Genomic DNA, 98922 nt, shown 5'->3' with positions numbered 1-98922 from the left:
AGTCGCCATTGTCGCCGTCATGCGCAAGATGATCACCATCCTCAACGCCATGCTTCGCGACAACACGCCCTGGCAGCCAAAAGCGGCATGATGAAAGACAGTTGCTCACCCTCCTTTCCTGAACACCCCCCGCAGCCGTCGCAGCGCATGCCTTGCCCAGATGAACAGCAGGTCCTTGCGTATCGGCGCCGGCTGGGGGTCCAGTTCGATGCCGACCTGCTTGATGTGCTCGCCGTCCAGCTTGCGGACGATCAGTTCGACCGGGCCCAGGCGCAGGCGGTCGCCGGGGACGGGCTGGCCGCGCAGGTGGCGGCGGAGGAAGGTGTCGGCGCTGAGGTCGTGCTCGGCGGCGGGGACCGCGAGGTCGTACATCGCCACGAGGTCGCCCACCTTCACCTCGCCGCCGAAGGCGAATTCGCCCAGCACCGCCTCGTCGCGGCCCCGGCGGTCGCGCTTCGGCGGGCGGCCGAACACTTTGTCCAGCTCTTCCAGCCGCTCGGCGGGCACCACGACGACGACGTAGTCGCCGGGGGAGAGGCGGCCAACGGTGCCCGGCCGGCGCATCGCACCGTCGCGGATGACCGAGACGACGTCGATGTCCGCTCCGATGGGCAGGTCGTTCAGGTGCCGGCCGGCGGCGGCGCTGCCGTCCTGCACCGTGTAGGCGGCCATGTCGCGGCCGACGTCGGCGGGCAGGTCGACGTCCACGCGCTGCGAGGGATCGGGCGGCGGCGGCAAGGCCAGGTTCAGGCCGCGCGCCGCCGAGTTGAGCGTCCAGCCCTGCACGATCAGCGAGGTCAGGACCACGACGAAGGCGACCTCGAAGTACAGCGCCGCGTTCGGCAGCCCGGCCAGCACCGGCACGGTGCCCAGGAAGATCGGCACCGCCCCCCGCAGGCCGACCCAGGCGACGAAGCCGCGCTCGCGCCAGGTGAAGCGGAACGGCAGCAGGCAGGCCGCCACGCTCAACGGCCGCGCGACGACCATCAGGAAGACCGCGATGGCAAGCGCCGGCAGCAGCGAGTCCGCAAGCTGCGAGGGCGTCACCAGAAGCCCCAGCATCAGGAACATGACGATCTGGCTGAGCCACGCGAGGCCGTCCTGGAAGCGGTCGATGATCTGAGTCGCCCGGTGGCGCTGGTTGCCCAGCACGATGCCCGCCAGATAAGCGGCCAGGAAGCCGCTGGCACCCACGTTCTGCGCCCCGGCAAAGATGACGAGCGCGCCCGAGAGCGCCAGGATCGGGTAGAGGCCGGTGGCAAGCTGCAACACGTTGACGAGCCGCAGCAGGGCATAGCCGCCCACCAGCCCGAACGCCGCGCCGCCTGCGATTTGCAGCACGAACTCCGCGCCCAGGTCCAGCGCCGCCGACCAGCTTGCCTCCGGCATACCCAACTGAAGAAGCTCGACACAGGTGACGGTCAGGAAAACCGCCATCGGGTCGTTCAGGCCCGATTCCGCCTCCAGCGTGGCGCTCACCCGCTTGACGAGGTTGGTGCCGCGCAGGTTCAACAGGAAGAACACCGCCGCCGCGTCCGTCGAGGCGACGACGGAGCCGACCAGCAGGCTTTGCAGCCAGTTCAGGTCTATTAGGAAGAACGCCGCAACCCCGGTGAGGACCGCCGTCGCGATGACGCCGACGGTTGCCAGCACCAGCGCCGGCCAGGAGGCGAGGCGCAGCGTGTCGCGATGCGTGCGCAGGCCGCCGTCGAACAAGACGATGGCCAGCGCCGTGGCTCCGATGGTGTAGGCGGCCTGGAAGTTGTCGAAGTGGATGCCGCCCAGCCCGTCCTCGCCGGCCAGCATGCCCAGCGCCAGAAACACCAGCAGCAGCGGCGCGCCGATCCGGGAGGAAATGAGCCCGGCGAAGATACTGACGAAGACGAGCCCGGCGCCGAGCAGGATAAGTTGATTGCCCAGCTCCATGCCGTCCGTCATCCTCCCCGTGCGCCTCGCTCATCGGTATGTTTAATGAATAACATGTCTCGATGCGTCCGGCATCACCCGGGCAGCCGTTACGATTAGCGTCGCCTCAGACCCGGAAGAAGAAATGGGCACCGGGCAGGCATAATCTTGAATTCAAAGCAGACTGCCGGAAGCCGCTGTTTTCAGCTAAACCATCCCGCCCAGCCGCTCGCCGTCGCTCAGGCGCCTGAACCACTGCCAGGCGGTGCGCACGGCTCGGCCGTCGACGTTGGGGGCGCAGCGGCCGGCGGCGGCGTCGTCCGCGTTGACGGTGCGGATTTCCAGGCTGAAACGTGTCCTGTCGGTCGTGTTCGGAACGCTGGCGTGCAGGTGCGCGCCGGAAAAGCACATCAGGTCGCCCGGCTCGATCTCCATCGCGACGGCTTCCGAGGGATCCGGCGCTTCCTCCACCACCGGGAGGAAGGGGTAGTCGTCCAGCGGCTCGCCTTTGCGGCGGCGGCGCAGCACCTCGGCAAGATCCCAGCCCGTGCTGTTGTTGGCGACCGGGCGGGCGAAATACGCGGGCAGCAGGGCGATGGTGCGCTCGGCCGTGACGGGCATGACGGGCGACCACCAGTTGGTCTGCGCCATGACGTTGGAACCCCAGGTATCGCGGTGCGCGCCCAAAGGCTCGGTGACGATGCCGCGCGCACCTTCGGCCGGCGGCTGCACCCGCAGCTTCAGGCCGTCCTCGTAGGTCCTTCCGGGCTCCACGCCCGCTTCGCGCAGGGCGGCGTACAGGGCCTCGCGGATGGCCTCGTCCCTGCCAAGGTCGCGGCGCAGGGCGTTGGATGCCGCCTCGATGCCCGCGCCGTTCATCGCCCGGTGCACCGATTCGGGATCGTCGCCCATGACGCGCCGGAGGTGTTCCGCCACCCGGTCGCGGAGGGCGCGCATGCCGGCAAGCTGGCGGAATACCAGGATGTCGCCGCGATAGACGCGGGCATTGCGCGTGGCCTCGTCAAGCGGGGCCGTTATCAGTGCAATCGCGGTCATGCGGCATCCAGACGCATTCAGGCGTCGTCCCTCTCGCGGTGTCGCCGGCGCACGCGGCGAACGCGCGTCAGCCTTTGGCGCGTGTAGTAGCGGGTTTCCTCCAGAAGCGCCAGCAAGCGCCGTGCGCCGCGCCCGAAGGTTCCGTCCCGGCGATCGTAGGCGTCGAGCGCCTTGTCCGCCGCATCGGCCGGATCGCACTCCACGGGAAGGCGCACCAGCCACGCCAGCAAGGCGTCTTCCGCCCTGGCGGCGGGCTCCCCCGGCCCGGCCGCCAGGGCGCGGCGGATCAACCAGCCGGGATCGAACCACGGCGCGCGCTCGTCGGCCTTCGGCTGACTCACGGCCGGCATGATGCTGGATGGAGCGCCGCGGTCATTGGCGACATGGATGGCGTCGAAATCTGGAAAAGAGGACGTCACGCGATACCTCCTCCCGGTGCACCCCGCCCGGGTTCTGGGGTTGAACGGCACGTCGCGGCCGGTGTCCTGGCTTGCGGGTCGCCGCCGCGTGCCGGCCTTCCCGGTCCATCGGGACCAGTGGCGCGTGCTGGCACGCAGCTCGCCGCTTACAGTTGCGGGGGCAGCTCCGGCATTGGCCCGACCCGAGAAGGCGGGCCGCACGGGATTCCCGTTTGCATCCCCTATAAGAAGGGGATGACCGCGACGCATGTGGAAAAAGGATGCCGGGGCGTCCGTGGTCGTGTCAATCGGCCTTAGTCGTCGGACGCCTTCACCAGCACCGTCAGGCGGCAGGGCTGATCGAACCAGAAGGCGCCGTCGGCTTGGCGCGCGCTTGCCTCGAAGCGGGCGCGCATGGCCGCCTCGTGCCGTTCGACGGCGGGCTCGCGCGCGGGATCGACGGCAACGATGTTGTCCCGGAACGCCTGGAAGGACGCATAACGCACCGGCGCGGCGTACTCGGATTCGTGCATCAGATGCCAGCCGGTCTGCGCCGCCGCGCGACCCAGGGCTGCATAGGCGGCGGCGCGGACCTCGGTCTCGTCCTCCACCGGCTGGACCATCTCGAACACCGGGCCTTCCGCAATCGGCTCGACGACCAGCAACCGCGCCCCGGGACGCAGTATCCGCCACGCCTCGGCAAGCGCGGCGTCCTGGTGTTCGACGGGGACATGATGCAGGGCGTTGAAGCACACGGCCGTGTCCATCGAGGCATTGGCCAGCGGCAGCGTCTCGCCCCCGGCGGCAATGTAATGGATCGGGCCACTTGCCTCGGCCTTATCGTCTGCTTCCCGCGCATGCAGGAGGGCGGCGTGCTGCGGGTCGATGCCGATCACCGACGCGGCCTCACGGGCCAGTATCCGCGCAACCCCGCCCTGACCGCAGCCGATATCGGCCACGCGCGCCCCGGCAAGCGGCAGCCACTCGCGCAGGACGGCGGTGTGTTTGCGGCGGGGGCGCTTGGCGTGGTCGGCGGTGTCGGCGATCATGCCTGGACTTGTACCGCATCGGGCGTGCAAGCGCAGCCCCGATCCCTACTTCACGATCAGCACGTCGACGTGGGCGTTGGCGGCCAGTTTTTGCGAGACGCTGCCGAGGATCAGCCCCTTGATCTGGCTGAAGCCGCGGTTGCCGACGACAATGAGGTCGGGGTTCTCGGCGTCGGCGGCGTCGAGGATGGCGTCGGCCGGATCGCCGATCATCGTCTCCTCGCGGATCTTGAGTTCGCCGCCGGCGGCCTCCGTCGCCTCGGAACTCGCGCGGTGCAGGACGGCGCGGGCGATGTTCTCCCACGTCTCGGTCGCGCCCTCGTCCAGGTGCTCGACACGGGCGAATTGCCGCAGGCTCTCGGGCACCGGCTGGCGCGGCTCGACGTTGGCGAGAACAAGCTCGGCGTTCTGCGTCTTGGCAATGATGGCCGCGCGCTCGACGGCGCGATAGCTGTTGGGCGAGCCGTCGACGGCGGCGAGTATCCGCTTGTACATCCTGTCTCCTCCCCGGCAGGCGGGTGCTGCCCCGCGCGTATCCGACCCTGACGCGGTGGGCGGCGGTTCACCTTGATCCTGGTCAATCCGGGTAGGTCTTGCAGGGACACGGCGATCGGCTAGGCTCGGGGCCATGCGGCTGGCGCCGAAAGGACAGGACGACGGGAAGGCAACGTATGGCGGTCATACAGGGTCGGCGGGAGTTCGCGGGATGAGCGATCCTCGCGATTGGATCGGCAATAGCGTCGAGCAGACGGATACCATCGACATCGCCCGGGCGCGGGCGATGCAGGCGACGCAGGACCGCGCGCCGGACCTTTCGGACGGCGATGCGCTGCCGCCGTTGTGGCACTGGATCTATTTCTGGGAGACGGCGCCGGCCTCCGCCCTGGGCGAGGACGGGCATGCCGCGCGTGGCGGCTTCCTGCCGCCCATCGACTTGCCGCACCGCATGTGGGCCGGCGGGCGCCTGCGCTTTCACCGGCCGCTTCTCGTCGGCGGCAGTGCGCGCAAGACCTCGACCGTCACCGATGTGACGGAGAAGCAGGGGCGAAGCGGGCGGCTGGCCTTCGTCACCCTGCGGCACGAGATCGCGGACGATGGCGGCCTCTGCCTTGTCGAGGAACAGGACATCGTCTACCGCGAGGCCCGCCGGCCCGGCACCACGCCACAGGGCCAGCCTGCGCCCGGCGATGCCGTCTGGCGGCGGCATGTGCGGGCCGATCCGGTGCTGCTGTTCCGCTACTCGGCGCTGACGTTCAATGGCCACCGCATCCATTACGATCAGCCCTACGCCGCCGGGCACGAAGGCTATCCGGGCCTGATCGTGCACGGGCCGCTGCTGGCGACGCTGCTGGTCGACCTGATGCTGCGCGAGGGCCGCCGGGCGGCCCCCGCCGGCTTCGATTTCCGCGCCCTTCTCCCGGTTTTCGACACGGCCGGCTTCGATCTGTGCGGGCAGCCCGCCGAGGCCGGCGCCTCGCTGTGGGTCGCCGATGCGGACGGCTGCCTCGCGATGGAAGCGCGGGCCACGGACTGAGGCGTGCACCTCCATCGAGCCAAGGCTCAGGCGTACCAGAAGTCGTCGGCGCCGATGAGGCCGGCGGCACCCAGGACGGTCACCTCGTTGTCCGCGTCGAGTTGTACGATGGCATCGGCGCCGTCATCGCGCACCGACACCTCCGCCAGATCGCCGTAGTCGAAGCCGCGCAGCTCGATCAGGTCGCGGCCGTCCTCGAAGTCGAGAATCGTGTCGTTGCCGGCGTTCGCCGCGAAGACGAAGAGATCCCCGCCGGGCCCGCCGGTCATGAATTCGTCACCGTCGCCGCCGATCAGCGTATCCTGGCCGCGCCCGCCATCGAGCTCGTTGTCGCTGCCGCCGTGGACCTGGAGCACGTCGTCGCCGCGTCCGCCGCTGAGCGTGCTGCGACCCGGGCTGCCGGGCGCGATGGTGGCGGTGAGGGTATCGTCGCCCTTTCCGCCGTCGAGGATGTTTTCGGCTGTTCCGTCCTGCGGAGTCTCGGCGTCCATTCGGGCGGTTGCCTGCATCTCGTCGTCGCCATTGCCGCCGTAGAGTATGTTGGTGGCGGTGCTGACGCCGAAGAAGCCTCCAGGCTCCAGCAAGGTGACGGTCGCCTCGGCAATCAAGGTGTCGTTTCCGTCGCCGCCGCTCAGGGTGTTTTCGACGGTGTTGAGGAAACTATGGATACCGCGAGCCTCCGCCATCAGGATGTCGTGCCCAGCCCCGCCGTACAGCGTGTTGCTTACCTCGACAGTATCGCTGTTCGAATTGCCCAAGGCGTGTGCGCTCAGGGTGTCCTCGCCGTCGCCGCCATACAGCAGGTTCGTTGCGCTGCGTCCCCCGTTCGACTGCGCGACCGCCTCCGCGGTCAGCGTATCGTTGCCGCTGCCACCCATTAACTCGTTGCGAACGTCGCTGTGCAGGCCACTGAAATCTCCGGTGGCGACGGCGTGGATCGTGTCGTGACCCTTGCCGCCGTCGACGATGTTGAGGGCGGTACTGCTGTCCGGCGCACTGAAGAAGGCGATTTCGGCCGTGGCATGTATGACGTCGTCGCCATCCCCGCCGTCGATATCGTTGATTGCGGTCAGATCGACGTTGAATAGGCCGTCCGCGAAGGCGGTCGCGTCGATGGTGTCGTGCCCGGCGCCGCCGTCGATATCGTTGTGCGCCGAGGCCGTTGCGCTTTCGTCGAGGATCAGGGCCTCCGTCATGGCGCTCGCTTGCGCGGTGATGTCGTCGTCGCCATCTCCGCCGTCGAGTTCGGTGTGCGCATAAGTCTCGCTGCCGAACGAGGCAGTCACGGCCGCATCCAGCGTATCCCTGCCGTGCCGGCCATGTTGCGTCGTCACGGCTTCGACCGTCTCACCGGGATGGCCACTGACCTCGACGTCGGATATCAGCGTGTCGCTGTGCTTGCCACCGTCGAGGGTTGTCCGGTTGAACGTGCTGGTGAGCACGTCGTCGCCATGAAGTCCGAAGATGGTCAAATCTGCATGGTCGGCCGCCAAGTTATCGTCATGCTTGGTGCCGTAAATGATCGGCGATGTCATGCCAGCCTCCCCGTGTTTCGCGTATCACGGCCCAGTGGGGCTAGCTCCCTCTCAAACGATAGTAAATAAATGCAATTATGAATGTTCCATATTCTTGAAATTTTATTTCATTATATTGACTGTATTGGAGGGAAATCCACCTCCGGCAATCTTCAAGTGTATCGGTGTCTCGTCCGTCATGGCAGGGAGATTTCGGAGGTGCGGAGACAACTTCGAGTTACCACAATGTCGGGAATCAGAGTGCGTTAATCGACTTTTAACCTTGTTGAGTCGGGAATCGAGGTTGCCCTCAGGAGGTGGCCCGAGATGCCCCGCGATATGACACGTTTCGCGCTCGTCGGCCTTCTGGCGCTGGGTGCCTGCGCCCTTCCCGGCAATGACCCGGAGCGGCAGGTGGAGGCGACCCCCGCCACCACGGACGCGGTCGACACCGTCGAGAAAAAGCCGGAGCCAGCGACGCTTGAGCAAGCTGTCGTTGCGCCGCCGGCACAGCCCACGCGGCCGGTCACGGTCCTGCCGTTACCGCCGAAACCGCCGGTTCGCCCCGACTTTCCCCGGGTGCACGCCAGCGAGCTTGCCGGCATGACCTTCGCCGACGCGCTGTCGGTCTTCGGCAAGCCGGCCAGTGCGCGGCAGGACAACGACACCGTTGCCTGGACCTATGAAAACGAGGGCTGCCGCCTCACCCTGGTGTTCTATTTCTCGGTGGCGCGGAACGCCCTGCAGGCCGGCGATTTCGAGGTCGGAGCGGGCGCGACGCCGCGCTCGATCTGCCTGCACGTGCTGGCCCGGGAGCCGCAGCGTATCGCCGCGCGGCCCACAAGCTGACGCATCGCGGCTCAGGCAGCCGATTGGGTGCGTAGCTCCGAGATGGCCTCGCAAAAACGGTCGAGCTCCTCCTCGGTGTTGTAGTAGTGCACCGAGGCCCGCATGAGCGCGTCCAGCGACCGGCGGTCCATGTCCAGAAGCGTCGAATGGCGGTCGGAGACAGATATGTGCATGCCTCTGCGCCGCAAGGCCTGCCGGGTTTCGGCAGGGGGCGGGCCGTCTACGGCGAAACTGACGATGCCGCACTGCCGGGCGCCCAGGTCGGCGACGTTCACGCCTGGGATGCGGCCAAGCCGGCGGCGCAGGGTGTCGGCCAGCCATGTCACCCGCGCCTCGATATCCTCCAGGCCCCAGGACAGCGCGTAATCCACCGCGACGCCAAGGCCGATGACGGCGGCGTAGTTGAATTCCCAGTTCTCGAAGCGGCGGGCGTCGTCACGCATTTCGTAGGTGTCCGGTCCCGTCCAGCGAGCCGCGCGGATGTCCAGGAACGGCGGATCGAGCCGTTCCATGAAATCGCGGCGCACATAGAGGAAGCCGGTACCGCGCGGGCCGCGCAGGAACTTGCGGCCGGTGGCGGAGAGCATGTCGCAGCCGATGGCGTCCACGTCGAGCGGCATCTGCCCGGCCGATTGGCAGGCGTCCAGCAGGAAGGGGATGCCGTGGGCCCGCGCGATGCGCCCGATCTCCACGGCCGGATTGACGAGACCGCCGTTGGTGGGAACGTGCGTCACCGCGATCAGCTTCACCCGCCCGTCGATCATGCCTTCCAGCGCGCCGATATCGAGCTGGCCGTTGGCATCGCTCGGCACCGCCTCGACCGACACGCCCTTGCGCTCGCGCGCCTGCAGGAAAGCAATGTAGTTGGAGCCGTACTCCGCGTCGCAGGTCAGGATGCGGTCGCCCTCGCGCAGGTCCATGCCGTGGAAAGCCAGATCCCACGCGACTGTCGCATTCTCCACCAGCGCGATCTCCGCCGGCGTGCAGTTGAGCAGCCTGGCGATGGCGTTGTAGGTCCGTTCGATCTCGCGCTCGGCCGCCTCCTTGGCCTCGTAGCCGCCCAGCCGTGCCTCGCGCCGGATGTGGGCGATCTGGGCCTCGACGACGCAGTTGGGCATCAAGGCGGCGCCGGCGTTGTTGAGATGGAGCACTTCGCGGCAGCCGGGCGTGTCCGCGCGGGCCTGGGCGACGTCGATGGACATGAGGGGCGGGCCTCCCGCATTTTCATTGCATCCCAGCCTACTGGACGCGGCAGCGCGAGCTCAAGCGGCGGCGGCCGATGGGCTTGACGGCTTGGCGGCGGTGCGGGATAAGCGCTGGTATGGATAGGGACGATCTGCTGGATGCGGTGGCGCGCCGCGATCACGGGCGGGCGCGCGCCGCTCTCGACGCCGGCGTTTCGCCGGATGCCGCCGACCGGCTGGGTGTGACGGCGCTGCTGCGCGCGGCGGGGCAGGGCGACCGGGACATGGTGGCGCTGCTGCTGGAACATGGGGCGACGGTCGACAAAAGCTCCGATCAGGGGAATACGCCGCTGATGTTGGCCGCCGCGCGCGGCCACGTCGAAGTGGTGGGCGACCTTCTGGCCGCCGGCGCGGCGCCTGGCGCGCGGAATAAGTGGGACTACGGTCCGCGGGAGTGGGGAAAATGGCCCGCCAACGCGGCCGAGATACAGGCCTTGCTCGCGGAATACGCACACTCGAAGTAGGCTTTTTACGCCCGCAACCTATTGAAAACATGATGTGAATCAAAAACGTCGAGCGCAGCGGTATTTTTTGATGACCAATTCATGAAGCTGTCATACTAAAGCGCGCCGCGCCGAATGGTCCGGCGGGGTGCAGAAGGTATGGCATGCGGCACAGACCGTTTCGCGCCCAGAGTCCCCCGAACGACTGTCGCAACTGCCCATTGAGGCGGCTGCCAATGATTGCGCCCGTCACCTCGGAAGAGATCAAGGCGATCGGCCGCGCCCGAGGAGAAGTCCGTTACTACCGCCCGCACGCCACGCTCTATTACGAGGGCGATCCGGGAAGCGATCTGTTCACGCTCTTCTCTGGATGGGCCTTCAGCTTTCAGATGCTGAGGGACGGGCGCCGTCAGATCCTGCGCTTCATGCTGCCGGGCGACGTGATCGGCGTGCAGCCGGATCTTGTCGGTCCGATGGACCATGGCGTGGAAACGGTCACCGACGCCTCGGCCTGCGTGTTCAGACGCGATGCCCTGCGCGAGCTTCTGGCCCACGACCCGGAGTTGAGCTGGCAACTGGTATGGCTTCTGGCCCACGATCAGGCGTTGCTGCGCGAGCATCTGACGGGCATCGGCCGGCGCCATGTCACCGAGCGGCTGGGTTGTTTGCTGCTGGAAATCTATCACCGCATGGCCCGGCGGGACATGGCCGAAGGGACGTCATGCCCCTTCCCGCTGACGCAGACCCATCTGGCCGATGCCCTGGGCCTTGCAAGTGCCCACGTCAGCCGCCTGCTGCGCCGATTGCGAGAGGATGGCTACGTCACGATCAAGAGTGGGTGGCTGCATCTCCACGATCTCGACGGCTTGACGGAAATCAGCCAGTTCGACGACCGCACCCTGACTCGCCGGCCGATGCTTTAGGGCCCTTGCCAGACAACCACACGCGCGCCGGTGGCGTGCGCCAGTTCCTCGCGGACGTTTTCCGGCACGTGCGGCGGCACGACCGCGAGCGACAGCGCGCCGCTGTCCGGCGGGCTGGCGGCCAGTTCCACCGCCACCTTGCCGGAGAGGACGGCGACTTGCGGCTGCTCGTGGTTCAGGGCGGCCGCCACGGTTCGCGCATCCAGCCTTGGCAGCATCATCAACTCCCGTCCCGCCGTCAGCGGCGTCAGCATCGCCGCCAGCGGCCAGGCGTCGTCCAAGTGATGCGCCAGAAGCCAGCGCCGCGCGCCGCCTGCCAGGTCGGTCAGCGCGCCCATCGCGTCCAGTATCGCATCCTCGCCGACGCTTCGGCTCTCGGTATCGAGCAACGCGCCACTTGGCCCTGCCTGCACGGCTGCGCCGGCATCCTTCTGGAGAAGCCGGGGCAGGGCGGCCAGGCGCGGGTCGCGCGGCACGGCGGCGATTTCCCCGCCGCGCATCAGCGGCATCAGCAGGTTGCGCGGGAAGGGCAGAAGGTCGGCCATCTTCTCCACCAGCACGGCCGACAGCTCCGTCTGATCCAAGAGCCCGATCCAGCGCCGTTGCAGCCGGGTCAGGTCCAGCGTCACCATCACGCCGCTGCCGATGGCCTGCATGCGATCCCGCAGTTCCTCGCCGGAGCGCATGGGATCGCAGGGCACCACGGTCGCCCCCAGCCGCAGCGCGGCCAGCGCGGCCATCGCCGCTGTCGGAACGGGCGGAAGAAGCAGGCCCAGCGGCCGCTCGGGCCCGACGTCCAGACGCGCGAGGGCGCCCGCGATGCGCTCGCTGCGCGCCATCACCTCGCCGTAGCTCCAGCTTCGCCCAAAGGTGGCAAGCGCGGCGGATTTGCCGGCAATGCCAGCCCGCTCGCGGACCCGGGTCAGCACGCAGTTACTCTCGGCAAGGCTGTCGGTTGCATCGGCCATGGCGTTACAGATAGCGGACCGCAAGGCGTCGTGAAACCGCGAAGATGGGGCGTAGTGTCCTAATCCGCGGGCTTGCGAAGCGTCATGACGCGCGAGAAATACGCAACCTCCGTCGCCTCAACCCGAAAGCCGGCGGCCGTGAACAGCGCGTCCAGATCGCTTCGGGCGTACTCGGCATAGTAGGGCTCGTGGAACGCCACGGGGAAGTATTCCAGCAGCCCGTCGTAGTCGGGGTTGTCGCCAAGCTGGACAGAGTCGAGCAGGATCATCGCGCCGCCCGGCTTCAACAGCCGATGCGCCTCGGCGGCGACCTGCCCGCGAATCTTGGCCGGCAGTTCGTGGAACAGGTAGATGCAGGTCACGGCGTCGAAGGTCGCTTCCGGCAGGCCCGTTCTCTCCGCCGGCGCCTGCACGAAATCGACGCCGCGCCAGGGCGACAGGCCGTCGCGCGCCTCCTCCAGGTAGTCGGGACTGAGGTCCAGCGCGGTGACGTGAAGCTTCGGGTAGTTGTCCTTTACGAATGTGAGGAAGCGCCCCGTGCCGCACGCCATGTCCAGGAGCTTCGCCCGGCGTACGCCGCGCTCGTGCAGCACGCTTGCCAGCGGTACCAGCGCCTGCCGGCGCATGGCGTCGGCACCGCCGCCGAACAGCACCTCCACCTGATGATCGTACAGGCGTGCCGACTCCCGGCTGAGCCAGCCGTCGGTCTGGTAATGGAAGTTTTGCAGGTAATAGCGTGGAAAGTTGTCCCAATCCTCCCGCCGTGCCGCGAAGATCTCCTGCGATTGCCGGTCGTGGCGCCGGCGCTCGACCGCCTGCAGGTCGCGGAAGTATTGCGGGGCGGTGCGGAGAGCATCGACCGGCGCGGCAAAAAGGTCGTGCGGGACACGGTAATGCCCGGCCTCGACGTTTTCCCAGTCGCGGCGCAACAGCTTGCGCAGGTCGGCCAGGATCTGCCCTGTCTTCGGGGTGGAGCGGGCGATGGGCCGCGGCGGCTTGACCGGCCTGGTGACGCGGGCGGAAAGCCAGTACTGGCCGAAGTAGGCGCCGATGCGCGCGGCCTGGCCCAGCATGTAGGCCGAACGGGTCAGTGGGTTCGCCATTGCAATCCTCGTTGCTGACAATCCTATTCAATTCGGTGCCGGCCCCGTGCGGTCAAGACCCCTCGAATTGCTTGCGTCCAGGCGCTCGCTGTGTACGCTCCCGCCGGTTTTCCTGCCGCCCAAGCTTAGCGAGGATAAGATGGCCGACGTCACGATGCTGGATGACCTGGATATCGCCGGTAAGACGGTGCTGGTCCGCGTGGATTTCAACGTGCCGATGAAGGACGGCAAGGTGACGGACGCCACCCGCATCCAGCGCGGCGCGCGAACCATCCGCGAACTCATGGACAAGGGCGCGCGCGTGGTGCTGCTCTCCCACTTCGGCCGGCCGAAGGGACAGCGGGTGCCGGAGATGTCGCTGCGCCCGATCGTCGAGCCGCTGCGCGCCGCGCTGGGCGGCGCCGAGGTTGCCTTCGCCGAGGATTGCATCGGCCCGGCGGCGGAGCAGGTCGTTGCCGGGCTTCAGCCGGGGCAGGTGGCGCTGTTGGAGAACCTGCGCTTTCACGCCGAGGAGGAGAAGGGCGATGAAGCGTTTGCGGCCAAGCTGGCGGCGCTGGGCGACGTCTATGTCAACGATGCCTTCTCGGCCGCGCACCGGGCGCACGCCTCGGTCTCGGCGCTGGCGAGGCTGCTGCCCTCGGCGGCCGGGCGCCTGATGCAGGAGGAGTTGGAGCACCTGGAGCAGGCGCTGGAGAACCCGGCACGCCCGCTGATGGCCGTGGTGGGCGGCGCCAAGGTGTCCACCAAGCTGGACCTGCTGGCGAACCTCGTCGCCAAGGTCGATGTCCTGGTGATCGGCGGCGGCATGGCGAACACCTTCCTGCATGCGGTGGGGCAGGAGGTCGGCGCCTCGCTGTGCGAGCGCGACATGGCCGACACCGCGCGCGACATCATGCGCCGGGCCCAGGAATCCGGGTGCGACGTGGTGCTGCCTACGGATGTCGTCGTGGCCGGAAAGCTTGCGGAGGGCGTGGAGACGAAGACGGTCTCGGTGAAGGAGGTGCCCGGCGACATGATGATCCTGGACCTCGGCCCCGCCTCGGCCGAGCATCTGGCCCGCCGGTTGGAGGACTGCCGCGCGCTGGTGTGGAACGGTCCGCTGGGCGCCTTCGAAACGCCGCCGTTCGACGCCGCGACCAATCACGTCGCCCGCAAGGCCGCGGAGATGACGGCCTCGGGCCGACTGCTCTCGGTGGCCGGCGGCGGCGACACCGTCGCGGCGCTGACGAACGCGGGCGTGCTGGAGTCCTTCTCCTACGTTTCCTCCGCCGGCGGAGCTTTCCTGGAATGGCTGGAAGGCAAGGAACTTCCGGGCGTCGCCGCGCTGCGCGCCGGTTGAGGGGACGGAGCAGCCCCCTCAACCGCCCACGGGCGCCGTCTCGTCCGCCTTGTCCTTGCGGGACAGGCTGGTGAGGTCGTAGGGGCTGTCCTCGTAAAGGAGGTAGTTCCAGTTGCTGAACAGCAGGTAGGCCAGCGGGCGCCAGACGTTCGGCCTGGGCGTTGTCGGGCCGTCGTCGGCGAAGTAGTTGCGCGGCGGGGCGATGCGGGGTTCGCGTTCCAGGTCGCGCTCGTATTCCTCCTTGAGTGTGTGGGTGTCGTACTCAAGGTGGTTCAGCATGTAGATGTCGCCGGTCTTGCGGTGACCGACCATGCAGACGCCGGCCTCGTCGGAGTCGATAAGGATCTCCAACTCATCACGCGCCTCGATGTCCTCGCGGCGAACGCCGGAGTAGCGCGAGACCGGCACCATCAGGACGTCGGGGAAGCCGCGCAGCACCCGATGGCGCGGAGCGACGACGCGGTGCTCGAACACGCCGAACAGCTTTTCGTCGAACAGCAGCTTGTCGATGCCGAATTCCCGCCACAGCGCGGCCTGCGCGCCCCAGCACAGGTGCAGGCGGCGGAAAACGTGGCGCTCCGACCAGTCGAGAATCTCCAGCAGTTCCTGCCAGTACTCCACTTCCTCGAACGGCAGCCGCTCCACCGGCGCGCCGGTGACGATGAGGGCGTCGAAGTGCTCGTCGCGGACATCGTCCAGTGTGCGGTAGAACGCCTCCAGGTACTCCCGCGAGGTGTTGTGCGGCGTATAGCTGCGCGTCGTCAGCCACGTCAGTTCCACCTGCATCGGCGTGTGGCTCAGCAGGCGGGCGATCTGCACCTCGGTTGCCACCTTGATCGGCATCAGGTTGAGCAGAAGGATGCGCAGCGGACGGATGTCCTGGCGCAATGCCACTTCCGTCTCGATCAGTTCCACACCCTCGTCATTGAGGATGCGTTCCGCCGGCGAATTCGCGGGAATCTTGATAGGCATAGGCGTTCCAAACCGTTTTCGGTTGACCCGTGCCGAGTCGTGCCCGGCCATGCGGGGCGCACACCGTAGAGTTGCATATTATGCTGAGCCGTCGCGAATGCAATGGGCGTGCGGCGCAAAACACGGCACAGCGGATCGACAGTTCGCGATCCGCGTCGACAGCGTGGCAATTTACATTCCACGGACCGCCCGGCACCGTCAAGTCTCCGGCCGAGGATTGACCTTCCCGTAACTGGAATCTCTATTCGCGACGAGCATCGAGCGAGATGTCAGAGTATTCGTGAATATCCCCCTTCCCTATCTACATCTCACGAGGGTGTGATATAAGTTCGGCACGCGGACGAGGCGCGGATGGGGAAGAACGGTATGTGGGTCCGGCGACATTGGCGTCTTGTGGGCGTCATTTTCTTTTTTTTATCGCCCATTTGGCAGTTCGTAAGATGGCTATTACAAGTCGGCGGAGACATCGACTTTGTGATTGAACACATCAACAGCCCTGGGTGGGTGGCCACTGCAATTTCTTGGGTGCTCAATCCTCCGGCTTGGCTTAATCTGCCTCTCATCTTGTGTGGGCTGGCTCTTATTTATTGGGAAATGCGTCATCATCGCCATGTCCAGTCGACGACCCAGGTTATTCCATCTGTCGAGACGGTGGCGTTTGGATCTGTTCTTACGGCAACGGCAAGGCATCTGTTCAGTCTTATCGGAGCAACTCGTCACGCCTTGACATATTCTTGGTCGACCGGGGCATCTGGGGTATTCGACAATATAGAGGGGCATGATTTTCAACTCTACACGCATGACTTCGATGGTGATGGGCGTAACGAACTGGTTGTCCGCTATCAGGTTGGTGCCCACACGCGTGTCATGCGCATCTATAGGATTCCCCCACCACCAGCAGCCCCAACGTTGATTCCTGGCGCAGATATAGGAAGCGATTTCCCCCAGATAACATGGCGGGAACGAGGCGATGGCAATGGCGTCGTCATTTACGCAAGCAATAGAAACTGGTCAGGGTCTCCGGCGTCTGATCCGCCTGTTGTTGAGCGCTATATCTTCGAGGAGGGCAGGTGCGCACGCGTTCCAGACGACATGATTTTGGGGATCAAATAGCACAAGGCCAACGTGTCTCCCTCGAATAAGCTCGCAAGTGTGGCAGCTCAAGAGGCTCGTTAAGGAACACCCCGCCAAGCTCAGTAGTCTTCGACATCGCCGTGGCCGGCTATGCGGCGTGGCTTGCGGCGTAAGGCGCCATGCCCTCCGGCTACTCGGCCGCCGTCCTCGTGGCGGCGAACGCCTTCTCCATCTCGCGTCGCGTCCGCACCGTGGGGTCGGACTCGTCCAGGCTCACGTGGCGCTGCGTGACGACCTCGCCCTTCCTGACCGGCGCCGCAAGCTGCATTCCCTGCGCCAGCCCTATGGGAAGCGCGGCCTGTTCCAGGCTGTCGGCCGCCGGCATCAGGCGGCCCCAGACGCAGAAGCCGCCTTCGCCGTCCAGTTCCTCGCCGGGGTTCAGGTCGCGCTTGGCCACGGCCACGACGTCGCCGTTGAAGGCGGATGAGACGCCGGTCGACTCCCCGCGCAGGGCGGCGTTGGCGACCGAGATGCCAAGTTCCAGCCCGATCATGTGGTAGGGCCGGTAGAGCGCGGTGTAATTGCCGCTGACGTCCGTCTGCAGGCCGTAGTCGTGGAAGCAGCGGGCGACGTAGTCGGTCTCCGCCTCGATCACGACATAGACGCCCCAGCGCAAGTCGCGCCCCACGGGCCGGCCGTCGCGCTCCAGGCTGGAGACGACCTCCACCTGGCCCGCGTGGTGCAGGCGTCCGCCCAGTTCGGCCGGACGCAGCACCTGAGGCAGGTCATCGACGCCGCAGGGTGGAAAGGCAAGTCCTTCCGGTGGTACCGCGAGGCCCGTGGCGTTCGCGACCGCCGCCATCTCGATCCCCGACTTGGTGCCGTCGAGAAAGGAGTTGAACATCTTCGGGTTCATGCCGGCGGCCTTGGCGCGCTGTGGCGTGATGCCATAGTGCTCCCACACGGTGTCGGGGGTGGAGGCGTGGAAGTGCTCCAGGTACTTCGTGCCCTTGCCCGCGGCCATCACCGGGAAGCCGCTGGCCCGCGCCCAGTCCACCAACTCCGCGATCAGTGCCGGTTGATCGCCGTAGGCCATGGTGTAGACGAGGCCCGCCTTCTCGAACTCGCGCGCCAGCAACGGGCCGGCCAGCACGTCGGCCTCCACGTTCACCATGACGAGGTGACGGCCGTGCCGCACGCAGGCGCGGGCGTGGGCGATGCCGGCCGCCGGGTGGCCGGTGGCGTCGATCACCACGTCCAGTCCGTCGGCGGCGATCAGGTCCATCGGGTCGGCGGTGATGCGGGTCGTGCCGTCCAGTCGTGCGTCCTCGAAGCTGTCGGCACCGTGCTGCGCCGCCGGCCAGCCGGTTTCCGCCATGGCGCTTTCGGCGCGCGCGGGGTTCAAGTCGGCGATGCCCATCAGGTGCAGGCCGGGGGTGCGCCGCGCCTGGGCCAGGAACATGGTGCCGAACTTGCCGGCGCCGATCAGGCCGACGCGGATCGGGCTGCCGTTTTCGGCACGGCGGCTCAGCATTCGATAGAGGTTCATGGGTTCGCTTACTCCGCCGGTTGGCGTGACAGGTCGAGCAGGCAGTCGTCGGCCATGCACTCGATCGGGGTGAAGTCGCGGTGGGCGATCCACTCCGGGCGCTTGAATTGCCGGATGTGGTTGTCGCAGTGGCACAGCGAGATGTAGGTGATCATCCGCCGCCACGGGCTGATGTTCGGCGGCGAGGCGTGGACGATGTTGCCGTGGAACATCAGCATCGAGCCCGCCGGCCCCTTCGGCGCGACGATGCCGCCCTCGTCCGCCAGGCGCGCCACCGTCTCCTTGTCCAGCGTCCACAGCGGGTAGGAGGTCGTCTCCAGGTCGTGCCCGGCCTCCAGCACGCCAGCCTTGTGGCTGCCGGGGATGATCATCAGCGCGCCGTTGAACTCGGTCACCTCGTCCAGGAAGACGGAGATGTTCATGGCGCGCGGCTCGGGCATGTCGTCGTCGCGCTTCCAGGTGCCGTAGTCCTGGTGCCACTGCCAGACGTCGCCCTCGAAGGCCTCCTTGCCGTTGATCTTGAACTGGTGGACGTAGACGTCGCCGCCCAGAAGCTGCTTCACCGGCTCGATCATGCGCGGGTGATGCGCCAGGCGGTGGAACGGCTCGGAGTAGGTGTGCGCGGCAAAGGCGGTGCGCACCGACTTGCCGTCCTTCTCGCGCCAGACCTCTTGCCGGTCCATCGCGAAGATGCGCGGGATGTCGGCCTTCATCGCCGCCACCTCGGCCTCGGTGAACTGCGAGGGCAGGAAGACGTATCCCTGCTCCTCGAACTGGCGGACCTGATCCTCGCTAAGCTGCATGGCGGCCTCCCAAAGCGCGGGCGTTACGTATTCCGCGCATCATATCCGCCCGCCCGGGCAGGCGGCAAACGGTCACTGGTCGCACCACTTCTCCCGCCGGCATCCCGGCGTTACAGTGTGCAAAGGTTCACCAACCCAACATCAAAGGAGCCCGCGCCCATGAACGAGGAAACCTTCAACATCTCCATCCGCAAGTTCCTGAAGAAGGTCGGCGTCACCAGCCAGCGCGACATCGAGAAGGCCGTGCGCGAGGCCATCGACAGCGGCAAGCTGAAGGGCGACGAGACGCTCAAGGTCAAAATGACACTGGAAATGGGCGACCTCGACATGAAGGTCGACATCGACGGCGCCATCGAGCTGGAGTAGGCGCGCGCCGTCGCGGACCCTCGATGTTCAGCCGCCTGCCGCCGCCTGGAACCGGGGCGGCGGCGATAGGCCCTTCTCCCGCATCACCTTGCGCAGCTTGGCCGGGTAATCGGTGATGATGCCGTCCACGCCCAGGTCGATCAGCGAGCCCATCGTCTCGCCATCGTTCACCGTCCACACCACGACCTTGATGCCCAGGCCGTGGGCGCGGCGCAGGTCGGTCTTGCGCAGGTCACGGAAGTAGGGCGACCAGATCACCCGCCACGGCGGTGCGGCCTCCAGCTTGTCCGCCGCGCCCGTCTCGGCGGCGACGATAGTGCGCGGGACGGAGGCGGCGTAGACATCGACGTCCAGGCCGTCCAGCCAGGGGGATTCGCCGTCCTCCCCCCGGCGGACGTTGTTCAACCAGTCGCGCTCCGCCGTCAGATAGGCGCGGGACACCTCCGGCGCTTGTTTCCGCACGGCCCGCAGCGCGCGCCAGTCGAAAGACTGGATGGTGACCCGCTCGGCGATGCCGGCGCGCTCGACGACGCCGAGCACGGCGCGGGCCAGGGTTTCCGGCGACGGCGTGCCGGCCGGGTCGTCCGGCGTCATCTTGGTTTCGAGGTTGTAGCGGATGGCGCCGTCGCTCTCGGCCTCCGCCATGTCGATGACCTGTTGCAGCGAGGGGATGCGTACGCCATCCAGTTTTGCCTGTTCGGGAAAGCGCTTTGCCACCCTGCCGTCCGGCCGGGCGGTGCCGACGTCGTAAACCTGCAACTCACCAAAAGTCAGCGTGTGGATGGCGGGGGCCGGCGACTCGATCCAGTTACCTTGCGCGTCCCGCGTGCGGTCCGGGTCCAGGTTCGGATCGTGGTGCACCACGACGACGTTGTCCGCCGTGAGGTGCAGGTCCATCTCCAGCGTCGTCACGCCGGCTTGCAGGGCGTGACGGAACGCTGGCAGCGTGTTCTCCGGATGGGCGCCGCGTGCCCCGCGATGGCCCTGCGCCTCGAAGCGCATTCCACTCTTGCCGCCGAAGCCGGGCGGGCGCGTCTGGAAGAACAGACCCGCCCCCAGTACTACAAGCAGGCCGGTCGCCAAGATCCAGGCAATCGAACGGCGGGAGAGGGCGAAGCGCATGCGCCCAGCATCGCGTATGCTTCGCGCCGCGCCAAGAGCGGGCTGCGCGGCTCCAAGGCTGGAACCGCGACTGGTCAGACGGCTTCTGCGTCCAGCGCCTCCATCCAGGCCAGCAGGGCGTCCGCTTCCGCCGTGCCTTCCGCCGCCAGCCCGGCGCGCAGGCCGTCGCGCGCGGCGGTTGGCTTGTTCTGGCCCAGCTTCGCCTTCGCCTCCACCTTGGTCAGTGGCATCGTGAACGCCAGCAGGGCGGGGCGCAGCTTGTCCCGCACCTCCATCGGCAGGTTTTCCGGCACCCACGACGGTTCGCGCGTGGCCTCTTCCTGCGCGGTCATGCGGGCCAGCATGTCGTCGACCTCCGCCGGGTCCTCCACGATGTCCGGTACGCCGCTGACGTGGACGGCCAGGTAGTTCCAGGTCGGCGGATGGTTGCCGGGGCCGTACCACGTCGGCGAGGCGTAGTTGTGCGGTCCCTGGAACACCGCCAGCGCCGGCTGCCCGTTCGCGGCCATGCGGCGCAGTTCCTCCGCCTGCGGGTTCGCGGCAGAGACGTGCGCCAGCAGGCGGCCCCCGCTGCCGTCGCCCTCGTAGACGAACGGCAGGGGCGTCGCATTCGGCGCGCCGGCCGCGTCCGTCGTGACCAGAAGGCCGAAGCGGTGCTCGCGCAGGATCCGCGCGATGGCTTCGGTGGATTTTAGCTCGAACAGTTTCGGTATGTGCATGGATTGCACCTCCCCCGATGTTGCGTCACCCCATAGGGCGCCACTCTGCCACAGGGAAGGGCCGCTTTCACCTGTCCTGGGGGACCGCTCCGCTGGCGGTGCAAAACGAAAACGGCCGCCGGAGGTTGTTCCGGCGGCCGTTTGGCTCTTGCGCGCGGATGCGCCGTCAGGTGCGGCGCTCGACCATCAGCTTCTTGATCTCGGCGATGGCCTTCGCCGGGTTCAGGCCCTTCGGACAGGTGCGCGTGCAGTTCATGATGGTGTGACAGCGGTACAGCCGGAAGGGATCTTCCAGGTTATCCAGCCGCTCGCCCGTGTACTCGTCGCGCGTGTCGGCGATCCAGCGATAGGCCTGCAGCAGGACGGCGGGACCAAGGTAACGCTCGCCGTTCCACCAGTAGCTGGGACACGCGGTGGTGCAGCAGAAACACAGGATGCACTCCCACAGGCCGTCCAGCTTGGCGCGCTCCTCCGGCGACTGCAGGCGCTCGCGCTCCGGTGCCGGGGATTTCGTCTTCAGCCACGGCTCGATGGAGGAATACTGCGTGTAGGCCTGGTTCAGATCCGGCACGAGGTCTTTCACCACCTCCATGTGGGGCAGCGGGTAGACCTTCACCTCGCCGTCGGTTTCCTCGATGTAGGTGGTGCACGCCAGCGTGTTGCGGCCGTTCACGTTGAAGGCGCAGGACCCGCACACGCCCTCGCGGCAGGAGCGGCGGAAGGTCAGCGTCGAGTCGACCTCGTTCTTGATCTTGATCAGCGCGTCCAGGACCATCGGCCCGCAGTCGTCGAGGTCGACGGTGTAGCTGTCCACCCGCGGATTCTCGCCGCTGTCGGGGTCCCAACGATAGACCTTGAAGGTCCGCGGCCGCTTGGCGCCTTCCGGCGCCGGCCACGTCTTGCCCTGCTGGATCTTGGAATTGCGCGGCAGCGCGAACTCAACCATGTGTGCCTCTTCGTCCTCTCGACCGTCTCAAATCCAAAGCGGGCAGCCGGCTAGTAAACCCGCGCCTTCGGCGGGAACTGCTGCACCTCGTTGGTCAGCGGGTTCATGTGCACCGGGCGGTCGTCGAGGGTGACCTTGCCGCTGTCGTCGCACCAGGAGATGGTGTGCTTCATCCAGTTCTCGTCGTCGCGGTCGGGATAGTCCTCGCGCGCGTGGGCGCCCCGGCTCTCGGTGCGGTTGGCAGCCGAATGCATCGTCACGGCGGCCTGACCCAGCAGGTTGTCCAGCTCCAGCGTCTCGACCAGATCGGAATTCCAGATCATCGAGCGGTCGGTGACGCGCAGGTCGCCGCGCTTGGCCCAGCAATCCGCGATCTTGGTCTTGCCTTCCTCCAGCACATCGCCGGTGCGGAAGACGGCGCAGTTGGTCTGCATCGCCTGCTGCATCTCCAGCCGCAGGGCCGCCGTCGACGTGTCGCCCTTGGCGTGGCGCAGCTTGTCCAGGCGGGTCAGCGCCTTCTCCGCCGACTCCGGCGGCAGCGGCTTGTGGCTCTCGCCCGGCTTCACCACCTCGGCGCAGCGCAGCGCCGCCGAACGGCCGAACACCACGAGGTCCAACAGCGAGTTGGAGCCAAGCCGGTTGGCGCCGTGGACCGAGACGCAGGCCGCCTCGCCGACGGCCATCAGGCCCGGCACGACCTCGTCCGGGTTGCCGTTGCGCTTGGTCAGCACCTCGCCGTGATAGTTCGTCGGGATGCCGCCCATGTTGTAGTGGCAGGTCGGCAGCACCGGGATCGGCTCCTTCGCGACGTCCACGTTGGCGAAGATGCGCGCCGTCTCCGCGATGCCGGGCAGGCGTTGATAGATCACCTCGGGGTCGAGGTGTTCGAGGTGCAGGTGGATGTGGTCGCCGTTCGGCCCCACGCCCCGGCCCTCGCGGATCTCGATGGTCATCGAGCGCGAGACCACGTCGCGGCTGGCCAGGTCCTTGGCGCTGGGGGCGTAACGCTCCATGAAGCGCTCGCCCTCGCTGTTGGTGAGGTAGCCGCCCTCGCCGCGCACGCCCTCGGTAATGAGGCAGCCGGCGCCGTAGATCCCCGTCGGGTGGAACTGCACGAACTCCATGTCCTGCAACGGCAGGCCGGCGCGCAGCACCATGCCGTTGCCGTCGCCGGTGCAGGTGTGCGCGCTGGTGCAGGAGAAGTAGGCGCGGCCATAGCCGCCGGTGGCCATGATCACCGTCTTCGCGCGGAAGCGGTGGATGGTGCCGTCCTCCAGGCTCCACGCCATCACACCGCGGCATTCCCCGTCCTCCATGATGAGGTCGAGGGCGAAGTACTCGATGAAGAACTCCGCGTTGTTGCGCAACGCCTGCTGGTACAGCGTGTGCAGCATGGCGTGTCCGGTCCGGTCGGCCGCCGCGCAGGTGCGCTGGGCCGTGCCCTCGCCGAAGTTCGTGGTCATGCCGCCGAAGGGGCGCTGATAGATCTTGCCCGCCTCGGTGCGGGAGAACGGCACGCCATAATGCTCAAGCTCGACGATGGCGGGGATCGCCTCTTTCGTCATGTACTCGATGGCGTCCTGGTCGCCCAGCCAGTCCGACCCCTTCACGGTGTCGTACATGTGCCAGCGCCAGTCGTCCTCGCCCATGTTGCCGAGCGCGGCGGAGATGCCGCCCTGCGCCGCCACCGTATGGCTGCGGGTGGGGAAGACCTTGGAGATGCAGGCCGTCCTGAGCCCGGCCTCGACGCAGCCCAGCGTCGCCCGCAGGCCGGAGCCGCCGGCGCCGACGACGACCACGTCGTAGGTGTGGTCGTGGACCGGATAGGCCTGCTCCATCGCGCCCGGCGCGGCCTTGCCGTTGCCCGAGGACTTCGAGGCGGATTTCTTGGCGGTAGATGCCTTGGAGGCCGTCGCCTTCGACGCGGTCGACTTGCTCGCGGCGCTCTTCGTGGTCTTTGTCGTGGACTTGCTCGACTCGGACTTGCTCATGGTTGCCTCAGCCCCGGAACAGAATGGTCAATACCGACAGCGTGCCCGCCAGCCCAAGCACGATGGCCAAGGCCTTCAGCGCGATGATCGTGGCGAATTTCGCGCCTTCATGATGGACATAGTCCTCCACGACGACCTGCAAACCCAGATAGCCGTGATAGAATGTCGCGACGACCAGCAGCACCAGCAGCCCGGCCACCACGGGCGAGGACACCCAGGCGGTCATGGCGGCATGATCGGCGCCGGCCATGGCGATCACGCTGGCCACGAACCATACCGTCAGCGGGATCAGCGCCAGCGCGGACAGCCGCTGTGCCCACCAGTGGGCGGTACCGTCCTTGGCCGAGCCCAGGCCGCGGACCCGCGCCATCGGCGTACGCATCGACTTCATCCGATTTCCTCCCGGCCTTGCTTACAGCGCGATGAGCCCGGCGATCCAGGCGACCACGGTCAAAACCGCGGTGCCGATCAGCACGGCCCAGCCGCTGCGGTAGACATTCACAAGCTCGAAGCCATAGCCGGCGTCCCAGAACAGGTGCCGGATGCCGTTGCACAGGTGGTAGAACAGCGCCACCGACCAGCCGAGCAGCAGCAGGTAACCGATCCAGGAGCCGATGAACCACTGCGCCGCGGCAAAGGCCTCCGCGCCCGAGGCGGCGGCGACCAGCCACCACGTCAGAAGCAGCGTGCCCAGCGTCAGGAAAACGCCGGTGATGCGGTGGAATATCGACAGTGTGGAGGTAAGCTGCGGGCGGTAGACTTGAAGATGCGGCGAAAGCGGACGATCCGACGTACTCAAGGCGCCTCTCCTGCGCGGGTCAGCCGCGAAAGGAGATGTTTCGCGGCATCGCAACCGAATTGCTGCACAACAGCATAACGCGAACGATGGTTCCGAAATAGACCCCGCGCCGGATCGAGTCAACGCTGCCTCCGGCGGGCTCGTCGCTGCCGGATACATCGGCAACGCCGTTTTGCGGCGGATTCCCGCGCCAAAGTGCCGGCCTTGCCGGGGCTTCGGGCCAGGCTGTCAAAAACAGGCGGACGGGTGCGGCGCGGCGAAATCGCGCCGCACCCGGGTCTTGAAGCTTTGCCGTGCCGGCGCTCAGCTTGCCTTGTCGAGCGCCTTCGGTTGCAGCGGCGTGTCGAGGGGCGTGTCGGCGATGTGGTTGATGTAGTTGGAGATCGTTTTCATCGACAGGCCGACAATGACGTCCAGCAGCTTCTGCCGGGTGTGGCCGGCATCGAGGAACGCCTGGATGTCGCTTTCGTCCAGCCAGCCCTTCTTGTCGATGAACGTCCGGCACAGTGTCGCCACCGCGTCCAGCGATGGATCCGGCAGATTGCGGTCCTCGCGCAGCGCCTGGATCACGCCGGCGTCCAGGCCGGTGCGCTCGCCCGAAGCCGTGTGCGCGGCGACGCAGTAGCCGCAACCGTTGTGCCGGCTCACCGCCAGCAGGACGACCTGCTGCTCTTCCGGCGACAGCGCCGTCTTGGTCTGCAGGATCTGGTTCAGCGTGACATAGGCCTCCAGCGCCGCGGGCGACTCCGCCGTGACGCCAAGCACGTTCGGGATGAAGCCGAAACCCTTCTCGACCTTTTCCAGGATCGGCGTGGACGCCTCGGGCGCGCTGGACTTGTCGTGGATGCGGAAGCCGTTCTTCGGCTGACTCATGGAGTTCCTCCTCAAACTCTTGGGGAAACCGTGCCGGAAACACCGGCAAAGCTCATTTTCGGACCGCCACCCATTCTTGATGGCGGCGATGTCACCCGTGCATTTGGGGAGGACCGAAGCGACTCTGCACTCGCAAGAGCCTCAAAACGTCGTGAGCGCGTCAGCCGTCGAGCGTGGCGTCCAGGCGCTGCACCCGCTCGTAAAGGTTACGGCTGCGCGAGAGCAGGTCGTTCAGGCGCGCCGGCAATTCGACCTCCGGCGCAACCGGCCCGGACAGGCAGGCGTCCTGCCCGGACAGCCGGTGCTCCTTGGCGGCGGCCTGGCTTCGCGTCATCTCGCCGGCATGGACCGCGCGCTGCACCAGCAGCCAGGCCATCACCTGCGTCATGCGCGCGGTCAGGCGCATTTCCTCGCAACTGGCGACCAGCATCGCGTCCGGCGTCATGGCGCGGCGCTCGCTCGCCCCTTGTCCGCCGATATAGTCGCGGGCCTCGCGGGTCAGCGCCAGGGCCTCGTCGTACGTCCGGTCGAAGAACGCGACCGCGCCGGCCATCGTGGTGTCGATCTCGCCCAAGCCTGTCTTCCCGTTGCTTCGCCGAATATCTCAACTCCAGCAAAGCAAGTTTAACAACACCTTGCCGCCCCGCCCAAGCAAGCGCTTGACGGCGTCCGTCCACGGCACTCGGGTTTGGCAGTTTACCGCGCCTCACCCTCTTGAATCCGCGTGCGAGATACCCATATACATATGGCCTTGCGGCGACGGCGGAGTGCCTTGATGGGCTCCGGCCACGAAGAGCCGCAGGGCAGTGGTTCGACCAGTTGGTGGACCAGTTGAAAACCGTATCGCTTTAGGAGGATATGGCTATGCGCAGCTATGACCTGACGCCACTCATGCGTTCGACCGTCGGCTTCGACCGGATGGCGTCCTTGCTGGACAGCTTTGCCCGCGCCGACGATTCCACACCGGGCTATCCGCCGTACAACATCGAGAAGCTGGGCGAGAACGACTATCGCATCACGATGGCCGTCGCCGGCTTCGGCGAAAATGAGCTCGACATCACGACGCAGGGCACGACGCTCATCGTCTCGGGCAAGGCGCACGAAGACGGCGCGGACGTGAAGTACCTGCATCGCGGCATCGCCCGCCGCGCGTTCGAGCGCCGCTTCGAGCTGGCCGAGCATATCGAAGTGAGGGGTGCGCGCCTCGACAACGGCCTGCTCCACATCGAACTGCGCCGCGAGGTGCCCGAGGCGATGAAGCCGCGCACCATCGCCATCAAGCCGGCGTCAAAGGCGGAAACGCTGGAGCACAAGTCGGCGGAGACCGAGAGCGTGGAGACAGCCGAGAAGGCCGCGTAACGCAGGCCGTCGACTGGCTCCGACGCACGCAATCGCACGCAACCGGCCGGAGGCGGCGCCTCCGGCCGGCTTTTTAATCGGGCTTGCGGCGGTTATCATCCTGGCCGTCCAAAAGTATTCGAACCCAGGGGGGGGGGGCAATCCATGCAAAAGCTCGTCGCAGCAATGACGGCAATTCTCGCCACCGCAATGCCGGCTGCCGCGCAGCAGCCGGGTTATTACGGGCGCGGCTGGAACGATCACATGATGGGCTGGTGGTTTCCTTTCGGCGGTATCCTGATGTTCCTTGCCGTCGCGGCGGTGATCGTCGTCGCCGTGCTGGTGATCCGCTATCTCTGGAACGTCGGGCACAACCACGGGGCGGGCCAGTCCGGCAGCGCGGCCAGCCGGCGGGAGGCGCTGGATATCCTCGATACCCGCTATGCCCGCGGTGAGATCGACCGGGAAGAGTACCTGCGGCGCAAGCAGGACCTGCAGGGCGGCTAGCTATTCACCCGCGACCAGGGTGGCTTTCGCCGTGCGGAGCTCGCTTAGGGCCTGACGCACGATGCCGGCGGAGGAGGTGAGGAACAGCCCCGCCATCGTCCCGGCCACGATCAGGTCGGGCCAGGGCGTGCCGCTCGCGAACACGCCGAGTCCCGCCAGCACGACGGCCACGTTGCCAATGGCGTCGTTGCGGCTGCATAGCCAGACCGAGCGGACGTTGGCGTCACCGTCGCGATAACGCATCAGCAGCAGCACGCTGGTCACGTTCGCGGCAAGCGCCAGCATGCCGATACCGCTCATCACGAAGGCGTCCGGCTGACCCAGCACGAAGACGCGATAGACGGTCTCCCCCAGCACCCATAGGCCGAGGACGCCGAGCGACAGTCCCTTGAACAATGCCGCGCGCGATCGGACTGCAACTGCCTGGCCGATCACCGCAAGGCTGATGGCGTAGGTCGCCGAGTCGCCCAGGAAATCCAGGGCGTCGGCCCGCAGCGCCATCGACCCGCCGGCCAGGCCGCCGGCCATCTCGATCCCGAACATGGCCAGATTGAGCGCGACAACGGCCCACAGCACCCGCTTGTACCGCGCGCTGGCACCGTCGAAAGCCACCGAATCATTACAACCGCAACCAGACATGCTCCTAAGATAAGAGCTTCGGCCGTCGGATGCGAGGCTTGCGCGAAACCGAGGGGGAGGGGCATTCGCCATTCGCGGTTGTCAATGTCAACCAAGGTACGACCTCCTTGTCGCCCGCCCTTGCTGCGCTGCGACAATCGACCGCCTGGAAGCGGTACGCGGCAAGGTCCATTGAGGTATCGCAAATGATTTCCCGCTGGACGGGCGTAGTGTGGCGACGCTGACGGGCGGCAACCTGAGGGGCTCGGTTCGCGAGGCCGGGCGGCGGAACAGCGAAATGAGTGAGACGACAGCGCAGGAGAGCGTGGACGCGCTTTCCCGCAAGCAGCAGAAGGAAAGCCAGCTTTACGCGGGCCGCGTCAAGGTGCACCCGATGTCGATCTGGGGCACTTTCCGCAAGCTGAAGTGGGCGGCCGTCGGCATCCTGCTGGCAATCTACTACCTGGTGCCCTGGATCCGCTGGGACCGGGGACCGGGCGCGCCCGACCAGGCCGTGCTGATCGATATGCCCAGCCGGCGCGCCTATTTCTTCTTCATCGAGATCTGGCCGCAGGAGGTCTATTACCTGGCCGGCCTGCTGATCCTGGGCGCCATCGGGCTGTTCTGGGTGACCAGCCTGCTGGGCCGTGTCTGGTGCGGCTTCGCCTGCCCGCAGACGGTCTGGACCGACCTCTACATGCAGGTGGAGCGCTGGATCGAGGGCGACCGCAACGCCCGCATCAAGCTCGACAAGCAGCCGATGAACCGGGAGAAGCTGGTCAAGCGCGTCTCCAAGCACGCGGTCTGGCTGGTGATCGCCGTGCTGACCGGCGGCGCCTGGGTGATGTATTTCAAGGACGCGCCGACCCTGGCGCGGGAGTTCTTCGTCGGGGAAAGCTCGGCCTCGGTCTATGGCTTCACCGCGCTGTTCACCGCCACGACCTATCTGCTGGCCGGCTGGGCGCGGGAGCAGGTCTGCACCTACATGTGCCCGTGGCCGCGCTTCCAGGCGGCGATGTTCGACGAAGACTCGATGATCGTCACCTACGAGGGCTGGCGCGGCGAGCCGCGCGGGAAGCCGCGCAAGAACCTGGCCCACATCTCGCCGAAGGAGATGCCGCCCGGCCCCGACAGCGTGCCGCGCCAGGGGCTTGCGAACATCGACTGGGGGAAGGCGGGCGAGCAATACGATACCGCGAAGCTTGACGGGCTGGGCGATTGCGTGGCCTGCAACAAGTGCGTCGCCGTTTGCCCCACCGGTATCGACATCCGCGACGGCGTGCAGCTTGAGTGCATCGGCTGCGGCCTGTGCATCGACGCCTGCAACAGCGTGATGGAGAAGCTGGGCCGGCCGCGCAACCTCATCACCTACGACACGCTGAGCAACCAGGACCGCTATGCACGGGGCGAGCCGGGCCGGTTTCGCCTGGTGCGCCCGCGCACGGTGCTCTACACCCTGCTGTTCCTGGTGGTGGCGGGGATCATGCTGTGGTCGCTGGCCTTCCGGGCGACGGCGGACATCAACGTCCTGCACGATCGCAACCCGCTGTTCGTGACGCTCTCCGACGGCAGCATCCGCAACGGCTACACCATCAAGATCCTGAACAAGACCCGCGCGGAGCGCGATTTCACGCTTGACGTGCGCGGTATCGAAGGCGCCACCATGTCCGTCGTCGGCCAGGGCGAAGGCGGCGGCGACGTCACCCTTGCCGCCCAGCCGGACAGCGTCGCCACCTACAAGGTGTACGTCACCGCGCCGCGCGAGGCGGTACGCGGTGCGCAGGCGGATGTCAGCTTCGCCCTGACCGACATGCAGGGCGAGACCGCCCTGCACGAAACCGTGTTCCGGGGGCCGGAGCGATGAAGCTGGTCGAGAAGTTCAAGAACCCCAACGTCTGGATCCCCTCGGCCTTCGTCGGGATGTTCCTGGTCATCATCGCCGCCAACGGCGCGATGGTCGGGGTGGCGATGGGCACCTGGCGCGGGCTGCACACCGAGAACGCCTACGAGAAAGGCGTGGCCTACAACGAAACGCTGGAGAACGAGCGGCGCCAGCGTGCCCTTGGCTGGGATGTCGCGCTCGAGACCGAGAACCTCGGCGACAGCCGCGCCGACCTTGAGGTGCGGCTGAGCGACGGCGACGGCGCGCCGGTTTTGGCCGAGCGCGTGCGCGTCGGCTTCGTCCGCCCGACACAGGAAGGCTATGACCATATCGTCGAGCTACCGCGCCGGCGCGACGGCGTCTACGGCGCGATCGTCGAGGTACCGCTTCCCGGCCTGTGGGAACTGCGCGTCGCGGCGGAGCGGGGGCAGGATGCCGTCCGCACGACCGAGCGGGTGAATATCGCGCCATGAGCTGCTGCACCACCGGCGTGGGCGACCTTGCGGCCGAGGCGGCGTCCCGCGGCGCGGCGGCCGCTGGGGATGTCGCGCCGCCGGTGGAGCTTGGCCCCTATGTCCGCGAGGACGAGGAGGGGGCGTGCCGGCTGTCCCTCATGGTCGAGGGCATCCATTGCGGCGGCTGCATCAAGACCATCGAGAGCGCGCTGAACGCCATGCCGGGCGTGCGCGAGGCGCGGGTCAACATGACGACGCGCCGCCTGCAGCTTGCCTGGGTTGGCGCGGCGGAACGGGCGGGCGACTTCGTGCGGCGGCTGGACGAATTGGGTTACCGGGCGGTGCCCTACGATCCCGAGCGGCTGGCCGGCGACGACGGGCGGCAGGAGACGGAGCTGCTGCGCGCGATGGCGGTGGCAGGCTTCGCCGCGGCCAACGTGATGCTGCTGTCGGTCTCCGTCTGGGCCGGCCACGCGCAGGGCATGGAGACGGCGACCCGCGACCTGCTGCACTGGTTCTCCGCCCTGGTGGCGTTGCCGGCCATTGCCTACGCCGGGCGGCCGTTCTTTCGCTCGGCAATCCAGGCGCTGGCGGCGAAGCGCATGAACATGGACGTGCCGATCTCGCTGGCCGTCGTGCTGGCCGGCGGGATGAGCCTGTTCGAGACCGTTACCAGCGGCCAGCACGCCTATTTCGATTCCGCCGTGACGCTGCTGTTCTTCCTGCTGGTCGGGCGCTACCTGGACCGGCGGGCGCGGGGCAAGGCGCGCTCCGCCGCCGAGCGGCTGCTGGCGCTGCGCAGCGGGGCGGTCACCGTGCTGGACGAGGACGGCGGCCGTCGTGTGGTTCCCGGCGACCAGCTTCGCCCCGGCATGCGGGTGCTGGCGGCGGCGGGGGAACGCATCGCCGCCGACGGCCGCGTCGTCGAGGGGCGGAGCGACCTGGACACCAGCCTCCTAACCGGCGAGACCGTGCCGCGCGCGGCCGAGCCGGGCGCGCGCGTGTTCTCCGGCACGATGAACCTGTCGGCGCCGTTGACGCTCGAGGTCACGGCGGTGGGCGAGGACACGCTGCTGGCCGAGATCGTGCGCCTGATGGAGGCGGCGGAGCAGCGCCGCGCACGCTATGTCGCGCTGGCCGACCGGGTGGCGCGGCTCTACGCGCCGGTCGTGCATATCCTGGCGCTGGCGGCCTTCGTCGGCTGGCTGCTACTGGGCGGGCTGGCGTGGCAGCCGGCGTTGTTGATCGCGATTGCGGTGCTGATCGTCACCTGTCCCTGCGCGCTGGGCCTGGCGGTGCCGGCGGTGCAGGTGATTGCCAGCGGCCGCCTGCTGAATCGCGGTATCCTGCTGAAAAGCGGCACGACGCTGGAACGTCTGGCCGAGGTCGATACCGTCGTCTTTGACAAGACGGGAACCCTGACGGAAGGACGTCCGGCGCTGCGGGCGAACGATGTGGAGACGGCGGATCTGCGCGACGCCGCGTGGCTGGCCGGGGCGTCCAGTCATCCGCTGGCCCGCGCGCTCTGTCGCGCCGCCCGCGATGTGCCGGTTGCCGGCGGCGTGCGGGAGGAGGCGGGCTGCGGCCTGTCGCTCGCCACGCCCGAGGGCGAAGTCCGCCTCGGCAAGCGCGGCTGGTGCGGGGTCGAGGATACATCGGCCGCGGACGGGCCGGAGCTGTGGCTCTCGCGTCCGGGCCGCGCGCCTGTGCGCTTCGTCTTCGACGATCCGCCGCGCGCGGACGCGGGCGATGTCGTGCAGGCGCTGAAAGACCAGGGCATGGAGGTGATCCTGCTGTCCGGAGACCGGCCGGAAACGGTGGCGAAGGTCGCGGGCGAACTGGGCCTGAGCGACTGGCAGGCGGAGTGCACGCCGGCGCAAAAGGTCGCCCGGCTGGAGGCGCTGGGCGCGGCGGGGCGCAAGGTGCTGATGGTGGGCGACGGCCTGAACGACGCGCCGGCGCTGGCCGCCGCGACGGTCTCGCTGTCGCCGGCCAGCGCCGCCGACATCAGCCAGACCGCCGCGGATGCCGTGTTCCAGGGCGAACGGCTTCAGCCGGTGTTGGAGGTGCTTTCGGTGGCGCGCCGTTCCGGCCGCCTCGTGAAGCAGAACTTCGCGCTGGCGTTCGGCTACAACGCGGTGGCCGTGCCGCTGGCGATGGCGGGGCTGGTGACGCCGCTCATCGCGGCGGTCGCGATGTCCGGCTCGTCGCTGGCCGTGACCGGGAACGCCCTGCGGCTTGGCCTGGACCGCCGCTAGTTTGACGGGGACAGAGGTGAGGCAGCCTGCATGACTGTCCTGATCTACCTGATTCCGATCGCGCTGCTGCTGGGGCTGGCCGGCCTGGCGGCCTTCCTGTGGTCGCTGCGCTCCGGCCAGTTCGACGACCTGGAAGGCGCGGCTCACCGCATTCTATTTGACGATGACGACGACGGGCCGGGCGGTCCGGACGGCGGGCGGGGCTAGACGTTGGTAAGCCTTGCGGGCTATCAAGCTCCAAGGCCACAACTCGGGAGGCCCCATGACCGCCGCCGGTACCTTCGCCGGGGTGCTCGCCCCGGTCGCCACGCCCTTCAAGGACGACCTCTCGGTCGATACCGACAGGTTCGTCGCCTTCTGCAAGCAGTTGCTGGACGAGGGTTGCCACGGCCTCGCCGTCTTCGGCACGACGAGCGAGGCGAACTCCCTGTCGGTCGACGAGAAGCTGGACCTGCTGCGGGCCCTGAAGGCGGCGGGGGTGCCCGGCGAGAAGCTGATGCCCGGCACGGGGACCTGTGCCCTGCCGGATACGGTGCGGCTGACGCGCGCGGCGATGGAGGCCGGGGCGGGCGGCGTGCTGCTGCTGCCGCCGTTCTATTTCAAGAAAGTCGACGACGAGGGGCTGTACCGCGCGGCGACGGAGACGATCCGGCGCGTGGAGGACCCGCAACTGCGTATCTATCTCTACCATATCCCGCCGATTGCCCAGGTCGGCTGGTCCCTGCCGCTGGTCGAGCGGCTGGCCGCCGATTTTCCGGGCACGGTCGTCGGCCTCAAGGACTCCTCGGGCGACTACAGCTACACCGAGGGGGTCCTGCGCCGCTATCCGGGCTTCGCCGCTTTTGTCGGCAATGAGCGGTTCATGAAGGACGCGCTGGAACTGGGCGGGCCCGGCACGATCACGGCATCCGCCAACGTCAACGCCGCCGCGCTGCGCAAACTCTACGACAACTGGCAGGGCGCCGAGGGTGAGCGCATCAACGACGCCGTCTGCGCCTTCCGCCGCACGCTGGAGCAGTATCCCACCATCCCCGCCGTCAAGGCCATCATCGCCCGGCGCACCGGCGACCCCACCTGGCAAAACCTCCGCCCCCCGCTGCGTCCGCTACCCGAGGAGCAGGCCGCGAAGCTGTACCAGCAACTCGATGCGTTGGCGGCGCTGGCGGGGGTGGGATGACGCGCGTTTGAGCTTTAACGCCGCCCGATAACCTCCGCCGCCGTCTGGCCGCTTGCCACCGCGCCCTCGATGGTGGCGGGGAGGCCGGTGTCGGTCCAGGCGCCGGCGAGGAGGAGGTTGGGGCAGGCCGTTTCCGTCGGCGGGCGCTGGCGCAGGGCGGCCGGGGTCTGGGCGATGGTGGCGCGGCGTTCCTTGATGACGCGGATCGGCGGGCGCAGGCGCGGGTCGAGCACGAGGGCTTTCGCGACGTCCTCCCATATCGCCTGCGCGATCTCCTCGGCCGGGCGGTCGACGAGGCCGTTGGCGGCGCTGACCGTGACGCTGGCCACGTCATGGCGCAGGAACAGCCACTCCGCCGTCCCGCCGACGAGACCCAGGAAGGGGATGCCCTCGGCCAGCCGGGCGCGGTGCGGCAGGCGGATGTGGGCGTTCACGATGGGCCGCATCTCGCGCGGGACCGTCAGGCCCGGCAGCAGGTCGGCCGCCACCGTCGCCGGCACCGCCAGCACGACGGTGTCCTTTTCGCCGAGGCTTTCCCGTGTTTCCCCGAAATCCAGGCCGGTGACGCCCCCGACATCGCCCTCCAGCTTTCGCAGCCGCTGGCCGAAGCGCACCGGGGCGCCGGCCTGTTCGAGCATCGCGAGGGCCGGATCGACGAAGGTATCCGACAGCGAGGCGACTGCCGTCAGCGGCTTGCTGCGTCCGGCCCCCAGCGCCAGCGTCTGCAAGAGCACGTGGCGCAGCAGCCTAGCCGATGCGGCCTCCGGCTCCGTGTTCAGGATCGCGACGGTCAGCGGGTGCCACAGCCGGGCCCACAGCGGGTCGCCGGGCCGGTACAAGGCATCGGCGACCGAGGCGTCCGGCTTTGCGCGTAAAAGGCGGAGCGCGCGCAGGTAGGCGCCCGGTCTGGCACCCGCCACGCGGCGGCTCGGCATGAACATCCAGAAGGGGATCGGCCCCGGCGTCGGGCGCAGCGTCCACCGCTCGCCGCTTTCAAGGTCCATGAAGGGGAAGTAGGCGCCCGGCGGCGACGACAGCTTGTGGCGCGCCCCGATCTCCTCAAGATAGGCGAGGGCGGCGCCATTGGCGGACAGCAGGATGTGATTGCCGTTGTCGACCGTGCGCTCCAGCTTCGTGTCGTAGTAGGAGCGGCAGCGGCCGCCGGCGTGCGGCGCCGCCTCATGAACGGTCACGGGGATGCCGTCGCGGGCAAGCCGCACGGCGCAGGACAGGCCCGCCAGACCGGCGCCGATCACGTGGACGTGCGTCATGCGGCCCGGCTACAGGATGCCGTGGCGCAGGACAATCCAGAGCTTCGTCCACTTCGGGACGCGGACGCGCCGCTCCGGATGGCGCCACCCAGAGGTTTCGAGGGTGTCGAGAATGCGCGCATAGATTTCCAGCATCAGACGGCAGGGCCGCGCCGTGCCCTTGTCCAGCCGCTCCATCAACGCCCTGGAGCGGGCAAAGCGCTGGCGGGCCGTGCGGGCCAGCATCGCGCAGGCGGCGGGCAGGGCCGGGTCGCGCAGGATGTCGCGGGGTTCGCGCGCGGTGACGCCAGCCGCTTGCAGCACTTCCTCGGGCAGGTACAGCCGGCCGCGCGCCGCGTCGTCGCCCAGGTCGCGCAGGATGTTGGTCAACTGCAGCCCCTCGCCCAGGGTAATCGCCAGCTCTTCACAGGTTGCCCGGTCGGCGCGCGTGTCGCCGTCGGCGAAGATGTGCATCGCCAGCATGCCGACCGCGCCGGCAACCTGACGGCAATAGCTGCGCAGGGCCGCGTCGGTGGGGGCGACGATGCCGCCGCGCGCGTCTCGCTCCATGCCGTCGAGGATGGCCAGAAGCTCTTCCTTCGGCAGGCCGAAGCGACGGACGGGGGCCGCGAGGGCCCGCGTCACCGGGTGCGTCGGCGTGCCGGCGTAAAGCCGCTCGACCTCCGCGCGCCACTCGGCAAGCTGTCTGTGCTTGACGCTGTCGGGGGCGTCGCCGTCGGCGATATCGTCGACCTCGCGGCAATAGGCATAGACGGCGTAGATCGCCTCCCGCCGCTCGCGGGGCAGCAGCCGCATGCCCCAGAAGAAGGAACTGCCGGACTTCCGTACCGTTTTCTCGACCCGCTGTAGCGCGTCGCCGCCCTGATTCACGGTCCGCGGGCCGGCGGCCGTCATGAGGGCGTTCCCGTGGCTTGACCGGCCACCGCCGGCATCGGGCCGTGTCGGCGTTCAAAGACAATGGACACGACGCCGCGCACGGCGACGGCCAGCTTGGCCGGCTTCGACAGTTCCACCCGCTCGGCAAGCGGATCGCGGCGGTGGAGCGCCTTCGTGATGGCGCGGGCAAGGCGGACGATGGCGGCCGATTCCATCGCCAATCGCGGGTCCCGCAGCCGGCGCGGTAGTTCGGCGGCGGGCGCCAGAAGCTCCTCGACGCCGCCCAGGCAGCGGTCGATGACGCGCCGCAGGCCGGGCGAGGCCGACGGGCGGGCCAGCGCCTCGATACTCTCCCCCTCGACCGCCAGCCAGCTTTCCGGCAGGTAGACGCGGTCCAGCTTGCGGTAGTCGTCGGCACAGTCCTGCAGATGGTTCAGCACTTGCAGCAGCGTGCACAGGGCGTCCGAAAACGGCCATAATGCGCGGTCCTCGCCGTGCAGATCCAGCAGGAAACGGCCCACCGGCTCGGCCGAATAGCGGCAGTAGCCCATCAACTCCTGCCAATCCGCATAGCGGTTCTTGACGGCGTCCTGCTTGAACGCGGTGACGAGGTCCAGGCCATGCTGCGCCGTGACGCCGGTTTCTTCCAGCGTCTTGCGCAGCGCCTCGGCCTTCGCAAGGGCCGGGTCGCCGGGGTTGGTTCCACCGGACAAGGCGTCCGCGAAGGCGTCGAGTCGCGCGATCTTGTCGTCGGGCGAAAGTTCCGGGCTGTCGGCGATGTCGTCGATCGCGCGGGCGAAGGCATAGAACCGCATGACAGGCGCGCGCAGCCGCCGCGCGATCAGGCGCGAGGCAACAGGGAAGTTCTCGTCGCCCGCCCACTTGCCGGAGGGCGTTTCGATCTGCTGCGCCATGACCCGTCGGTCCGATCCTGGCTGTCCGTCGGCGCGAAACTAACACCGCCTGAGCGGTGCCGCTAGCCGTGGGCGGGTTTGCGCACGGCCTCTGGTGCCAGTTCCTGAAAGCGTTGCAGGAACAGGCGCTTGGCGTCCTGCGGCGGGCAGGGCTCAAGCCGCATGTCGCCGGCAAGCCGCGCGAAGTTGCGGGGGCGGCCGAAGACCCGCTTCGCCTCCGCCTCGGCGAAGCCGGCGAGTTGCGTGGCCTCCAGGTAGGCGGCGACCTTGTCGGCGCGCTTGGTCAGGTCGCGCAGGTCGCCGGGAAGCTCGCCCGGCAGGCCGAAGCGCAGCAGCACAGCCGTCATCAGCCGGTTCTCCAGCGCCTTGTAGTCGAAGCCGACGGCTGCCTTGAAGGGCGTGATGAGGTCGCCCACCACGTACTCCGGCGCGTCGTGCAGCAGCACGGCAAGTCGCCATTTCCAGGGCGTATCGCGGCGCATCCGTATGGCGATGCGTTCCACCAGCACGCTGTGCTGCGCCACGGAGAAAGCCCACTCCCCCTCGGTCTGGCCGTTCCAGCGGGCGACGCGCGAAAGGCCGTGGGCGATGTCCTCGATCTCGATGTCAAGTGGCGATGGGTCGAGCAGGTCGAGCCGCCGGCCGCTCAGCATCCGCTGCCAGGCGCGGGGCGTGTCACTGTTGCCCGATGTGCGGCGGGCGCTTCGATTCGCAGGCGTGGACATGCGCGGGACTGTAGGCGACCGGCGCCCGATACCGCAACGCCCGGTGGGTGTGATTGCGGCTCTCGGGCGATGGCGCGTAGGGCAGGGAGTGCCGGCCCTTCCTTTGGGTGCAGGTCGGGGCAGGAAGGGCCGGCAACACGGCGTCCATCAGACGGGTAGGCAAGGAACGCCGTGCGGATGGTCTGGCTGCCAGGATCGGTCAGGGGAGAACCGAACCCTGGGCCTCGTCGGGCTGGGAGCGCGAGGGGGGACCGCTCCGTCCGATAACCCGAAGTTAACCATCCGTCGGCGCATCGGCAGTGACAGCGGTCACAGGTTGGAATCGATCAGGTGCTGCGCACCCGTTCCACCATCTCTTCCAGGGCGGGAATATCGTCGATCACCAGAGCGTTGCCGTCGCGCTTGACCAGGCCGTGCTTGGTGAGGTCGCTCAGTACCCGCGCGACGGTCTCGCGTGTCGTGGAAACCCGGCTGGCGATGTCGGCGTGCACGGGAATCGGATAGATCCGCGCGCGCTCCGCCTCGTCTCCGGCGGCGCGGCGGGCGAGGCGCAGCATCTCCGCGTGGACGCGGTTGTGCGCCCCCAAGGTGCTGAGTTCCATGATGCGTTCGCCGGATTGGCGCACGATGCGGGTCAGGCGCTGCATCATCGCGAGCGCGACGTCGGGATGGTCGGCCAGGACGTTCAGAAATGTCCGCTGATCCAGCGCGCCCGTCACGGTCGGCTGTACGGCGATGACCGAGGCCGAGCGCTCGCCGCCGTCGATGGCCGCCATTTCGCCGATGATCCCGCCGGCGTCGATATCGTCGAAGCTGACCTCCTTGCCCGAGGCCGTGTGATCGACCACGCGGACACGGCCAGAGGTGATGAAATGAACCTCGTGGGAGTTGGCCGCACGCTCGATGATGGCGTCGCTGGGCTGATACTTGCGCCAGCGGCAACGCTGCTCGACCCTGTGCCGCTCATCATCTGAGCAGTCGCGGAACAGCTCGATGTTCTTGAGGCTGTGAGCGGCCTGCGCGCTGGCGGTCGTCGCCATGGGTCTTCCTCCACTCCCATCCACCCTACAGTATGGTGCGTTGCGAGGCGCGAAACCAGAGGGTTAACGGACTGTTGCCATGCGGGAAGGTGCGCCTGGGCCAAGTATGAGACCGAAAAGCAAAGGCCCCCGGAAAACGGGGGCCGAAGCAAGGTTGCGGAAGCAGGCGACACCGCTGCTCAGTGCAGGCGATTGGAGACGTCCTCTATCGCCTCATCGACAAGCGCGGCGGAGCGCTTCTCGGTCAGGCTCTCCCGCAGCAGCTTTTCGGTCGCGGCCACGGCGATGTCGACGACGTAGTTCCGCACCTCTTGCAGGGCACGCTGCTCGGCCTGCTCGATCTTTTCGAGGGTCAGGCGCTCCCGGCGGGCAAGCTGGTCTTCCAGATCCTTCTGGGACTGCTCATGCATCCGCTTGGCCTCGACCTTTGCGTGCTCGATGATCTCCTCGGCCTCGCGCTGCGCCTCGCGCTGCTTGCGCTTATAGTCGGCAAGCTGCTTCTGCGCCTCCTCGCGGAGCTGCTCGGCCTCCTGGATCTCCTTGCGGATGCGATCCGCCCGGGCGTCGAGCCCCCGGATGATCGGCCTGAGGCCCCAGTAGAGGCCCATGGCCATCAGGATGATGAAGGCGACGGCAACCCAGGTTTCAGGGTTCTGAAGCATCAGCTTTCGCCTCCCATCGCCTGCTTGACGGCCTTCTCGGCGCGGTCCTTGCCGATGTTGGCGCCGATCAGCTTGGCGGTGGCGCTCTGCGCAACCTCGCCGGCCACCGACTGGAGGCTATCGAGCGCCTCGGTCTTGGCCGCCTGGATGCGGTCCTCGGCCTCGCGCGTTTTCTGGTCGAGTTCCTTCGTGAAGGCCTCGTTGCGCTTGGCCTGCTCGGCGGCGATCTCGTCGCCCGTCTCGCGCAGCACCTTCTGGGCGTCGGCCCGCGCTTCCTGAAGCGCCTTTTCGTAGGCCTGGTAGACCTCCTGCGCTTCGGTGCGGAGCTTTTCCGCCTTGGCGAGGTCGTCCTCCACCTTGTTCTGCCGATCCTCGATGATCTGGGAAACGCGCGGCAGCGCGATCCGGCTCATCAAGAGATAGAGAACGACGAAGGTGACCACGAGCCAGAAGATCTGGCTGGCGAACCACTCTGGATTAAACTGGGGCATCGCCTGATCCTTTCGCGATCCGCGCCGTGGGCCGCGCCGGCGGGACCGGGATGGCCCCGCCCGACGTGGTGGACGAAGATGCGCTAAAGCCGCTTGCGCTTCCTAGAAGGCAAACAGGACGATCAGCGCGACGATCAGCGCGTAGAGCGCGATAGCCTCGGTAACGGCGAAACCGATCCAGATGCTGGCGCCGATATCGCCCTTGGCCGAGGGATTGCGGGCGATCGCGCTGTAGTAGCTTGCCCAGACATTGCCGACACCGATACCAGCGCCGATCACGCCAATGGCGGCCAGACCGGCACCAATCAACTTCGCAGCTTCAACGTCCATCGTTTCGTCCTCACGCTTACAGGTGAACCTGGCCGGGCGCGCATCCCCTCGGCCCGGCACGGGGATGACTGCTCCTCAGTGCATATGGAGCGCGTCGTTGAGGTAGATACAGCTCAGAATTGCAAAAACGTATGCCTGCAGCACCGCGACCAGGAACTCCAGCGCGGTGATCGCAACCGTCGCCGCCAGCGGCACGATGCCGGCGATGCCAAGCACGAACACGAAACCCGCGATGGTCTTCAACAGCGCGTGGCCCACCAGCATGTTCGCGAACAGACGCAGCGCCAGGCTGACCGGCCGCGACAGGTAGGAGATCAGCTCGATGAACACCAGCAGCGGGGCCGACCAGATGGGCGCACCTTCCGGCATGAAGAACTTCAGGAAGTGCGGCCCGTGTTTGATGAAGCCGATGGCCGTCGTGCCCAGGAACACCACGATTGCCAGCGAGAAGGTCACGACGATGTGGCTTGTGAAGGTGAACGAGCCGGGAATCAGGCCCTGCAGGTTGCCGACCAGGAGAAAGCTGAACAGCGAGAAGATGAAGGGGAAGTAGGCGCGCCCCTCCCGTCCCGCGCTCTCGCGCAGCATGTTCGCCGTGGTTTCGTAAAGCACCTCGGCGATCGACTGGATCCGGCCCGGAATCAGTGCGCGCCCGCGCGTGGGCAGCGTCATCAGGGCCGTGATCAGGATGACGGCGATGGTCATCCACAGCGAGGAATTGGTATACGACAGATTCAGGTCGCCGACCTGAATCGGCACGATGGCATGGATCTCGAACTGATGCAGCGGGTCCAGTTCGAACCCACCGCCGCCGCCATGACCGTTCGCGGACTGCGCTTCCGCCACGAGTGACCCCTCTTCAGTCCTTAGGCGCCGTCGTCGCGGCGCTCAGCCCCTTCCTCATCCCTTCTTCGCGCGGCGTCGACTTGATTGGCCACGCGGATCAGGTTCACGAACGCAGCGGCGGCCCCCAGAACGAAGAAGACGATCAGGAACCAGGGCTGCGTTCCCAGCCATGTATCCAGGACCAGACCGATCCCGACGCCCACCGCCAAAGCCGAGACCATCTCGGTGGTGATGCGCAAGCCAAGCCCGAGACCGCTGTAGGAGCGGCTTTGACGCCCGCTACCTTCGCGATCCTCGCGCCTTTCCCTGGCGGCTTTGATCCGTTTACCCAACCCGTCCAGGGGCGACGGCTTTTCCGGGTCGTTCATCGCAGAATCCCCCGTTCTTCCGCCGCAATGGACGCTGCGCCGCACAAGGCGCGGGGAACATACGGGCCTCCCCATACCCTGTCAAGGCCCCAGGGAACCCTCCAAATCGGGCGGAAAACCGGGATTTTCGCGGGGTTGACGGGCGCCGCGCTCAGGCGATCTCGCGCAGCGACTCCGCCGCCGTCAGGTCGACCGACACCAGTTGCGAGACGCCGCGCTCGCTCATGGTCACGCCGAACAGGCGGTCCATGCGGCTCATCGTCATGCGGTGGTGGGTGATGACGAGGAAGCGGGTGGTGCCCTCGCGCGCCAGTTCGTCCACCAGCGTGCAGAAGCGGTCCACGTTGGCGTCGTCCAGCGGCGCGTCCACCTCGTCCAGCACGCAGATCGGCGCGGGGTTCGTCAGGAACACCGCGAACAGCAGCGACAGGGCGGTCAGCGCCTGCTCGCCGCCGGACAGCAGCGACATCACCTGCAACCGCTTGCCCGGCGGCGAGGCCATGATCTCCAGCCCGGCGGCCAGCGGGTCGTCGGATTCGGTAAGCGACAGGTGCGCGCGTCCGCCGCCGAACAGCCGGACGAACAGCTCGGCGAAGTGCTCGTTCACCTGCTCGAACGCGGCGAGGAGCCGCTCGCGCCCTTCGCGGTTCAGGCTGGCGATGCCCTGGCGCAGGCGCTGGATCGCGGCCGTCAGGTCCTCGCGCTCGCTCTGCATGCCGGCGATCTGCTGCTCCATCTCCTCGGCCTCGACCTCGGCGCGGAGGTTGACCGGGCCAATGTTGTCGCGCTCGCGGGTCAGGCGTTGCAGCGTCCGCTCGGCTTCTTCCCTGGCGGGCAATTCCTGGCCGGGATCCAGGTCCGCCTGTTCCAGCACGCGCTCCAGCGGGCATTCCAGGCGCTCGTCGACGCGCTCCTTCACGGTCTGGAGCGCCGTCTCGGCCTGCTCCACCGCGCTTTCCGCGCGCACCCGCGCCTCGCGGGCCTCGCCCAGCCTTTGCTCTTCCGCTTTCAGGGCCTTGTCGGCCTCGGCCAGGCGCGTCTCGCCGGCGGCCAGCGCGTCGGCGGCCTCGCCGCGCTTCGCCTCCGCCGCGGCGATGCTGTCGGACAGCGCCTTACGTTTTTCGGCCAGTTCCGCGGGCTTCGCGGCCAGATCGTCCAGTTCCTGTTGCGCCGTCCGGGCGCGCTCGTCGAGTTCGGCCAAATGGCGGTGGGCGTTGTCCGCCCGGCTTTGCCAGGACTGGCGCTCGCGTCCGATGGCAAGCAGGCGCTCGCCGCGCGCCTTGGCCTCGCGCTCCACCCTGTCCAGTTCGCCCTGGGCCTGCGACAGCCCGGCGCGACGCTCTGCCAAGGCGGCGCGCTGGTCGTTCGCCCGCGAGCGCAGGGCGGCGAGGTCGGGCAGGGCGGCTTTGTCGGCCTCGGCCTGCGCCTTGGACTCCTCCGCCTCTTTGACGTCGCCGGCCAGCCGCTCGGCGCTCTCGTCCAGCGAGAAGCGGCGGGAGCGGGCCTCGGCGGCGGCCTTTTCCAGCCGGTTGTGCTCCGTGCGCGCGCGGTCCACCTCCGCATAAGCCGTGTTGACCGCCTGCCGCGCGGCGCGCTCGCGCTCGACGGCCTCGTGCGTGGCGGCCTCGGCCTCCTCGTGCCGCGCTTTCGCCGATTCGACGCCGGCCTCCAGGTCGGGAAGCTGTTCGCGCAGCTCGGTCAGGCGATTGTGCTGCTGCAGGCGCTGCGCCGCCGCCGTCGGTGCCTCCGCCGCCGCCACATAGCCGTCCCAGCGCCACAGGCCGCCGTCGCGCGTGACCAAACGCTGGCCCGGTTGCAGGGCTGGTTGCAGGCGTTCCCCTGTCTCCCGGTCCTCGACCACGCCGACCTGTCGCAGCCGCCGGTCCAGGGCCTTCGGCGCCTTGACGACGTCGGCCAGGGACGTGGCGCCGTCCGGCAAAGGCGGTGGCGTGTCCAGCGGCGGCAACTCCAGCCAATGCACCGGCGCCCCTGAATCGGCCGGCGCGTTCAGGTCGTCGCCCAGCGCCGCGCCCAGCGCCGTCTCGCTGCCCGTGCGCGCGCGCACGGACTCCAGGAGAGGCGTCCACATCTCTTCCTGCGGCTGCTCCAGCAGGCCGGCCAGCGCATCGATCTCGGCCTGCAGGCGGTCGCGTTCGCCCTGCGCGGCCTGGAGCGCGGCGCGCGTCTCGTTCTCCTTTTCGCGTGCGGCGGCGAGGTCCGCCTCCGCCGCTTCCGCGCTTTCGCGCGCTTGTGTCAGTGTCGCGTCGGCGGATTCGATGGCCGCGGCGGCCTGCTCCAGTGCGCGCGTCCCATCGTCGTCCCGCGCCGCAAGCTCGGCCTTCTGACGCGCGACATCGTCGGCCTGCCGGCGCAACCGGTCGAGGCGCTGGGTCAGTTCCAGGATGCGCTTGTCCAGCGCCTTCGCCTGCGCCTCGTCGGCCGCGAGACGCTGGTTCAGCTCGCCAAGCGCGCCCTCGGCGGCCTTCTCGGCCTCCTGCGCATCGTCGCGGACCCTGCGGGCGGCGGCTTTGGCCTCGTCCTCGCCGGCGGTGGCCTCTTGCAGCTCGGCCTTCTCGGCGTCCAGCCGCTCGATGGCCGCGGTGGCGTCGTCCACCTGCGCCTGGGTGCGCTGGCGGTCGCCTTCGATCTGATGCAAGCGGTCCTCGGCCTGCTTGCGGGCCTGCTCGACCTGCCGTTCCTCCTGCTCCAGGCCTTGCAGGGCCAGTTGCAGGCGCTGCAACTCGGCCGCCGCGGCCGCCTCGGCCTCGCGCAGCGGCGGCAGCGCGGCCTGCGCCTCCGCCTGCTCGGTGGAACGGGAGGAGGTGGTTTGCGTCAGTTCCGCGACGCGGTCCTGGGCGGCCTTCAGGCCCTCGCGCGCGTCGGCGAGGCGCTGCTTCGCGGCCTCGGCCTCCAGGTGCAGGACGATGGCCTCGTTGCGGCGCATCTGCTCGGTGATACGGCGGTAGCGTTTCGCCTGGCGGGCCTGGCGTTGCAGGGTCTGAAGCTGTGTCTCCAGGGTGGAGATCACGTCGTCCAGCCGCTCCAGGTTGCTCTCGGCGGCGCGCAGGCGAAGCTCGGCCTCGTGCCGGCGCGAGTGCAGGCCGCCGATGCCCGCCGCCTCTTCCAGCAGGTGGCGCCGCTCGGCGGGCTTGGCGTTGATAATGTGGCCGATCCGCCCCTGGCTGACCAGCGCCGTGGAGTTGGCGCCGGTCGCCTGGTCGGCGAACAGGAGCTGCACGTCCCGCGCGCGCACCTCCCGCCCGTTCACGCGATAGGTGGACCCCTTGTCGCGCTCGATGCGGCGGACGACGTCCAGTTCCGCCATCTCGTTGAACTGCGCCGGCGCCGTGCGCGAGCCGTTGTCGAGATTGAGCGCGACCTCGGCCAGATTGTGCGAGGGGCGGCGGGACGAGCCGGCGAAGATGACGTCGTCCATCTCGCCGCCGCGCATCCGCTTGGCCGAGGTTTCGCCCATCACCCAGCGCAGCGCCTCGACAAGGTTCGACTTGCCGCAGCCGTTCGGCCCGACGATGCCCGTCATGCCGGGCTCGATCACCAACTCGGCCGGGTCGACGAAGGACTTGAAGCCTCTCAGGCGCAGCCGGGTGAACTGCAAGCGGTGTCAGCGCCTCCCGCGCGCGGGTTGCTTCACTGTTCGGCCTCCTGAAGCTTCTCGGCGAAGACCTCGTAGGGCTGCGAGCCGACGACCTTCTCGCCCTCGACCACGAACGTCGGGGTGGACGTCAGGTCGATCTCGTTGCGGGCTTCGAGCTGCATCTCGATGATGCTGTCCGCCTCGGCCTGATCGGTCATGCAGGTCTCGAAGCTCTGCTGGTCCAGGCCGGCCATGCCGCCGATCCGGGCCAGCGCCTGGATCGGGTCCTGGGCCCGCGCCCAGCGCTGCTGGGACTTGAAGAGCAGGTCGAGGACAGCGAAGAACTTGTCGCCCTCGAAGCAGTTGGCGAGCAGCGCGCCGCGCAGGGCCAACTCGTCCAGCGGATAGTGGCGGTAGACCAGTTTCGCCTTGCCCGGCTCGATCCAGTTCTCCTTCAGCTTCGGCAGTGTCTCGCGGTGGAAGCTGGCGCAGTGCGGGCAGGTGAGGGAGGCGTACTCGATGATCGTCAGCGGGGCGTCGGGATCGCCCAGGACGTACTCGTCCTCGCCGATGTCGGTGACGGCGACCCGCTGCATGGCATCGGATGCATCCGACGGCGCGGCGATGTCGTGGGCGGCCGGCAGGGGCGTGTGCGCGTCCGCGCCCGAGCCGGCGCCGATCAGCGACTGGCCCAAACCGATGGCCATGACGGCGGCGGCAAAGATGCCTCCGAGAAACAGGATTTTCCGCAGCTTCATAATGAACCTACCATATCTAGTGTAACGTAGCTGTCCTATGCCGAGGTGTGCAAGCCTTCGGCACATGCCGGGCACGCTCGCCCGGCGTGGGCTGTTCGGGGCGAGATTGTCTATCGCCTTGTTTTTCCGACGCGATCATATTTTCGTGTGAGCACGCAATGTCCGGCCAAGACGCGCCAGCGCGTCGCGCAGGTCGTCGTCGCCGACTTCGGAAACGCGCGACTCGACCTCGCGCGACTCGGTGTCGCTCAGCGGGCGGGCCTGGCGCTTCGGCGGCGTTTCCCTGGTCGGCAGTGGTCCCTGTTCCATGCGCACGCGGGCGACGGCCTTGTAGCCGAAGAAGCCGTTGACGCGCTCCACCAGGATCGGCTCCTGGTGCGACAGCCGCGTGGCCTCGCCCGGATTGACGCGCAGGACGAGGGTGCCTTCGCGGCGTTCCTTGCGGTTCGGGAAGGTCAGGCGACGTGGCTGGCACACGCGCGCGACGTCCGCGCCGACGATGGACGGCCACTCGCCCAGCAGCGCGGCCTCGGCAAGGCTGCGCCGGCCCAGCGTGGTCTTGGTGATCGCCTGGACGCTGTAGGACAGCGCGCGCAGGCCACCCCGGCGCACGTCGCGCGGCCCGCTTGCCGTCCTGGTGTTCCGCTTGCCGCCGTTGCTCATTGCCGCCCTTGGTTTCTCTCCACGGACCCGAGTATAGAGGGCGTCATGGCCGATAACGCAAGCGAGCAGACAACTTCGGCGATTTCGCGGCATCTGCTGGCCTGGTACGACCGCCACGCCCGCAGCCTGCCCTGGCGCGCGCCGCCGGGCGGCCGCGCCGATCCCTACCATGTGTGGCTGTCGGAGGTGATGCTGCAGCAGACCACGACGGCAACGGTCGCCCCGTATTTCCACGACTTCCTGCAACGCTGGCCCAGCGTCCACGATCTCGCCGCCGCACCGCGGGAGGAGGTGATGACCGCCTGGGCCGGCCTTGGCTATTACGCCCGCGCGCGGAATCTGCATAAGTGCGCGCGGATGGTGAGCCACGACCTCGGCGGCCGCTTCCCGGAGGACGAGGCGGGGCTGCGCAAGCTTCCCGGCATCGGGCCTTATACGGCGGCGGCGATCGCGGCCATCGCCTTCGACCGGCCGGCCGCGCCGCTGGACGGCAACATCGAGCGGGTGGTGGCCCGCCTCTTCGCCGTGGAGGACCCGCTGCCGGGCGCGAAGGAGTCCCTGCGCGGCCTGATGGCGCGGCTGGTGCCGACCGAACGGCCGGGCGACTTCGCGCAGGCGATGATGGACCTGGGCGCCACGGTCTGCGTGCCGAAGACGCCGAAGTGCATGCTGTGCCCGCTGCACGACGCCTGCGACGGGCGCGCGCTCGGGGGTGCCGGCGAGTTGCCCCGCAAGGCGCCGAAGAAGGCGCGGCCGACCCGCCGGGCGGTGGCGTTCTGGACCGTGCGCGCGGACGGCAGCGTGCTGCTGCGCCGGCGGCCGCCCGAGGGCCTGCTGGGCGGCATGCTGGAGGTGCCGACGACGGCCTGGACCGAGGACGGCTGGGACGAGACGGCCGCCCTGCGCCACGCGCCCGTGCCGGCATCCTGGAACGAACTGCCCGGCCAGGTGCGCCACGGCTTTACGCACTTCGAGTTCCTGGTGACGGTCTGGGCGGCGCAAGTGCCCGCGGAAACCGCCGTCGCCGAGGCCGTCTGGGCCGGCATCGACCGCCTGGGCGACGCCGGCCTGCCGACCGCCATGCGCAAGATCGCCGAGCACGCGATCCGGCAGGGTGGCGGAGGGTGAGGGGCAGGGATTCGGCCTAGTTCGTCTCCGCGCGCAGCTTCTGGCGCAGCACGTCGATGGGGACGCGGTTGCCCTCGACGTCGATCTGCCAGAACTGCCAGCCGTTGCAGCTTGGCGCGCCCTGCAACTGGGCGCCGACCTGATGGATGGAGCCCTTGGCCTCGGCGCTGACCAGGGTGCCGTCGGCGCGCACGCGGGCCGTCCACTGCCCCTTGGGTCCGCCGTAGAGCACGGTTCCAGGTGCCAGGAAGCCCCGCTCCACCAGCCGGCCGAAGGGGATGCGCGGCGCCTCCCGCCGGCTTTCGAGCTGCACCAGCGTGGGATCGTCGACGGCGCGGACCCTGGCAAGACGCTCGCGCGCGATTTCCGCGTACTCCGCGTCGGCCTCCAGGCCGATCCAGCGCCGGCGCAGGCGCTTGGCGACGGCGGCCGTGGTGCCGCTGCCCAGGAACGGGTCGACGATGAGGTCGTCGGGCCGGGTGGAGGCGACGACGATGCGGTGAAGCAGCGCCTCCGGCTTCTGCGTGGGGTGCGCCTTGCGGCCGTCCTTGTCCTTCAGCCGCTCGCTGCCGGCGCAGATTGGCATGTACCAGTCGCTGCGCATTTGCAGGTCGTCGTTCAGCGCCTTCATCGACTGGTAGTTGAAGGTATAGCGCGAGTCCTTGCTTTTCGCCGCCCAGATCAGCGTCTCGTGCGCGTTGGTAAAGCGCCGGCCGCGGAAGTTCGGCATCGGGTTCGACTTGCGCCAGACGACGTCGTTCAGGATCCAGAAGCCCAGGTCCTGCAGGCTGGCGCCCACCCGGAAGATGTTGTGATAGCTGCCGATAACCCACAGCGTGCCGTCGTCCTTCAGGCAGTGCCGGGCGGCGGCCAGCCAGTCGCGGGTGAAGCGGTCATAGGCCTGCAGGCTTTCGAACTGGTCCCACTCGTCGTCGACGCCGTCGACGCGGGTGTTGTTCGGACGGTGCAGCTCCCCGTCAAGCTGTAGGTTGTACGGCGGGTCCGCGAAGATCATGTCGACCGAACCGGCCGGCAGTGCGCGCATACCCTCGATACTGTCGCCGACGCGGATAACGTCGGTTTCCAGGCCCCCGGTTCCGCTTGCGCGACGGATATTCCCCGGCCTCGACCCGGATGTAACCCCCATTGAATGCCCCCGAAAATGCAACGCGACGCGAGATGAGGGCCGAAGTCTGAGTCACGCCGGAGTCGGCGTCAAGCATTTGCAGCAGAGTCAAGAGGCTAGCGCTTCTCGCACCGGCCGGAACGATCGGCGGTGGTGGTCGGTGGCGCCCAGGCGGGCGAGGGCGGCGCGGTGTTCGGCGGTGCTATAGCCCATGTTGCGTTCCCAGCCATAGCCGGGGTGGCTCTCTGCCAGGGTGCACATCATGCGGTCGCGGGCGACCTTGGCGACGATGGAGGCCGCGGCGATGGACAGCACCTTGCCGTCGCCGCCAACGACGCATTCCCCCGCGCAGGGCAGGGCGGGCAGGCGGTTGCCGTCGACGAGGGCGAAGTCGGCCGCGATTCCGAGCCCCTCCACGGCGCGCGCCATCGCTAGGTGGCTGGCGTTCAGGATGTTCCAGGTGTCGATTTCCGCCACGCTGGCCTGGCCGAGGGCAACGGTGCAGGTCTCGTGCAGCGCGGCGGCGATCTCCGCGCGGATGTCGGGGCGCAGCGTCTTGGAATCAGCCAGTCGTTCGTGCAGGCCGCGCGGCATGGCCTGGGGCCGCAGGATGACGGCGGCCGCCACCACGGGGCCCGCCAGGGGGCCGCGCCCTACTTCATCGATGCCGGCCACGACACGGCCGTCGTCCGCGCCGCCAGCGCGCTCGTGGGCGTAATCCAGGCTCACCTTTGGCTTTCCTCGGACACCGTGGCTTCCCCCGCTTCGATCCGGCCGCGCTGCGGCCGCCGGGCGCCCGCGCGCGCCGCGACGGCCCCGGCGGCATAGGCGCAGAGCTGCGCCCACTGCCGCACCGCGCGGGTCTCGCGCGAGCACATCACCCGCACGACCTCCCGGCCGGAGGTTATGCCCAGCAGCGTGATCCTGTGCAATCGCCGCGCGACCTCCTGCCATATCGGCGCCAGGACCAGCGAGAGGACGGTCACCACGACGACGAGCCGGTGATACTCCGGCTCCACGACGCCGACCGACAGGCCCAGCGCCGCCAGGACGAAGGAGAACTCGCCGATCTGCGACAGCAGCACGCCGGCCTGGAAGGCGCGTGGCCACGGCTCTCCCAACAGGCCCAGCAGGCCGACGTTGACGGCGGTCTTGAGGATGGTGACGAACAGCACCAGCAGCAAAACGGTGCCCAGGTTGTTCCACAGGAACGTCAGGTCCATCAGCAGGCCGATGGACAGGAAGAACACCATCAGCAGGACTGCCTGGATCGGCTCGGCGTGGCGCAGCATGTTGGTCCGCGCGTTCGAGTTGCCGATCACCAGCCCGGCCAGGAAGGCGCCATAGGCAACCGATAGGCCCAAAAGCCCGGAAATCGCCGCCGCGCCGAAGCAGACGGCAAGCCCGGCCAACGGCGTGAGGTCCACGTGGTCGCCGACCAGCCGCTCGAACGGCAGGCGCAGTCGCTCCCGCCGGGAGAGGTAGAGGATCAGCAGGACGAGCAGCGCGACCGACAGCACCACCTTGATAAGGGCATCCAGGCCCGGCCCTCTCTCGCCGCCGAAGGAGCCCACGATCAGGATCATCGGCACCACGGCAAGGTCCTGCGCGATCAGGATGCCGATGGTGACCTGGCCGACACGGGTGCGCAGCTCGCCAAGCTGCTCCAGCATCTTCACGACGACGGCCGTGGACGACAGCGCCACCGCGAAACCCAGGGTGATCGCCAGCGGCATCGGCCATCCGAGCAGCTTGCCCAGGCCCAGCATGCAGGCCATCGCCACGGCGATCTGGCCCAGCGTCGCGGTCAGCGCGACCTTCCAGACGTCGCGGAAGCCGCGCAGCGACAGCTCCATGCCGATCAGGAACAGCAGCATCAGGACGCCAAGCTCGGCCAGAAGCTGCACCGATTCCCGGCTTTCCATCACGCCCAGGCCGCCGGGCCCAAGGATCGCGCCGGCCAGGATGTAGCCGACGACGGCGGGCTGATTGAGGCGCGCCATCGCCACGCCGCCGGCCAGGGCCGCGAGGACGATGAAGGCGATGCCAATCAGTTCCGGGCCGTGTTCCACGAATCGAAGGATAACACGAGCGACCGGCGCGGCATCGCCCGGCCGCTAGGACAGGTCCGCCGCCTCCAACTTCATGCCGGCTGCACCGAGCGGCGGACCCGCCGTGCGGATCCGCCGCCTGAAAACGGTTACATCGCGGGCACGCGGGAAATGACAATCCGGGCTACCGGATTGCGCCAGTCGAAGGTGTTTTCAGCGAGGTCGCCGATGCCGTGGATCCCGGCGTGAATATGGACATAGCCTTCGCCATCCTCCGCCGACAGGCCTTCGCCGGCGCAACCGCCACCGCCGGGAATGTCGGCGCAAAGCTCGCTGTTCGGCTCGGTGCCCGCGTCGTAGGCCGGCGAATAATGGACGGCGGACTTGTTACCTCGTGGGCCAGCCATGTCGGTCAGGCTGAAGAAGGCATCGTTGGTGGGCACCAGCATGGCGCCAAGGCTGATATGCGTGAAGGCACCCTGCGTCGGGACGGTCAAGGTCACGCTTGCTCCCGGTGGCACCGGGCCGGCACTCGCGGCCGTTTCCAGCACTGCGTCGGGCCGGGAGATCAGCAGGTTCTCCAGGGGTGTGATGTCGCCGGCCTCCGCCAATGCTTCCAGCTCGAGGCTGGCTGGTTGACCGGGGTTGAAAATTCGAAGACCAGCCTTGTGCGAGGCGAGAAGGACAGGGGTGAAGGTCTGCCCCCGGGTCAGGTTCGTGATCTCGACCCTATAACCCGGTCCGCTATCCGCCATCGCGGGGCTTGCCGCGGCGGCCATGCCGAGGGCGAGGGCTACCGATGCCAATGTCGTGAATACGATCTTGCCGCGCATTGCGACGCTCCTCCATCCGCAGGGTGGGTTCCGTCGCCGCCCGGAGCGCACACTATCGCTCGCGGATAAGGATTTGAGAAAGCAACTGTAAAGTTTCTGTAAGGGACGTCTTGACGCCCGAAGCTACTCGTCGCGCGTGAGGGTCAGGCCCATTCCCTGCAGCGAATTGCCGTTGCGGGCGAAAACGACGGTGCCGTTCGGCCCCTCGACGATGACGTCGTTGCGGCTGAGCTGGTATTCGCCGGCGAAGCGCAGGCCCATGACGTTGAAGATGACCAGCCGCTCGTCCCGGAATTCCAGCCTGGAAAGCGAGTTGGCGTCGGTGAAGGTGTAGCCGACAAGCTCCGGATCGCCGCCGGCCTCGATGGCGCGCTGCCGTTCCTCCGCGCGTGCTTCCGCCACGATGGCGGCGATCTCGTCCCGCCGTTCGCGGGCGGCCGCGACGTAGACGGTGCGCGTATCTTCCGTGGCGGTGTCCCAGCCCTTGGCGGTGTCGAGTTTCTCCTCCGCCTCTTCCAGCCCGGTTTCGGTCTCGGGCAGCGCTGCCAGCTCCCGCTTGAATTCGGGCAGCGCGGCGCGTGCCAGTTCCGTATGGCGATCCCTGGCCGCGTCGTTGAAAGATACAAGGGCGGAGCGGCTGGCGCGGCCACCGATGCTTTCCATGGTGGTGCGGAGATGATCCTCGAACTGACGCACGCCCGCCATGGTGCCGGGATAGTCGTCGAACTTGGCCGTGGCGGCCTCCAGCACGCCGTCGCCGATGTCCTTCTGCCGCTCCAGCCCGAAAGCACGGACTTCTTTGTATTGTTGCCGTGTTATGCCGCCTCTGGCCGTGTTCGCCAGGATCTTGTCGATACGTTGCGAGGCCGCCGCGTCGTTGCCGGCGCGTTCGATCATGTCCCTGGCGCGCCGGGTGATGGCAAGCTGGATCGATCGGTATTTCTCGCCGATGGCCGTTGAAAGCTCGGCTATGTCCTCGGGGGTCAACGCGGCGCCCAGGTCGCGCTGGACCGTCGGCAGCTTGCGCTGCAAGATCCGCAGGCTCCGCGTGCTGCTGTCCAGGCCGTCGATCTCGCCGCGCAAACGCGTCATGGCCGCCTTGTGCAGTGTTTCCCGGCGCGCCGCGAGCTTCGTGGCCACGCGCGGATCCTTGCCGCTGACCTCCAAGCTGCGCAAGGTGTGCAGCAGCGCACGCGACGGCCGCAGCTTCGGCATCGGCATGTTCCGCCAGGCATTCATGTCGCTGGGGTCGGCCGCGCCCAGCAGCGCCAAGTCATGCAGCAACTCGGGTGAGTCGGGCTGGGCGAGCACGTCGTCCACCGCCTGCGTCAATTCGGCCTCGCGCCTTGCCGCGCGGGCCTCGGCGCGCTGGCGCTCCCGTTCGGCGCGCTGCGCTTCCTTCTCCCGTCGCGCTTTCTCGCGGGCTTCGGCGCGCTGGCGCTTCTTTTCGGCGAGGCGGGCTGCCTTTTCCTGGCGTGCTTTTTCCCGGGCCTCCGCTTGCTCGGCGCGAGCCAACACGGTGCTCAGGCGGCCGACAAGGTTCCTTGCCGCGTTGACGAGCGCCCGGCGCTCGGCGGTCCGCCCGGCCTCGTTGGCCCGTGCGATGCACGCCTGGATGGGCGCTTCTATCGCCTTCGTATCGTCGACGGTCCACTCAAGCGGCGCGGCGCCGAAAAGGTCCCGGAACGCCTGGCCCTCGAAGGCTTTCGGAAGCCAGGCGCCATTACCCGGAATCGGGTTCCAGCGGTCCCGGACGTCGATGGTAAGCGCCCATTTCTCCAGGGCCGCGCAGTCCGGCGTTTTCACCGCGGCATGGGATGTGGATACGAAAATCGTCGTCGCCAATCCGGCGACGACGAAGATGACGGCCGATTTGAAAGCGATTTGACTGCGTCGAAACATTGCCCGCCAACCCCCGCTCTTGATTGGGACAACACACGCAAGAAACGAATAATTCTGAGAAATTATGCCATAAAATTCATGCGAATTGACTCCTTCTGAAGGCGTACTTCTTTCGTTCGAGCGAGGGTAAGGCAGGTCAGAACAACGCCATTTGCCGGGGGTCAGGCGCCGGCGGCACGAACTGCGAGCAGTCGAGGTCATAGCGATCGGCATTCAGGTTCAGCTTGCGCGCGGCGAGACGGAAGCGCTGCTGGATCAGCCGCGCGTAGTGGCCTTTCCCCTTCATGCGCTGTCCCCAATCCGCGTCGTACAGCCGGCCGCCGCGCGACTGGCGCACGAGGCTCAGGACGTGCTCCTTCCTGGCCGGGAAGTGCGTCTCCAGCCAGCCTTCGAACAGGTTCTTTATCTCGTGCGGCAGGCGCAGCAGGATATAGCCGCCGGTGTCCGCCCCGGCCTCCACGGCGGCGGTCAGGATTTTCTCAAGCTCGCTGTCGTTCAGGGCCGGGATCATCGGCGCGGCCAGGACCCCGACCGGGACGCCGGCCGCCGCCAGGCCGCGGATCGCCTCCAGCCTTCGAGGCGGCGTCGGCGCGCGGGGTTCCAGCTTGCGGGCCAGGTCGCGGTCCAGCGTGGTGACCGAGACATTGACGCGGACAAGGCGCCGGTCGGCCATCTCCCGCAGGATATCCAGGTCGCGCAGGACGGTGGCGGATTTGGTGACGATGCTCACCGGGTGCCGCGCCTCGGCCAGCACCTCCAGGACCCGGCGCGTGATCTCCAGCCGCCGCTCCACCGGCTGATAGGGGTCGGTGTTCGCTCCGAGCGTGATGACGTCCGGCTTGTAGGACGGTTTCGCAAGGTCCTTGCGCAGAAGTTCGGCGGCGTTCTCCTTCGCGAAGATCTTCGTTTCGAAGTCCAGGCCGGGCGAAAGGTCCAGGTAGGCGTGCGTCGGGCGCGCGAAGCAATAGATGCAGCCGTGCTCGCACCCCTTGTAGGGATTGATCGAGCGGTCGAAGGGAATGTCCGGCGACTTGTTCCAGGAAATCGCCGTGCGGCCGCTGTCACGCCCGACGGCGGTGGCAGGGGCGGATTCCACAGCCTCGTCGGCGGAGCCCCAGCCGTCGTCGCCATACGACCGCTGAAGCGCCGTGAAGCGCGCGCTGGCATCGTTGGCGACGGCGCCGCGCCCCTTCTTCGCCCTGTCCCGAAGCTTCTCGTCCATACCTGACAGCGTAGCTCGGGAAATCGAACGAAACAAGAACAAATGGACGGCCGGGTGACGCCGTGCTATCTGGCGCGGCATGGCCTATCTGTCCGTGGTGATACCGACTTTGAACGCGGCGGCGACGCTGCAGGCGTGCCTGGGCGCGCTGGCGGAGGCGCGGACGCGCGGGCTGGTCGACCAGCTTGTCGTGGTCGATGGCGGTTCCCGCGACGCGACAGTCGAGATTGCGCGCGCGGGCGGGGCTGTCGTGGTGGAGAGCGAGGCCGGGCGCGGGCGTCAGCTTGCCACGGGCGCCAACATTGCCGCGGGTGGATGGCTGTTGTTCCTGCACGCCGATACGGTTCTCTCGCCCGGCTGGGCAACGGCGGCGGCTGATTTTATGGCGCGGCCCGACGCGGGGCAGGCGGCGGCGGTGTTTCGCTTGGCCTATGACGAGGATTCGCGCGCCGCGCGGCGCGTCGCCGGGCTCGCCAACTGGCGCGCGCGGCACCTTGGCCTGCCTTATGGCGACCAGGGCCTCTTGATACCGCGCGAGCTTTACGAGGCGGTGGGCGGTTTCGCCGATGTGCCGCTGATGGAGGACGTCGGGCTCGTCCGCGGGATCGGGCGGCGGCGTCTTCGCATGCTCGATGCCACCGCCGTCACCTCGGCCGGGCGTTACCGGCGGGACGGGTGGTGGTGGCGGCCGGTGCGGAACTTGGCCGTGCTGTCGCTCTATTTCCTCGGCGTGCCGCCGCGCACGCTTAAAAGGTTCTATGGATGACGCTGGAGAACCATTTGGTCCTCTTCGCGCGGGAGCCGCGCCTTGGCCGGGGCAAGCGGCGGCTGGCGCGCGATGTCGGCGACGTGACGGCATGGCGCTTTCACTGGCTTGCGACGGGCCGCCTGCTGCAACGCCTTGCCGGCGACCCGCGCTGGACGACCTATCTGGCCATCACGCCCGACCGCGCCGCGGTGCGGGGCAGGGGGCTGTGGCGCACGCCGGCCCGGCTGGTGCCGCAGGGGACGGGCGATCTCGGTGCGCGCATGGAGCGGATGATGCACGTCATGCCGCCGGGACCTGTCGTGATCGTCGGCGCCGACATCCCGGACGTCCGCCCGTGCCACGTGGCGCAAGCCTTCCGTCTTCTGGGGCGCCACGATGCCGTGCTGGGCCCGGCGGACGACGGCGGTTACTGGCTGGTGGGCCTGAAGCGCCGCCCGACGGTCCGCCCGCCGTTCCAGGGTGTGCGCTGGGGCGGGCCGCAGGCGCGCGCGGATACGCTGGCGAACCTTGAGCGGCTGGGCATGTCCGTCGGCTTCCTGGAAACACTCTCGGACGTCGATACCGGCGCGGACCTGCGGTCGCATCACTGGCGGTGAGGGCGGGCGTGGGCCTGCGGCGGGCAGCCTTGCCCGCCTCGAACCGATAAGCGAAACGGCGGCCGCCAACCAAGGTAGCCGCCGTTTCCCCCCCTCCTGACACGTGCCTTACTACGCCGCGCGGACCTCGCCGAGGAAGCGGTCCACCTCGCCGCGCAGTTCCTTGGCGCCGCTCTGGAAGGTGGCGGATTCGCTGCGCAGCCTCTCGGCCGACTGGTTGGTTTCCTCCGCGATGTCGCGCACGCCGCTGATGCTCTGCGCCACGGTTTCCGAGGCCTTGGTGACATCCTCGATGTTGCGGGCGATCTCGCCGGTCGTCGCCTCCTGCTCCTGCACAGCGGAGGAGATGGCCGCGACCGACTCGTTGATGTGCTTGACGGTGTTGCTGATGCCGTCGATGGCGGAGACGGCCTCGCGCGTTTCGCCCTGGATCGCCTCGATCTGGTGCTGGATGTCCTGCGTCGCCTTGCCCGTCTGCTCGGCCAGGGTCTTCACTTCCTGCGCCACGACGGCGAAGCCCTTGCCCGCCTCGCCGGCGCGCGCGGCCTCGATCGTGGCGTTGAGGGCCAGAAGGTTGGTCTGCTCGGCGATGTCGTTGATCAGCGTCACCACCTGGCCAATGCGATCCGCGGCCGTGGCGAGGCCCTGGATCGTCTCCGTCGTCCGGACCGACTGATCGCTGGCCTGCTGGGCGATCTGCGCGGATTGTTCCGCCTGCGAGGCGATCTCCCGGACCGAGGTCGAAAGCTCCTCGGTCGCGCTCGCCACGGCCTGCAGGTTCGATGCCGCCTGTTCCGCCGCCGAGGAGACAGCCGTGGACTCGGTCTTCGTCTTGTCGGCGTGATGGCTCAGCGTCTGTGACAACTCCTCAAGCTGGCCGGAGGACGCCGCGACGTTGTCGACGACCGCGCCGACGCTTCCCTCGAAGCCATCGGCCAGCTTGTGCATGGACGCGCGCCGTTCTTCCGCCGCCTGTCGTTCCTGCTCCGCCTGCTGCTCGCGCAGGCGGTCCGTCTCCTCCATGTTGGTCTTGAAGACCTCGGTCGCGCGGGCCATCTCGCCGATCTCGTCGCGGTTGTCCACCGCCGGAATGTCGGTGTCCCGCTTGTTCTCGGACAGGCTCAGCATGGCATCGCGCAGCCTGCTGACGGGCCGCAGCACGCGGCTGTAAAGGCCGAGTCCGGCCAGAAGGCCGAGAAGTACCGCCACCGTTATCGAGATGCCGAACATCCAGGAATACATCGACACACGCGAGCGCGCGGCCTCGACCGCGCCGGCGGTTCGCTGGTCCAGCATCACGAAGAACTCGTCGATCGGCTTCATGATGCTGGCCTTGTAGGTGTGGTACTCCTCGCCAAACAGCAGCTTGCGCGCCTCCCGCAGCTCGCCGGCGCTGGCATCGCCATCGCCGACCACGCCCATGGCCTTGGTCTCCAGCTTGACGAGGCCGTCGGAGTTCGCCTGCGCCTTTTCCAGCTTGGCGAACTCGGCCTCGGTAAAGCCGGCCTCGCGCATCAACTCGCTCAGCGACACCGCCTTGCCGGTACCGCGCGGTGGCTCGCCCGTCGCGGCGACGAAGTCCCAGTAGATCCGGTTATAGCCTTTCGGCCGCGGCGCGTCCCCGTTCCGGATCGCCAGGATCTGGTTGTACATCTCCTTGAAGCGCTCATCTCCCGTCGCGACGTACGAGCGGGCGAAGCGCGTCAGGTCGTCGGAGCTTTGCCGCAACTCGTCGGCCAGCAGGTAGGAGCTGTAGCGCTGCTCGAATGCCGTTTCCAGGTCTTTCTCCGCCTGTTGGAACAGCACGAACGTGGCCACCATCGCGGCGGCCGAAAGGAAAAGGCACGCGCCGACGATCTGGGACGTGCGCGTAATGGTCTTGCTAGCCTGCATCGATCCCACCCCTTCCTAAGATCCCCTGTGCCCGCGGGACGGGCAGACATGGATTCGAACTGCCCTCTCCCGACCCGGTTCGAATTCCAATGTTTGGACACGATCAATGCAGGGGGCGAGTTAACATAAGGCTAACATTCGATAGGGCTTTATCGTACATGCCATGTATCGCGGATTCGCACGTGCCAGTGCTCCAGGTTGCGTTTGACACGCTGAATTGAACCTTTCATGTCTCTGGACCTTTAACAGCGGAGGACCTTGCTTGCACCGTGAACCGGCGGACCCGCCCCCCACGCCGCATCGGCTGGCCATGGCGCTTGGCGGCTTCCTGCCGCCGCCACGGTATCGCGTGGGTCTGCTCGGCGGCTCTTTCAACCCGGCCCACGGCGGGCACCGCTTTGTCTCGCTGCAGGCGCGGCGGCGGCTGGCGCTGGACGAGGTGTGGTGGCTGGTCTCGCCGCAAAACCCGCTGAAACCGACACGCGGCATGGCCACGCTGGCGGACAGGCTGGCCTCGGCGCGGGAGGTCATTTCCGGCCACCCCGGCCTGCGCGCCACCACCGTCGAGGCCGCGCTTGGCACGCGCTATACCGCCGACACGCTGCATGCCTTGCGGTTCCGCTTCGCCAAGGTGCGCTTCGTCTGGCTGATGGGCGCCGACAACCTGTGGCAGATCGATCACTGGGACCGTTGGACAGAAATCTTTCACACCGTGCCCGTTGCGGTATTCGACCGTCCCTCCTATTCTTTAAGTGTGACCGTGTCTAAAGCGGCACAGCGCTTCCGCCGGGCCCGGGTCCCGGAGCGCGGGGCCCCGGAACTGGCGGAGTTGACAGCGCCGGCGTGGACATTCGTGCATCAGCCGCACGATCCGCGCTCGGCGACGGCCATCCGGGCCACGCAAGGGAAGGACGTGCGCACACGTTGACGACTGACAGTTCGCACCGCCCAGGCAACGCAAGGTACTACCGCGATGTCATCGACGGGGCGGCGTGTGCGCCCGCGGGCCGTAAGCCTGCGGCAGGCGTTATCTTCCCAATTTTTCAATGGAGGTAGAGCCATACACGACGTGCAGACCGCACGACCGGCCGCTTTGGCCGGCGAAGAAACCGGGACCGGGCGGAACGACGTGCTTACCCTGGTCACGGATTCACTCGAAGACGACAAGGCCGAGGATATTGTCGTCATCGACCTGTCGCGGAAAAGCACCATGGCCGACTACATGGTGATCGCCAGCGGCCGCTCCAGCCGTCAGGTGGGCGCCATGGCCGATCACCTGCGCGAGAAGCTGAAGAACGCCGGCCAGGGCAACGCCGCCGCCGAGGGCATGGGGCGTTGCGACTGGGTGCTTGTCGACGGCGGCGACGTCATCGTGCATCTTTTCCGCCCCGAAGTGCGGGCCTTCTACAATCTGGAAAAGATGTGGGGCGGGCCGCTGGTCGAGGATAAGGGCGCCACATCCGCACTCGCCTGAGAACACCGGCGCGCGCCGGTGCGATCAAGCGGATGCCGCCGTGACAGGGCCGTTGCAGGTATGCGCATCACGCTCGCGGCCGTCGGGCGATTCCGGCGTGACTCCCTTCGTTCGCTTTACGACGACTACGCTGCCCGCATCGCCTGGTCGCTGGAGGTCAAGGAGGTCGTGGCGCGCAAGCCGGTCGAGGGCGAGGCGCTGAAGGCCGAGGAAGGCGAGCTGCTGCTGGCCGCCGTGCCGGGGGGCGCCACCCTTGTCGCGCTCGATGCTGGGGGAAAGACGCTCTCCAGCGAGGCCTTCGCCGAGAGGCTGCGGGCGTGGCGGGACACGGGCGTGCAGGATCTGGCCTTCGTCGTCGGCGGGGCCGACGGGCTGGCCGACGACGTTCTCCGCCGCGCCGACCTCAAGCTGTCGCTGGGCGCGATGACGTGGCCGCACATGCTGGTGCGCGTTCTGCTGGCCGAGCAGCTTTACCGCGCCCAGGCCATCCTCTCGGGTCACCCCTACCATCGCTAGGCAATTGGTTTCGCCGGAACATCGTTGAGTGGAAATCGCGCGCGGCCGTTTACGCCACTGTCGCCTCGGGCCGCGCTTCGCTATAAATGGGGCCCATGAGCAAGACCGACACCAAGCGACCGCGCCCCGTCGTGCTGTGCGTGCTCGACGGCTGGGCGCTGAACCCCGAGACCGAGGACAACGCCGTCGCGCAGGCCGACACGCCGGTGATGGACCGCCTGTGGCAGGCCAGCCCTCATGCCACGCTGGTCACCCATGGCGAGGATGTCGGACTTCCGGAAGGCCAGATGGGCAACTCCGAGGTTGGCCACATGAACCTGGGCGCCGGCCGCGTGGTGTGGCAGGAGCTGCCGCGCATCGACAAGGCGGTGGCCGACGGCTCGCTGGCGGATGCGGAGACGCTGCGGGACTTCATCGCGCGCATGAAGGACAGCGGCGGCACGGCGCACGTCATGGGCCTGCTCTCTCCCGGCGGCGTTCATTCGCATCAGGCGCACATCGCCGCGCTGGCCAACACGCTGGAGAAGGCGGGGGTGCCGGTGGCGGTGCATGCCTTTACCGACGGCCGCGACACGCCGCCGATGGCCGCCGCGGAATACCTGGAGCGTTTTCGCGCCGACGCGCCGGCAGCCCGGATCGCCACGGTCTGCGGCCGCTATTGGGCGATGGACCGCGACAAGCGATGGGAGCGGGTGCGCAAAGCCCATGACGTCCTCGTCGACGCCAGGGGGGAATCGGCCGCGGATGCTATTGCCGCCGTTCGGGGCGCCCACGAAAAGGGCATCGGCGACGAGTTCATCGAACCGACGGCCATCGGCCACTATGCCGGCATGGCCGATGGCGACGGCGTCATCATGGCGAACTTCCGCTCCGACCGGGCGCGGGAGATCCTTCATGCCCTGCTCGACCCGGATTTCGGCGGCTTCGAGCGTGCGCGCACCGTGCGGTTCGCCGCGCGGGCGGGCATGGTGGAATACTCCGATGAGTTGAAGACGCTGATTCCGGCGATCTTCCCGCCGCACTGGCCTGAGGACGTATTGGGCGAACTGGTGTCGCGCGCCGGCCTGAAGCAGCTTCGCATCGCCGAGACCGAGAAGTATCCGCACGTCACCTTTTTCTTCAATGGTGGCCGCGAGAAGGTCTTCGAGGGCGAGGAGCGCATACTCGTCCCGTCGCCCAAGGTCGCGACTTATGACCAGAAGCCGGAGATGTCGGCGGTCGAGGTCACCGACAGGCTTGTCGCGGCGGTCGAAAGCGGCCAGTTCGACCTTGTGGTGGTGAACTACGCCAACGGGGACATGGTGGGCCATACCGGCGACCTGAGCGCCGCGATCCGCGCCGTGGAGACGGTGGACACCTGCGTCGGCCGGCTGGTCGAATCGGTGACCAAGGCCGGCGGCTGCCTATTGATCACGGCGGATCACGGCAACGCCGACCAGATGCGCGACCCCGGAAGCGGCGAGCCGCACACCGCCCACACCAAGTTTCCGGTTCCGGTGGTGCTGGCGGGTGCGCCGGATTGGGCGGAAAGCCTGCATCCGGGTCGCCTGGCCGACGTGGCGCCGACGCTGCTGCAGCTCATGGGGCTGCCGCAGCCGCCGGCGATGACCGGCCGGTCGCTCATCGGCAAAGACAACAAGAGCGAGAGCGGGGCGTCAAAGCAACGTGTACAGGCTTAGCCTCCCGTCCTTGATCCTGGCTTTCACGGTGCTCGCACTGCTGGTGACGCCGGTTGTCGCCCCGGCGCAGATGGGCGGCCGCTCGGCCGAGGAGATCGAGAAGGAGGCCGAGGCCGACCGCGCTCGTGCCCAGGCCCTGCGCCGCAAGGCGAACGTCCTGTCCGAGGAGGTGCGCGCGCTCAAGGCCGAATCGGTCTCGGTCGCCCGGCGCACGCAGGACCTGGAGGCCGACCTTTCGGCGGTGGAGGAGACGCTGGCCTCGCTGCAGGCGGAGGAGACGGCCAAACAGAAGGAGCTGCGCGACCGCAGGGCCCAGATGACGGAGACCCTGGCCGCCTTGCAGCGTATCGCCGTGCAGCCGCCGGAGGCCCTGGCGGTGGCGCCGGGCTCGCCGATGGAAGTGGTGCGCGGCGCCATGATGCTGCGCGTTGCGGTGCCCGCCATTGAGGGGCGGGCGGCCCGCCTGCGCGGCGATCTGGAGGAACTGGCGAAGCTGCGCCGCGACATTGAGGAACAGCGAGAGACGATGCGGGCGACGGCCGCGAAGCTGGCCGAGGAGCGCCGCCATCTCTCGACCCTGCTGGACAGGAAGAAAGAGCTGCGCGCCCGCACGGCGGCGCAGTCCGAGGCCGCGGCAAGGCGCGCCGACAAGCTGGCCGAAGAGGCCGCCGACATGCGCGAGTTGCTGGCCCACCTGCGCCGGCAGGCGGAAATCCGGGCCGAGGCGCTTGCCGCCCGCACGCCCAAGCCGCCGGAGAAGCCCGCCGCGCCCTCGGAAAGCCAGGGCGGTGCCTCGACGGCCGGGACGGCGGCGACACCCGATACGAGCCAGGTGGCGCGCCTGAACCGTCCCCCGGATATTCGGGCCTTTCCCGGGAACAAGGCGTCGCTGCGGATGCCGGCGCGCGGGCGCGTCGTGACCCGCTATGGCGAGCGGGTGCGCCGGGCGGGAGGGCCGACGGAATCGCGCGGGATCGCCATCGCGACGCGGCCGGCGGCACAGGTCGTCGCGCCCTATGACGGGCAGGTGGTCTATGCCGGGCCGTTCAAGGGGTACGGGCGCATCTTGATCATCGAACACGGGCAGCGATATCATTCCCTGCTGGCCGGACTCGAGCGCATCGATGCGATCGTGGGCCAGTGGGTTCTCGCTGGCGAGCCCGTGGGCGTGATGGGCGGCTCCCAAGGCCAAAATCCGGAACTGTACGTGGAACTCAGGCGCACGGGGCAGCCGATCAATCCGCTGCCGTGGCTGGCGCAAACCGGCGACAAGGTACGAGGCTGATGCGTAACATGCGACTGGCGACCCTGGCGGCCGCCGCCCTGATTGCCCTCTCTCCCGCGGCAGCCGTGGGCCAGGACAATGGCAACGGCGACCGTTCGGAGACTTACAGGCAACTCAAGCTGTTCGGGGACGTGTTCGAGCGGGTTCGCTCCGACTATGTCGAGAAGGTCGGCGACCAGGAACTGGTCGAATCCGCGATCCGCGGCATGCTGAGCGAGCTGGATCCGCATTCCAGCTATCTCAGCAAGGACAACTTCCAGGACATGCAGGTCCAGACGAAGGGCGAGTTCGGCGGCCTCGGCATCGAGGTGACGATGGAAAACGGCCTGGTAAAGGTCGTCTCCCCCATCGACGACACGCCCGCCGCCCGCGCCGGGGTCCAGGCCGGCGACCTGATCGTCGCGCTCGACGACGAGCCGGTCATGGGGCTGACGCTTGCCGAGGCGGTGGACAGGATGCGCGGCAAGGTCGGGTCCGACATCAAGCTGACCGTCCAGCGCGGCAGCAAGGAACCCTTCGACATCACGATCACCCGCGACACGATCACCATCGAGTCGGTGCGTTCGAAGGTGTTCGGCGGCGTGGGCTACCTGCGGATCACCACATTCAACGAACAGACGCAGCCCGGCGTCGAAGAGCAGATCGCCAAGATGCGGAAGGAACTGGGCGACGACCTGCAGGGCTATGTTCTCGACCTGCGCAACAATCCCGGCGGCCTGCTGGAGCAGGCGATCTCGGTGTCGGACAGTTTCCTCGACAAGGGCGAGATCGTCTCCACCCGTGGCCGCGACGCGGAAGACAGCCAGCGCTACAACGCGGAAGCCGGCGATCTCACCGACAGCGCGCCGCTGGTGGTACTGATCAATGGTGGCTCCGCCTCCGCCTCGGAGATCGTGGCCGGCGCGCTGCAGGACCATCGCCGCGCCATCGTCATGGGCACGCGCAGCTTCGGCAAGGGATCGGTCCAGACGATCGTCCCGCTGCCCGGTCATGGCGCCATGCGTCTGACGACGGCCCGCTACTACACGCCCTCCGGCCGGTCCATTCAGGCCAAGGGGATCGAGCCCGACATCCAGGTCAAGCAGGCCAACGTCGAGGTCGTCGAGCAGCCGAACGGGCGGCGCGAGGCCGATCTGCGCGGTGCGCTGGGCAATGACGGTGCCGGCCCGCCACCCGAGAACGAGGCCGAGGAAGGCAATGGCGAGGACGCCGACGGCGAGACCGATCCCGCCGACCAGCAGGCGGCACAGCTTCGAGAGGACTATCAGCTCTCGCGCGCCGTCGATCTTCTGCGTGGATTGACCCTGTTCGGCCAGCGGGTCACCAACTAATCGGCCGGTCGGGCAGGAGGCCTGAGCAGTGCGGGCAGGACGCAACCCTGGACTTGCGCCTCGCAGCAGGCCAGGGTTGCTTTTTGCCTGGATTCTGCTCGCGATCGCCGTGGCGGCGGGGGCTGTCTATGTCTTCGCCTTTCCACATCCCGATGCGCTGGTGGCGCACGACAAGACGATCCGTTTGAGCGTGCCACCCGCCGAGACGGCGGAGCCGGTGTCCAATGCGCCTTCGCCGGTCGGTGAGACGGAAAAGAAGGCGGACGTCCAGCGGCCGAGCGGCAATCAGCCCACACCCGAAGCTTCGACCGGCGTGAGCGTGGGCACGCTGGAGAGCGAGGCTATTCCCCCACCGCCGGTGCCGGAGCAGACGAGCGCGCGTGAATCCGACAGCCAGGATACGCCGGCAGTGCGTACCACTGACACCGATAGCACTGAAGCCGGCGCCGGCGGCGGCGAAGGTGCCGCGGAAAGTCCTTCGGCACCGACGCTGTCGCTGAAACCTGCCTGGAAACGCTATGCCCGCGGTCTGGCCCCGCCACAGGGCCTGCCCCGGATCGCCGTTGTCGTGCGCGGGCTCGGCCTTTCCAGCGCGGCGACCGAGGCCGCTATCGAACGCCTGCCGGGCACGATCTCGCTGTCGTTCACGCCATACGCGCGGCGCGCGGCGGAGTGGAGCGCCCGCGCGCGGGCCGGCGGACATGAGGTGCTGATGGACCTGCCGATGGAGCCGCGCGATTTTCCCGCGCTGGATCCGGGTCCGCAGGCCCTGATGACCGAGGCGGCGCAGCAGCGCAACCTGGACCGCCTCGACTGGGCGCTGTCGCGGGGACGCGAGGTCGTTGGCGCGGTCGCCCAGATGGGCTCGCGCTTCATGGCCTCGAAGCAGGCGGCGGAGCCGATCATGCGCGAACTGCGGGCGCGTGGCCTGATGTTCGTGGACAACGGCACGGCGAACCCGCCGGCCGCGCTGCGGATCGCGCGGCGGATCGACCTGCCGCACGCGCTGAACGACCGCACCATCGACGACGGGCAGGTCAGCCGCCCGGCGGTCGAGGCCCGGTTGGTGGAAATCGAACGCATCGCGCAGCAGGAAGGTCTTGCGGTGGCGCTGGCCCATCCCTATCCCGTGGTGCTCGACCTTCTGGCGACGTGGAGCCAGGATCTGGACGAGCGGGGATTCGCGCTGGTCCCGATTACCGAGGCGGTGCAACCGCGCAGCGCCGCCCGGGCAGGCCGCTGAACGCAACCGACAGGCCGGATTCGATCAGGGAGGAGCGATGTCGGAGCAACAACAGCCCCGGCAGCCGACAGCCGAGGAGATCGAGGCGCTGCCCTACCGGCCCTGCGTCGGCCTGATGCTGTTGAACGACGCCGGACAGGTGTTCGTCGCCCAACGCGTGGACGTGCGCGGCGACAACTGGCAGATGCCGCAGGGCGGCATCGACCCCGGCGAAACGCCGCGCAAGGCGGCGCTGCGCGAGCTGAAGGAGGAGATCGGCACCGACGCGGCGGAGATCCTGGCCGAAAGCCGCCACTGGCATTACTATGACCTGCCGCCCTATCTCGTGCCGCGTGTCTGGGGCGGTAAGTACCGGGGCCAGACGCAGCGCTGGTTCGCGCTGCACTTTCTGGGCGACGACGAGGATATCGACCTCGAAGCGCACCACCCCGAGTTCAAAGCCTGGTGCTGGGCCGACCTGGAGCGGTTGCCGCAGATGATCGTGCCGTTCAAGCGCGACGTCTACGACAAGGTGATCGCGGAATTCCACCCCGTGGTGGAGCGGCTACGGCGCGGACATAGGGAGTAAGGCCCGAAGCGGCTATTCGTGCTGTCCGGTGGTAATGCCGAAGCCGCCGCACATCGCGATGATGATCGGAAAGAACAGGATCGCCAGCGCCAGCGCGGCGTAGTAGAGAATGCCGGGCCAGAAGAAGGCGATGACGATCACCAGCAGCAACACCGCCGCCGCGCCCAGCATCGTCTTTTGAAAACCGTCCATGGCGTCGAACCCCTCACATCCACATCGCAGTCCGTGTGCGCGCGCCCGCACGGCGACGCTGCCGCAGACGGCGGCGGACCGCAAGCCCGCACTGCGGGGCTGCGGCGAGCGGCCGCATTGGCGCGCGCATCTTGACCGAACCGCCACGGCCCCATAGGTAAAGACCCACACGGATTGTGCCTTTCTGCACGCTGCTGACAATCGGAAACGCCATGGCCAAGCTGCCCATCCTGATTGCCCCGAACCCGACGTTGAAGAAGGTCGCCAAGCCTGTCGAGAAGGTGGACGACGACATCCGCGCCCTGATGGACGACATGCTGGAGACCATGTACGACGCACCGGGAATCGGGCTGGCGGCCCCGCAGGTCGGCGACCTTCGCCGCATCCTGGTGATCGACTGCGCTCGCGAGGGCGAGGAGCCGCAGCCGATCCGCATGGCGAACCCGGAAATCCTGGAGCGTTCCGAGCAGATGGTGACCGGGGAGGAGGGGTGCCTGTCGCTGCCCGACATTTTCGCCGATGTCACCCGGCCCGACGCGGTGCGCGTGCGCTACCTCGACCACGAGAACGAGATCCGCGAGATGGAGGCCGAGGGGATGCTGGCGACCGTGATCCAGCACGAGGTGGACCATCTGAACGGTATCCTTTTCGTCGACCATCTCAGCTCCCTCAAGCGCAACATGCTGATGCGCAAGCTGGCGAAGATGCGCCAGAAGAAGGGCGGCAAGGTCAGCCAGAAGGAAGCGGCGGTCTAGGCGCCGGCGATGGTGGAACGACCCTTGCGCCTCGCCTTCCTGGGCACGCCCGATTTCGCCCTGCCGACCCTGCGCGCGCTTCTGGATGCGGGTCACGAGGTCGCCTGTGTCTATACCCAGCCGCCGCGCAAGGCCGGACGCGGGCACAAGCCGCGCCCCTCGCCCGTGCAGGCGGAGGCCGAGCGGCGTGGCATAAAGGTGCGCACGCCCACAAGTCTCAAGGACGAAGAGGCGCAGCAGGCGTTCGCGGCCCTGGAACTGGATGCCGCCGTCGTCGTCGCCTACGGTCTGATTCTGCCGCAGGCGATTCTGGCGGCGCCGCGCCTGGGCTGCCTGAACGTCCATGCTTCCCTGTTGCCGCGCTGGCGTGGCGCGGCGCCGATTCAGCGCGCCATCCTGGCCGGGGACGACAAGACGGGCGTTTCCATCATGCAGATGGACGAGGGGCTGGACACCGGCCCCGTCCTGATGCGCGAGGAGGTGCCGATCGGTCCCGACGCTGACGCCGGGCAGCTTCACGATACCCTGGCCGAGTTGGGCGCGCGGCTGATCGTACCGGCGCTTGAAGGCTTGGAGGCCGGCGAGATCGAGCCCGAGCCGCAAAGCGAGGAGGGCGCGATCTACGCCGACAAGCTGGCGCCGGCGGATCGGCGGCTCGACTGGGAGCGCCCGGCCATCGAGCTGGAGCGCCTGATCCGGGCCTTCGCGCCGAAACCGGGCGCCACGACGGCGCTGCCGGACGGCGAAACGCTGAAGGTCCTGCGCGCCAAGGTCCTGCGCGCCGAGGTGGGCCCGGCCTCTCCCTCCGGCAGCAAACCCGGCACCATCGTGGACGACAAGCACTTCCAGGTGGCCTGCGGTCTGGGAACGCTGCGGCTGAAACGGGTGCAGCGGGCCGGCAAGGGCCCGATGGACGCGGAGGACTTCCTGCGCGGCTATACGCTGGAGCGTGGTAGCGTGCTGTCATGACCCGGTGGAAGCTGGTCCTGGAGTACGACGGCGGCGCGTTCGTCGGCTGGCAGCGCCAGAACAACGGGCCCAGCGTACAACAGGCCCTGGAAGAGGCGATCCACCGCCTGTCGGGCGAACGCGCCGAGGTTCAGGGCGCGGGTCGCACCGATTCCGGCGTCCACGCCACGGGGCAGGTTGCGCATTTCGATCTGGATAAGGCCTTCGAGGCGGATACCGTGCGCGACGCCCTGAACGCGCACCTGCGGGCGGAGGCCGTGGCCGTACTCTCGGCGGAGCCAGTTGCCGAGGACTTCCACGCCCGCTTCTCCGCGACCGGCCGCGCCTATCTCTATCGCATCGTCAACCGCCGCCCGCCGCTGGTGCTGGAAGCAGGGCGCGCATGGTGGGCGCCGGTGCCGCTCGACGCCGCCGCCATGGCGGCCGGGGCGAAGCATCTGCGCGGCAAGCACGACTTCACCTCGTTCCGCGCCAGCGAGTGCCAGGCGAATTCGCCGGTGAAAACGCTGGACCATCTGATGGTGACCCGCCGGGGCGAGCACATCGAGATCGAGGCGCGCGCCCGCTCTTTTCTGCACCATCAGGTCCGTAACATCGTCGGCACGCTGAAGCTGGTCGGGCAAGGCAAATGGCTGCCCGAGGATGTCCGCCACGCCCTGGCGGCCCGCGACCGGCGCGCGGCGGGCCCGACGGCGCCGGCGGACGGGCTTTACCTGACCGAGGTGACTTACGACTAGAGGGAAACGGCCGGCCTTCGGCCGCCGCCTTATGCGGCCAGGGCGGTGTCCGTCAGCGTCGTAATAAAGATGCCCAGCACCACGTCCAGCCCGGTGAACCCGGCGGCCTGCATGCCGGTGATGTCGAAGGCCGTGCGTGTCACGTACCACTGATAGACCAGCACCAGGATCATGGCGCCGAAGGAGAGCAGGCCGCTGGCCCCCGGACCCGCGATTCCGCTGGCCGCAAGGCCGATCAGGGGCAGGTAAATCAGAAGCTGGATCACCTTCGACCAGTTCAGCGCCACAACGAAGCCGAGCCAGCGTGATTCCTTGTCCATGCCCAGCGCCAGGTAGTAGGCGGCCAGCGGGAAGGCCGTCCAGTTCATGGTGTAGGCAAGCAGATGGATGATTGCGACCGACAGCGCGTCGGCTCCGACCTCGGCCCGGTTCAGATGCAGCAATACCAGGATGGCGTAGCCGGGCAGCACGATAACGCCCGCGAAGAACGACTGCCAGAACGCGCGCTCGGAGATCTCGAAGAAATCGTGGCCGCGGCGGTCGAACTGCAGCAGGCGCCAGGCGCCGTAGATGGCATATGCGACCTCGGAGAGGCTTGGCAGCATCAGCAGGCCAGCAGACGTTTCAGTGCAACCTCGTAAACGTCGGTCAGATCGCGCAAGTCCCGCAAGGGTGCGCGCTCGTCCACCTGGTGTGCCAGGGCGTTCTTCAGGCCAAGCTCGGCGACGGGGCAAAGATCCTTGATGAAGCGCCCGTCGGAGGTGCCGCCCCCGGTTCCCAGGATCGGCGTCCGCCCCAACTTCTCCTCTACCGCGGCGCTGAGCGCATCGCTCAGCGGACCGGGCGTGCAAAGGAAAGACTCCCCGGATACCCGCACCGCCAGGTCGAAGCGCGGCGCGTCCGGCTCCACACGCTCGCGCACCCAGCGCTCCACGGCGGTGCTGTCGTGCAGGTCGTTGAAACGCACGTTGAAACGGGCGGTTGCCTGCGCCGGAATCACGTTGGTGGCCGGGTTGCCGACATCGACCGAGGTGACTTGCAGGGTAGAGGGCTCGAAGTGCTCGCTGCCCTCGTCCAGACGGTCGCCCGTCAGGCGGTGCAGGCCGCGGACGAGGCGGTGCACCGGGTTGTCGGCGTGCTGCGGATAGGCGGAGTGGCCCTGCGTGCCGTGCACGGTCAACTCGAAGTTCATGCTGCCGCGCCGGCCGATTTTGATCGTGTCGCAGAGATCGGTACCGCTGCTGGGCTCGCCCACCAGACAGTAATCCGGCACCTCGCCACGCTCACGCATCCAGTCCAGCACCTTGCGGGTGCCGTTGATCGAGGGCCCTTCTTCGTCCCCCGTGATCAACAGGCTGACCGAGCCGCCCGGCTCCCCGCCACGCCCGGCCGCGAGCCGCGAGGCCGCCGCGACGAAGCAGGCGACTGCGCCCTTCATGTCCACCGCGCCCCGGCCGATGACCGCGTCGTCCACCACTTCGCCGCCGAAGGGATCGACGCGCCAGTCGTCGGGGTTGCCCGGCGGCACAACGTCGGTATGCCCGGCAAAGCACAGGTGCGGCGAGCCGGTGCCGAGACGGGCATAGAGGTTGTCGACGTTCGGTGTTCCGTCCTCGGAGAAGACCAGGCGATGACAGACGAAGCCCAGCGGCTCCAGCACCTGCTGCAACAGGTCGAGCGCGCCGCCTTCCTCCGGCGTCACGCTTCTGCAGCGAATCAAGCGCCGCGTCAGTTCGACCGGGTCGGGCGGCTGCGTCATGTGCGCAGCAACTCGTTGATCGACACCTTCTCGCGCGTGCGCTCGTCGACGCGCTTGACGATCACCGCGCAGTAGAGGCCGGGTCCGGGGCTGCCGTCGGGCAGCGGCTTGCCCGGCATGGTGCCCGGCACGACTACGGCGTAGGACGGCACGCGGCCGCGATAGACCTCGCCGCTCTCCCGGTCGACGATCTTGGTGGAAGCGCCCAGGTAGACGCCCATCGACAGCACCGCGCCTTCCTCGACGATGACGCCCTCGGCCACCTCGCTGCGGGCGCCAATGAAGACGTTGTCCTCGATGATAACCGGGTTCGCCTGCAACGGCTCCAGCACGCCGCCGATCCCCGCGCCGCCTGAGATGTGGCAGTTGCGGCCAATCTGGGCGCAGGAGCCCACGGTCGCCCAGGTGTCCACCATCGTGCCCGAATCGACGTAGGCGCCGACGTTCACGAAGCTGGGCATCAGCACCACGTCGTTGGCGATATAGGCAGAGCGGCGCACCACGCAATCCGGCACGGCGCGGAAGCCGGCCTCGGTGAAGTGCTTGTCGGTCCAGTCGGCGAACTTCGAGGGAACCTTGTCGAACCAGGCGGCCTCGCCCCACTCGTCGTCGCGCGGACCGCCCAGGACGGTCTTGGTGGGATACAGCCGGAAGGAGAGCAGCACAGCCTTCTTCAGCCACTGGTTGACTTGCCATTCGCCGTCGACCTTCTCGGCCACGCGGTAGGTGCCGTTGTCCAGGCCCGCGAGCGCCAGTTCCACGGCGTCGCGCACCGCCCCCGTCGTGCTTGGCGATGCATCGGCCCGCTTTTCAAAGGCGTCGTCGATGACTGTCTGCAGATCTTCCCGGTTCATCGTGCTGTCTCAAGGTCCCCTGGCCAGGTGAAGCCACGCCCAGGCGCGCGCGGCAAAACGGCGGAGACGATGCGGCACGGCGCACGGGCCGTCAAGGCCGCGCAAGCCCCTTCATGCCGCCTTTCGACCGCCGTTTCCGGCTGGTGACAGGCGCGGCTATTACGCCAGCACGAAGAATAAGGATTTCGTATGGCAACAAATGGCGGTTGTTACAACTTTGCAGCGTGTTAATCGCCATTTAACGATACCCGCAGACAGTGAATGCAGCGTTCTGTCGTCAGTCGCGACGACAAGGGCGTGGCGCGGTACCGTCTTCGGTAATCCGGTCGCCACGCCAATAAAGGCGGTGAGGCGGGATCGAATACATCGCCTTGCATAGATGCGTAGGTATTCGGCGGCCGCCAGACGGGGAGGAAGTATCGATGACCGGCCATGAGGATCGGGAATCCCAGGAATCAATCGACGCGGCGGAAGAGGCCGAGAAACTTGACGCCGAACAGTCCGGGGCGGCCGAGGGGCGGCGGCGCAGCCGCATCGGCGTCAAGCACCGGCTCTACCTCGCCTTCGGCGGCGTCGCGGCGCTGACCGTCGTTGCCAGCGCCGTCGGCTGGATCTCCTATGCGCAGGTCACCGACACGATGGGCACCGTCGTGGGCGAGCAGATGCCACGCATGACCAACGCCCTGCAGTTGGCGCGCGAAAGCACCGCCCTATCGGCGGCGGCGCCGGTCCTCAACGGCGTTCGAACCGACGCCGAGCGCGAGGAGGTCAAGGCACGACTGACGGCGCGCACCGAGGCGCTTTCCGAACGCATTGAAATGCTGGCTGCGAAGGGCGTCGATACGGAAGCGATCAGCCAGCCCGTGGGCGTGTTGCGCGACGCCGTGGCGGCCCTCGACGGCGCCGTGGCCGATCGGCTGCGGGCGAGGAACCGGGTGGACGAGACGGTCGCCCTGATCGACAAGCGCCACACTGACCTGGTCGATGAACTGAAGCCGATGGAAGCGGCGGCCAAGAACGCCCTGGGCAAGGGCTCCGCGTCCGCGACCGTGGCCAGCATCAGGGCGATAAACGCCCTTCTTCAGGAGGACGTCGGACGCCTGGAAACTGCGCTGAACATGCGCGCCCTGGCCAATCGCCTTCAGGGGTTGATCGCGCAGGCTCCCGGCATTGCCTTGAAGAGAGACCTGGAGCCTCTTGCGGAGAAGCTTTCCGCGACGGCAAAGCGCCTGGACGAGATCGTCACTGGCCTGCCGGACAACGACGATACCTCCGTCCTGAAGCTGGCTGCCGGGGAACTCCATGCCGCGGCGGTTGGCGAGGCCAATGTCGTCGCGCTGCGCCGGGCACAGATGGGCGGCGATACGGCCGCCGGCCGCAAGCTGCGCCAGAGCCTGCGCACCGTGCAGAGCATGCATGGGCAGATCCTTGAGGTCAGCGGCACCCTGGTGACCGAGGCGCAGAAGACGCTGAAGTCGAAAGCGCAGAAATTCACGGCGAGCAATGCCAAGCGTATCTCCGACCTCGTCAACAACGAGATGGAGAAGCTGCAGACCTATCTGCGGCTACGCTCGGCGGCGAACCACGCCGCGGGCGTGCTGCAGACCGCGGCGAACGCGCAGACATCCGAAAGACTGGGAATTCTGCGCAAGCGGTTCGTCAAGGACAGCGGCAACATGAGCTATCAGCTGGGCCAGCTCGACGACAAGGTCGGGGGAGGCCTGTCCCCCTTGGTCGATGCCTTGAACGCGCTGGGGCAGGGGGATGACAGCATGTTCACCCGCCGCCAGGCCGAGCTTGCCGCCGCGCAGGCCGCGGAAGAGGCGCTTGCGCGCAGCCGGGAGGCCGCCAAGACCTTGTCATCGCGTGTCGACGCGGTAATGCGGACGAGCCGGCAGGAGGTTCGGCAAGGCACGGAGGCGCTGGACAGCGCCGTCTCGAACGGCCGCACCATGCTGGTCGCCATCGGCGGGGTCAGCGTGCTGATCGCGGCACTGATCGCGTGGCTCTACGTTGGCCGCAATGTGGGCCGGCGGCTGGAGCGCCTGACTGGCTCGACCCGGGCGGTTGCCGACGGCGATCTGGAAGCCGAGATCGACACGCGCGGCAACGACGAGATCGCCGAGATGGCAAATGCCCTTCTCGTGTTCCGCGACGGCCTGATGGAGGCGAAGGAGGCCGACAGGCGTGCCTCCGAGGAGCGCCAGCAGGCCCGCGAGGAGCGCCGCCGGCAGATGCTGGAGCTTGCCGAGAGCTTTGAGGCATCGGTCAGCCAAGCGGTGGACAAGGTCGCCGCCTCGGCCCAGGGGATGCACGACACGGCCGAGAGCATGGCCGCCACGGCCGAGCAGACCAGCCGGCAGAGCCAGGCCGCCGCGCAGGCGACCGAGGCCGCCAGCGGCAATGTCCAGACGGTGGCCAGCGCCTCGGAAGAACTCGCCGGCTCGATCACCGAGGTCAGCCGCCAGGTCACCCAGTCCACCGACATCGCCAACAAGGCGAGCGACCGTGCCCAGCGCACCAACGAGACGGTGCAGGGCCTGCAGGCGGCGGCGAACAAGATCGGCGAGGTCGTCAACCTGATCCAGGACATCGCCGAGCAGACCAACCTGCTCGCGCTCAACGCCACTATCGAGGCCGCGCGCGCCGGCGAGGCCGGCAAGGGCTTCGCCGTGGTGGCGCAGGAGGTCAAGCAGCTCGCCAACCAGACGGCGAAGGCGACCGAGGACATCGCCGCCCAGATCAACGACGTGCAGAAGGTCACCGGCGAGACTGTCGAGGCGATCGGCGACATCGCCCATACCATCGAGGAGATCAACGAGATCGCGGGCAGTATCTCCGCCGCCGTGGAGCAGCAGACGACCGCGACGCAGGAGATCGCACAGAACGCCCAGAACGCGGCCGCTGGCACCGAGGAGGTCAGCGACAACATCGCCGGCGTCGACAAGGCCGCCAGCGAAACCGGCTCGGCCGCGCACGGTGTGCTGGAATCGGCTGGCCAACTGGGCGATCTGTCGAAGACGCTACAGTCCGAGGTGGATTCCTTCCTGAAGCACGTCCGCGCCGCTTAAATCCTGCTGTTCGAGCGTAGCCATCCGGCGAGGTCGTCGGTGACGTGGTGGACGAAATCCTCGGCGCCCGTGTGGCCCTGCAGCGCCCATTCGCTGTCGTTGGCGACCCAGACGGTGGTCATGCCAAGTTCGGCCGCGGGCTCCAGATTCCGGGGCATGTCGTCGAAAAACACCGTGGCCTCGGGGCGCAAGCCGTGGCGGACGATGAGCTGGTCGTAGGGTCCGCGCGCTGGCTTGGGCACGTAGTCCGCGGCCGCGATATCGAAAATGGCCTCGAAGTGGTGAGCGACGCCCAGCCGGTCCATCACGTTGACGGCGTGGTTCTCGGAGCCGTTCGTGAAGATCAGCTTGCGCCCCGGCAGCGCGGCGAGCGCGGCATCGAGATTGGGGTCGGGCTGCACGGCGGAAACGTCGATGGCGTGGACGTAGTCCAGGTAGTCGTCCGGGGCGATGCCGTGGACATCCATCAGCCCGCGCAGGGTCGTGCCGTGATCGCGCAGGTAGTCCTTTTGGATCTTCCTGGCCTCGGCCGGGTTCGCGAGGCCGAGCGCCTGCTGCACGAACTCCCCCATTCGCCGGTCGACCTGGTCGAACAGGCGGCAGGACGCCGGGTACAGCGTGTTGTCCAGGTCGAACAGCCAGATCGTCTCGTCGGTCATTGCCTTCCTTTCGGACTTCCGCCGAAGCGTGTGCGCCTGGCCGTGCGCGCGGCAGGGTTGCCATCCAGCATTTAAGGTGCCCTTAACGCAAGCTCAACTACACAGGTTGGTCGTGGCGATCCAGGACGTATCGCTGTCGAGGCCAGGTAGAAGGCGATGACGAACACCTCTTCCCCATCTTCGGCCCCTTCCGGTTGGGTGGATGGCAACCGCAGATTGGACCTCAGCCTGTTCGCGCTGGGCGGGCCGTTCGCGAACTATACCGGTCCGGCGATCGTCATTGGCCCGAATCGGCTTGTCCTGGCGGCCAACGCGGCGGCGGAAGAGCTTTCGCAAATTATCAAGGCGGCGCCATCGGACGAGCTGCGCACCGCAATCGATACCGCCCTGTCCGGCCGCGCGGCCCAGATCAACCCGCTTTTCCTGCCGTCCGCCGATGACCGGAAGAGGCATAGGCGCGCCCTCGACCTGACGGTTCTGCCCTGGGGCGATGGCGCGGCGGCCCTCGTGCTGGGCCGCGATATCACACTGGACCGCCATCTGCGTCGCGCGCTCGTCGATTCCCACGAGCGCTACAAGGACATCGTCGGCCTGCTATCGCGGGACTTTGCCTGGGAGACCGACGCGGATGGCCGTTTCGTCTTTATCTCGCCGCGGGGTGGTCTGGGGTATTCCGCGGATGGTCTGCTGCACCGCCGGGCGGCGGAGTGCGTCGTGGACGGGCCGGTCGACCGGGTGTTCCAGGCGGCGGAGGCGGTCAACGAGATCGCTCTTCGCCTGCGCCATGCCGACGGATCGCTGGTGGCGGTCGTGGCAAGCGCCACGCCGGTGCGAGACATCGATGGTGTATGGCACGGCGCACGCGGTATCTGCCGCGATGCGGCCGGCAGCGGCGACGCAGCGGGCGATGCGCCGCCTTGTGGCTGAACCGCGGGCGGGTATCCTTCACACCGTTCCGGCAAGTTGCGCGCGATGGCATTTCATGGCGTCCGCGATGAAATCCAGCAGGGCGCGGATGCGGGCCGTTTTGCGAAGATCCGGATGGGTCAACAGCCACAGGTCCGTCGCCAACGAAGGGATCGTCCCGCCAATGCGGACCAGCCGCTTGTCGCTGTCACCGAGGTAGCAGGGCAGAACCGCCAGCCCGGCGCCGTCCCTTACGGCGGCGAACATCCCGAAGAGCGTGTCCACGCGATACCGGCAGCGCGCGTCCAGCCCCTGATCGGCCATCCATCTCTCAAGCGACGCGTAGGCCATGCCTTCGTCCGGGCCGATCCATTCCTTGGCGTGGATGTCTATCTCGCCACCATCCGCCGGGCAGAGGTCATCGCGGCCGTAGATTGCCTGCGCGATGGTGCCGATGCGCCGGCCGACCAGGGTTTCCGGCGGTGACGGGGAGGGCCGTATCGCCACGTCGGCCTCGCGCCTCGTCAGGCTGAAAAGCTGGTTCGAAACCGAGATCTCGACGCGGATATCGCTGTGCGCCTTGCGGAAATCGCGGAGGATCGGCGACAGCAGCCCCGCCAGCAGCGTATCGGTCGTCGTCAGCCTGACGGTCCCAGACGGCCGCAGGTCCTGCCCGGCGAAGCGCCGCTCCACGTCCAGGACCTCGCTCTCGATCCGCCGGGCTGCCGCGGCGGCCTCCTCGCCGGCGGCGGTGGGGGTGTAACCCTTGCGCCCCCGGTCGAACAGCTTGGCGCCCAGGCGCTCCTCGATCTCGCCAAGATGGCGGAACACCGTCGCATGGCTCAGCCCCAGCCGGCGTCCCGCGCCCGAAAGCGTGCCTTCGACCGCGACGGCCAGGATCAGCCGCAAGTCGTCCCAAGCCAGTTGTCTGTTCATTCGTGCAAACGAAATTGTCGGCTGTGTCTAATTGTGACGGATAATTGAATAGATTATCCCGATTCATAGCAATAGACGATATTACAAAGGAGCTGGAACTTATGCACGTTTTGGTTGTACATGCCCATCCCGAACCGACTTCATTCAACGCGACACTTAAGAATGTCGCGGTGGATACTTTGAAGCGGCAGGGTCATAGCGTCGAAGTCTCCGACCTCTATGCCGAAGGGTTCGACCCGGCGGAAAAGCCCGAGCACTACGACAACCGGGTGAACGTCGATTGCTTCTCGCCCCTCGCCGAGCAGCGCAATGCCTGCCAGACGGGCACGCTTCCCGGCGATGTCCACCGCGAGATCGCGCGGCTGGAGCGCGCCGATCTCGTGGTGTTCCAGTTCCCGCTTTGGTGGCACGCGCAGCCGGCTATCCTGAAGGGCTGGTTCGACCGGGTGTTCGTCAGCGGCGGGCTGTACACAAGCAGCATGCGCTACGATCAGGGTTACTTCCGCGGCAAGCGGGCGATCTGCTCGGTGACGACCGGCGCGCCGGCGGAGACCTTCGAGCCGAACGGCCGTGGCGGCGATATCGAGCTTCTTCTCTGGCCGATCCAGTTCTCGCTTTATTACATGGGCTTCGACGTACTGCCGCCGTTCATCGCCTTCGCCATTCAGGGGCACGGTTTCGGCAATATGGATGAGGACAGTTTCAAGCAGCAGCTTGAGCGGCAGAAGGCGGAATGGGCCAGCCGGTTGGAAAATGCGGAGAACACGCGGCCGCTTCCGTTCCCTGGCTGGAACGATTGGGACGAGATTGGCCGCCCGAAGCCCGAAGGCAGGAGCGCCGAAGCCGCGCTTCGGTTCATGTCACAGCAGGAGGGCGGGGCACGGCAATAGCGATGCTCGCCGGGCGCGGTCCCGATCAGCGAAGCGGGACCGCCTCGCGCTGTTGGAGGGGTGGGGTAACGCCGGCCTCCAGATCGCTTTCGGACAATACGCGGTTCCGTCCGGCTCCCTTCGCGGCATAGAGCGCGGTGTCGGCGCGCTCCAGCAGCGTTTCAAGCGATTCGCCAAGCCGGTACCGGGCCACGCCCGCCGAGATCGTAACCTTGCCATAACGCATGTCGCTCTTGCGGCTGGTTAGCGTGTGGCTGGCCAACTTGTCGCGAATGCGGTCGATAAGGGTGACGGCGTCGACGAGGGCGGTTTCCGGCAGGATCAGGGCAAACTCCTCGCCGCCATAGCGTGCCGAAGTGTCGCGCCCCTTGGTATGGTTGCGCAGGTGCGCGGCGACCAGTTTCAGGACTTCGTCGCCGACGTGGTGGCCGAAGCGGTCGTTGAACTGCTTGAAGTGGTCGATGTCGGCCAGGACCACGCTGACCTCGTGGCCGTGCTCCATGGCCGCGGCGCCGGCTTCGCGCAGGCGCTGATCGAAGAGCTTTCGATTGGCGATGCCGGTAAGGGAGTCGGTCACGGCGTCGCGGCGCACGCTCTCCAGGTCTGCACGCAGGCTGGTCACTTCGCGCGTGGACTTTTCCAGCCTGTGCTCCAGGTGCTGGTTCTTGGCCATGATGGCGCGCGTTTCCTGAAGCATCGCGCGCACGGTGGTCTGCACGTTCTCCAACGTCTTGCCGTCGGAAAGCGCGCCGGAAAGATCCGCCATCTTGCGGCCGTAGGCGTTGGTATCCTTGCCGGCTTCGCCAAGGACGGAGACGATGCGCCCCATCTCCTCTTCCAGCTTCCGGCCGGTTTCCTGGATGTATTCCAGGTCGGCGTCCATGGCGAAGAAGCGTTCGTAGATTTCCAGGTTCCGCTCGGCGGTGAACGGGGAGTTGTTGGAGATCAGAACGTCCAGCGCCTTGTTTAAGTCAGGGTTCTGGCCCGCGGCGTAAGCGTACCACACCGTGTAGTTCTCGGGTGTCGGCGGGATATCCAGCGCCTCCATCCGCTCAAACGCGGCTGCGCTATATTCTCGCGAGCGCTTCATATTTTCGGCTTGCTGCATTGGCACACCCTTCCGCCGCGGGACGGCAGGCCGTCCCTTTCCGCCAGGGACCCGGCGCCCATGCAAGCCGATATTGGTTATGATTTGGTTAGGAGGACAGCCCGGACACACGCTGCGGTCGGCCCGCCATTCCAGTACGCGAATGCAGTATTAAGCGGACAGTGGCGGCCGCATTATGGCAGGAAACGGAAATAGATCATTCAATGCGCGGACATCGACGGGGATGTTGACCAAAAATGTCACAGAGCGCGCGCATTTTGCTGCTACCCCGAACGATAGTGGTATGCTCAAGTCGATCTTGCCCCGCAACCCCACTACACCCGATTGCATGCGGGGCAGGCGGACTGCAATGGTCCGTGCCTTAGCCTAGTGCCTACGCCCCCGCGTCCCGCTCCCTAAATGGGCGCGGGGGTTTCTTGTCCCGATTGCATGGAATGCGGCCGTATGGCCGGCGACTACGTGCGTGTGCGGCGGCGAGCCGTGGATAACGGCGGCCGTCCGTCAGGGACGCGTCTGACCGCTGCCGTGGACGACGTACTTGTAGCTGGTCAGCTCGGCCGCCCCGACCGGGCCGCGCGGCGGCATCTTGCCGGTCGCGATGCCGATCTCCGCGCCCATGCCGAACTCGCCGCCGTCGGCGAACTGGGTCGAGGCGTTGACCATCACGATGGCCGCATCGACCTCGCCGCAGAACTTCTCGGCAGCCGCGGTGTCGCCGGTCAGGATGGCCTCGGTATGGCCCGAGCCGTGGCGGTTGATGTGGGCGATGGCGTCGTTCACGCCGTCCACCATCTTGACCGCCAGGATCGGTGCCAGGTACTCCATGTCCCAGTCCTCCGGGCGCGCCGGCAGCATCCGCTGCTCGGCCCCGCAGACGGATTCGTCGCCGCGCAGCTCGCAGCCGGCGGCAAGCAGGTCGTCCACGATGCCGGGCAGGTGGGTCGTGAGCGCGGCGCGGTCGACCAGCAGCTTCTCCGTGGCCCCGCAGATGCCGGGGCGCCGCATCTTGGCGTTGAACACCACACGGCGCGCCAGCTCGGGGTCGATGGACGCCTGGACGTAGGTATGGTTGATGCCCTCCAGGTGGGCCAGCACGGGCATGCGGCTTTCCTCGCGGACCCGCTGGATCAGGCTCTTCCCGCCGCGCGGGACGATGACGTCGATGTGCTTGTCCATGCCAAGCATCAGCCCGACGGCGTCGCGGTCGGTCGTCGGCACCCGCTGCACGCAGGCCTCGGGCAGGCCGGCGGCGGCCAGGCCATCCCGCACGCAGTCCACGATGACCGCGGCGGAATGATAGCTCTCCGAGCCGCCGCGCAGAATCGCGGCGTTGCCGGATTTCAGGCACAGGCCGGCCGCATCGGCGGTAACGTTGGGGCGGCTTTCGTAGATGATGCCGATTACGCCGATGGGCACGGCAACGCGGGCGATCTTCAGGCCGTTGGGGCGTTCCCATTCCGCCAGCGTGCGGCCCACCGGATCCGGCAGCTCGGCGATCGCCTCCAGCCCGGCGGCCATCGCCTCGATCCGCTGCTCGCTCAGTTCCAGCCGGTCCAGCAGTGCCGCGCTCAAATCGCGGCTCCGGGCGCCCTCGACGTCCTTCGCATTGGCGTCGAGGACCTCGTCCGTCCGCCGGCGCAGCGCTGCCGCTGCCCCTTTCAGGGCCTTGTCCTTGGCTGCGCCGTCGGCGACGGCAAGCGCGTGGGAGGCGGCCCGCGCGGTTTCGCCAAGCTCGATCATCTCATGATAAAGCCGTCCGGCGTTCGCGCTCTGCTGTGCGGGGGCGGCGCTCATCGTCTCTTCCCCTCCTCGGTGACTACCAGATCGTCCCGGTGGATCAGTTCCTCGCGGCCACGATAACCCAGCACGGCCTCGATGTCTTTCGAGTTATGACCGCGAATCAGGCGCGCATCCTCGCCGCCATAGGCGGCCAGCCCGCGCGCCACTTCGTGCCCGTCGGGCGCGCGGACGATAACAAGGTCGCCGCGCTGAAAGCCGCCTTCAACCTGCGTCACCCCGGCGGGCAGCAGTGATTTCCCGGCGCGCAGTGCCTTGAGCGCCCCGGCATCGACGGTGATCGCGCCGGCCGGGTTCAGCGACCCGCCGATCCAGCGCTTGCGCGCCGTCTGCGGCTCGACCTGCGAGACGAACCAGGTGCAGCGGCCGCTTTCCTGCATGCGGGCCAGCGGGTGCTTGGCCCGGCCCTGGGCGATGGCCATGTGGCTGCCGGCGGCAAGCGCGATGCGGGCCGCCGCCAGCTTGGTCACCATGCCGCCGGAGGAATAGCCCGGTGGGGCGTCGCCGCCCATCGCCTCGATCTCCGGCGTGATCGCGTCGACCCTCGGTATCAGGGCCGCGTCGGGGTCGCGCTTCGGGTCGCTGGTATAGAGGCCGTCGATGTCGGAGAGCAGGACCAGCGCCTCGGCGTCGATCATCGCGGCCACCCGTGCGGCCAGGCGGTCATTGTCGCCGAATCGGATCTCGCTCGTGGCCACCGTGTCGTTCTCGTTGATGACCGGAACCGCGCCCAGGCGGAGCAAGGCGTTGACCGTGGCACGCGCGTTCAGGTGGCGTCGGCGTTCCTCGGTGTCGTCCAGGGTCACGAGCACCTGGGCCACCGTGATGTCGTGCCGCGCCAGCGTTTCCTGATAGGCGTGGGCAAGGCGAAGCTGCCCGGTCGCCGCGGCTGCCTGCTTTTCCTCCAGCCGGATGGTGCGGCGGGTCAGGCCCAGCCGGCGCCGCCCGACGGCGATGGCGCCCGAGGACACCAGCACGACTTCCACCCCGCGTGCCCGCAGATCAGCGACGTCGTCGGCCAGCGCATTCAGCCAGCCGCGTCGGATGGCGCCGCTGGCTTCGTCGACCAGGAGGGCCGAGCCGATCTTCACGACGATGCGCCGCATGGCCCCAAGGTTGGGGGTCCACGCCTCGCTCGCCGCTAACTCGGCCAGGTTCCGCCCTGCGTCGAAGGGGCCGCTCATGGCTGCCAGTCCCCGCTTTCGCCAACGGCATGCGCGACCCGGCGCTCCTGGCGTGCCGCCAGGACATGGTCGAGCAGGGCGCCGATGACCTCGTCCGTGCCCGCGCCACTGACGGCGGAAACCTGCAGGACGGGCTTGCCGGCCGCCGTTGCGAGAGCCTCCGCCTGCTCGTCCACCAGTTCCTGCGGGAAGGCGTCGATCTTGCTGACGGCCACAAGCTCCGGCTTGTCGGCCAGGCCGTGGCCGTAGGCGAGGATCTCGTCGCGCACTTGGCGATAGGCGGCGGCGACGTCGTCCTGCGTCACGTCGACGAGATGCAGCAGGACCGCGCAACGCTCGACGTGCCCTAGGAAGCGGTCGCCGAGACCATGGCCCTCGTGCGCGCCCTCGATCACGCCGGGGATGTCGGCCAGCACGAAGCGCTCGCCGTGATGGTCGATCATGCCAAGGTGCGGATAGAGCGTCGTGAAGGGATAGTCCGCCACCTTCGGACGCGCCCGCGACACGGCCGATAGGAAGGTGGATTTGCCAGCATTGGGCAGTCCGACCAGCCCGGCGTCGGCCAGCAGCTTGAGGCGCAGCCACACCCGGCGCTCCTCGCCCACAAGGCCGGGCTTCGCCTGGCGCGGTGCCTGGTTGGTGGAGGACTTGAAACGGGTGTTGCCGAATCCGCCGTTGCCGCCATGGGCCAGGATCGCGCGCTCGCCCGGTTCCGTCAGGTCGGCCAGCAGCGTTTCCTTGTCCTCGTCCAGGACCTGGGTGCCGACGGGCACCTTGACGACGAGATCGTCGCCGCTGGCGCCGGTCTGGTTCCGCCCGCGCCCGTGCTCGCCGTTTTCCGCCTTGAAGTGCTGGTGATAGCGGAAGTCGATCAGCGTGTTGAGGTCGTCCACCGCCTCGAAGACGACATCGCCGCCGTTGCCGCCGTCGCCGCCGTCGGGGCCGCCGAACTCGATGTACTTCTCGCGCCGGAAGGACACGCAGCCATTCCCGCCGTTACCGGCCTTCAGATATATCTTGGCCTCGTCGAGGAACTTCATGGCGCGGCGCGCGAATGTCTTGTGCGTTTGGTGTCTGTTACGGCGAAACGAAAAGGGGGGAATGGCATGCCATTCCCCCCGATCCGTGTCTGGATGCGCGGTTCGGAGGCTGTGCCTACTCCTGCGGCACCACCGAAATAACGGTTCGTCCGCCGGTGGTCTTACGGAACTGCACCGTACCTTCGGTCTTGGCGAAAATGGTGTAGTCCTTGCCCATGCCGACGTTGTCGCCGGGATGCCACTTGGTGCCGCGCTGGCGGATGAGGATGTTGCCGGGGATCACCCGCTCGCCGCCGAACTTCTTCACGCCCAGCCGCTTGCCGATCGTATCGCGGCCGTTGCGCGAGCTACCGCCTGCCTTTTTATGCGCCATGGCGTGGTGCTCCTACCTACTCGTCGTTCTCGGCCTGCTTGCCGCGGGCCTTCCGGTTATTCGCCGCCGCGGCCTTGCGCTCGGTCTGGCTTGCCGTGCCGGCGTTGCGCTGCTTGGCGGTCGTGGACTTCGCCCTGGACTGCCGGGTCACGGCGGCCTGCGTCGCCTTCTTCTGCGCGTTACGGCTGGCTGGCTTTTTGGTGGCCGTCTCGCCGGAGTCGCCGGCGGAGGACTTGCCGTCCACCTGGATGTCGGTGACGCGGAGCACCGTCAGGTCCTGACGATGGCCGGCGGTGCGACGGTAGTTCTTGCGGCGCTTCTTCTTGAAGACGCGGATCTTCGGGCCGCGGGTGTGCTCCACGATCTCGGCGGCGACGCTGGCGCCCTCGACGGTCGGCGCACCGACCTTCGGGGCCGCGCCCTCGGCGCCGACCATCAGCACCTGATCGAGGTTCACCGTGCTGCCGGCCTCTTCGGCCACGCGTTCCACGGTGACCATATCGTCCTTGGCGACCCGGTACTGCTTGCCGCCCGTTTTGATGACTGCGAACATGGTCTTCTTCTCGGCGTTCCGGCCTGACGGTTTCGGTTCATTCGCGCGACTGTGCCGGGCTGTCCGTCGCATTCCAAGGTGCTTGCGGCACCGCGATCCGTCGGCCCTGCGTCAGTCGCAGTCGGTTGTCCTGAGTTCCCTGCCGGCCAGGGGCGATGAGGTCGCCCCGAACAGCAAGAGGCCCGCAGCACCGCCCAACGACGGCCCGCGGGAACAGGGCGCGGACTATAACGTGCCGGGACGGCCTGTCAATGCCCTGCGGCCGGGGGAACGACGGCTTTCACGGCCCCGAGGATATTCTCGACGTTCCATGTCGGTAGCCGTTGCACAAAACCGAACCAGATGCTAGGAAGCGCGCCCGCAACGGAGGGGTGGCCGAGTGGTCGAAGGCGGCGGTCTCGAAAACCGCTGTAGGGTAACCCCCTACCGTGGGTTCGAATCCCACCCCCTCCGCCATTAAGTTCTTGTTTTAATTCATTTTTCGAAAGAGATTCGAACCCTCGGTACGGGTCCCCGCATTCCGCGGGCTTTTGCGCGCATCTCCGTGACGGACCGAACCGGAGAAGCCTGGAACGCTGATTTCTCCGTACTGTGCCCGTCCGTTTTCTCCGCAAGCGAGTGAGACGGCGCTGTCAGAGGAAAAGCTTGAGAGGTGGTCATGGGGCTGGGTAGCCTACCGCATGGCCAATTCGTTTCGCTACTTCAAGACCTCGCCCGAGGTGATCCGCGCGGCGGTGCTGATGTACGTCCGATATCCGCTTTCGCTGCGCAACGTCGAGGACCTGCTGTTCGAGCGCGGGATCGACGTGACCCACGAGACCATCCGGCAGTGGTGGAACCGCTTCGGGCCCATGTTCGCCTCCGAGCTCCGAAAGAAGCGGGCCGGGTGCCACCGCAGCTATATCCAGTGGCGCTGGCACATGGACGAGGTGTTCGTGCGGATCAACGGCGAGAGGCGTTATCTCTGGCGGGCGGTTGACCATGAAGGTGAGGTCCTGGAGGTCTTCATGACCAAGCGCCGTGACGGCCGGGCGGCTAAGGCTTTCCTGAAACTACGATGAAGCGCTACGGCCGGCCGCGGCGGATCGTGACCGATCGGTTGCGGTCCTACGGCGCCGCGATGAAGGAGATTGGCAACGCTGGCCGCCAGGACTGTGGCCGCTGGCGGAACAACCGTGCCGAGAATTCGCATCAGCCGTTCCGACGACGCGAACGGGCGCTGGCCCGGTTTCGAAAATCCGCCACGCTCCAGAAATGCGCCTCCGTCCATGCCGCCGTCCACAACCACTTCAATCACGACCGCTATCTGACCAGCCGGACGATTTTCAACGCAAGCCGCTCAGCTGCCCTCGCTGAATGGCAGCAGCTTGCCGCCTGAAGCCGGGCGCGAACCTGCCATTCGAAGATCAGCTCGCATCGTCTTGACAGCACCGGTCTGCCGCCTTGGCGGAATGGCGGCAACTCGCCGCCTAACCCAGTCGCCTATGCGATCTTAGCCTGGTCTGCTCACATTCCCCTGACAGTGCCCTCACGGCTCATCCTATTTCTGTTCAGCGAGAAATTTTTCTATTCGCGAAAAATATGCATCCGGCTCTTCGTAAAACGGGGTGTGCGAACTGTTCGCAAAGACCGCAATCTCCGAGTTCGGAAGCGCCTTATGCATGCGCAGCGCACAGGCGGGCGTCAGTTCGTCATAGGCGCCAACAACGACAAGGCAGGGCCGATCGATCCGCTTCATCTCGTCGAGCCGGTTCCAATCCTTGAGGTTGCCCGTGTAGAGAAATTCATTCGGCCCTTGAACGGTCTCGTACGGCGCCTTGTTCCATTCCTCGATCGACCGTATCAGCGGTCTCGGCCACGTCTCGAGGCGACACACATGGCGATAGTCGAGCAGCGTAATCGCGGCCTTGTATTCCTCGTGCTCGATCGTGCACTCGGCCTCGCGCTGCTGCATCATGCGGACGGTTTCCGGGCCCAGGGCGGATCGCAGCCGGTTGAGTTCCGAGACGAGGTGCGGGATATCGCCGGCGCTGTCGGCGATCACGAAGCTGGCGAGCGCATCGGGGAAGGTCACCGCATATTCGATGCCGAGCCAGCCGCCCCAGCTATGACCGATCAGATGAAAGCGATCGAGGCCCAGGGCCTTGCGAACGGTCTCCACCTCCCGCGCGTACCGTTCGATGTGCCAGAGAGAGGGATCGGACGGCCTGTCGGAGGCGCCCGTGCCGAGTTGATCGTAGCTGACCACGCGGTAGCCCCGGTCGACCAGACGCAGATGGGGTTCGACAAGGTAGCGACACGGCAGGCCCGGCCCACCACTGAGCAGGAACACGGCTTCACCGCCCGTTCCCCAGGCATAGGTCACGACCTCATGACCGTCCACCTCGACCCGTTGCGTTTGATCCGGCCTGTCGAATGCCGCCATTATATTCCCCCCGATCTGATACGATATCGGGAGAGAATGACGAGGCGCCAGCGGTCAATCAAGCAAGTGGAGACGCGGCGTGGAAATCGACGGCGAGACGGCGTGCCGACTTGCAGCCATCGGGGGCCTTGAGCTCGACAGGACACGAGGCGAGCGCGTGGCCCCCTTCGTCTCGGATGCGCTACGGGGCGCTTTCGCTCTGGCCCGGCTCGACATGGGCGACGCCGGGGCCGCGGGGCCGCCATGGGGCGGAGACGTGCCGGATGCATGAGGCGAACGACTCGATTGCTGCCCTCGGCCGTGCCTATCGCAACGGCCATCGCGCGCCGGTCGAGGTGGTTCGCGGATGCTTCGAGCGGATTGCCGCGGTCGAGCCGGCGCTGAACGCCTGGATCACGCGCGACGCGGAGGCGGCCCTCGCCACGGCCGAGCAACTGGGGCGGGAACTCGAAGCCGGCTGCGATCGCGGCCCCCTGCACGGCGTGCCGGTCGCCATCAAGGATCTGATGGACGTTCGCGGTCAGCCCACCACCTTTGGATCGTCAATCTCTCCTGAGGCGCTTGCTGGCAGGGACGCCACGCTGGTCGGGCGACTGCGGGCGGCTGGTGCCGTGCTGATGGGCAAGACGAACTGCCTGGAATACGGCTACGGAATTGCCCACCCGGCGGTCGGCCAAACCTTCAATCCATGGAACACGTCGCAAACCGCCGGCGGCTCGAGCGGCGGCTCGGCTGCGGCCGTGGCGGCGGGGCAGGTCTGGGGGGCGACCGGTACTGACAGCGGCGGCTCGATCCGGATACCGGCCGCGTACTGCGGCGTCGTCGGCCTGAAACCGACTTACGGGCTCGTGCCGCTGGGTGGCGTCCAGCCGCTTTCGTGGTCCCTGGATCACGCCGGACCGATCGCGCGGACATGCGCGGATGCCGCGTGTTTGCTTTCGCTCATGGCAACTCGAGATGTCCGCCCGATCCCTCGCGACCTTGAGGGCCTGCGCCTCGCTGTCATCCGGGAGCACGCCGAAGACACGGACTTGCAGGAAGACGTCGGCCATGCTTTCGAAGAGGCACTAAGCGTACTTTCCAGCCGGGGCGCCGTGATCCGGCGCGTCAGCGTTCCCGACCTGGCGCACGCCGACGATGCGCTGACGCATGTGATGGCGCCGGAGGCAAGCGTCGTACATGCCGAACGGCTTGCCGCCCGAGCGGAAGACTTCGCCGAGCAGACCCGGGTTCAGCTCGAAACCGGGTTCGCGCTGCCCGCGACGGCCCACGTCCGCGCCCAGCGCTATCGCCGGCATATTGGTCGACAGTTGCGGGAGCTGCTCGAGGAGGCGGACGCATTGGTATCGCCGACCGTGCCCTGGACAGCGCCCACGGAGAACCCGCCGCTCGACGATCCCGTGGGCGCGGCGGAGATGCGTTACATTGCCCCGTACAATTTGACAGGGCTACCCGCGCTGACACTCCCCTGCGGCCTCGGCGAGAATGGCATGCCGGTCGGCTTCCAGTTGGCGGCACCACCGGATTTCGACGGTGAGCTTCTTGCTATTGGCGCCGCGCTCGAGACGATCTTCCCGCCACTGCGTCCGACGGCGTGCGAGGGTTCGGCGGCGCGATAGCAAAGCGGCGCCGTCGACATGGACGGCGCCGCCCTCGGGGTTGCCCGATTCCCGCTACTTGTTGATTTCTGTCATTTCAAGAGTGAAGCGGCCCATTGGTGTCTGGTGGAAGTTCTCGACGTACTGGTGCGAGGCGTTCCGGAACGGGCTGTAGTAGAGATCGATCCAGTGGACATCCTTCTTCGCCATTTCCTGGATCTTGTAATAGATGTCACGCCGCTTCTCCGCATCCAGGACCGTGCGCCCCTTCTCGACGAGCTTGGCCACTTCCGGGTTATGATAGCGGGTGTAATAGGACTTGGCGTCGTTCTCGCCATAGACGGAGAAGGTCGCCTTCTGGTCCGGATCGATAATGTCGTTCGTCCAGTAGTTCAGGGATAGATCATATTCGCCCTGGACGATGGTATCCCAGGTCTGGCCGGGCTCCTGCTTCACGATGTTGAGCTCGATGCCGACCTGCTTGAGCATGTTTTGAAGCAGCACCGCGGTCTGCTGCTGGGTCTCGTTTCCGGCGGCGGTGATGATCTCGAGCGTGAGGTCCTCGACACCGGCCTCGTCAAGGAGCTGGCGGGCCTTGTCGGGATCATAGTCATAGGTGGGCGTGTCCGGATTGTGGAACATCTGCCCCTTCGGCACAAAGCTCGTCGCGACGGTTCCGTGGCCGAACAGCACCGCGTCGATGATCCCTTCGCGGTCGATGGCGTGATAGAGCGCCCGGCGGACCTTCACGTTGTCAAGCGGCGGGTGCTCGTGATTGATGAGCACATGGTCCTCGCGGCTCGACGGGTCGAGATGGACCTGGACGTTGGGATCGTTCTGCAGTCCCTCGACCCGGCTGAACGGGATGAAGATTGCGGCGTCGATCTCGCCGGCCTGCAGCTTCAGGATGCGTGTATTGTCGTTCGCCTCGACGAGCCATTGAACCTCGTCGACCTTGGGCTGACCGTCCTTGTGATAGTGCGGATTCTTTTCCAGGACGATCCTGTTCCCACGCTCCCAGGTCTTGAACTTGAATGCGCCGGCGCCGACGGGGTTCGTCCCGAAGTCATCCCCGCGCTCCTTTACCACGTCTTCCGGCAGGATCGAGGCGGAGAACACCGCGAGCGCCGAGAGGAAGGGTGCGGAGGGATGCTCGAGTTCGATCACTACGGTGTGCTCGTCCGGGGCCTTTACGTCCTCCATCACCTGGAACATCGAGCGTAGAACCGACTCCTTCTCGTCGCGCAGCCGCTCCAGCGAGAATTCGACGTCGCTCGCCGTCAGCGCCGAGCCGTCCGAAAACTTGAGTCCCTCGCGAAGGTGGAAGGTATAGGTCGTCTTGTCCTCGGAAATGTCCCAGCTCTTGGCGAGGTCGGGGGCGACCCCGGTCATGTCCTCGTTCACCTCGACGAGCTTGGCGTTCATGTTGTTTAGAACCCAGATGTCGGCATTCTCAATGGTGAAGATCGGGTCCAGGGTATTACTATCCTGATCGCGACCGATTTTGAGCGTGCCGCCATCGGCAAAGGCCGAGGCGGCGCCGAATGCCGCCGCGAACGCGGCGCCGGCCGGCAGCAGCCATTTGAAATGCATAATTATCGCCTCCCTCATATTCCATTGACTGGATACGATGATCGCACCGCCCGGACGCGGTCCGTGTCAAGCCTTCTCGGTCTCAGGATAGAGGTGACAGGCAGTCGCCGCCGCGCCGACCCGGCGGATCGATGGCGGGGGGTCCTGGCGACAGGCGTCCATGACGTGCGGGCAGCGGGGGTGGAACGCACAACCTGGCGGCTTGTCGGCCGGGCTTGGCGGCTCGCCCTCGAGCCGCGGCAGCTCACGGCGGCCCTTTGGGAACTCGACCCGCGGCATCGCCTCCACGAGGCTCTGGGTGTAGGGATGCTTCGGATGATAGAAAATCTCGTCCGCGGGGCCTTCCTCCACGATCCGGCCGAGATACATCACCGCGACCCGTTGGCAGAGGTGATGCACGACGCCCAGGTCGTGCGAGATGAACAGCATGGTGAGCTGCATCTCACGTTGCAGGCGCAGGAACAGGTTGAGGATCTGTGCCTGGATCGAGAGGTCGAGCGCCGACACGGGCTCGTCGGCGATGATAAATTCCGGCTCCACCGCGAGCGCCCGGGCAATGCCGACGCGTTGGCATTGCCCGCCGGACAGGCCCCGCGGCCGGCGGTCGGCGAATTCGGTATCGAGGCCCACAGTGTCGAGGAGTGCTGCCACACGCCCGGGTATCTCCTCGCGGCGGGTGAGCCGATGGACGCGCAGCACCTCCGCCAGGGCTTCGCCGACCTTGAAACGGGGGTTGAGCGAGGCCAGCGGGTCCTGGAACACCATCTGGGCGCGCTTGCGGTAGGCCAGGAGGCTCCGGCGGTCCTGGCGCAGAACGTCCGTGCCGTCAAATCGCACCTCGCCGGTGGCGGGCGTCAGGCGCAGCAGCGCGCGCCCCAGCGAGCTTTTCCCGGAACCGCTTTCACCGACCAGGCCCACGGCCTCGCCCTTGCGGATGGCGAGATGGGCGCCATCCACGGCGGCAAGCTCGCGGCCCGGCTTTCGCCGCAGGAGATCGGCGAAGCTCCGCGACAGCGTATAGCGCACCGAGAGATCGCGGACATCGACGAGCAGATCGTTCACGGGCCAACCTCCATGACCTCGCGCCAACGCACGCATGCCGAGGCATGGCCGTCGTCCACCGTCTCCAGTTCTATGGGCTCGCGCCGGCACCGATCGATGGCGAAGCGGCAGCGGGGGTGGAAACGGCAGCCCTGCGGCAACCGGTCGAGAGGCGGCGGGTAGCCGCTGATCGACGGGAGTTCCGCGCCACGGGCCGCGGTTGTGGGCAAGGAGTCCAAAAGACCCCGGGTATAGGGGTGGCGCGGTCGGGTGAGCACGTCCTGTGTCCCCCCGCACTCCATCACTCGGCCGCTGTAGAGCACGACGACGCTGTCGCAGGTCTCCGCGACGACACCGATGTCATGGGTGACCAGCACGATGGCGAGCCCGGTGCGATCCCTGAGATCGAGAAGCAGCCGGAGGATCTGGGCCTGGACCGTGACGTCGAGCGCCGTCGTGGGCTCGTCGGCGAGCAGGATCTTCGGCTCGCAGGCAAGCGCGGCCGCAATCATCACGCGCTGCTTCATGCCGCCGCTGAACTGGTGGGGATAGCGCTCGATCTGGCCGGCGGGATCGGGAATGCCAACCTGGCGCAGAAGCTCGACGGCGCGCTTCCGGGCGGCACGGCGGCTCTCGCCGAAATGCCAGATCAACGGCTCGGCGATCAGGTCGCCCACGGTGAACACGGGATCGAGGTGGCTTGCGGGATTCTGGAAGATCATCGCGATGTCGCGGCCCCTGACCACCCGCATCTCGGCTTCGCTGAGCCGCATCAGGTCACGGTTCTCGAACATCACCGTGCCCGCGGCGATTCGCGCGCGCCGCGACGGCAGCAGGCGCAGCAGAGAGCGGCAAGCCACGGTCTTGCCCGACCCGCTTTCCCCCACCAGCCCCAGAATCTCACCGGGCCGGAGCTGAAAGCTCAGCCCGTCCACGGCCGCGACCGCCCGGGTGGGGGTCGCAAATTCCGTCCGCAGCCCGGCTACGTCCAACAGCGTCATCCCATCACTCCTGGACACCGAGCCATTCGGCGAGCCCGTCCGCGAACAGGCTGAAGGACAGGGCAGCGAGGACGATCGCCACGCCGGGGAAGAAGGTGATCCACCAGGCCCGGGTGATGAAGTTCTGGCCGTCCGCCACCATCACGCCCCACTCCGGCGTGGGCGGCTGCGCCCCGAGTCCGAGATACGACAACGAGGAGCCCAGGAGAATGACGATGACGACATCGGTCATCGAGAACACCACGGCGGGAATGATGGCGTTGGGCAGCATGTGTCGCAGCATGGTCCGGAGGTGGCCAAAGCCGAGGGCGCGGCAAGCCATGACGTAGTCCTGTTCGCGCAGGACCAGCATCTCGGCGCGCACGAGCCGGGCGTAGGAGACCCAGCCGACGAGCGCGACCGAGATGTAGAAGCTGGAGACGCCGGGTCCCAGGATCGCGATGATGGCAATGACGAGGACGAAATAGGGAAAGGCGATCGTGACGTCGAGCAGCCGCATCAGGAGGGTGTCGACAATGCCACCGAAATAGCCCGCGAAAGCGCCCAGTGTGATGCCGATGAGAAAGGGGAACAGCACGCCGAGAATCCCCATCTCCAGATCGAGCCGCGTGCCGAAGATGATGCGGGAGAGGACGTCGCGGCCGAAGTTGTCCGTACCGAGCGGGTGGGCCCAGCTTGGCGGGCTGAGCGTCGTCCTGAGATCCTGCGCGATCGGGTCGTAGGGGGCGATGAAGGGCGCGAAGACCGCCACAACGAACCAGAAAGCGACCGCCGCGGCACCGATGTAGACGAGGCGAGGCGGTTCGCCCAGGCGTTCATGGAGTTTCGCCAGGCGCCGGGGCGTATGCAACTCACTGACAGCCATTACATCTCGACCCTGGGATCGAGGGCCACGGTGACGATGTCCACGAAGAAGTTCACGAGGATCACGCCGATCGCGAACATCAGCGTGACGGCCTGAACCACCAGATAGTCCCGGCCGAAGATCGAGGACACCATCAGCTGTCCAAGGCCCGGTACGGAATACACGGACTCGATGACCACCGTGCCGCCGATGAGCCAGCTCACGTTGACGCCAAGCAGGTTGACCGTCGGGATGAGGGAGTTGCGGAACACGTGGCCGAGGTAGATCGCCCGCTCGGGCAGCCCCTTGGCGCGTTCTGCCGAGACATAGTCGCTCTCCAACTGCGCCAGGAGCGTCGCCCTGAGGTTGCGGACCAGCACCGGCGCCAGAGCGATCGAGATGGTCAGCGCCGGCAGGAACAGGTGATGCAGATGGCTCAGCGCTCCCTCGCCGTAGCCCGAGACCGGAAAAAGACGCAGCTCGATCGAGAACAAGAGCATCAGCATGATGCCCAGCCAGAAAGCCGGCAGCCCGATCCCGGCGGTGGAGAAGACGCGTACGGCTTGGTCGACACTGCTGCCGGCGCGCCAGGCCGCGGCAAGCGCGAGCGGCACCGCAAGAAGAACGGAGAGCACCACCCCGTAAATCAGCAGGAACAATGTGGGGGCAACCCGCTGCTCCACCACGCTCAGCACCGGCGCACGATAGATGATGGACCGGCCGAGCTCGCCCTGCAGCAGGTTCTTCATGAAGTGGACGTACTGGAGTACAAGAGGTTGATCGAGCCCGAATTTTTCTCGGACCTCCGCGATTGCCTCAGGCGTGGCCTTGGCGCCGAGGAGGATGCGCGCCGGATCGCCGGGAATCAGCTGAACAAGGATGAAGGTGACGATGCTGACCCCGATGAGGACGGGGAGGAGCTGAATCGGTCTGTAAAGAACGAACTTGAAGCGATGCATGCCGGACCTGGAAAGGTGCGCCCTCCGCGTGGCCGGTCGAGCCTAAGGTTTGACTGCGGTCGAGACAAGGCTCGGACGGCTTGGCCTATTCGCACGGCTGCCCCGCGCCAGACCTGTCCCAGGCAGGATTACGGTGCGGGCTCTCAACCAAGCGAATCGCATGGGCTTTGTCACGAGAACAGGTGGTGTGCCGCCGATGAAGTCGATAGCGTGCGGCCATGCCACCAATCTCGTATGCCCACCACCAATACCCGCCTGCCGTGATTCAGCATGCCGTCTGACTTTATCTCCGGTTCACGCTGAGCTACCGCGACGTGGAAGAACTGCTGGCCGCGCGCGGGGTGGAGGTGAGCTACGAGACGGTCCGCCGGCGGGTGCTGAAATTTGGACCGGCGGCGGCACGCCCCCTGCGGCAGCTCCGTGATCGGCCCAGCCCACACTGGCATCTCGACGAGATGGTCGTTCGGATCGCTGGCAAGCGCATGTATCTGTGGCGGGCTGTCGATGATCAAGGGGAGGTGCTGGAGTCCTCGTCCAAAGTGGTCGTGACAAGGCGGCGGCGCGAAAGCTGATGCGCAAGCTGCTCAAGAAGAAGGGCTTTGCCCTCACGGTGATCGCGACGGACAGGCTTCGCTCTTACGGTGCCGCCTTCGCCGACTGGGACCTCGCGGCGCGCCATGAACAGGGCGCTGTCAGGAGAATCAGAAGCGGTCGCCAACCGCCTTGGCCGACTGCAGCATCAGGCGGCGAGTTGCTGCCACTCCGTCAAGGTGTGAGTCGGCGCGGGGTCTGGGCGCCGAGCGGCGTTGTAGAGCCTTGATTTCGCTTGGTTCAGCAGGGTCAAACTCGCTGCCGATTCACAGCCACCAGCTCCGCCGCACACGCGGGGGCAGCCTGAGGCTCGAATTCACGCCCGTTGCATTTTGTATGTAAAGGCTGAAATTTCAGGCAGCGTTGACATGACTAGTGCTGAAACCCAGGCCGATAGGGGCATGCGAGGCGCGTTCCCTGATTGCTGCCGCAGCTTCCCTGTTAGCGGATTTTGGTTCCCTGCTCCCTTCCGCAAATTCCCTGTTCTTCCCCGCAGGCAATTCTCCGCTAACGTCCTGATTTCGCTGCCTAGTTCTCGGCGGGTATGGATACGATCCCTGCAAAAATTGGCAAAATTCCCTGTAAATCGGGGCATAACAGGGAAAATGGGCGGAGACCAGTTCGCACCAGACTGCCTGCACCGCCATTTTCCATCCGACGAACGTTCTCCGTCTGTCGGATCGCGCCGAAAATCCCGAGAAACTGCGCCGTTCGCCGTCAGACCTCCGAACTGTGCCAGTCCTGTTGGGCTGGATCGGCGTGCTCTCTCCCTGCCTATTCTCTCAACTGGCCTGACCCCTTCAAACCGCTCCAGGCGCTATATGTTAGCGTCTGGTTTTCGAGGAGATTGGAACTGGCACGACGGAAGCGCTCCCCGGAGGAGATCATCGGCAAGCTGCGCGAGGCCGAGGTGTTATTGTCGAAGGGCAAGAAGGTTGGCGAGGTCCGAGCTGCCTCCCTCGGACGGCGGACGCACAGCGGTCGTGCTGGTCGGCTCAGAAATCGGCCTCTGTGGCGCCTTCAAGGATCGGCTGGTAACCTTCGCCCTGGAAAGCCTGGCTGCGACCGGCGATGACGTTGCCGAGGGACTCGTGCTCACGATTGGAGCCTGCGCTGACGCGAGTTGGCGTGCCGAGGCCGAGCCGCCGGCTGCCCATGAAGAGGTGCCTGCGACGGTGGAAACGCTCGCGCACACGGTCAGCACCGTGCTGACCCGCCTCGACCACAGGCGGGAGAGTGAAGGTGTCGGTCGGCTCGTAATGTTTCACCATCGTCCCGGCGAGCGAGGCGGCATGACGCCCGTGCGTGCCCGCCTCCTGCCGATCGACCCTGGCTGGCTCACCGCATTGCGCGGGCGTACTTGGTCGTCGTGCCGTTTGCCGGTTCCCATCGGACCTCCGGAGGCGCTTTTCAGCAGCCTGATCCGCCAGCTTCTCTTCGCGCGTGTCTTCACTGCGGTCATCCAGTCGCACACAGCCGAGCATGCCGAGCGTCTTGCCGCCATGCAGGCGGTTGATCGTAGCATTGTCGAAAAAATCGACGATCTGCACGTGGCTCATCGACTGAAGCGGCAGGACGTGATCACGTCGGAGTTCCTTGACGTCATCTCAGGCTATGAGGCCATCACCGGGAACGTCCTCAGTTGAGAGATAACAGAGCTCACGGGCATGCGCCAAATATTTGGATACGGTTGTCAGTATGAGCGATTTAGAGACTGCGATGCTCTACGCGACGCTGGCCGGCGCCTTCATGCCGCTGGGTGGAGTCCTAGCGCGGATAGAGCGCATTCGTCCGTTGTGGCTGGAACGCGAACTGCGCCACGGCGTCATCGCCTTCGGCGGTGGCGCGCTTCTGGCAGCCGTTGCGCTCGTGCTGGTGCCGGAAGGCCAGCGCTATCTGTCCGCATGGCCGGCGTTGGCCGCCTTCGGCGCGGGCGGAATCACGTTCTTTCTCATCGACCGGACGATCGAGCGGCGGGGCGGCGGCATCGCACAGCTTATGTCCATGCTGCTCGACTTCGTTCCGGAATCGCTCGCGCTCGGCACCATGCTGGCGGCGGATTGGCAGGCGGGATTGCTGCTGGCCGGCTTGATTGCCCTGCAGAACCTGCCGGAGGGGTTCAACGCCTACCTCGAACTTCGTGTGCGCGACGCGCTGTCCTCGAAACAAATACTCGCTGGGTTTTGCGCGATGACGCTGCTCGGGCCGCTCGCGGCGTGGTTCGGATTCATCTATCTGCGCCAAACGAGTGGTGCCCTGGGCGCGATGATGCTGTTTTCAGCGGGTGGGATTCTTTACCTGATCTTCGAGGACATTGCGCCGCAGGCGCATCTTGCGCGGAGATGGGCGCCGGCGCTCGGCGCGGTGGCAGGCTTCATGCTTGGCCTCCTGGGACAAATGCTTCTTGGATGAAGAGGGGGCAAGGGGCGCCGAACTGACCCGCCCGCAAGTTACGGAAATGCTGGTTTGTAATTCGGAGACGACCATGTCCGAACAGAAGAATCGCAGTTTCGCCGTCATCGGCCTCGGCACGTTCGGCACGACGGTGGCCTCGGAGCTGGCACGTTTCGGAAACCACGTGCTTGGGATCGATACAGTCGAGCGAAACGTCAGCCATGTTGCGGAGATGCTGACGGAAGCCGTGATCGCCGACGGACGCGATGAGGAGGCGCTGCGCGAGGCGGGGGTCGGTAACTACGACGTCGCGGTAATCGCGATCGGTGAGGACCTCGACGCGAACATTCTCTGCACGATGAACGTCAAGCTCATCGGCGTGCCAACCGTCTGGGTCAAGGCGATGAGCCGCACTCACCATCGCATCCTCAGGAAGCTCGGCGCGGACCGGGTGATCGAGCCCGAGCAGGAGATCGGCCGCGTCGGGCCTCTGACGCTGGGCTTCTTCTTGGCCACTCGGGCGAAGGCACGGGTCGGCTATCCACCGAGCAAAGTGTTTCTGGGATAGGTGCCTGGACGGACGGCGCGGTGCATGAGAATTGCCTGTTCCGCACCTGACATTCCCTGTTCTTCTTCAATGAATACGCTGTTCGCTATTTTAGGGAATTTCTCGGTAACCCACAGACAAATGAGCTTTATTCTGCTTGTAACACGTACCTGAACCCCAGATAGCACCAATTTTCCCTGTATTTTCGCTGTTCGACAGGCCGCCGCACCGGAGATGGGTTCGCATCAGACTGCCTGCACCGCCATTTGTCCGACTGTCAGGCCCGGTAGAGACGTCGCCTGGACCGTCCGAGCTCGCTATTTGCGGTTCAACATCGCGCCGCTGCGCCGGGCCATGCCGAGTTTGTTGCGAAGGTCGTCGCGCATCAGCCGCGACAGGTGCGGGCTGTCCGAGCGCCTCCAGCGCGATCAGGACCGCCTCGTGCTCCTCCGTCGCCTGGAGCCAGCGTTCCCGCGATTGGTTGGCGGCGTAGACAGCGCAGCGGCACGAGTGGGCCCTGCCGCGGCTGCGATCTCCTCTCGTCATCGCCCCAGGCGTGCGCCCGGCACGCCGTTGACGAACCAAGCCAAAATGTATGTGGTATAGAATATGTAAAAATGAACGCACGCCGTCGTTCGGCGACCGTAATACAGAAGGAGTGGAATTCGGATGAGTCACCGCAGCGGCCGGCATTTCCTGCAGATTCCCGGCCCGACGAACGTTCCCGACCGGGTCCTGCGCGCAATCGATCATCCGACGATCGACCATCGCGGGCCGGACTTCGCGGAACTGACGCGGCAGATCCTCCCGGGGCTACGGAAGGTCTTCAAAACGGCTGGTCCAGTGGTGATTTACCCGGCCTCCGGCACGGGCGCCTGGGAGGCGGCGCTGGTCAATACGCTTTCGCCCGGCGATCGCGTGCTGATGTTCGAGACGGGGCACTTTGCGGCCCTGTGGCACGAGATGGCGAAGCGCCTGGGTCTGGAACCCGAGTTCATCTCCGGCGATTGGCGCACCGGCGCCGATCCGGAGGCCATCGGCCAGCGCCTGCGCGAAGACACCGAAGGCAGTGTCAAAGCGGTCTGCGTCGTCCACAACGAGACCTCGACCGGCGTGACCAGCCGCATCGGCGAAATCCGCAAGGCCATCGACAACGCGGGGCATCCGGCGCTGCTCATGGTCGATACGATCTCCTCGCTTGCCTCGATCGACTACCGCCACGACGACTGGGGCGTCGACGTCACGGTCGCCGGCTCGCAGAAGGGCCTGATGCTGCCGCCGGGGCTGTCGTTCAACGCGATCAGCCAAAAGGCGCTGAAGGCCGCCGAAGGTGCACGCCTGCCGCGCAGCTACTGGGACTGGCGGCCCATCCTGGCCGCCAACGAGAACGGCTTCTTCGGCTACACGCCGGCCACAAATCTGCTGTACGGTCTGCGCGAGGCCCTGGCGATGCTGTTGGAGGAAGGCCTCGACAACGTCTTCGCCCGCCACCAGCTCCATGCCGCCGCGACCCGGGCTGCCGTCGAGGCCTGGGGGTTGGAGGTCCTCGCCAGCAATCCGCGCGAATACTCGGGCTCGCTCACCGCCGTCGTCATGCCCGAAGGTCACGACGCCGACGCCTTCCGCAAGACCGTACTGGACCGCTTCGACATGTCGCTCGGCGCCGGGCTGGGCAAGCTGAAGGGCCGGGTGTTCCGCATCGGACATCTGGGGGACTTCAACGATCTGATGCTCGCCGGGACGCTGTCGGGTGTGGAGATGGGGCTGAGCCTTGCGGGCGTGCCCCATCGCAAGGGTGGCGTTCAGGCCGCTTTCGACGTGCTGACCGGGGCAGGGGGGAGCGCCGCCGCAACAGCCGACGCCGGCCGTTAGGTCCGGCCGGGGCGCCCTCCTTCGGCCCGTATTCGATGCGGGGGTCATTCACGCAACTTTCAACCGAGGGCCGGCCAGCCCGGCGGCGAGGCTGCGCTCGCAGCCCTCGGCGGCCCCGAACACGATCAGCGTTGGCGCCAAGGCGCGCAGGTGGGTGGACGTCCAGGCGATCCTTGGCGTCGCGGATGCCTACCGCGGTGTTCTGGACGGCAGCCTGGAGCCGGTGGCGGCCGCCGCCCGGATAGGCGACCTCGCGGGCGCGACGCCCCTGGCGAACGGCTTCTATTATGAGCGTGCCGGTGCCGAGTGGATCGAGGCGGGTTCATAGGACGCCGCCAAGCGGTG

General features: G+C 67.2%; 96 protein-coding genes, 1 tRNA gene, 3 pseudogenes and 1 riboswitch. Of the genes and pseudogenes, 41 read left to right on the top strand and 59 right to left on the bottom strand.

Going from position 1 to position 98922, the window contains the following annotated elements:
- Positions 1-105: 105 nt before the first annotated feature.
- From DRB17_RS14810 to DRB17_RS14790, 5 genes are all read right to left on the bottom strand, one after another.
- Entirely contained in the window at positions 106-1938 is a 1833-nt protein-coding gene (locus DRB17_RS14810; RefSeq protein ID WP_241503848.1) for a potassium/proton antiporter, read from the bottom strand.
- Between the two features lie 174 nt (positions 1939-2112).
- A complete protein-coding gene (locus tag DRB17_RS14805) occupies positions 2113-2961 on the bottom strand; it encodes a phytanoyl-CoA dioxygenase family protein (protein ID WP_114582991.1) in 849 nt (282 codons plus the stop codon).
- Positions 2962-2978: 17 nt separating this feature from the next.
- Positions 2979-3380: a hypothetical protein gene (locus tag DRB17_RS14800; protein WP_114582990.1), complete on the bottom strand. Its 402-nt coding sequence runs from the start codon at positions 3378-3380 to the stop codon at positions 2979-2981.
- 39 nt (positions 3381-3419) lie between these two features.
- A riboswitch (cobalamin riboswitch) is annotated at positions 3420-3638 on the bottom strand.
- 35 nt (positions 3639-3673) lie between these two features.
- A complete protein-coding gene (locus DRB17_RS14795; protein WP_114582989.1) occupies positions 3674-4408 on the bottom strand; it encodes a class I SAM-dependent methyltransferase in 735 nt (244 codons plus the stop codon).
- Between the two features lie 45 nt (positions 4409-4453).
- Positions 4454-4903 (bottom strand): universal stress protein, encoded by a 450-nt coding sequence (locus tag DRB17_RS14790; protein ID WP_161958844.1) that lies wholly within the window; start codon positions 4901-4903, stop codon positions 4454-4456.
- A gap of 211 nt (positions 4904-5114) precedes the next feature.
- On the opposite strand from DRB17_RS14790, the gene DRB17_RS14785 reads away from it, so the two are divergent.
- A complete protein-coding gene (locus DRB17_RS14785) occupies positions 5115-5942 on the top strand; it encodes an HTD2 family dehydratase (protein ID WP_114582987.1) in 828 nt (275 codons plus the stop codon).
- 26 nt (positions 5943-5968) lie between these two features.
- Here DRB17_RS14785 and DRB17_RS14780 read toward each other — a convergent pair whose 3' ends face one another.
- Complete coding sequence (locus DRB17_RS14780; RefSeq protein WP_114582986.1) at positions 5969-7477, bottom strand: calcium-binding protein; 1509 nt, start codon at positions 7475-7477, stop codon at positions 5969-5971.
- Positions 7478-7795: 318 nt separating this feature from the next.
- Here DRB17_RS14780 and DRB17_RS14775 point away from each other — a divergent pair, with 318 nt between their 5' ends.
- Positions 7796-8305 (top strand): hypothetical protein, encoded by a 510-nt coding sequence (locus DRB17_RS14775; protein WP_147274921.1) that lies wholly within the window; start codon positions 7796-7798, stop codon positions 8303-8305.
- Between the two features lie 11 nt (positions 8306-8316).
- Here DRB17_RS14775 and DRB17_RS14770 read toward each other — a convergent pair whose 3' ends face one another.
- Positions 8317-9507 (bottom strand): aminotransferase class V-fold PLP-dependent enzyme, encoded by a 1191-nt coding sequence (locus DRB17_RS14770; RefSeq protein ID WP_114582984.1) that lies wholly within the window; start codon positions 9505-9507, stop codon positions 8317-8319.
- 119 nt (positions 9508-9626) lie between these two features.
- On the opposite strand from DRB17_RS14770, the gene DRB17_RS14765 reads away from it, so the two are divergent.
- Positions 9627-10013, top strand: a complete 387-nt coding sequence (locus tag DRB17_RS14765) for an ankyrin repeat domain-containing protein (protein ID WP_161958843.1) — start codon at positions 9627-9629, stop codon at positions 10011-10013.
- A gap of 215 nt (positions 10014-10228) precedes the next feature.
- On the top strand, positions 10229-10915 hold the full coding sequence (locus tag DRB17_RS14760; protein WP_161958842.1) for a Crp/Fnr family transcriptional regulator: 687 nt from the start codon (positions 10229-10231) through the stop codon (positions 10913-10915).
- Here DRB17_RS14760 and DRB17_RS14755 read toward each other — a convergent pair.
- Together DRB17_RS14755 and DRB17_RS14750 are read right to left on the bottom strand one after the other, a co-directional pair.
- Positions 10912-11883 (bottom strand): AMP-binding protein, encoded by a 972-nt coding sequence (locus tag DRB17_RS14755; RefSeq protein WP_114582981.1) that lies wholly within the window; start codon positions 11881-11883, stop codon positions 10912-10914. The two genes, DRB17_RS14760 and DRB17_RS14755, sit on opposite strands and share 4 nt — an antisense overlap.
- A gap of 59 nt (positions 11884-11942) precedes the next feature.
- Positions 11943-12986, bottom strand: a complete 1044-nt coding sequence (locus tag DRB17_RS14750) for a class I SAM-dependent methyltransferase (protein ID WP_114582980.1) — start codon at positions 12984-12986, stop codon at positions 11943-11945.
- A gap of 139 nt (positions 12987-13125) precedes the next feature.
- Here DRB17_RS14750 and DRB17_RS14745 point away from each other — a divergent pair, with 139 nt between their 5' ends.
- On the top strand, positions 13126-14325 hold the full coding sequence (locus DRB17_RS14745; protein WP_114582979.1) for a phosphoglycerate kinase: 1200 nt from the start codon (positions 13126-13128) through the stop codon (positions 14323-14325).
- A gap of 18 nt (positions 14326-14343) precedes the next feature.
- On the opposite strand, the gene DRB17_RS14740 is transcribed toward DRB17_RS14745, so the two are convergent.
- Entirely contained in the window at positions 14344-15297 is a 954-nt protein-coding gene (locus tag DRB17_RS14740) for a homoserine O-succinyltransferase (protein ID WP_114582978.1), read from the bottom strand.
- A 351-nt stretch (positions 15298-15648) separates the two neighbouring features.
- Here DRB17_RS14740 and DRB17_RS19995 point away from each other — a divergent pair, with 351 nt between their 5' ends.
- A complete protein-coding gene (locus DRB17_RS19995) occupies positions 15649-16410 on the top strand; it encodes a hypothetical protein (RefSeq protein WP_147274920.1) in 762 nt (253 codons plus the stop codon).
- A 151-nt stretch (positions 16411-16561) separates the two neighbouring features.
- Here DRB17_RS19995 and DRB17_RS14735 read toward each other — a convergent pair whose 3' ends face one another.
- Both DRB17_RS14735 and DRB17_RS14730 read right to left on the bottom strand, forming a co-directional pair.
- Positions 16562-17920 carry an NAD(P)H-dependent oxidoreductase gene (locus tag DRB17_RS14735; protein WP_114582977.1) on the bottom strand — a complete coding sequence of 453 codons (1359 nt, stop codon included), beginning with the start codon at positions 17918-17920 and terminating at the stop codon, positions 16562-16564.
- Positions 17921-17928: 8 nt separating this feature from the next.
- Positions 17929-18723, bottom strand: a complete 795-nt coding sequence (locus DRB17_RS14730) for a phytanoyl-CoA dioxygenase family protein (protein ID WP_114582976.1) — start codon at positions 18721-18723, stop codon at positions 17929-17931.
- A gap of 159 nt (positions 18724-18882) precedes the next feature.
- Here DRB17_RS14730 and DRB17_RS14725 point away from each other — a divergent pair, with 159 nt between their 5' ends.
- Positions 18883-19089: a DUF6494 family protein gene (locus DRB17_RS14725; RefSeq protein ID WP_114582975.1), complete on the top strand. Its 207-nt coding sequence runs from the start codon at positions 18883-18885 to the stop codon at positions 19087-19089.
- A 27-nt stretch (positions 19090-19116) separates the two neighbouring features.
- Here the strand turns inward: DRB17_RS14725 and DRB17_RS14720 are convergent, their stop codons facing one another.
- The 8 genes from DRB17_RS14720 to DRB17_RS14685 all read right to left on the bottom strand — a co-directional run bounded on the left by DRB17_RS14720 (position 19117) and on the right by DRB17_RS14685 (position 26113).
- Positions 19117-20211, bottom strand: coding sequence for a glycerophosphodiester phosphodiesterase (locus DRB17_RS14720; protein WP_114582974.1), 1095 nt, complete (start codon positions 20209-20211; stop codon positions 19117-19119).
- Positions 20212-20285: 74 nt separating this feature from the next.
- The gene (locus tag DRB17_RS14715; RefSeq protein ID WP_114582973.1) at positions 20286-20930 is read right to left on the bottom strand and encodes an FMN-binding negative transcriptional regulator; all 645 of its coding nucleotides are present in this window, start codon (positions 20928-20930) and stop codon (positions 20286-20288) included.
- Positions 20931-21096: 166 nt separating this feature from the next.
- The gene (locus DRB17_RS14710) at positions 21097-21876 is read right to left on the bottom strand and encodes a succinate dehydrogenase iron-sulfur subunit (RefSeq protein WP_114582972.1); all 780 of its coding nucleotides are present in this window, start codon (positions 21874-21876) and stop codon (positions 21097-21099) included.
- A gap of 50 nt (positions 21877-21926) precedes the next feature.
- Entirely contained in the window at positions 21927-23714 is a 1788-nt protein-coding gene (gene sdhA / locus DRB17_RS14705) for a succinate dehydrogenase flavoprotein subunit (protein ID WP_114583000.1), read from the bottom strand.
- A 160-nt stretch (positions 23715-23874) separates the two neighbouring features.
- On the bottom strand, positions 23875-24258 hold the full coding sequence (gene sdhD, locus DRB17_RS14700; protein WP_114582971.1) for a succinate dehydrogenase, hydrophobic membrane anchor protein: 384 nt from the start codon (positions 24256-24258) through the stop codon (positions 23875-23877).
- A gap of 21 nt (positions 24259-24279) precedes the next feature.
- Positions 24280-24666 carry a succinate dehydrogenase, cytochrome b556 subunit gene (gene sdhC, locus DRB17_RS14695; RefSeq protein ID WP_241503847.1) on the bottom strand — a complete coding sequence of 129 codons (387 nt, stop codon included), beginning with the start codon at positions 24664-24666 and terminating at the stop codon, positions 24280-24282.
- 303 nt (positions 24667-24969) lie between these two features.
- The gene (locus DRB17_RS14690) at positions 24970-25539 is read right to left on the bottom strand and encodes a carboxymuconolactone decarboxylase family protein (RefSeq protein WP_114582969.1); all 570 of its coding nucleotides are present in this window, start codon (positions 25537-25539) and stop codon (positions 24970-24972) included.
- A 160-nt stretch (positions 25540-25699) separates the two neighbouring features.
- Positions 25700-26113, bottom strand: coding sequence for a DUF1465 family protein (locus tag DRB17_RS14685; protein ID WP_241503846.1), 414 nt, complete (start codon positions 26111-26113; stop codon positions 25700-25702).
- 290 nt (positions 26114-26403) lie between these two features.
- Here DRB17_RS14685 and DRB17_RS14680 point away from each other — a divergent pair, with 290 nt between their 5' ends.
- Together DRB17_RS14680 and DRB17_RS14675 are read left to right on the top strand one after the other, a co-directional pair.
- Entirely contained in the window at positions 26404-26898 is a 495-nt protein-coding gene (locus tag DRB17_RS14680) for an Hsp20 family protein (RefSeq protein WP_114582968.1), read from the top strand.
- Positions 26899-27042: 144 nt separating this feature from the next.
- Positions 27043-27384 (top strand): SHOCT domain-containing protein, encoded by a 342-nt coding sequence (locus DRB17_RS14675; RefSeq protein WP_206607908.1) that lies wholly within the window; start codon positions 27043-27045, stop codon positions 27382-27384.
- On the opposite strand, the gene DRB17_RS14670 is transcribed toward DRB17_RS14675, so the two are convergent.
- A complete protein-coding gene (locus DRB17_RS14670) occupies positions 27385-27996 on the bottom strand; it encodes a cation efflux transmembrane domain-containing protein (RefSeq protein WP_421778931.1) in 612 nt (203 codons plus the stop codon). It abuts the gene before it with no gap.
- 304 nt (positions 27997-28300) lie between these two features.
- Here DRB17_RS14670 and DRB17_RS14665 point away from each other — a divergent pair, with 304 nt between their 5' ends.
- Genes DRB17_RS14665 through DRB17_RS14645 form a run of 5 tightly spaced genes read left to right on the top strand, consistent with a single transcriptional unit; the run spans position 28301 to position 33774 of the window.
- Complete coding sequence (locus DRB17_RS14665) at positions 28301-29866, top strand: 4Fe-4S dicluster domain-containing protein (protein ID WP_114582997.1); 1566 nt, start codon at positions 28301-28303, stop codon at positions 29864-29866.
- On the top strand, positions 29863-30357 hold the full coding sequence (locus DRB17_RS14660) for a FixH family protein (RefSeq protein ID WP_114582966.1): 495 nt from the start codon (positions 29863-29865) through the stop codon (positions 30355-30357). The genes DRB17_RS14665 and DRB17_RS14660 overlap by 4 nt, the downstream gene beginning before the upstream one ends.
- A complete protein-coding gene (locus tag DRB17_RS14655; RefSeq protein WP_114582965.1) occupies positions 30354-32597 on the top strand; it encodes a heavy metal translocating P-type ATPase in 2244 nt (747 codons plus the stop codon). Before DRB17_RS14660 ends, DRB17_RS14655 begins: the two co-directional genes overlap by 4 nt.
- 30 nt (positions 32598-32627) lie before the next feature.
- Positions 32628-32804 carry a cbb3-type cytochrome oxidase assembly protein CcoS gene (ccoS, locus tag DRB17_RS14650; RefSeq protein ID WP_114582964.1) on the top strand — a complete coding sequence of 59 codons (177 nt, stop codon included), beginning with the start codon at positions 32628-32630 and terminating at the stop codon, positions 32802-32804.
- 55 nt (positions 32805-32859) lie between these two features.
- Entirely contained in the window at positions 32860-33774 is a 915-nt protein-coding gene (locus DRB17_RS14645; protein WP_114582963.1) for a dihydrodipicolinate synthase family protein, read from the top strand.
- 14 nt (positions 33775-33788) lie between these two features.
- Here the strand turns inward: DRB17_RS14645 and hpnE are convergent, their stop codons facing one another.
- From hpnE to DRB17_RS14580, 13 genes are all read right to left on the bottom strand, one after another.
- The gene (gene hpnE, locus DRB17_RS14640; RefSeq protein WP_114582962.1) at positions 33789-35045 is read right to left on the bottom strand and encodes a hydroxysqualene dehydroxylase HpnE; all 1257 of its coding nucleotides are present in this window, start codon (positions 35043-35045) and stop codon (positions 33789-33791) included.
- 9 nt (positions 35046-35054) lie between these two features.
- Entirely contained in the window at positions 35055-35939 is an 885-nt protein-coding gene (gene hpnD / locus DRB17_RS14635; protein ID WP_114582961.1) for a presqualene diphosphate synthase HpnD, read from the bottom strand.
- The gene (hpnC, locus tag DRB17_RS14630; RefSeq protein ID WP_114582960.1) at positions 35936-36835 is read right to left on the bottom strand and encodes a squalene synthase HpnC; all 900 of its coding nucleotides are present in this window, start codon (positions 36833-36835) and stop codon (positions 35936-35938) included. Before hpnC ends, hpnD begins: the two co-directional genes overlap by 4 nt.
- Before the next feature lie 62 nt (positions 36836-36897).
- Complete coding sequence (locus DRB17_RS14625) at positions 36898-37560, bottom strand: HD domain-containing protein (RefSeq protein ID WP_114582959.1); 663 nt, start codon at positions 37558-37560, stop codon at positions 36898-36900.
- A gap of 326 nt (positions 37561-37886) precedes the next feature.
- On the bottom strand, positions 37887-38600 hold the full coding sequence (locus tag DRB17_RS14620) for a Crp/Fnr family transcriptional regulator (RefSeq protein WP_114582958.1): 714 nt from the start codon (positions 38598-38600) through the stop codon (positions 37887-37889).
- 179 nt (positions 38601-38779) lie between these two features.
- The gene (gene atpF / locus DRB17_RS14615) at positions 38780-39262 is read right to left on the bottom strand and encodes a F0F1 ATP synthase subunit B (RefSeq protein WP_114582957.1); all 483 of its coding nucleotides are present in this window, start codon (positions 39260-39262) and stop codon (positions 38780-38782) included.
- Positions 39262-39753, bottom strand: coding sequence for a F0F1 ATP synthase subunit B family protein (locus DRB17_RS14610; RefSeq protein ID WP_114582956.1), 492 nt, complete (start codon positions 39751-39753; stop codon positions 39262-39264). The genes atpF and DRB17_RS14610 overlap by 1 nt, the downstream gene beginning before the upstream one ends.
- Positions 39754-39855: 102 nt before the next feature.
- The gene (locus DRB17_RS14605) at positions 39856-40083 is read right to left on the bottom strand and encodes a F0F1 ATP synthase subunit C (protein ID WP_114582955.1); all 228 of its coding nucleotides are present in this window, start codon (positions 40081-40083) and stop codon (positions 39856-39858) included.
- A 75-nt stretch (positions 40084-40158) separates the two neighbouring features.
- Entirely contained in the window at positions 40159-40878 is a 720-nt protein-coding gene (locus tag DRB17_RS14600; protein ID WP_114582996.1) for a F0F1 ATP synthase subunit A, read from the bottom strand.
- Positions 40879-40949: 71 nt separating this feature from the next.
- Positions 40950-41297 carry an AtpZ/AtpI family protein gene (locus DRB17_RS14595; protein ID WP_161958841.1) on the bottom strand — a complete coding sequence of 116 codons (348 nt, stop codon included), beginning with the start codon at positions 41295-41297 and terminating at the stop codon, positions 40950-40952.
- A gap of 151 nt (positions 41298-41448) precedes the next feature.
- Positions 41449-44913 (bottom strand): chromosome segregation protein SMC, encoded by a 3465-nt coding sequence (gene smc / locus DRB17_RS14590; RefSeq protein WP_114582953.1) that lies wholly within the window; start codon positions 44911-44913, stop codon positions 41449-41451.
- A 32-nt stretch (positions 44914-44945) separates the two neighbouring features.
- Positions 44946-45650 (bottom strand): DsbA family protein, encoded by a 705-nt coding sequence (locus DRB17_RS14585; RefSeq protein ID WP_161958840.1) that lies wholly within the window; start codon positions 45648-45650, stop codon positions 44946-44948.
- Positions 45651-45785: 135 nt separating this feature from the next.
- On the bottom strand, positions 45786-46313 hold the full coding sequence (locus tag DRB17_RS14580; RefSeq protein ID WP_161958839.1) for a DUF721 domain-containing protein: 528 nt from the start codon (positions 46311-46313) through the stop codon (positions 45786-45788).
- A 45-nt stretch (positions 46314-46358) separates the two neighbouring features.
- Here DRB17_RS14580 and mutY point away from each other — a divergent pair, with 45 nt between their 5' ends.
- Entirely contained in the window at positions 46359-47441 is a 1083-nt protein-coding gene (gene mutY / locus DRB17_RS14575; RefSeq protein ID WP_114582994.1) for an A/G-specific adenine glycosylase, read from the top strand.
- Between the two features lie 16 nt (positions 47442-47457).
- On the opposite strand, the gene DRB17_RS14570 is transcribed toward mutY, so the two are convergent.
- From DRB17_RS14570 to DRB17_RS14540, 6 genes are all read right to left on the bottom strand, one after another.
- Positions 47458-48588 carry a site-specific DNA-methyltransferase gene (locus tag DRB17_RS14570; RefSeq protein WP_114582951.1) on the bottom strand — a complete coding sequence of 377 codons (1131 nt, stop codon included), beginning with the start codon at positions 48586-48588 and terminating at the stop codon, positions 47458-47460.
- Between the two features lie 87 nt (positions 48589-48675).
- Positions 48676-49290: a ribonuclease HII gene (locus DRB17_RS14565; RefSeq protein WP_241503851.1), complete on the bottom strand. Its 615-nt coding sequence runs from the start codon at positions 49288-49290 to the stop codon at positions 48676-48678.
- A 2-nt stretch (positions 49291-49292) separates the two neighbouring features.
- Positions 49293-50639 (bottom strand): cation:proton antiporter, encoded by a 1347-nt coding sequence (locus DRB17_RS20750; RefSeq protein ID WP_241503845.1) that lies wholly within the window; start codon positions 50637-50639, stop codon positions 49293-49295.
- A gap of 128 nt (positions 50640-50767) precedes the next feature.
- Positions 50768-51451: a spondin domain-containing protein gene (locus DRB17_RS14555; protein ID WP_114582949.1), complete on the bottom strand. Its 684-nt coding sequence runs from the start codon at positions 51449-51451 to the stop codon at positions 50768-50770.
- Positions 51452-51574: 123 nt separating this feature from the next.
- Positions 51575-53353, bottom strand: a complete 1779-nt coding sequence (locus DRB17_RS14550) for a hypothetical protein (protein WP_153242377.1) — start codon at positions 53351-53353, stop codon at positions 51575-51577.
- A gap of 136 nt (positions 53354-53489) precedes the next feature.
- Positions 53490-54575 (bottom strand): PA0069 family radical SAM protein, encoded by a 1086-nt coding sequence (locus tag DRB17_RS14540; RefSeq protein WP_114582946.1) that lies wholly within the window; start codon positions 54573-54575, stop codon positions 53490-53492.
- Between the two features lie 79 nt (positions 54576-54654).
- Here DRB17_RS14540 and DRB17_RS14535 point away from each other — a divergent pair, with 79 nt between their 5' ends.
- Together DRB17_RS14535 and DRB17_RS14530 are read left to right on the top strand one after the other, a co-directional pair.
- Entirely contained in the window at positions 54655-55341 is a 687-nt protein-coding gene (locus DRB17_RS14535; protein ID WP_114582945.1) for a TIGR04283 family arsenosugar biosynthesis glycosyltransferase, read from the top strand.
- Complete coding sequence (locus DRB17_RS14530; protein WP_114582944.1) at positions 55338-55940, top strand: TIGR04282 family arsenosugar biosynthesis glycosyltransferase; 603 nt, start codon at positions 55338-55340, stop codon at positions 55938-55940. The genes DRB17_RS14535 and DRB17_RS14530 overlap by 4 nt, the downstream gene beginning before the upstream one ends.
- Positions 55941-56051: 111 nt before the next feature.
- Here the strand turns inward: DRB17_RS14530 and DRB17_RS14525 are convergent, their stop codons facing one another.
- A complete protein-coding gene (locus DRB17_RS14525; RefSeq protein WP_114582943.1) occupies positions 56052-57833 on the bottom strand; it encodes a methyl-accepting chemotaxis protein in 1782 nt (593 codons plus the stop codon).
- Between the two features lie 262 nt (positions 57834-58095).
- Between DRB17_RS14525 and DRB17_RS14520 the strand changes: the two genes are divergently transcribed.
- The 8 genes from DRB17_RS14520 to DRB17_RS14485 all read left to right on the top strand — a co-directional run bounded on the left by DRB17_RS14520 (position 58096) and on the right by DRB17_RS14485 (position 65929).
- Positions 58096-58761: a nicotinate-nucleotide adenylyltransferase gene (locus DRB17_RS14520; protein WP_338322701.1), complete on the top strand. Its 666-nt coding sequence runs from the start codon at positions 58096-58098 to the stop codon at positions 58759-58761.
- Between the two features lie 201 nt (positions 58762-58962).
- Complete coding sequence (gene rsfS / locus DRB17_RS14515) at positions 58963-59307, top strand: ribosome silencing factor (RefSeq protein WP_241503850.1); 345 nt, start codon at positions 58963-58965, stop codon at positions 59305-59307.
- A 60-nt stretch (positions 59308-59367) separates the two neighbouring features.
- Positions 59368-59823: a 23S rRNA (pseudouridine(1915)-N(3))-methyltransferase RlmH gene (gene rlmH, locus DRB17_RS14510; protein WP_114582940.1), complete on the top strand. Its 456-nt coding sequence runs from the start codon at positions 59368-59370 to the stop codon at positions 59821-59823.
- Positions 59824-59918: 95 nt separating this feature from the next.
- Positions 59919-61502, top strand: coding sequence for a 2,3-bisphosphoglycerate-independent phosphoglycerate mutase (gene gpmI, locus DRB17_RS14505; protein WP_114582939.1), 1584 nt, complete (start codon positions 59919-59921; stop codon positions 61500-61502).
- Complete coding sequence (locus tag DRB17_RS14500; protein ID WP_147274918.1) at positions 61489-62787, top strand: murein hydrolase activator EnvC family protein; 1299 nt, start codon at positions 61489-61491, stop codon at positions 62785-62787. The genes gpmI and DRB17_RS14500 overlap by 14 nt, the downstream gene beginning before the upstream one ends.
- Positions 62787-64118, top strand: a complete 1332-nt coding sequence (locus tag DRB17_RS14495; protein ID WP_114582937.1) for a S41 family peptidase — start codon at positions 62787-62789, stop codon at positions 64116-64118. Before DRB17_RS14500 ends, DRB17_RS14495 begins: the two co-directional genes overlap by 1 nt.
- A gap of 76 nt (positions 64119-64194) precedes the next feature.
- Positions 64195-65361 carry a divergent polysaccharide deacetylase family protein gene (locus DRB17_RS14490; protein ID WP_161958838.1) on the top strand — a complete coding sequence of 389 codons (1167 nt, stop codon included), beginning with the start codon at positions 64195-64197 and terminating at the stop codon, positions 65359-65361.
- Between the two features lie 37 nt (positions 65362-65398).
- A complete protein-coding gene (locus DRB17_RS14485; protein ID WP_114582935.1) occupies positions 65399-65929 on the top strand; it encodes an RNA pyrophosphohydrolase in 531 nt (176 codons plus the stop codon).
- 12 nt (positions 65930-65941) lie between these two features.
- On the opposite strand, the gene DRB17_RS14480 is transcribed toward DRB17_RS14485, so the two are convergent.
- Entirely contained in the window at positions 65942-66121 is a 180-nt protein-coding gene (locus DRB17_RS14480; protein ID WP_114582934.1) for a hypothetical protein, read from the bottom strand.
- A 212-nt stretch (positions 66122-66333) separates the two neighbouring features.
- Here DRB17_RS14480 and def point away from each other — a divergent pair, with 212 nt between their 5' ends.
- The 3 genes from def to truA are packed head-to-tail and all read left to right on the top strand — an operon-like array spanning position 66334 to position 68582.
- Positions 66334-66876 carry a peptide deformylase gene (def, locus tag DRB17_RS14475; protein ID WP_114582992.1) on the top strand — a complete coding sequence of 181 codons (543 nt, stop codon included), beginning with the start codon at positions 66334-66336 and terminating at the stop codon, positions 66874-66876.
- Between the two features lie 9 nt (positions 66877-66885).
- A complete protein-coding gene (gene fmt / locus DRB17_RS14470; protein ID WP_114582933.1) occupies positions 66886-67845 on the top strand; it encodes a methionyl-tRNA formyltransferase in 960 nt (319 codons plus the stop codon).
- Complete coding sequence (gene truA / locus DRB17_RS14465) at positions 67842-68582, top strand: tRNA pseudouridine(38-40) synthase TruA (protein ID WP_114582932.1); 741 nt, start codon at positions 67842-67844, stop codon at positions 68580-68582. The genes fmt and truA overlap by 4 nt, the downstream gene beginning before the upstream one ends.
- 29 nt (positions 68583-68611) lie before the next feature.
- Here the strand turns inward: truA and DRB17_RS14460 are convergent, their stop codons facing one another.
- From DRB17_RS14460 to dapD, 3 genes are read right to left on the bottom strand one after another with little or no spacing between them, the layout of a single operon-like run.
- Positions 68612-69187 carry a hypothetical protein gene (locus DRB17_RS14460; RefSeq protein ID WP_114582931.1) on the bottom strand — a complete coding sequence of 192 codons (576 nt, stop codon included), beginning with the start codon at positions 69185-69187 and terminating at the stop codon, positions 68612-68614.
- Positions 69187-70341, bottom strand: coding sequence for a succinyl-diaminopimelate desuccinylase (dapE, locus tag DRB17_RS14455; RefSeq protein ID WP_114582930.1), 1155 nt, complete (start codon positions 70339-70341; stop codon positions 69187-69189). Before dapE ends, DRB17_RS14460 begins: the two co-directional genes overlap by 1 nt.
- Positions 70338-71195, bottom strand: coding sequence for a 2,3,4,5-tetrahydropyridine-2,6-dicarboxylate N-succinyltransferase (gene dapD / locus DRB17_RS14450; protein ID WP_114582929.1), 858 nt, complete (start codon positions 71193-71195; stop codon positions 70338-70340). The genes dapE and dapD overlap by 4 nt, the downstream gene beginning before the upstream one ends.
- Positions 71196-71617: 422 nt before the next feature.
- Between dapD and DRB17_RS14445 the strand changes: the two genes are divergently transcribed.
- Positions 71618-74266 (top strand): methyl-accepting chemotaxis protein, encoded by a 2649-nt coding sequence (locus DRB17_RS14445; protein WP_114582928.1) that lies wholly within the window; start codon positions 71618-71620, stop codon positions 74264-74266.
- Here DRB17_RS14445 and DRB17_RS14440 read toward each other — a convergent pair.
- Positions 74263-74925 (bottom strand): pyrimidine 5'-nucleotidase, encoded by a 663-nt coding sequence (locus tag DRB17_RS14440; RefSeq protein ID WP_114582927.1) that lies wholly within the window; start codon positions 74923-74925, stop codon positions 74263-74265. The two genes, DRB17_RS14445 and DRB17_RS14440, sit on opposite strands and share 4 nt — an antisense overlap.
- A 216-nt stretch (positions 74926-75141) precedes the next feature.
- Between DRB17_RS14440 and DRB17_RS14435 the strand changes: the two genes are divergently transcribed.
- Positions 75142-75852 carry a PAS domain-containing protein gene (locus tag DRB17_RS14435; protein WP_161958837.1) on the top strand — a complete coding sequence of 237 codons (711 nt, stop codon included), beginning with the start codon at positions 75142-75144 and terminating at the stop codon, positions 75850-75852.
- An 18-nt stretch (positions 75853-75870) separates the two neighbouring features.
- Here the strand turns inward: DRB17_RS14435 and DRB17_RS14430 are convergent, their stop codons facing one another.
- Positions 75871-76767, bottom strand: a complete 897-nt coding sequence (locus DRB17_RS14430) for a LysR family transcriptional regulator (protein ID WP_114582925.1) — start codon at positions 76765-76767, stop codon at positions 75871-75873.
- A 101-nt stretch (positions 76768-76868) separates the two neighbouring features.
- Here DRB17_RS14430 and DRB17_RS14425 point away from each other — a divergent pair, with 101 nt between their 5' ends.
- Positions 76869-77657, top strand: coding sequence for an NAD(P)H-dependent oxidoreductase (locus tag DRB17_RS14425; RefSeq protein WP_114582924.1), 789 nt, complete (start codon positions 76869-76871; stop codon positions 77655-77657).
- Between the two features lie 25 nt (positions 77658-77682).
- On the opposite strand, the gene DRB17_RS14420 is transcribed toward DRB17_RS14425, so the two are convergent.
- The 6 genes and pseudogenes from DRB17_RS14420 to rplU form a co-directional block, all read right to left on the bottom strand.
- Positions 77683-78765 (bottom strand): GGDEF domain-containing protein, encoded by a 1083-nt coding sequence (locus DRB17_RS14420; RefSeq protein ID WP_114582923.1) that lies wholly within the window; start codon positions 78763-78765, stop codon positions 77683-77685.
- Between the two features lie 501 nt (positions 78766-79266).
- Positions 79267-80559 (bottom strand): glutamate-5-semialdehyde dehydrogenase, encoded by a 1293-nt coding sequence (locus tag DRB17_RS14415; RefSeq protein ID WP_114582922.1) that lies wholly within the window; start codon positions 80557-80559, stop codon positions 79267-79269.
- Positions 80556-81668 carry a glutamate 5-kinase gene (gene proB, locus DRB17_RS14410; protein ID WP_241503849.1) on the bottom strand — a complete coding sequence of 371 codons (1113 nt, stop codon included), beginning with the start codon at positions 81666-81668 and terminating at the stop codon, positions 80556-80558. The genes DRB17_RS14415 and proB overlap by 4 nt, the downstream gene beginning before the upstream one ends.
- 74 nt (positions 81669-81742) lie before the next feature.
- On the bottom strand, positions 81743-82786 hold the full coding sequence (gene obgE, locus DRB17_RS14405; RefSeq protein WP_114582920.1) for a GTPase ObgE: 1044 nt from the start codon (positions 82784-82786) through the stop codon (positions 81743-81745).
- A gap of 115 nt (positions 82787-82901) precedes the next feature.
- Positions 82902-83159 carry a 50S ribosomal protein L27 gene (gene rpmA / locus DRB17_RS14400; RefSeq protein WP_114582919.1) on the bottom strand — a complete coding sequence of 86 codons (258 nt, stop codon included), beginning with the start codon at positions 83157-83159 and terminating at the stop codon, positions 82902-82904.
- A gap of 247 nt (positions 83160-83406) precedes the next feature.
- Positions 83407-83712, bottom strand: a pseudogene (rplU, locus tag DRB17_RS20745) (50S ribosomal protein L21); the annotation flags it as partial.
- Positions 83713-84077: 365 nt separating this feature from the next.
- Here rplU and DRB17_RS14390 point away from each other — a divergent pair.
- Together DRB17_RS14390 and DRB17_RS21010 are read left to right on the top strand one after the other, a co-directional pair.
- Positions 84078-84168: transfer RNA gene (locus tag DRB17_RS14390), tRNA-Ser, on the top strand.
- A gap of 224 nt (positions 84169-84392) precedes the next feature.
- Positions 84393-85090, top strand: a pseudogene (locus tag DRB17_RS21010) (IS6 family transposase).
- Positions 85091-85252: 162 nt separating this feature from the next.
- Here DRB17_RS21010 and DRB17_RS14380 read toward each other — a convergent pair.
- Positions 85253-86137: a proline iminopeptidase-family hydrolase gene (locus DRB17_RS14380; RefSeq protein ID WP_114582917.1), complete on the bottom strand. Its 885-nt coding sequence runs from the start codon at positions 86135-86137 to the stop codon at positions 85253-85255.
- A 79-nt stretch (positions 86138-86216) separates the two neighbouring features.
- Between DRB17_RS14380 and DRB17_RS14375 the strand changes: the two genes are divergently transcribed.
- Together DRB17_RS14375 and DRB17_RS14370 are read left to right on the top strand one after the other, a co-directional pair.
- A complete protein-coding gene (locus DRB17_RS14375; protein WP_114582916.1) occupies positions 86217-86408 on the top strand; it encodes a hypothetical protein in 192 nt (63 codons plus the stop codon).
- Positions 86401-87756, top strand: coding sequence for an amidase (locus tag DRB17_RS14370; protein ID WP_114582915.1), 1356 nt, complete (start codon positions 86401-86403; stop codon positions 87754-87756). The genes DRB17_RS14375 and DRB17_RS14370 overlap by 8 nt, the downstream gene beginning before the upstream one ends.
- Positions 87757-87810: 54 nt before the next feature.
- On the opposite strand, the gene DRB17_RS14365 is transcribed toward DRB17_RS14370, so the two are convergent.
- From DRB17_RS14365 to DRB17_RS14345, 5 genes are all read right to left on the bottom strand, one after another.
- A complete protein-coding gene (locus tag DRB17_RS14365) occupies positions 87811-89328 on the bottom strand; it encodes an ABC transporter substrate-binding protein (protein WP_161958836.1) in 1518 nt (505 codons plus the stop codon).
- A gap of 66 nt (positions 89329-89394) precedes the next feature.
- Positions 89395-90390, bottom strand: a complete 996-nt coding sequence (locus DRB17_RS14360; protein ID WP_241503844.1) for an ABC transporter ATP-binding protein — start codon at positions 90388-90390, stop codon at positions 89395-89397.
- On the bottom strand, positions 90387-91370 hold the full coding sequence (locus DRB17_RS14355; RefSeq protein ID WP_114582912.1) for an ABC transporter ATP-binding protein: 984 nt from the start codon (positions 91368-91370) through the stop codon (positions 90387-90389). The genes DRB17_RS14360 and DRB17_RS14355 overlap by 4 nt, the downstream gene beginning before the upstream one ends.
- A 4-nt stretch (positions 91371-91374) precedes the next feature.
- Entirely contained in the window at positions 91375-92235 is an 861-nt protein-coding gene (locus DRB17_RS14350) for an ABC transporter permease (protein WP_114582911.1), read from the bottom strand.
- On the bottom strand, positions 92235-93173 hold the full coding sequence (locus tag DRB17_RS14345) for an ABC transporter permease (RefSeq protein ID WP_114582910.1): 939 nt from the start codon (positions 93171-93173) through the stop codon (positions 92235-92237). Before DRB17_RS14345 ends, DRB17_RS14350 begins: the two co-directional genes overlap by 1 nt.
- A gap of 218 nt (positions 93174-93391) precedes the next feature.
- Between DRB17_RS14345 and DRB17_RS21005 the strand changes: the two are divergent.
- The 6 genes and pseudogenes from DRB17_RS21005 to DRB17_RS20240 form a co-directional block, all read left to right on the top strand.
- Positions 93392-93894 (top strand): annotated as a pseudogene (locus DRB17_RS21005) (IS6 family transposase); the annotation flags it as partial.
- A gap of 238 nt (positions 93895-94132) precedes the next feature.
- Positions 94133-95410 (top strand): F0F1 ATP synthase subunit gamma, encoded by a 1278-nt coding sequence (locus DRB17_RS20910; protein ID WP_114582908.1) that lies wholly within the window; start codon positions 94133-94135, stop codon positions 95408-95410.
- A gap of 34 nt (positions 95411-95444) precedes the next feature.
- Positions 95445-96176: a ZIP family metal transporter gene (locus tag DRB17_RS14330; protein WP_206607905.1), complete on the top strand. Its 732-nt coding sequence runs from the start codon at positions 95445-95447 to the stop codon at positions 96174-96176.
- 73 nt (positions 96177-96249) lie between these two features.
- Entirely contained in the window at positions 96250-96726 is a 477-nt protein-coding gene (locus DRB17_RS14325; RefSeq protein WP_206607904.1) for a potassium channel family protein, read from the top strand.
- Positions 96727-97374: 648 nt separating this feature from the next.
- Positions 97375-98577 carry a pyridoxal-phosphate-dependent aminotransferase family protein gene (locus DRB17_RS14320; RefSeq protein ID WP_114582906.1) on the top strand — a complete coding sequence of 401 codons (1203 nt, stop codon included), beginning with the start codon at positions 97375-97377 and terminating at the stop codon, positions 98575-98577.
- A 154-nt stretch (positions 98578-98731) separates the two neighbouring features.
- Positions 98732-98905 carry a hypothetical protein gene (locus DRB17_RS20240; RefSeq protein ID WP_153242376.1) on the top strand — a complete coding sequence of 58 codons (174 nt, stop codon included), beginning with the start codon at positions 98732-98734 and terminating at the stop codon, positions 98903-98905.
- Positions 98906-98922: the final 17 nt, after the last annotated feature.

The organism is Ferruginivarius sediminum, from assembly GCF_003344765.1.
In the GTDB taxonomy this organism is placed as follows: domain Bacteria; phylum Pseudomonadota; class Alphaproteobacteria; order Kiloniellales; family Rhodovibrionaceae; genus Ferruginivarius; species Ferruginivarius sediminum.
Note: the sequence above shows the minus strand (reverse complement) of the source record. Positions and strands in the feature narration are given on the sequence as shown.

What these genes read in the sequence shown, in the direction of transcription:
- DRB17_RS14810 (WP_241503848.1), bottom strand. Translation starts at nt 1,938, where the DNA reads ATGACGGACGGCATGGAGCTGGGCAATCAACTTATCCTGCTCGGCGCC.
- DRB17_RS14805 (WP_114582991.1), bottom strand. Translation starts at nt 2,961, where the DNA reads ATGACCGCGATTGCACTGATAACGGCCCCGCTTGACGAGGCCACGCGC.
- DRB17_RS14795 (WP_114582989.1), bottom strand. Translation starts at nt 4,408, where the DNA reads ATGATCGCCGACACCGCCGACCACGCCAAGCGCCCCCGCCGCAAACAC.
- DRB17_RS14790 (WP_161958844.1), bottom strand. Translation starts at nt 4,903, where the DNA reads ATGTACAAGCGGATACTCGCCGCCGTCGACGGCTCGCCCAACAGCTAT.
- DRB17_RS14785 (WP_114582987.1), top strand. Translation starts at nt 5,115, where the DNA reads ATGAGCGATCCTCGCGATTGGATCGGCAATAGCGTCGAGCAGACGGAT.
- DRB17_RS14780 (WP_114582986.1), bottom strand. Translation starts at nt 7,477, where the DNA reads ATGACATCGCCGATCATTTACGGCACCAAGCATGACGATAACTTGGCG.
- DRB17_RS14775 (WP_147274921.1), top strand. Translation starts at nt 7,796, where the DNA reads ATGACACGTTTCGCGCTCGTCGGCCTTCTGGCGCTGGGTGCCTGCGCC.
- DRB17_RS14770 (WP_114582984.1), bottom strand. Translation starts at nt 9,507, where the DNA reads ATGTCCATCGACGTCGCCCAGGCCCGCGCGGACACGCCCGGCTGCCGC.
- DRB17_RS14765 (WP_161958843.1), top strand. Translation starts at nt 9,627, where the DNA reads ATGGATAGGGACGATCTGCTGGATGCGGTGGCGCGCCGCGATCACGGG.
- DRB17_RS14760 (WP_161958842.1), top strand. Translation starts at nt 10,229, where the DNA reads ATGATTGCGCCCGTCACCTCGGAAGAGATCAAGGCGATCGGCCGCGCC.
- DRB17_RS14755 (WP_114582981.1), bottom strand. Translation starts at nt 11,883, where the DNA reads ATGGCCGATGCAACCGACAGCCTTGCCGAGAGTAACTGCGTGCTGACC.
- DRB17_RS14750 (WP_114582980.1), bottom strand. Translation starts at nt 12,986, where the DNA reads ATGGCGAACCCACTGACCCGTTCGGCCTACATGCTGGGCCAGGCCGCG.
- DRB17_RS14745 (WP_114582979.1), top strand. Translation starts at nt 13,126, where the DNA reads ATGGCCGACGTCACGATGCTGGATGACCTGGATATCGCCGGTAAGACG.
- DRB17_RS14740 (WP_114582978.1), bottom strand. Translation starts at nt 15,297, where the DNA reads ATGCCTATCAAGATTCCCGCGAATTCGCCGGCGGAACGCATCCTCAAT.
- DRB17_RS19995 (WP_147274920.1), top strand. Translation starts at nt 15,649, where the DNA reads ATGGGGAAGAACGGTATGTGGGTCCGGCGACATTGGCGTCTTGTGGGC.
- DRB17_RS14735 (WP_114582977.1), bottom strand. Translation starts at nt 17,920, where the DNA reads ATGAACCTCTATCGAATGCTGAGCCGCCGTGCCGAAAACGGCAGCCCG.
- DRB17_RS14730 (WP_114582976.1), bottom strand. Translation starts at nt 18,723, where the DNA reads ATGCAGCTTAGCGAGGATCAGGTCCGCCAGTTCGAGGAGCAGGGATAC.
- DRB17_RS14725 (WP_114582975.1), top strand. Translation starts at nt 18,883, where the DNA reads ATGAACGAGGAAACCTTCAACATCTCCATCCGCAAGTTCCTGAAGAAG.
- DRB17_RS14720 (WP_114582974.1), bottom strand. Translation starts at nt 20,211, where the DNA reads ATGCGCTTCGCCCTCTCCCGCCGTTCGATTGCCTGGATCTTGGCGACC.
- DRB17_RS14715 (WP_114582973.1), bottom strand. Translation starts at nt 20,930, where the DNA reads ATGCACATACCGAAACTGTTCGAGCTAAAATCCACCGAAGCCATCGCG.
- DRB17_RS14710 (WP_114582972.1), bottom strand. Translation starts at nt 21,876, where the DNA reads ATGGTTGAGTTCGCGCTGCCGCGCAATTCCAAGATCCAGCAGGGCAAG.
- sdhA (WP_114583000.1), bottom strand. Translation starts at nt 23,714, where the DNA reads ATGGAGCAGGCCTATCCGGTCCACGACCACACCTACGACGTGGTCGTC.
- sdhD (WP_114582971.1), bottom strand. Translation starts at nt 24,258, where the DNA reads ATGAAGTCGATGCGTACGCCGATGGCGCGGGTCCGCGGCCTGGGCTCG.
- DRB17_RS14690 (WP_114582969.1), bottom strand. Translation starts at nt 25,539, where the DNA reads ATGAGTCAGCCGAAGAACGGCTTCCGCATCCACGACAAGTCCAGCGCG.
- DRB17_RS14680 (WP_114582968.1), top strand. Translation starts at nt 26,404, where the DNA reads ATGCGCAGCTATGACCTGACGCCACTCATGCGTTCGACCGTCGGCTTC.
- DRB17_RS14675 (WP_206607908.1), top strand. Translation starts at nt 27,043, where the DNA reads ATGCAAAAGCTCGTCGCAGCAATGACGGCAATTCTCGCCACCGCAATG.
- DRB17_RS14665 (WP_114582997.1), top strand. Translation starts at nt 28,301, where the DNA reads ATGAGTGAGACGACAGCGCAGGAGAGCGTGGACGCGCTTTCCCGCAAG.
- DRB17_RS14660 (WP_114582966.1), top strand. Translation starts at nt 29,863, where the DNA reads ATGAAGCTGGTCGAGAAGTTCAAGAACCCCAACGTCTGGATCCCCTCG.
- DRB17_RS14655 (WP_114582965.1), top strand. Translation starts at nt 30,354, where the DNA reads ATGAGCTGCTGCACCACCGGCGTGGGCGACCTTGCGGCCGAGGCGGCG.
- ccoS (WP_114582964.1), top strand. Translation starts at nt 32,628, where the DNA reads ATGACTGTCCTGATCTACCTGATTCCGATCGCGCTGCTGCTGGGGCTG.
- DRB17_RS14645 (WP_114582963.1), top strand. Translation starts at nt 32,860, where the DNA reads ATGACCGCCGCCGGTACCTTCGCCGGGGTGCTCGCCCCGGTCGCCACG.
- hpnE (WP_114582962.1), bottom strand. Translation starts at nt 35,045, where the DNA reads ATGACGCACGTCCACGTGATCGGCGCCGGTCTGGCGGGCCTGTCCTGC.
- hpnD (WP_114582961.1), bottom strand. Translation starts at nt 35,939, where the DNA reads ATGACGGCCGCCGGCCCGCGGACCGTGAATCAGGGCGGCGACGCGCTA.
- hpnC (WP_114582960.1), bottom strand. Translation starts at nt 36,835, where the DNA reads ATGGCGCAGCAGATCGAAACGCCCTCCGGCAAGTGGGCGGGCGACGAG.
- DRB17_RS14625 (WP_114582959.1), bottom strand. Translation starts at nt 37,560, where the DNA reads ATGTCCACGCCTGCGAATCGAAGCGCCCGCCGCACATCGGGCAACAGT.
- DRB17_RS14620 (WP_114582958.1), bottom strand. Translation starts at nt 38,600, where the DNA reads ATGGCGACGACCGCCAGCGCGCAGGCCGCTCACAGCCTCAAGAACATC.
- atpF (WP_114582957.1), bottom strand. Translation starts at nt 39,262, where the DNA reads ATGCTTCAGAACCCTGAAACCTGGGTTGCCGTCGCCTTCATCATCCTG.
- DRB17_RS14610 (WP_114582956.1), bottom strand. Translation starts at nt 39,753, where the DNA reads ATGCCCCAGTTTAATCCAGAGTGGTTCGCCAGCCAGATCTTCTGGCTC.
- DRB17_RS14605 (WP_114582955.1), bottom strand. Translation starts at nt 40,083, where the DNA reads ATGGACGTTGAAGCTGCGAAGTTGATTGGTGCCGGTCTGGCCGCCATT.
- DRB17_RS14595 (WP_161958841.1), bottom strand. Translation starts at nt 41,297, where the DNA reads ATGAACGACCCGGAAAAGCCGTCGCCCCTGGACGGGTTGGGTAAACGG.
- DRB17_RS14585 (WP_161958840.1), bottom strand. Translation starts at nt 45,650, where the DNA reads ATGAAGCTGCGGAAAATCCTGTTTCTCGGAGGCATCTTTGCCGCCGCC.
- DRB17_RS14580 (WP_161958839.1), bottom strand. Translation starts at nt 46,313, where the DNA reads ATGAGCAACGGCGGCAAGCGGAACACCAGGACGGCAAGCGGGCCGCGC.
- mutY (WP_114582994.1), top strand. Translation starts at nt 46,359, where the DNA reads ATGGCCGATAACGCAAGCGAGCAGACAACTTCGGCGATTTCGCGGCAT.
- DRB17_RS14570 (WP_114582951.1), bottom strand. Translation starts at nt 48,588, where the DNA reads ATGGGGGTTACATCCGGGTCGAGGCCGGGGAATATCCGTCGCGCAAGC.
- DRB17_RS14555 (WP_114582949.1), bottom strand. Translation starts at nt 51,451, where the DNA reads ATGCGCGGCAAGATCGTATTCACGACATTGGCATCGGTAGCCCTCGCC.
- DRB17_RS14550 (WP_153242377.1), bottom strand. Translation starts at nt 53,353, where the DNA reads ATGTTTCGACGCAGTCAAATCGCTTTCAAATCGGCCGTCATCTTCGTC.
- DRB17_RS14540 (WP_114582946.1), bottom strand. Translation starts at nt 54,575, where the DNA reads ATGGACGAGAAGCTTCGGGACAGGGCGAAGAAGGGGCGCGGCGCCGTC.
- DRB17_RS14535 (WP_114582945.1), top strand. Translation starts at nt 54,655, where the DNA reads ATGGCCTATCTGTCCGTGGTGATACCGACTTTGAACGCGGCGGCGACG.
- DRB17_RS14530 (WP_114582944.1), top strand. Translation starts at nt 55,338, where the DNA reads ATGACGCTGGAGAACCATTTGGTCCTCTTCGCGCGGGAGCCGCGCCTT.
- DRB17_RS14525 (WP_114582943.1), bottom strand. Translation starts at nt 57,833, where the DNA reads ATGCAGGCTAGCAAGACCATTACGCGCACGTCCCAGATCGTCGGCGCG.
- rlmH (WP_114582940.1), top strand. Translation starts at nt 59,368, where the DNA reads ATGCGCATCACGCTCGCGGCCGTCGGGCGATTCCGGCGTGACTCCCTT.
- gpmI (WP_114582939.1), top strand. Translation starts at nt 59,919, where the DNA reads ATGAGCAAGACCGACACCAAGCGACCGCGCCCCGTCGTGCTGTGCGTG.
- DRB17_RS14495 (WP_114582937.1), top strand. Translation starts at nt 62,787, where the DNA reads ATGCGTAACATGCGACTGGCGACCCTGGCGGCCGCCGCCCTGATTGCC.
- DRB17_RS14485 (WP_114582935.1), top strand. Translation starts at nt 65,399, where the DNA reads ATGTCGGAGCAACAACAGCCCCGGCAGCCGACAGCCGAGGAGATCGAG.
- DRB17_RS14480 (WP_114582934.1), bottom strand. Translation starts at nt 66,121, where the DNA reads ATGGACGGTTTTCAAAAGACGATGCTGGGCGCGGCGGCGGTGTTGCTG.
- def (WP_114582992.1), top strand. Translation starts at nt 66,334, where the DNA reads ATGGCCAAGCTGCCCATCCTGATTGCCCCGAACCCGACGTTGAAGAAG.
- fmt (WP_114582933.1), top strand. Translation starts at nt 66,886, where the DNA reads ATGGTGGAACGACCCTTGCGCCTCGCCTTCCTGGGCACGCCCGATTTC.
- truA (WP_114582932.1), top strand. Translation starts at nt 67,842, where the DNA reads ATGACCCGGTGGAAGCTGGTCCTGGAGTACGACGGCGGCGCGTTCGTC.
- DRB17_RS14460 (WP_114582931.1), bottom strand. Translation starts at nt 69,187, where the DNA reads ATGCTGCCAAGCCTCTCCGAGGTCGCATATGCCATCTACGGCGCCTGG.
- dapE (WP_114582930.1), bottom strand. Translation starts at nt 70,341, where the DNA reads ATGACGCAGCCGCCCGACCCGGTCGAACTGACGCGGCGCTTGATTCGC.
- dapD (WP_114582929.1), bottom strand. Translation starts at nt 71,195, where the DNA reads ATGAACCGGGAAGATCTGCAGACAGTCATCGACGACGCCTTTGAAAAG.
- DRB17_RS14445 (WP_114582928.1), top strand. Translation starts at nt 71,618, where the DNA reads ATGACCGGCCATGAGGATCGGGAATCCCAGGAATCAATCGACGCGGCG.
- DRB17_RS14440 (WP_114582927.1), bottom strand. Translation starts at nt 74,925, where the DNA reads ATGACCGACGAGACGATCTGGCTGTTCGACCTGGACAACACGCTGTAC.
- DRB17_RS14430 (WP_114582925.1), bottom strand. Translation starts at nt 76,767, where the DNA reads ATGAACAGACAACTGGCTTGGGACGACTTGCGGCTGATCCTGGCCGTC.
- DRB17_RS14425 (WP_114582924.1), top strand. Translation starts at nt 76,869, where the DNA reads ATGCACGTTTTGGTTGTACATGCCCATCCCGAACCGACTTCATTCAAC.
- DRB17_RS14420 (WP_114582923.1), bottom strand. Translation starts at nt 78,765, where the DNA reads ATGCAGCAAGCCGAAAATATGAAGCGCTCGCGAGAATATAGCGCAGCC.
- DRB17_RS14415 (WP_114582922.1), bottom strand. Translation starts at nt 80,559, where the DNA reads ATGAGCGCCGCCCCCGCACAGCAGAGCGCGAACGCCGGACGGCTTTAT.
- proB (WP_241503849.1), bottom strand. Translation starts at nt 81,668, where the DNA reads ATGCGGCGCATCGTCGTGAAGATCGGCTCGGCCCTCCTGGTCGACGAA.
- obgE (WP_114582920.1), bottom strand. Translation starts at nt 82,786, where the DNA reads ATGAAGTTCCTCGACGAGGCCAAGATATATCTGAAGGCCGGTAACGGC.
- rpmA (WP_114582919.1), bottom strand. Translation starts at nt 83,159, where the DNA reads ATGGCGCATAAAAAGGCAGGCGGTAGCTCGCGCAACGGCCGCGATACG.
- DRB17_RS14380 (WP_114582917.1), bottom strand. Translation starts at nt 86,137, where the DNA reads ATGGCGGCATTCGACAGGCCGGATCAAACGCAACGGGTCGAGGTGGAC.
- DRB17_RS14370 (WP_114582915.1), top strand. Translation starts at nt 86,401, where the DNA reads ATGCATGAGGCGAACGACTCGATTGCTGCCCTCGGCCGTGCCTATCGC.
- DRB17_RS14365 (WP_161958836.1), bottom strand. Translation starts at nt 89,328, where the DNA reads ATGCATTTCAAATGGCTGCTGCCGGCCGGCGCCGCGTTCGCGGCGGCA.
- DRB17_RS14355 (WP_114582912.1), bottom strand. Translation starts at nt 91,370, where the DNA reads ATGACGCTGTTGGACGTAGCCGGGCTGCGGACGGAATTTGCGACCCCC.
- DRB17_RS14350 (WP_114582911.1), bottom strand. Translation starts at nt 92,235, where the DNA reads ATGGCTGTCAGTGAGTTGCATACGCCCCGGCGCCTGGCGAAACTCCAT.
- DRB17_RS14345 (WP_114582910.1), bottom strand. Translation starts at nt 93,173, where the DNA reads ATGCATCGCTTCAAGTTCGTTCTTTACAGACCGATTCAGCTCCTCCCC.
- DRB17_RS20910 (WP_114582908.1), top strand. Translation starts at nt 94,133, where the DNA reads ATGACTAGTGCTGAAACCCAGGCCGATAGGGGCATGCGAGGCGCGTTC.
- DRB17_RS14325 (WP_206607904.1), top strand. Translation starts at nt 96,250, where the DNA reads ATGTCCGAACAGAAGAATCGCAGTTTCGCCGTCATCGGCCTCGGCACG.
- DRB17_RS14320 (WP_114582906.1), top strand. Translation starts at nt 97,375, where the DNA reads ATGAGTCACCGCAGCGGCCGGCATTTCCTGCAGATTCCCGGCCCGACG.